This is a genomic window from Aureimonas ureilytica DSM 18598 = NBRC 106430 (assembly GCF_000382705.1).
Taxonomy (GTDB): Bacteria; Pseudomonadota; Alphaproteobacteria; order Rhizobiales; family Rhizobiaceae; genus Aureimonas; species Aureimonas ureilytica.
Genome location: NZ_ARQE01000006.1, coordinates 56,016 through 168,827, shown reverse-complemented (window position 1 = coordinate 168,827; position 112,812 = coordinate 56,016). Strand labels below are relative to the sequence as shown.

Sequence of the window (112,812 nt, the reverse complement as noted above, 5' to 3'; positions counted from 1 at the left end):
CGGCCGGCCCGACAGGCCGCCGATCTCGTTGGCGAGGGGGCTGCCTTCCACGCCATGGCGCGACAGCGTCGTGTTGGAGACGATCAGCCCGTCCACCTTGCGGCGCTTGGCCGTCTCGGCAATGGCCTCCACCTCGTCCAGCGTCAGGTCGGGCGCGACCTTGAGGAAGAGGGGCTTGCGATCGGTCGCCGTCAGTGCCGCCGCGCCGTCGCGCGCCGCCACCGCGTTGGACAGGAGATCGTCGAGATCCGAGCCCTTCTGGAGATTGCGCAGGCCCGGCGTGTTGGGCGAGGAAATGTTGATCGTCAGATAGCGGGCGAGTTCCGCGAAGCGGTGGATGCCCGTGACGTAATCGGCGATGCGATCGGCCGAATCCTTGTTGGCGCCGATATTGACACCGACGAGACCGGGCTTGCGCGCGCGCTTTTCCAGCCGTTCGGCGACTTCGGCATGGCCCTCGTTGTTGAAGCCGAGCCGGTTGATGACGGCGGCCTTCTCGGGAATGCGGAAGATGCGCGGCTTGGCGTTGCCCTCCTGCGGCAGCGGCGTCACCGTGCCGATCTCCACGAAGCCGAAGCCGAGCCGAAGCATGGCGTCCGGCACCTCGGCGTTCTTGTCGAAGCCGGCGGCCAGACCCAGCGGATTGCCGAAGGAGAGGCCCGCGACCTCGACACGCAGGCGCGCGTCGAGCGGAATGTCCTGCCGGCGCACGAGCCCGCGCTTCAGCGCTTCGATCGCCAGCTTGTGCGCGCGCTCGGCGTCGAGCTGGAAGACGAGAGGGCGGGCCAGATCGTAGAGACTCATCGAACGCTTTCCGGGAAGAGATGTACGCCGTCTTCGCCGAGCGGCAGATCGCGCACATAGAGCACCGCGTCGAGCGAGAGCGGCGCGTAGAGATGCGGGAAGAGCGCGCCGCCGCGCGAGGGCTCCCAGCGCAGCGCGTCGCCGAGCGCGCCCGGGTCCACCGCCACGAGGAGCAGCGTCGTCTCGCCCGTGAAATGCTTGGCCGCCGTTTCGCGCACCTGCTCGGCGGTGGAGAAGTGAATATAGCCGTCGGCGAGGTCCACCGGCGCGCCATCGAACCGGCCGGTCGCCTCGGCTTCCAGCCAGTCGCTCCGGGGCGTCAACTTATAGATGGGGGCTTGCGTGCTCATGATCGTTCCGCTGCCAGACCTTGCCAGCAAAAGCAATTTCCTGGTGTCCACGCAATCACCAAAGCTCGTGGGCGCCGTCCCGGGAGCGAGCCGGCTCGCGCCTGCGACCGCGCGTCTTTCCGCCTGACGGCGCTGACCTATCGTAGCCCGGCGAGGACCCAAGGGAAGGAAGCGCATCATGCAACGGGCGGACCGGCAGTTCATCGAGACCCTTGCCATCGACACGCGCGGGCGCGGCTTCACGGACATTTCGCGCCGCGTGAACGAAGTGCTGGCGGCGGAAGGGGCCGGCGATGGGCTCGCGACGCTCTTCATCCGCCACACCTCGGCCTCCCTCACCATTCAGGAAAACGCCGATCCGGACGTGCGCACCGATCTTCTCGCCGCCTTCGATCGGCTGGCGCCGGAAAACGCGCCCTATGTCCACACGATGGAGGGGCCTGATGACATGCCCGCCCATATCAAGACGGCGCTGACCGACACGAGCCTGTCGATCCCGGTTTCACGCGGGTGTCTGATGCTCGGCACGTGGCAGGGGATCTACCTGTTCGAACACCGCGCCCGCCCGCACCGGCGCGAGGTCGTCGTGCATTTTCTGGGGTCCGAGCGCGCGTAGAGCGGGTGGCGGCATCTTGCCGCGCGGNGNGCGAGCCACACCTCCTCATTCAACGCGGGCCGATGGGGGATGGCAATGCTCAAGGAGTTTCGGGAATTCGCCCTGAAGGGCAACATGGTCGATCTGGCGATCGGCATCATCATCGGCGCGGCCTTCTCCGGCCTCGTCAATTCGGTGGTGGCCGACCTCTTCATGCCGCTGATCGGCCTCGTGACGGGCGGCGTGGATTTCACCAACAAGTTCGTCGCGCTCAGCGGCAATGTCACCGCCTCGAGCCTCGCGCAGGCGAGAGAGCAGGGGCCGGTTCTCGCCTATGGCAACTTCCTGACGCTCCTGATCAATTTCGTGATCGTCGCCTTCGTGCTCTTTCTCGTGGTGAAGGGCATGAACCGCCTCAAGCGCAAGGAAGAGGCCAAGCCGCCGGAACAGAAGAAGGTCCCCCGCGAGGAGGAGCTTCTGGAGGAGATCCGCGATCTTCTGGCGGCCGGGCGCGGCGCGCGGCCGGGACAGGTGCCCGGCACCGGGCTTTGACGGTTCCTTCCGGGCGTTACACGGCTCGAAGGGCTTGACGGGCGCGCTGGAAAGACCGACTCCCCGGCTGTCGCTCGCCGGGTGGTCGGCGGAGCGAAGCATTGGGGCGAGTTTCGCGACGTGAGCCATCTTCATCGACTTCGAGCCGGCGCCTTGGCCGCTCCCGAAAGCGGCATCGTGGCCGTCATCAATCATGCGCGCGGGCGCGACGGGCTGATCCCGCTCTGGGCAGGCGAGGGCGATCTGGCAACGCCCTCCTTCATCGCCGATGCCGCGGCCGAAAGCCTGAAGGCGGGCGAGACCTTCTACACCTGGCAGCGCGGTCTTCCCGAACTGCGCGCCGCCCTGGCGTCCTATACCGAACGCCTCTACGGGCGTGCGACCTCGCCCGAGCGCATCTTCGTGACCGGCTCGGGCATGCACGCGATCCAGACGGTGGTCTCCGCCCTGGTCGGCGCCGGGGACGAGATCGTCTTCATCGCGCCGCTCTGGCCGAATTTCGAGGCGGCGGCGGCGCTGTCCGGTGCCAAGCCCGTGCCGGTGGAACTGCGGTTCGACGGCACCGACTGGCGCTTCGACGCCGAGCGCCTGCGCGCCGCGATCACGCCGCGCACCCGCGCCATCTTCGTCAACACGCCCAACAATCCGACCGGCTGGACGGCCGATCGCGAGACGATCCGCGCGATCCTGTCGGTCGCCCGCGAGGCCGGCATCTTCGTGATCGCCGACGAAATCTACGCCCGCTTCTTCTACGAGGGCGGCCGCGCGCCGTCCTTCCATGACGAGATGCGGGACGACGACGCGGTGATCTTCGTCAACTCCTTCTCCAAGAATTGGGCGATGACGGGCTGGCGCGTCGGCTGGATCGAGGGGCCGAAGGAACTCGGCAATCTGATCGAGAACCTCATTCAATATTCCAACTCCGGGGTCGCGGCCTTCATGCAGCGCGGCGCGGTGGCCGCGATCGAGCAGGGCGACGCCTTCGTGGAGGAGCAGATCGCGCGCGCCCATAAGGCGCGGGACATCTTCTCGCAGGCGCTTCTCTCCACCAACCGCGTCCGCCTCGCGCCGCCGTCCGGCGCCTTCTACGCCTTCTTCGCGATCGACGGTATCGACGACGGCTACAAGGCCGCCTTCCGCATCGCCGACGAGGCGGGCGTCGGCCTCGCGCCCGGCACCGCCTTCGGAACGGGAACGCGGGCCTATCTGCGCGCCTGCTTCCACCGCCGCCTCGACGAGGTGGAGGAGGCCGCGCGGCGTCTGGCGCACTGGATCGGAACCGAGGCTTGAGCCCCGCTCAGGCGGGGGTGAGATTCGCCACGACCCTTGCCCTCGGAACGCTCGGCGGCGCGCTCGCCGATCTGTCCGGCCTGCCGGTGGCCTGGCTGCTCGGCGCGACGATCACGATCGCCGTCGCCAGCCTGTCGGGCGTTCCGGTCTTCATCCCGACCCGGCTGCGCGACGTGACCTTCTTCATTCTGGGCATCCAGGCCGGCTCGGGCGTGACGCCCGACGTCGTGAACCAGCTGGCGCTCTGGCCGCTGTCCTTCCTGATCCAGATGGTCGGCGTCGCCTGCGTCGTCGTCGTCACCAACGTCTTCCTGCAGCGCGCCTTCGGCTGGGACCGCGAGACGGCGCTTTTCGCCTCCTTGCCCGGCGCGCTGTCCTTCGTGCTCGCCGCCGCGTCGGAAACCAAGGCCGACATGACGCGCATCATCGTGGTGCAGTCGACGCGCCTCCTGCTTCTGATCGGCGCCTTGACGCCGCTTCTCGGCTGGCTGGAAGGCGGGGAGGTCGTCAATGACGGTCTTCGTGGCGGCATCGTCGGCTCGCCGCTGCAATATGGGCTCCTGATCGGTTCCGCGCTGCTTCTTGCCTGGCTCGGGGTGCGCTCGCGCGTGCCGGGCGGGCTGATCCTCGGCGCGCTGCTCGCCAGTGCCTTCATGCACGGCACGGAGATCGCCCCGGTGGCGATCCCAACCTGGATCGCGACGCCGGCCCTGATCGTCCTCGGCTGCACCATTGGAGCGCGGCTGCGGCGGGAGGATCGCAACGCGATGTTCCAGCTTCTGCCGGCCTCGCTCGGAGCCTTTGCGATCGGTATCGTCCTGTCGGGTCTGGCGGGGCTCACGGCCCTTGCGCTTCTCGGCATTTCCTTGGGCAAGATCGCGCTCGCCTATGCGCCCGGCGCGCTGGAAGCGCTGACGGTTCTGGCCTTCCAGTTCGATCTCGACCCGGCCTATGTCGCCGCGCACCATGTCGTGCGCTTCATGTGCCTCGCCCTGGTCGTGCCCTTGCTCGCCAAGCGCCTGCCGCGCCAGCGCACCGAGCGCAACATCGTCCAGCGCGAGGCGGCGCCCGATGCCGACGCGCGCGACACGAGCGGCCCCGACACGCCGGCCTGAAGCAAAAGCTCCCTCAGACACGAAAACGCCGGGCGCGAAGCCCGGCGTTTTCATTTGGATAGCTTGACCGAGAGCGGCTCAGCCGCCGGCCTGCGCGACCACGAGCGAGGTCACGTCCTCGCGGCGCTCCTCGCCCTCGGGCCGGTCGGACGCGAAGGGAATGCCGAGCGCCGTCCAGGTTTCCACCAGCGCGTCGCGGAGCGTCGCGATCAGCGCGTCGCTGTGCAGCGGCGTCGGCGTGATGCGCAGGCGCTCGGTGCCGCGCGGCACGGTCGGGTAGTTGATCGGCTGGATGTAGATGTCGTGGACCTTCAGGAGGCGGTCGCTCGCCTGCTTGCAGAGGTCGGCGTCGCCGACGAGCACGGGCACGATATGCGTGTCCGAAGGCATGACGGGGAGGTCGGCCGCCGCGAACTCGGCTTTCGCCTGCGCGGCCTGACGCTGCTGTCCGTCGCGCTCGGCCTGCGAGCCCTTGAGGTGACGGATCGAGGCAACGGCGGCGGCGGCGAGCGCCGGGGGCAGGGCGGTGGTGAAGATGAAACCGGGGGCGTAGGAGCGCACCGCGTCGATCAGCGCGCGGCTGCCCGTGATATAGCCGCCGAGAACGCCGAAGGCCTTGGCCAGCGTTCCCTCGATCACGTCGAGCCGATGTGCGACGCCGTCACGCTCCGAGATGCCGCCGCCGCGATGGCCGTACATGCCGACCGCATGAACCTCGTCGATATAGGTCATGGCGTTGTAGCGCTCGGCGAGATCGCAGATTTCGGCGATCGGCGCGATGTCGCCGTCCATGGAATAGACGCTCTCGAAGACGACGAGCTTGGGGCGCTCGGGATCGGCCGCCTTCAGAAGCTCTTCGAGATGCTGGAGGTCGTTGTGCCGGAAGACATGCTTGCGGCAGCCCGACTTGCGCACGCCCTCGATCATCGAGGCGTGGTTCAGCTCGTCGGAGAAGATCAGGCAATCGGGAAGGAGCTTGGCGATCGTGGAGATCGACGCCTCGTTCGACACGAAGCCCGAGGTGAAGACGAGCGCGGCTTCCTTGCCATGCAGGTCGGCGAGCTCGCGCTCCAGCTCGACCAGGGGATGGTTGGTGCCCGAAATGTTGCGCGTGCCGCCGGCGCCCGAGCCCATGCTGGTCGCCGTGCGGGTCATCGCGTCGAGAACGCCCGGATGCTGGCCCATGCCGAGATAGTCGTTGGAACACCAGACGGTGATTTCCCGCGCCTCGCCCTCGTTGCGCCAGAGGGCGGTGGGGAAGCGACCGACGATGCGTTCCAGATCCGCGAAGACCCGGTAGCGCTTTTCGGCATGAAGAGCTTCGATCGCGGACTCGAAATGGGACTGATAGTCGATCATCCGGAACTCCTTCGTGAGAAGGGTTCTAAGGTTCTCGACCCTCAAAGTCCACCTGTCGCAGACCTGTCGAGCAAGGTCGAAGCGGGATTGTCCCATGCAGGAATGCATGGCCCACTTATCAGGCCCCTAGGCCTCGTTTTCGGCGTCCTCGTCGCTCGGCATCAGGCCCGGCCGCTCGGCCGTTTCGCTGCGCGAGCGCGCCTGTGCCTTGCGGCGCCGGAGGTTCTCCTTCAGCGTTTCCTCGAGTCGCTTCTGGCGCTGGATCTTGGCGGGGTCGGTGGGCGTATGAGCTGACATGTCGCACAATCTACAGAAGGGCGTGGGGCTTCATCAAGACCGCTGCGGGGCCGAGTCGGACAAGGCGTCGCGCAGTCCTTCATCCAGCGTCTGCGGCGGCGTCCAACCGGCGCGGCGGAGCTTCGTCGTCTCGGCTTCCAGCCCGGCGAAGAGCCGGTCATGGACCTCGCTCTTTCCGAGTGCGCGCGCCGCCGCGCGCAGGAGACCGCCCGGCAAGGTCACGAGACTCGGCGAGCGCCCCCGAAGCGTTCGCACGCGGGCGACGAACTCGCCGAGCCGCAGCGCCTCGCTGTCCGCCACAAGAAAGGTCTCACCCGCCGCCCGCTCGTCCGTCAGCGCGAAGGCGATCGCATCCGCCGCATTCCGCCGCGACAGGAAGCTGCGCCGCGCCCCGCCGCCGAAGGGCAGGGGCAGGGGCCCCTGCGCCAGCCGAAGCAGCGCATGAACGCCGCCGCGCCCGCCCTCGCCATAGACAGGCGCGAGACGCAGCACCGTGCCACTCGTCGCGCTGCCTTCCACGGCGCGCCGGAGCGCGGTTTCGGCGGCGAGCTTCGAGGCGGCATAGCTGTTCTGCGGCGCGGTCGGGCTATCCTCCCGGATCGGCGCGGGACTGAACGGGTGAACGAGAAGCGTCGAGGCGAGAACGAACCGGCGGGCGCCGCTCCGCACCGCGCGATCGGCGAGCGCCATCGTCGCCGCGACATTGGCGCGCATGAGGGCTGCGTCATCGCGCGAGGCCGCGTCGCCGCGTTCGGGGTTGAGGGCGGCCAGATGCGCCACGGCGTCGAGCCGGTCCGGCCAGTCGGCCCAGCCGTCGATGGCGGCGAGATCGCCGGGAAAGCCGCTTTCGCCCCGGCGCGGGGCCAGAACCTCGTGCCCCTGTGCGCGCAGAAGGGGAACGAGCGCGCGGCCGATGAAGCCGTGGCCGCCGGTGACGAGAATGCGCATGGGCTCGACTTTCCCTGACCTCTGGCCGCGTGCCGCTTGCCCTTGGGGGCCGGTTGCGGCAATCGCTGCGTCATGAAGCGTGTGTTCGACATTCTGGCAAGCCTTGCCGGCCTTCTGGCTCTCGGCTGGTTGATCGGTCTCCTCGTGATCCTGGTGCGCCGGGACAGCGAGGGGCCGGGTCTTTTCGCGCAAACACGGGTCGGCCGGCAGGGGCGACCCTTCACCTGCTACAAGCTGCGCACGATGCGGCAGGGCACGGCATCCGTCGCCACCCACGAAATGTCGAGCTCGGCCGTCACGCCGCTCGGCAAGAAGCTTCGGCGCTGGAAGCTGGACGAACTGCCCCAGCTCTGGAACGTCCTGCGCGGCGACATGAGCTTCGTCGGCCCGAGACCTTGCCTGCCCGTCCAGCGCGAGGTGATCGAGGAGCGCGAGACGCGCGGCGTGCTGGCGCTGCGGCCGGGCATCACGGGTCTGGCGCAGGTGCGGGGCATCGACATGTCGACGCCGGTTCTCCTCGCCGAAACCGACGCAGCCTACCTCACAGGTCGCAGCTTCACGGGCGATCTCGTCCTGATCCTGAAGACCGTCACCGGCAGCGGGCAGGGAGACCATGTCCGCTAGCGGCGCGCTGCGCGTCGCGACCTGGAACATCCACGGCTTCTTCGGCGAGGGGCGACGGCCCGATTTCGAACGCACGATCCGCCTGATCCGCGCGATCGACGCCGACATCATCGCCCTGCAGGAAGTGGACGGGCGCGCCCATCTCGGGCGCGAGCCCTTCGCCTTCGAACGCCTGCGCGAGGCGCTCGCAGATCATGTCGCGGAGGCGCGGCTCTTCGGAGCGCGCGGACGAGACTACGGCCATCTCCTCTGGTCCCGCCATCCGCTGCGCGACGTCAAGGTCCACGCGCTGCCGGGACCCGGCTTCGAGCCGCGCGCGGTGATCGAGGCGGAGGCGGAGACACCGCTCGGCCGGGTCCGCTGCCTTGCCGCGCATTTCGGCCTGCGCCCGGCCGCGCGGCAGCGGCAGGCGGCGTTCCTGTCGGGTCTCGTGCGGCCCGGCGAGGCAGCGATCGCGCTCGGAGACTTCAACGAATGGCGCGCGTCGGGGGCAGTGGACGCCGAACTCCGCGCCGTGCTGCCGCAGGTCGTCCAGCGGCCGAGCTGGCCGGCCAAGCGGCCTTTCATGCCGATGGACCGGATCTATGCGAGCGCGGACTTGCAGCTCGAAAGCGCCGAAGCCTTCCACGACGCCGCGCCCGGCTCCGACCACCTTCCGGTGGTCGCGAGCTTTTCCCTCCGTCGCTAGAGCCGCGTCAGCGGACCCAGCGCACATCCGTCAGATCATTGGAAGGGATCGGCTCGTTGTGCCAGAGCCCCTGCAGATCGGTGTTCCAGAGGCCGAGCTTCGGCATGACAAAGAGGTAGAGCGCCGGCACGTCGCGCGCCAGGATCTCCTGCGCCTTGCCATAGAGCGCGAGCCGGTCCTTGTCGTTCACCGTGCGCTGCGCCTCGCCGATCACCTTGTCGAACTCCGGGTTGGCGAAGCCGAAATAATAGTCGGGCCGCGCGTAGATGCCGATGTCGAGCGGCTCGGCATGGGCGACGATCGTCATCTCGAAATCGTGGCCCTTCAAGACCTGATCCACCCAGACGGCCGGAAACTCGGTCGGCACGATGCGAAGCGTGACGCCGATCTCCGCGAGCATCGCCTGGAGGATTTCCGAGCTGCGCGTCGCATAGCTCATCTGCGGCGAGCGGATGCTCAGCTCGAACCCGTTGGGATAGCCGGCTTCCGCCAGGAGCGCCCTAGCCTTGGCCGGGTCGTAGGGCAGAACACCCGTGAGGTCACGATAGCCGGGGTCGTTCGGCGTGTAATGGCTGCCGATCGGCGTCCCGAAGCCGCCCCAGGCGCCGTCGATAAGCGTCTGGCGGTCCACCGCCATCATCAGGGCCTGGCGCACGCGCACGTCGCTCAGCGGCTTCACGCGGCTGTTGAGGCCGGCCACGACCTTCAGTTCCGTGTTGCCGACGACCTGCGCGAATTTCGGATCGGCCTTGAACGTGTCGTAGAGTTCCGGCGCGCCGAATTCAGGGAAGGCGTCGACGTCGCCCGCCTTCAGGGCGGCGCTCTGGGCGGTCGGATCGCTGATGAAGCGGAAGGTCGCGCGGGCGAGCGCCGGCTTGTCCTCCGCGTTCCAATATCCGTCGAACCGCTGCAACGTCAGCCGATCGCCCGCGCGCCATTCGGCGAAGCGGAACGGGCCGGTGCCGACCGGATCGGTGCGGTTGCTGGCCGCGCTCTTGGGCTCGACCATGACCGAGGAGGGCCAGCCCAGCCAGTAGAGGAGGTTGCCCGAGGGCTCGCGCAGCTTCAAAACCAGCGTCGCCGCGTCGGGCGTCTCCACCGCATCGATGACCGAGAAGAAGGCCTTCTGCGGATTGGTGGAATCGGCCGACCGCGCCCGGTCCAGCGTGAACTTCGCAGTCGCGGAATCGAAGGCGGCGCCATTGTGGAAGCGGACATTGGCGCGCAGCTTGAAGGTGAGGGTCTTGCCGTCCTCGCTCATGGTCCAGCTCTGCGCGAGCTGGGGCAGAACCTTGCCGGTCTCGTCGATCCGGGTCAGGCCTTCGAAGACGTTCTGCCAGACGACCTGCCCGATCGCCACGGGCGCGGCGATCGTCGGATCGAGGCCGGACGGCTCGATCGCCATGCCGATCGTCACATCGTCGCGCGGTGCGGCCTCGGCGAATCCGCTGGGGCCGAAGGCGAGGGAAAGCGCCACGAGGGCCGGGCCGAGAAGAAAGCGGCGAAGACGCATAGGCAGATAGGCTCCTCGTCTGGACAGGAGGCGTGGTGCGGCCGACTGCCGCGCCGCCTCGAACGGAGCGAAGGGCAACACAAGCCCGCGCCAAAGTCGAGCGCCGTCCCGTCTCCGAAATATGACTGTGTCTGTCATCTTTATTGACGAGCCGGTGAGCACCGCGTTAGACGGGCAGCGTCCCCCCGCCTCGCGGTGGCGGCCACCGCAGTCCACCGGACGAAGATCGCATGACCTCTGCATTCCTGGCGCATCTCGGCGTGCCGCTGGACGATCCGAACTGGTTCCTCCGGGAACTCGCCCGCCATCTGCCCGACGACATGCCGACCGAGGTCGATCCCGCGCGCGAGACCGTTCTGCCGGTTCACGGCGGGGCGCTCGCCCGCATTCGATTCACAGAGGGCCGCGCGACCATCGCGCTGGAAGCCGATGACGCCGCCCGCCATGGCGTCGCCAAGGGCATCGTCGCCTATTACGTGCAGAGCGTGTTCGGGTCGGCCTGCCCACCGCTCGTCTGGACCGGCGACGGCGCGGGCACGACCGAACTGCCGCATTTCCGGGAAATGCGGGTCGTCGGCGCCGAGACGATCAGCCCCAACATGCGTCGCGTGCATCTGTCCGGCGAGCGCCTCGAGCGCTTCGTCAGCGGCGGGTTGCATGTGCGCCTTCTGTTTCCGCCCGAAGGCCGCGAGCCGGTCTGGCCCACCGCCGGCCCGGCGGCGCTACCGATCTGGCCGGAAGGCGAGGACACGTTGAAGACACGCGTCTACACGGTGCGCAGCGTCGATCCGGCGGGCGGGCGCATGGCCGTGGACGTGGTGCTGCACACGCCGCCGGGGGCGGGATGCCGCTGGGCGCGCACGGCGCAGCCGGGAGACCGCGTCGGCCTGCTCGGCCCGGGCGGCGGCGAAATTCCCTCGGTCGGCTGGGTGCTGGCGCTCGGCGACGAATCGGCGCTGCCCGCCATCGCCCGCTCTCTGGAGGAGATGGGGCCGGAGGCGCGGGGCGAGGTCTTCGTCGAGGTGGACGGGCCTGCCGACGAACTGCCGCTCACGAAGCCCGATGGCGTGCGCCTTCGCTGGCTGCACCGGGCGGGCCAACCGGCCGGCACGACCTCGCTGCTCGTGGACGCCGCCCGGTCCGTGATCTGGCCGGGCGGACCGGATGTCTTCGTCTGGGCCGCCGCGGAGTTCAACGCCTTCAAGGACATCCGCCAGTTCTGCCGCAAGGAGCGCGGCCTGAAGAAGAACCAGCACCTCGTGGTCGCCTATTGGCGGCGCGGCCTATCGCAGGATGCGGAGGGCGCGTCCGAAGACTGACCCCGCCTTAAACGCTGGTCGTCGGCCTCGGGCGCGAGCCGTCGGAGAAGCGCGACAGGCGGAAGGCGGCGGGGTCCACCAGGGGCGTGGAACCCGTGACGAGATCGGCACACAGGCGGCCCGCCGCCGGGGCGATGCCGAACCCATGGCCCGAAAAGCCGGTCGCGATGAAGAAGCCGGGGAGGGACTTCACGCCGGAGATGACGGGCAAGGCGTCGGGCGTCACGTCGATCATGCCGGCCCATTGCTGCTCGATCCGCGCCTTGGCGAAGGCGGGAAAGGCGCGCGCGGCCGCCGCCATCGCGGCGCGGTTCATGTCCTCGATCGGCGCCGGGTCGAGCACGCGCACCCGCTCGAAATGCGAGATTTCATCGGGCGCTTTGGGCGTCCATTCCTGCAGTTCCTCGCGGAAGCGGCCGTCAAGCCGCACCCGCAGCGAGCGCCATTCGAGCTGGAGCGCGGGCAGGAAGTCACGCAGGAAGCGGAAACTGTCCGGCACGACCGACACGAGATTGCTGGCCCCGTTGGCGATCGTGTAGCCGCCGTCGAGCCGCTTGCGAAAGGCGAAGTCGCTCATCCAGGCCGCGCCCTCCGGCCCGTCCAGCGCGCCCGTTCGCAGCGCGGTCGCATGGACCTTGAGCTGCGGCAGGCGCAGATCGAGCGGCATGGTGAAGAGGCGCGACCACGCGCCGCCCGCCAGAACCACGGCGTCGGCGGCCACGCGCCCACGCTCGGTGACGATGCCGACCACGCGGCCGCCCGCCGTGTCGAGCGCGCGAACCGCGCAGCGCGCGACGACCGTCGCGCCCATGCGCCGCAACGCGCCGGCAATGGCGGGGCCGGCCTTCTGCGGCTCGGCACGGCCGTCGCCGGGCGTGTAGAGCGCGCCTTTCACCGGGCGTTGCAGGCCATCGAGAAGCCGGGCCGCCTCGGCGCCGCCGACCATGCGCGAGGTGAGCTGATAGGGGCGCGCGGCGTCGAGCCAGGTTTCGCAGCGCTCGAGCTCGTCCTCGCTGTCGCTGGTGAAAAGGATGCCGCTCTGGCGAAAGCCGGTCTCGGCCCCGACCACGGCGTTCATGCGCGACCACATCTGAACCGCTTCGGCGGCCAGAGCGATCTCGCGCGGGTCGCGCCGGCTGGCGCGGCACCAGCCCCAATTCCGGCTGGACTGTTCGCCGGCGATTTCGCCCTTCTCGCAGACGAGGACGCTGAGCCCACGCTCCGTGAGCGAAAGGGCGGTGCAGAGCCCGATAATGCCGCCGCCGATAATGGCGACATCGACGCGGGCGGGAAGCGTCTCGTCCGTTTCGACCGGATCGATCGGGGGGCTCGGCATGGGTGGTGTCTCTTATCGAATGGGGCGACGCGATCAGGGTCCGGATGTCGCTCAGTCAGACCAACGAAGCAAGCGGGGGCATCGCAGAGCGATAAGTTGACATTATCAGTCCGGATTTCTACTGCCCTACGGGGTGCTTTCCCGCGTCGTGCCATTTTCGCCGATCTGGCCTATGCACGCCCGATCATGCCGAAAGGACGAAGGCCGATGTTGTCGCGCTTCTTCAGCTATTACGCGCCCTGGCGCGGGCTGTTCATTCTGGATTTCTCCTGCGCGGTTCTGGCCGGCCTTCTCGAACTCGCCTTTCCGGTCGCGGTGAAGCTCTTCGTCGACAATCTCCTGCCGAGCGGGGAATGGGCGCTGATCGTCTTCGCCTCGCTGGGGCTCCTTCTCATCTACGTCCTCAACACGGGGCTGAACGCGGTGGTCACCTATTGGGGCCACATGCTCGGCATCAATATCGAGACGGAGATGCGCGCCCGCGCCTTCGACCACCTCCAGAAGCTCTCCTTCGGCTTTTTCGACAATCAGAAGACGGGCCATCTCGTCGGCCGCCTGACCAAGGATCTCGAGGAGATCGGCGAGGTCGCCCATCATGGGCCGGAAGACCTCTTCATCGCCGTGATGACCTTCGTCGGCGCGTTCCTGCTCATGCTTTCGGTGCATGTGGAACTCGCGCTCATCACCGCCGTGATCGTCCCCGTCGGCACCTGGGCGACCGTCCATTACGGCGCGCGCATGACGACGACCTGGCAGTCGATCTACCGAAGCGTCGGCGACTTCAACGCCAGGATCGAGGAGAATGTCGGCGGCATTCGGGTGGTGAAGAGCTTCGCCAACGAGGCGCACGAGCGCGAACTTTTCGCCGTCAACAACCAAGGCTACCGCGCCCGTAAGCTCGACGCTTATCGCATCATGGCCTTCAGCCAGTCGCTGAACTACCTGTCGATGCGCCTGACGCAGATCATCGTCATGGTGGCCGGCACGTGGTTCGTGATCTCGGGCGACCTGTCCTATGGCGGCTTCGTCGGCTTCCTGCTTCTCGTGAACGTCTTCTTCCGCCCGGTCGAGAAGATCGCGGCCGTGCTCGAATCCTACCCCAAGGGCATTGCCGGCTTTCGCCGCTATCTCGACTTCATCGACACGCGCCCGGACATCGCGGACGCGCCCGATGCGGTGGAGCTTGCGCCCGGCGTCGGCGCGGTGGAATTCGACCGCGTCGAGTTCGGCTATCCGACGCGCGGCGCGGTGCTGAAGGGCATCGACTTGTCCATCCGGCCGGGGGAGACCGTCGCCTTCGTCGGCCCGTCCGGCGCCGGCAAGACGACGATCTGCTCGCTCGTGCCGCGCTTCTACGACGTGTCGGCCGGGGCGATCCGCATCGACGGGCTCGACGTGCGCAAGGTCACGCTCGCCTCGCTGCGCCGGCGCGTCGGCGTCGTCAGCCAGGACGTGTTCCTGTTCGGCGGCACGGTGCGCGAGAACATCGCCTATGGAAGGCTCGACGCGTCGGAAGCCGACATTCTCGCCGCCGTCGAACGCGCGCATCTGACGGGCACGATCGCGGCGCTTCCGCAGGGTCTCGACACTGTGGTGGGCGAGCGCGGCGTGAAGCTCTCGGGCGGCCAGAAGCAGCGGCTGTCGATCGCCCGCATGTTCCTGAAGAACCCGGACATCCTCATCCTCGACGAGGCGACTTCGGCGCTCGACACCGAGACGGAGCGGATGATCCAGGCCTCGCTCGCGGAACTCGCGCAGGGACGCACGACCCTCATCATCGCCCACCGGCTGTCCACCGTGCGCCATGCCGACCGCATCGTGGTCGTCTCCGACGGCCGGATCCTGGAGGAAGGGAGCCATGCGGAACTGATGGACCGCAAGGGTGCCTATCATCGGCTGGTGGAAGCGCAGAACGGAATTTTCGACGATGAGCGCGAGGCGGCCGAGTAGGCCTTGCGACCTTCTCGATAGGCCGCCGCTCCGGTCGATGCGTCAGGCGGCGCGGGCCTGGGGCGGCGTGTCGTTCGCGACAGTGCCGGCCTGCGCGACGCGGTTTCGGCCGTGTTGCTTGGCCCGGTAAAGGGCCTCGTCCGCCATTGCGAAGAGCGTCTCCCGGCTGATGCCGTCCGCCGTCTCGCAATGCGCGAGACCGACGCTGGTCGAGACGAAGATCGTCTCGCCCTTCCAGTTCACGCCCGTTTCCATCAGCGAAACGCGAATGTCCTCCACGCGGGCCAGCGCGTGCCGCGCGGCTTCGGGTGGAACGTAGAGAACGAACTCCTCTCCCCCGATCCGCGCCACGATCTCGCCGGGCCTCACGCATCGCTCGATCACACGCGCGAAAGCGATCAGCACCCGGTCCCCGCCGGGATGGCCGTATCGGTCGTTGATCGCCTTGAACAGGTCGAGGTCGAACACCGCGAGCGCGCTGCCGTTCGGCAGATGGGCCGGAACCTGGGCGTGGAAACCCTGGCGGTTCAGGGTTCCGGTGAGGGCGTCGGTGAGCGAGACACGCCGATAACGTTCCTCGCGACGCTCCCGCACGAAGGAAACCACGAGGGCGGAAATGGCGAAATGCAGCATCATCGTCAGGGCGAAGCCCTGCGCGAGCGTCGTGGGGGTCGCGAGCCCGAGAGCCAGAAGCGGGATTTGCGCGCCATAGATGGCGGCGCAGGCGAACAGAGCCACGGCGAGGGGACAGCGCGAGGGCAACGGCTCGGCACGGCGATGGGCGCAAAGGCTCAGGCCGCCGAGCAGCGAACCGAGGCCGGCCGTCACGTGGAAGGCAAGCGCGCGGGTCTCGTTATGGGAGAAGAGTTCCGTCCATATGCCGATGGCGAGCGCGAACGGCGTGAGAAGGCCGAACCAGCGCAACGCGCCGACCCGCCGGTCGAGCCTGCGCATCCCGAGCCAGAGAAGCGTATAGGCGCCGACTGCGATCGCCATGCTCGTGTCGCGCCACACGGCCGTCGGAATGAGCCTGGTTTCTCCGAGCCCCGCCAGAATGGCGCCGACCGCGAGCCAGCCGAGCGCCGCCGCGATCATCGCCACCGCCGGCGGGCGCTCCGTGCGAAACCACACGAGAAGCAGCGTCGCGCTGCCCGCCAGAAGCGACGTCTTGTGCAGAAGGATCACGGTTCCGAGATCGAGTGGTGTCAAGGCAGGCCTCGGCGCGAGGGGCGTGTCGGGCCACGCACGCGGTCTGCGAAATCCCGATCCCACTGACGTATGGGCATCTGCCCCTAAAAAACCTTTTAGCGGACGAGTGAATCGCGTCCGCTCGCCTGGAAATTCAGCGTGCCGACCCCGTGCGAGGTGGATGACGAGGGGCGACATGCGCCCCTCGTCCTCGGCAAAGGCCGCGGTGTCAGAAGTTGAAATGCGCCTTGAGGAGACCCGAGCGGCCCTCGGCATAGCCGCAGGTGACGGCGGTCTGGCAACCCGCGACATATTTCTTGTCGAAGACGTTGTTCACGTTCAGCGAAACGCCCCAGGTCTCGCGGTCGTAGCGCACGGCCGCGTCGAGCACGGTCGCATCCGGCACCTTCAGCGTGTTGGCGTTGTCGGCATAGCTGTCGCCCTGGTAGCGGATACCGCCGCCGAGCGAGAGCCCGTCGAGCTGGCCACCCTTCACCGTGTAGTCGAGCCAGAGCGAGGCGAGGACTTCCGGCACGAGGAAGGGGCGCTTGCCGATCAGCGTGGGGTCGGCATCGTCCTCGATCGTCAGGTCGAAGGCGGTGAAGGCGCCCGTGACGCGCCAGTTCTCGTCGATATTGACCTTGGCCTCCAGCTCGACGCCGCGCGAATTGATCTCGCCGACCGTGCGCGGAATGAAGAGCGGCGCGACCGACTGCAGCGTGTTGCGGCGGGTGAGGTCGAAGAGCGAGGCCGTGAACACGCCGTCGACGAAGGTCGGGGCGTATTTCAGGCCGATCTCGTACTGCTCGCCTTCCTCCGGCACGACGCCGTTGCCGCTCGCATCCGTGCCGATCTGCGGGTTGAAGAAGCGCGAGGCGCTGACATAGGGCACAAGCCCGTTCGCGAATTCGTAGGCCAGCCCCGCGCGTCCGCTGAAGGCGCCCTGGCGGCTGTCGTAGTCGGCATCGGCGCTCGACCGGTCGTCGCGATCGATCCAGACGCCGTCATAGCGCCCGTTCAGGGTCAGGATGAAGCCATCACCGAACTTCGCCTGCTCCTGCGCGTAGACGCCGAGCTGGTTGAGGTCGATCACCTCGTTCAGATAGGGCGCGTAGAGCGGCGCCAGACGGTTGGTGTAGACAGGGTTGGTCGGGCTCAGCGGGTCGGCCGCGCCCACCGCCTGCACCTGATCGATGCGGAAGAACTTGTAGTCGACGCCCGCCATCAGCGTGTGGTCCACCGCGCCCGTCGTGAAGTCGAAGCTGGCGCGATTGTCGGTGGTGAACGTGTCCACCTCGGTGTCGTGGTCGAAATTCAGACGGTTCAGGAGGAAGGGCGGGCCGACCGGCTTTTCGAAACCGCCATAGCCCAGTGCGCTGTCGTACCAGCCGTAGAAATAGGGTCCGTATTCGTTGCGCTGCGAATGGCCGTAGCGGGCGTTCGAGGTGAGCGTGACGCCGTCGTCGGTCTTGTGCTCGAACTCGTAGCCGACCAGCACCTGCCGGTTGAGGAACGTGTCGAGATCGGGCTCGGAATAGAACAGATGCTCGCTGATCCGGCCGAAGGGGGCCGGAACGACGCTGCCGTAATAGGGCAGGAAGCCGTTTACGTGGTTCTGGTCGTCATACTGGTAGTTCGCATAGAGGTTCAGCCGCGTGGCCGCGTCCGGCGCATAGGTGAGGTTGGGCGCGATCAGCCCGCGGAAGTTCTGCGCGTAGTCGGTGTCCGTGTCGCCGCCCTTCACCTTGCCGAGCAGGCGGTAGCTCCACACGCCGTCTTCGGTCAGCTTGTCGGCGAGATCGAAGGCGACATAGCCGTTCGGGTCGTCGTCGATCCCGGTTTCGACGTAGCGGATGCGGTCGCCCGTCGCGCGCTTCGACACGGAATTGACGAGGCCGCCCGGGTTGCTGCCGCCGTAGAGAACCGAGGCCGGCCCGCGCAGAACCTCGATCCGCTCTAGAAGGAAGGGGTCGATGATGAAGCCGCCGAACGCGTAGGAATAGAGGTTCATGCCGTCGAGATAGACGCCGGTCTGCGTCGCGTTGAACCCGCGAATATAGACCCAGTCCGTGTCCGTATCCTCGCCGAAGGGCTGGGCGAAGACGCCGGGCGTGTAGCGCAGCGCTTCGTCCACCTTCTGAACGCCGCGATCGGACAGTTCCTCCTGGCCGAGCACCGACACCGACTGCGGCACTTCGATGAGCGGGGTGTCGCTCTTGGAGCCCGTCGTCGTTTCCTTCGCGACATAGCCGTTCACCGGGCCGGTCGCGGCGCTCGTGCCGTTTCCGGTTCCGCCGCCGCTGCCTTCCACGGTCACGGTGTCGAGAACCACCGTGTCCTGCGCGAGAGCCGAGGCCGGCAGATGAAACAGGGCGCAGCCGATCAACAGCGCGCGTCGGAAGGGGAGCGGGGCGGGCATGGAGGACTCCGATAAAAACCAGAGCCTTGCTTAGCGTTCACAACATGAGCGCGGGAGTCATGTTTTTCGCGCGATTGAATTCGGGGCGGGGAATGTGACGAAAGCAACACGCGATTTCGAGCCGTTCCAAACTGCAAGGCGGGGGAGATGGTTGATTCGGCGGGGATCGCGAGGGCCGTGCCCGGATGAACCGGCTCTTTGCGGCGGCCACATGCCCGCTTCGGCTCGGCTGAGGTCGCATTGAATCGGTTTATAGGGATTGCGATCCGTTTTTCGCGGTTTTCCTCATGGATCGGCAAGACCAATCGCGCTAAGGCCCGCCGCAGACCAAGCGGGTCCCCACCAGGAGCGAAAGGTATTCCCATGACGCAGCCCAAACGCATCGCCGTCACCGGCGCGGCCGGCCAGATCTGCTACTCCCTGTTGTTCCGCATCGCCAATGGCGACGTCTATGGCAAGGACACGCCGGTCGCGCTTCAGCTCCTCGACCTGCCCCAGGCCCAGAAGGCCGTGAAGGGCGTGGTGATGGAACTGGAAGACTGCGCCTTCCCGCTCCTGCAGGACGTCGTCATCACCGACGACCCGAAGGCCGCCTTCCGCGACATCGACGCCGGCTTCTTCGTGGGCTCGCGCCCGCGCACGCAGGGCATGGAACGCCGCGATCTCCTCAACGCCAATGCCGAGATCTTCCGCGTGCAGGGCGAGGCCCTGAACGAGGGCGCCAAGCGCGACGCCAAGGTGATCGTGGTCGGCAACCCCGCCAACACCAACGCGATGATCCTGGCCGCCAACGCCAAGGACTTCCCGACCGAGAACATCACCGCGATGCTCCGGCTCGACCACAACCGCGCCCTCACGCAGTTCGCCCAGAAGGCGGGCGTGTCGGTGGACGCGATCAAGAAGTTCGTCGTCTGGGGCAACCACTCGCCGACCATGTTCGCCGACTGGGCCAATGCCACGGCGGAAGGTCGCAAGCTCTCCGAAGTGATCGGCGACGAAGCCTGGTACAAGGACACGCTGATCCCGACCGTCGCCAAGCGCGGCACGGCGATCATCGAAGCGCGCGGCGCTTCCTCGGCGGCTTCGGCCGCGAACGCCGCGATCGACCACATGCGCGACTGGATCCAGGGCTCGAACGGCGACTGGGTCTCGATGGGCATTTCCTCGGACGGCTCCTACGGCATTCCGGAAGGCCTGATGGCTGGCGTGCCGGTGATCTGCGAGAACGGCACCTACAAGCGCGTGACCGGCCTCGAGATCGGCGCGTTCCAGCAGCAGATGCTCGACCGCACCGTGGCCGAGCTGTCGGAAGAGCGCGAAGCCGTTTCGGCGCTCCTCTAAGTTTCGCCTCTTTCGAAGGGTTCACGAAGGGCGCCCCGCTGCACGAGCGGGGCGCCCTTTGCCGTTTTCGCCAATGGAAACGGCCCGTTAAGCATCCGCTGCGAGACTTGGGGCTTCGAGGACACACCGCCCTTTGGAAATGCCATGCGCCGCAGCCGCTCCGTTTCGATCTCCCTGGCGCTGGCGGGTCTGGCGCTTCTCGGCGGCTGCGCGACGCGCCCCACGCCGATGAGTTCGCAAGAGTGCCTCGCGCGCGCCATGTATTTCGAGAGCAACCGCTCCAGCGAAGACGGAATGCTGGCGGTCGGAACGGTGGTGATGAACCGGCTGGAATCCGGCCGCTATCCCAAATCCGTCTGCGGCGTGGTGGGCCAGAAAGGGCAGTTCGCGGACGGCGTTCTGACGAAGCCCCTCGGGCGCGGCAGCGAACTCGCCACGCGCACCGCGCGCCGGGTCCTCAGCGGCGAGCGCCATGCCCGCGTCGAGAAGGCCATGTTCTTCCACACGGCCGGCTATTCCTACCCGTACAAGAACATGCAGTACCTGACGATCCAGGGCGGCAATGCCTTCTACGAGAAGCGCCGCGACGCCACGGTGACGCAACGCATGGTGGCCGAGCGCGAGAAAGCCGAGCGGGAAGGGCGGCTGCCCTTCAATCCGCCCGCGCGCGGCAGCAGCCTGGCCCCGGCGGGCGTGCAGACGCTCGCGCCCGCCGTCATGCGCACGCCCGTTCAGCAAAGCCGCATCGCGCGCCGGATGGCCGGCGGCAAGGCATCGACCCTGCCGCCGCCCGCCGAGCGCGGGATCGTCCCGGAAGCGGCCTCGATCGAGGACCTGATCCGGGCGAATGGCGGCTGATCAGGCGGGGAAGTCGGCCGAAAGGCTTTCGTCCTTCAGGCGTTCGATCTCGGCCAGCCGCTCCCGCAGCTTGGCGGTGACGCCCTCATAGGCGATCTTACCGAGCACGAGATGGCGCGGCGGATTCTCCATCTGCGTCACGCGGATCATCGCTTCGCCGGCGCGCACCGGATCGCCCGCCTGCTTGCCGCTGATGTCCGACGTGCCCTTCAGTCGCGCGCCGGCGGTCGGCGCATAGGCCTCGATCCGGTTCGGCGTCTGGCGCAGCGAGCGGCCCGCCCAGTCCGTGCGGAAGGGGCCGGGAGCGACGCAGGTGACATGGAGCCCGAGCGGCTTCACCTCCGCCAGAAGCGCGTCCGAGAAGCCCTCCACCGCGTGCTTCGTCGCCGCGTAATATCCCGAGCCCGGATAGCCGATGAAGCCGGCCTGCGAGGTGAGGTTGAGGATATGGCCGCGCCCCTGCCGCCGCATGATCGGCAGCACGGCGCGGGTCATGGCGAAGAGGCCGAAGACATTGGCGTCGAACTGGTCGCGGATTTCGCGCTCGTCTCCCTCCTCGATCGAGGACTGGTAGCCATAGCCCGCATTGTTGACGAGAACGTCGATCCGCCCGAAGCGCGCTTCGGCGGCCTTGACGGAGGCGTCCACCGCGCTCCGGTCGGTCACGTCGAGATCGATCGCGAGCGCCCGGTCGCCATGCTCCTCCACGAAATCGGAGAGGCGCGATTTGTCGCGCGCCGTGACGACCGCCCGCCAGCCGCGACGCAGAACCAGTTGCGCGAGGTCCCGGCCGAAGCCGGTGGAGCAGCCCGTGATGAACCAGACGGGCGTTTCTTGAGATGACATGAGGAGGGTCCTTTTCGCGAGCGAGCGATCGGGGCGGCGACGTCCTATGGCGGGAATGGCGCTCGGCCCGGTCGCCTGCTTAACTGGAACGAAACCAAGATGGGACCACCTTCTGGCCTGAGCGTATCGACCGGGCAATCGGGTCGCGCGCCCGTTTCGAAGCGCTGCCCCCGCGCGGCTCACATATCGGACCCTTCCTCGTGCCGCTGACCTTCTTCGCCTCGCGCCCGCGCGCGCCGTCCCGCCTTCTCGCGGCCCTTCTGGCGCTGGGTCTGGCGGGCTGCCAGTCCGTCGATCTGTCGCGCAACGATCTGGCGGCCGGACTCGCGGCGGGCTCGAAGGCGCCGGCCTTCTCGGTGGCGAGCGGCGAGGTGGTCCCGGTACGCGCCGCCTCCGCGATCGTCGTGGATGCCGACACGGGCCGCGTTCTCTACAGCGAGGACCCGGACGGGCTGCGCCATCCGGCCTCCCTGTCGAAGCTGATGACGCTCTATCTCCTGTTCGAGGCGATCGAAGCCAAGCGCGTGACGCTCGACACCGAACTCGTGGTCTCCACGAACGCGGCCGCCAAACCCCCGTCCAAGCTCGGCCTGCGCGCTGGCTCCACGATCCGCGTGCGCGACGCGATGTATGCTCTTGCGGTGAAGTCCGCCAACGATGTCGCGAGCGTCGTGGCCGAGAATCTCGGCGACGGATCGGAACAGGCCTTCGCCCGGCAGATGACGGTGAAGGCGCGCCAACTCGGCATGAACCGCTCGAACTTCGTCACGCCGTCCGGCCTGCCGGACGATCTGCAGATTTCGACGGCGCGCGACATGGCCGTGCTGGCGCTCCAGATCCGCAAGCGCTTCCCGGGCTTCGTGCCGCTCTTCTCCACCGAGAGCTTCGACTATGCCGGCCGGCACTATGTCTCGACCAACAAGCTTCTCGGCCGCGTGCCGGGCGTCGATGGCATGAAGACGGGTTTCGTCAACGCGTCGGGCTTCAACCTCGTCGCCTCCGCGCGCCGCAACGGACGCGGGGTGATCGTGGTGGTGATCGGCGGGCAGACCGGCCGTTCCAGAGACGCGCGGGTCGAGCAGCTGATCGACACCTATCTCGGCCCGGCCGTCTGACCCTCGCGCTTGGCTGATCAGTCCGAATAGCGCTCTTCGGCCCAGGGGTCGCCGCGGTTGTGATAGCCGCGCACCTCCCAGAAGCCCGGCTGGTCGCGCGTGCGGAACTCGATGCCGCGCAGCCATTTTGCGCTTTTCCAGAAGTAGAGATGCGGCACCATGAGACGCACCGGGCCGCCATGCTCGGGCGTCAGCTTCTCGCCCTCCCACGTGTGGACGAGCATGGCGCCGGGCGCGGCGAAATCCTCCAGCGCCAGATTGGTCGTGTAGCCGTCGTAGGAGGAGAGGACGACGAAGGCCGCCTCCGGTTTCGGCTGGACGATGTCGAGAAGATCGCGCGTGCGAACGCCCCGCCAATGGTTGTCGTAGCGCGACCATGTGGTGACGCAGTGGATGTCAGTCACGTCCTCGCTCTGGGGCTTCGCCTGAAAGGCGGCCCAGTCCCAGACCTGAACATGCTCCACCGCGCCGTTGATGGTGAGCTTCCACTGGCTCTCGGTCACCTGCGGAAGGAGGCCGAGATCGAGAACGGGCCAGTTCTTCACGAGATGCTGGCCGGGCGGCAGGCGCTCGGTCTCCGGCCGCGCCTGACGGCCCGTGAGGAAGCGCCCCTCGCGCGCCCAGCTTTCCTTGGTGCGCGTCAGCTTGGTGTCCGGATGGTCGGGCTCGCTCGGGTCCGTCATGGAATTGTCTCCTGTCTGCGGGGAGACGTGGCGATCCGGCCGCGCAAGACAAGGGGATGGCATCCGGGCGCTCCTCGCCGAAACCCTTCGGGCGACCCATCATTACCGATGATGCGATGCCGGCCTCCGCGCGGCGGGGCGGGTCGCCGGGAAGGACGAGGATCGAACCCATGAACGCGATGAATCACGACATGAGCGCCTGCATCAAGGCCTGTCTCGACTGCTACAGCACCTGCCTTTCGACCGCGACGCATCATTGCCTGGAAGCAGGCGGCAAGCACACCGAGCCCGCGCATTTCCGCCTGATGCTCGCCTGCGCCGAGATGTGCCGCGCCAGCGCGCAGATCATGCTCACCGGCTCGCCCGCCCACAAACATTCCTGCGCGGCCTATTGCGAACGGGTGGGGGACATGGAGCGCTGCGTCGCGGCCTGTCATGCCTGCGCCGAGGAATGCCGCAAGATGGCGGCCTGACCGATGCGGCGCGCAGCCCTTTCCCTCGCGGTCGCCGCGTTCGCTCTCTCGCCCGCGCTGGCGCAGGATCATTCCGGCCACGGCGGTCACGCGGCCACAACCGGCGATGCCGGGACGAGCGAAAGCAAGACGTCCCAAGCCTATATGCAGGCCATGAAGCGCATGGACGACGAGATGGCGTCGATGCCCATGTCCGGCCAGCCGGGCGTCGATTTTGCCCGCATGATGATCCCGCATCACCAGAGCGCGATCGACATGGCCAAGGCCTATCTCGAAAGCGGCGAGACCGATCCGACCATCTCGCGGATCGCCCGCGATGTGGTGGCTTCGCAGGAGCGTGAGATCGCCGAACTGCGCGAATGGCTGATGGCGCACGAGGCCAGATAAACAATTCGACAGCCGGCCCGACGACCGGCTCCCACCTCTCGCCGGATGTGTGCCCAGCTATATGTTGGGCTCATGATCGACCCACCGTCCGAGGGCGCCGCCGCGCCGCTTTCCCGTTTTCGCCGCCTTCCGATCCTGGGACGGATCGAGGCCAAGCTCCTTATCTGGTTTCTCGGCCTGTCCGGGGCGTTGCTCGGCTTCGTGTCGATCGCGGGCGAGGTGCGCGAGGGCGACACGCACGCGTTCGACGACGCGATCCTGCGCGCGCTGCGCCAGCCCGGCGACATGCACGATCCGATCGGGCCGTTCTGGGTGGAGGCCTCGTTTCGCGACATCACGGCGCTCGGCGGATACACCGTTCTCTCGATGATCCTCGCCGCCGCGGTGGCCTATCTCATGCTCAACGGAAAGCGGGCCTCGGCGCTTCTCGTCTTCGGCGCCGTCGTCGGCGGAACCGCTTTGTCCAACGTCTTGAAGTTGTTCTTCGACCGGCAGCGGCCCGATGTCGTCGGCCACCTCGTGGACGTTCACAGCCTGTCCTTTCCGAGCGGACATGCCATGCTTTCGGCCGTCACCTATCTGACGCTCGGCGCGCTTCTGGCGCGGACCGAAAAGCGGCTCGTCATGCGGCTCTACTTCATCTGCGTCGCCGTCGCCCTCACGCTCCTGATCGGCGCCAGCCGCGTCTATCTCGGCGTGCATTATCCGACCGACGTTCTGGCCGGCTGGTGCGCCGGCGCGGCCTGGGCCTTCATCTGCCTTCTCGTCGCGCGCTGGCTCCAGCATCGCGGCACGGTCGAACCGTCGAACTGAAAGAGGGGCGGCGCGGCCCCTTGGGAGCCGCGCCGGTCTTCGTCAGAAGTCGAAATTGTTGATGTCGGCCTTGGTGAAGACCTTCGGCGCGCCGAGCAGGATCTGGCTCTGGTTGATGACCTGCAGATCGCCGAGGCGCCCGGCCTTGAAGCTCGTGTCGCCCGGCTTCAACGTGCCGTCCGCCACCGCGCGCATGGCGAGACCGGCGGCATAGCCGAGATCGACCGTCGACCAGAGCACCGTCGACTTGATGCAGTCGCCGTTGATATAGGGCTTCATCGCGTTCGGCAGGGCGAGGCCGACCACCGAGACCTTGCCGCAGAGCTTGTTCTGCTGAACGGCTTCGGCGGCGGCGGGCGTCGCGACCGAGGTCATGCCGAGAATGCCCTTCAGCTCGTCGCCATACTTGTTGATCAGCGTCTGCGCCTGGTTGAAGGACAGGATGTTGTCCTCCTGCGCTTCCACCGTCTCCAGGAATTTCAGCTTCGGATGGCACTTCTCGGCATAGCCCTGCATCTCGCTGATCCAGCGGGACTGGTTGGGCGTCGTGAAGGTCGAGGTGACGATGGCGAACGAGCCTTCCTCGCCGATCTCGGAGGCGAGCTGGTCGAGCAGCGCCTTGGCGACGCCGTTCGGCTGCGCCTGGTTGACGAACCACTGGCGGGCGTCGGGCTCGGCGTCCGCGTCGTAGCCGACCACGTTGATGCCGGCTTCCAGCGCGCGCTTCAGAACCGGGGCGATCGCCACCGGATCGTTGGCGGCGAAGAGAATGCCGTCGACGCCGGACGTGATGTAATTGTCGATGAAGGTGATCTGCTCGTCGATATTGGCCTTGGTCGGACCGTCCGTCGTGACGGTCATGGAGCCGAGTTCCTTGGCCGCGTCCTGAATGCCCTGCGCGGTCGAGTTGAAGTAGCCGACGCCGACGAGCTTCGGAATGTCCACGACCTTGAGCGGCTTGCCCTTGCGGTCCGGCGCGCCGGTCGGGCTGCCGCCATTGTAGTCGCCCGGCGGAACCGGCGTCACCGAGGCGTCGCAGGCGAGCGGATTGGCCGGCTGGCCGTCGCCGCCGGTCCAGGCGCTCTGCGCCATGGCGGGGGCGGAAAGAAGGCTGGTGCCCAGAAGAAGGGCGAGAAGCGTGCGCATGATGGTCCTCCCAGAGTGGTCTGCGATGGGCCCGGCGCCTCTCCCAAGACGCCGGACAAGGTCCCTCAATCGGTCGAATAGCGCTTGAGGAGATTGGAGATCAGGACGGCGGCGATCAGCACGAAGCCGATGATGACGATCGTGCCGTCGCCTTTGACGCCGGACAGGGCGAGGCCGTTTTTCAGAACCTGCACGAGGCAGAGGCCGATCAGCGTGCCGACCACGAGGCCGCGCCCGCCGAAGATCGAGGTGCCGCCGAGAACGACGGCCGTGATCACGTCGAGCTCGATGCCCGTGCCCATGTCCGAGCGCGTGGTGGACACGCGCGACACGAAGACGAGGGCGGCGAGCGCCGAGACGAAGCCCGAGGCGGAATAGATCAGGAGCTTGGTCCGCACGACGTCGATGCCGGAGAACTCGGCGCCCATCTCGTTGTTGCCGATCGCGTAGGTCGCGCGGCCGAAGGCGGTGAAGCGCAGGATGAAGAAGCCCACCAACGCGACCAGCGCCAGAAGCCAGAGCTGCGTCGGAATGCCCAGGAAATTGCCCTGGCCGAGCACGAAGAACCACGAAGGGTAGCCGCGGATCGACTGGGCCTGGCTGATGCCCTCCGCCAGACCGCGATAGAGCGCCAGCGTCGCGAGCGTCGCGATCAGCGGCGGCACGCGAAAGCGCGTGATGATGAGCCCGTTGACGAAACCGGCGAGCGTGCCGACCACGAGGCAGAGCGCCATGGCGACGGGCAGGGGCAGGCCGAGCGTCTTCCAGAAGACGCCGACCAGAATGGCGCAGAGGCCGAGGATGGAGCCGACCGAAAGATCGATGCCGCCGGTGATGATGACGAAGGTCATGACCACGGCGATCAGGCCAACCTCCGTCATCAGGCGCCCCTGGTTGAGGAGATTGGCGGCGGTGAAGAAGCGCTCGTTGTCGACGGCGAGAACGGCGAGCGCGACGGCGAGGATGAGGGCGAGAAGCGCCTCGTGGCGCAGAAGGGAGCGAAGGGCCATGGTGATGTTCCCCTTCAGCCGGTTCGCCCGCGCCGCGCCATGTCGATCAGCACGGTGGCGAGGATGAGAATGCCCTGCACGGCGCGCAGCCAGTAGGCCGAGACGTTCAGGAAGATGAGCGAGGAGCCGATGGCCGCGAAGAGAATAGCGGCGAGCGTCGAGCCCGTCACCGTGCCGATGCCGCCCAAGATCGAAACGCCGCCGACCACGGAAGCCGTGATGATGATCAGCTCCAGCCCGTTCGGCACGGTGGACTGGATGACCTGAAGCTGCGTCGCGAAGAGAATGGCGGACACGCCGGCGATCATGCCGTGAAGAGCGAAGACCTTCACGATCGTCCGGTTGTAGGGAATGCCCTCGGCCTCCGCCGCCTCGCCATTGCCGCCGACCGCGTAGATCGAGCGGCCGAAGGCGGTGTTGCGCAGGAGAAAGGCCGCGACGATCGTCATCACGATCATGAACCAGACCGGCGAGGGGATGTCGAACAGGCGGAACTGGGCGAGCTGGTAGCCGGGCGGCAGGCCGGAGATCCAGGCGCCGCCCGTCGCCGTGATGAGCCCGCCGCGCAGGATCGAGAGCATGGCGAGCGTCGCGATGATCGAGGGCACCTTGAGATAGGCGATCACGGCGCCGACCAGCGCATTCACCGCCCCGCCGATCAGGACGGGCAGGAGCCAGGCGACCCAGATCGGATAGCCATTGGTGACGAGTAGACCGCTGACGGTGGCGAGCACGCCGATCAGCGCGCCGACGGACACGTCGATATGGCCGGAGATGATGACCATGGACATGCCAATCGCGGCGACCGCGATATAGGCGTTGCCGACGAAGATCGAGGTCAGGTTGTTCTGCGAGACGAAGCGCGGATTGACCCAGCCGACGACGAGGAACAGGGCGACGATGGCGAGAAGCAGGAGGATTTCCTGCCCCGAGCCGGACAGACGGCGGGACAGCGAGGGGCCGGTCATGCCGCGTGTCCCGTCATCATGGCCGAGCCGACCGCCTCGGGCGTCGCCTGTGCGCGCGGCAGGATCGCGGACATGCGCCCGCCATTCATCACCAGCACCCGGTCGCTCATGCCCAGCACTTCGGGCAGCTCGCTGGAGATCATGATGATGGCGAGCCCCTGCGCGGCGAGTTGGTTCATCAGCTTGTGGATTTCGGTCTTGGCGCCGACATCGACGCCGCGCGTCGGCTCATCGAGAATGAGAATGCGCGGATCGGTGGCGAGCCATTTGGCGATCACCACCTTCTGCTGATTGCCGCCCGAGAGCTGAGCGACGACCTGACCCGGGCCGCGCGCGCGGATGGCGAAGCGCTGGATGGCGTCGGCCGCGATCTGCGTTTCGCGCGCGGTGTCCACCACGCCGCGCCGCGTCAGCCGGTTGAGGATCGCCATGGAGACGTTCTCCCGGATCGTCTGCGGGCGCACGAGCCCGTGCTGCGCGCGATCCTCCGGCACATAGGCGATGCGATGGGCGATCGCCTCGCGCACGCTGCCGACCGTGACCGGCCGCCCGTCGATCAGGATTTCGCCCGAGGTCGCCGGCGTCACGCCGAAGATCGTCTGCGCGAGTTCCGTCCGGCCCGAGCCGACGAGCCCGGCAATGCCGAGGATTTCGCCCGCGCGCACGGAAAAGGACACCTCGCGCACCTTGCCGGCATGGGCGAGGTTCCGGACCTCCAGCACTGTCTCGCCGAGCGGGATCGTGTCCTTCGGGAAGAGCTGGTCGATGTCGCGACCGACCATCATGGACACGAGCGCGGCTTCGGTCACGTCGTCGGCGTCGCGCGTGTCGATCGTCTTGCCGTCGCGCAGCACGGTGATGCGGTCGGCGATCTCGAAAATCTCGTTCATGCGATGGCTGACATAGACGATGCCGACGCCCTCGCTGCGAAGCGAGCGCACGACGTCGAGCAACCGCCGCACGTCGGCTTCCGCGAGCGCGGCGGTCGGCTCGTCCATGATGAGAACGCGCGCGTCGCGGGACAGGGCGCGGGCGATCTCGACGCGCTGCCGGTTGGCGACGGAGAGATGCGAGACCTTGTCGTCCACATCGAGTTCGGGGCAGTCGAGCCGGTCCAGAATGGCGCGCGCCTTGCGGCGCATCTCGTTCCAGTCGAGAAGGCCGCGACCGTTTCGCGGCGCATGGCCGAGAAAGATGTTCTCGGCGACCGTCATGGCCGGGAAGAGAAGCAATTCCTGATGGACGACGGCGATCCCGGCCGCCTTGGCCTCGCCGGGGCCGGCAAAGCGCACGGGCGAGCCGTCCACTTCCACCGTGCCGGTGTTGGGTTGGTGCGCGCCCGACATGAGCCGGATCATGGTGGACTTGCCCGCGCCGTTCTCGCCCATGAGGGCATGGACCTCGCCCGGCCGCAGGTCGAAATCGACGCCGCGCAGCACCTGAACCGGGCCGAAGGACTTCTCGATGCCGCGCAGCGCGACGATGGGCGCTCCGTCAATTGGCAAGGAAGCCTCCGTCGATCGGAAGCGTCACGCCGGTCAGCATGGCGGCGGCATCGCTGAGGAGGAAGAGAATGACCTCCGCCACGTCCTCCGTCTCGGCGAAACGGCCGATCGGCGTGCGGGCGAGCATCGGGCCGCCCTTTTCCGGCGCTTCCCAGGCGACGCGGGCGAGATCGGTCAGCGTGATGCCGGGCGCGACGGAATTGACGCGAATGCCGTGCGGCCCGAGCTCGTTGGCCATGACGCGCGTCAGCCCGTCCATCGCGCCCTTGGAGGCGCAATAGGCGGCGTGCTCGCGAAAGCCGAGAAAGGAGGAGATGGAGGAGACGTTGACGATGGCGCCCTTGGCCTTTCGCGCCACGAGATCCCGCGCGAAGACCTGCGAGACGACGGCGACCGAGCGCACGTTCACCGCCTGAATCCGGTCGAAGGATTCGTCCTTCATGTCGAGGAAGGGCTCGAGAATGTTGATGCCGGCGCAGTTGACGAGGAGGTCGGCGGGCAGCGCGTCGGCCAGAACGGCGCGGGTCTGCGCGACGTCCTCCAACTCGACCTGAAGCGTGCGCGCGCCGGTCTCGGCCCCCAGCGCGTCCAGATCGGCCTGCGAGCGGGACAGCGCGACGACCTGTGCGCCCCGCTGCCGCAACAATTCCACGGTGCGCCGCCCGATGCCCTTGCCGGCCCCGGTCACGATCACCGTCTTTCCTTCGAACCTCATCCTCGCTCCTCCCAAAGCTCGATGACTGTGCGGACCCGCCGCTATTTCCCGGGAAGACCCATGGTGATCTGCATCTTCACCTGACCCTTCGGCGCGCTCGCCGCGTCCTCGAAGGCCTCGACGCTGCGCTCGAACGGATAGGTCCGGGTGATCAGCGGCGAAACGTCGATCGCCCCGGAGGCGAGCATGGCGACGCAGCGCGGGAAGACATGGGCGTAGCGGAACACATGCTCGACGCGCGCTTCCTTCAGCATCGCCGCAGCGACATCGTAGGCGGCGGGTTTCATGGGAATGCCGACGAAAACCACGGTGCCGCCCGGGCAGAGCGGCTCGAAAATGCCGGCGATGGCGCGCTCGGAGCCGGCGCATTCGTAGATTACGTCCGCGCCCCAGCCCTCGGTGCGCGCTTTCACGACCTCCGCCAGATCCTCGCGCGTGACGTTCACCGTCGACACCGAGCCGAGCCCTTTGGCAATCTCGAGCTTGGTGTCGTCCACGTCCGAGACGATCACATGCGCGCAGCCGCCGGCGAGCGCGGCGAGCACCGTGACGAGGCCGATCGGTCCCGCGCCGATGACCACCGCGACATGGCCCGGCGCGGCCTTCGCCTTGGTGACCGCGTGGACGCCGACGGCCAGCGGCTCCACCATGGCGGCGGCGGCGAAGGAGACGTTATCAGGCAGCTTGAAGGTGAAGGCTTCCGGGTGAACGACGCTCGGGCGCAACACGCCATGGATCGGCGGCGTCGCCCAGAAACGCACGGCGGGGTCGAGATTGTAGAGGCCGAGACGGGTGGCGCGTCCGTTCGGGTCCGGCAGGCCCGGCTCCATGCAGACCCGATCGCCCGGCTTCAGCGTCGTCACCGCCGAGCCGGTCTCGGTGACGATGCCCGACGCCTCGTGGCCGAGGATCATCGGCTCGCGCACCACGAAGGGGCCAATGGAGCCGTGCGTGAAATAATGAACGTCCGAGCCGCAGATGCCGACCGTGTGGATCGCGATCCGCACGTCATGAGGCCCGAGCGGCTCGTCGAGAGGGAAGTCGCGCAGCGACAGCCGGTCCTTTTCTTCCAGAACCAGGGCGCGGGCATCGGTGGGGTCGATGCGGGGAAGGTCGGCGGCGGAGGACATGGGTCGGTCTTTCGCGGATGGGTTCTCTCTTGAGGGGATGCTAGGCAGTCGGTCTCCTGCCGGCGACGTGGATTCCGGCAGGTTTGCAAACTTTCTTGGCTCTTTGTGCCATCATGCGGCGGAGGCTTCGGTCGGCTCGACATGCTGCACCGCACGCGCACCCGCGCGATAGGCGCTCGGCGTGACACCGCAGACCACGAAGAAGCGTCGGTTGAAATTGGCGGTGTTGTTGAAGCCGGTCTCGAAGCAGATATCGGTCACCGACTTGTCGGTGGAGGCCAGAAGCTGGCAGGCCGCCTGCACGCGCAGATGGTTCACATAGGCGGAAAAATTGTGCCCTGTCTGATGCTTGAAGAAGCGCGAGAAGGCCGTCGCCTCCATGGTGCAGATGTCGGCGGCTTCCTGAAGCGTGATGTCGCGGCGGAACTGCGCCCCGACGAAGGCGATGACCCGCTCCAGCTTTCGCGTGGCGGGCGTGTGCTGCCCGAGCGCGGGCGCGCAGCGCGACAGTGTGCGGCGGTCGGCGCGGCGGGCGGCCAGCGTCGCCATCAGGTCGAGAAAGGCGAGCAGCCGGTGCGCGCCTTCCAGAGTGCCGATCTCGCAAAGTTTCTTGCGTCCAACCTCCGCCGTCTCGCCGGTGAACTCGACGCCGAAAGCGGCTTCCTCGAGAAGCTGCGCGATGTCGGAGAATTCGGGGAAAGCGTGCGACAGCGTGTCGGCGACCTCGCCGGTGAACTGCACCAGAACGTCCCGGCCCCGGATCGTCGCGCCAGGCTCCAAGGCGCTCACCCAATTGTGCGGAAGGTTGGGGCCGGTCAGGATCAGGCTGCCCGGCTCGAAGGCGCCGACATGATCCCCGATCATCATCCGGCCGGCGCCTTCGCGCACCAGATGCAGCTCGTATTCCGGATGGTGATGCCACTTGGCGAGGTGATGCGGATAATCGTGCGTCGCCCAGCGAAAGGATTCGCGCGGTCCGCACAGGATGAGTTCCAGCGCGGGGCCGGTGGACGGCGATCCGTCGGCGGAGCGAAGGCGCGGGGACGGGCCAGGGCGGTTCATCATCGGCCCGACCTCCGCTCGCGCACGTGCTCGCGCCAGCGCGCCGCATAGGCGGCAAGGCCGGGGATGGGCGCGGCCGGCACCGCCGCTTCGCTCGGGCCGCCCGTCTGCGGGTCACCAGGCCCGAGAGCCAGAAGCGCCGCGCCGGCGCTCGTGCCCGTGCCATGGGTCGGCGCGAAAATCGGCCGCCCGACGAGGAGGCCGAGCGCGCGAAGAAAGAGGGCGTTGCGCGCGAAGGGGCCTTCCACCACGACCGGCCCATCGGCTCCGATCAGCTGAAGGCTCTCGCTCGTCATCAGCGCCACGTAGAGGCTTGCGGCGGCGGTGCGCTCTTCGGAAGAAAGGTCAGTTTCGCTCACCGACCAGCCGCCTTCGGCATTCGGGAAGGGACCCGTGCCGCGTGCGATCGCCGGCAAAACCATCACGCCGCCATCCACGGTCCGGCCGATCGCCGCTTCCGAGGGTTCGGCCGGGACGCGCCCGGTCAAAAGATCGAACTCCCGCCCGCCCATGAAGAGCGTCGAGGGCACCGGGCGACCGAACGCATCCACATAGGCCAGCATGTTGCGCGAGGCGTCGAGCGAAGCGGCATGACCGCCGATCGAGAAGCTGACGACCCAGGTGCCGGTCGAGACGACGGCGAACGGGGCGCGCTGCGATTGAAGATGCGGCAGAAGCGAGGCGTTGGAATCGTGAAGGCCGCAGAAGACGGGAATGCTCCGCTCGCCCACGCCGATGCGCTCCGCCCATTCCGGCTTGAGGCGCCCGATGACGTCGAAGGGCCGGCGGAGGGGCGCGAAGCGGTCGCGCCAGCCCATGCGGTCGACCAGCGAGGAGAAGTCGCGCCGCTCCGGCGCCCAGAGGTCGGTGTGACAGCCGAGCGACGTGGCCTCGCAGGCAGCCTCTCCCGTCAGCCGATAGGCCCAATATTGGGGATAGGTGAGGATGTACCGGACTTCGGCGAACTCCCCGGGGAAATGGTGCTGCAGCCAGTAGAGCTGCCACCCGACATTCAGCCCGTTGGCCATGGGCGGCGAGAAGGTCTCGTTGAACGGGGGGCGAACGTCTTCGTAGTCTTCCGCGTTCGTCAGCTCCGCCTCGTAGTCAAGAACCGGCAGCGCCAGATCCGTCTCGCCCACCAGCGTGATCGCGGCGCCGTGGGTCGTGATCGAAATCGCGTCGATCGGATGCGCGGAAGCGAAGGCGGCAAGCCCGTCGAGGATGAAGTCGAACAGGGCGTCCGTGTCGAAATGCGGGTAGGGGCCGTCCTGCCTCACGACATTGGGCATGGAGCGGACATCGACGTCGTGACGCTCGCCGAGATCGTGCAACACGACCTTGGCGTTGGTCTTGCCGATATCGATCACGGCGACGAAGCGGGGTCCCTCGCGCATCGGATCAGGCCATGTGGAACATGGGAACGAGCGGCACGCAGACCGGCTCGTTGCTCGGATGGGTGTCCATGATGTCGGCCATCGCGGCCCACCAGCGCTGCATCGCCGGATGCTCCGGCAGCGCAGCCATGCCGTGCTCGCGCGGCCGCTTCAGAATGGCGAAGAGCGCATGGGTCTCGGGGTCGAGATAGATCGAGTAATCGCTGATGCCGGCTTCCCGCAGCAAGACGACGAGTTCGCCGGGAATCGCGTCGTGCCGCTGCCGATAGGCCTCGGCCTGACCGGGATGGAGCTGCATTCGGAAAGCGTAGGTCTCAAGCCTCGGGTCGCTCATGCCTCGCTCCTCGTTTCCAGCTTGGCGACGACGAGGCGAAGGCCGGCGCCTTCCACCATCGCCGCCGCGCGGTCGTCGATCCGCTCGTCCGTGATCAGAATGTCGGCCCGCTCCAGCGGCGCGATGATGAAGCTGGAGCGATCGGCGAATTTGCTGGCGTCGGCCATGACGACGAGTTCGTCCGCCTGTCGCATCAACCGCTGCTCCGACTGGATGATGAGCGGATCGGACTCGGCAAAGCCCAGCGGCGAGATGCCCTGCGCGCCCATGAACATGCGCCGCGCGCGAAAATGCGCGATCCCGTCCGTCTCGAAGGGCGAAAGGATCAGTCCCTGTTCGCGATAGACGGCGCCCGCCGGCAGAAGAACGCTCGACTGCGAATGCTGGAGGAGATGCTCGGCGATCGGGAAGGAGTTGGTCAGGATCTGGAGCCGAAGGCGCGTCAGATAATGCACCAGCCCGAAGGTCGTGGTGCCGCCATTGATGATGACGGAATCCTCGTCCGCGCAAAGCGCCGCCGCCTCGCGGGCGATGGCGAGCTTCTGCGGCGCGTTGCGGCCCTGAAGCGTGCCGAAGCTCTCGCCGGCCACCGCGCGCGGCAGGGGCGACTTCAAGGCCTCCGCGCCGCCCCGGACGCGCCGCAGCTTCTTCTGGGAATCGAGAAGCGCGATGTCGCGCCGGATCGTCGCCTCCGACGCGCCCGTCAGCGCCGCGAAGTCCTGCACGGTCGCGACCGGGCGTCCTTCGATCGCGCTCAAGATCATGCGATGGCGCTCGCGCTCGTGCATGACGGCTCCTCCCGGCGCCAAGGTTCGACTCTTCCATGGGTCTTGTCAATCATCTTCGATCAAGATCGATCGTATTGCATTGCAACATGATCGAATATGATCGTTTCTGTTGACAGGTCGGTCCTGTCGGCGGATGGTTCGCGCCGTCGCGAGGGCTGTTCGCGATCCGGCCGGAGGAGGCTTCGCGCATGACCATCACGCTTCTCGAAAATCTCTGGGACGAGGCCAAGGCGGCCGGCATGAGCGAGCCGGAACGGCTGCTCTACCGCTCCAACCTGCTCGGCTCCGACAAGCGCATCACCAATTACGGCGGCGGCAACACCTCGGCCAAGGTCAGGGAGCGCGACCCGCTGACGGGCGAGAGCGTGACGGTGCTCTGGGTCAAGGGCTCGGGCGGCGATGTCGGCACGATGAAGCTCGACGGGTTCGCGACCCTCTATCAGGACAAGCTCGAGCAGCTTCGCGGCCTCTATCGCGGGCAAGCGCACGAAGACGAGATGGTCGGGCTGCTCAGCCACTGCACCTTCAATCTCAATCCGCGCGCGTCCTCGATCGACACGCCGCTTCACGCCTATCTGCCTTACGCCCATGTCGATCACATGCACCCGGACGCAGTGATTGCCATTGCCGCGACCGGCCGCTCGCGCGAGCTGACCCGCGAAATCTACGGCGATGAGATCGGCTGGCTTCCCTGGCGTCGGCCGGGCTTCCAGCTCGGGCTCGACCTCTCGCGCTTTGCCGCCGAGAACCCGAACGCGAAGGGCGTCGTGCTGGAAAGCCACGGGCTCTTCACCTGGGGAGATACGGCGCAGGGCAGCTACGAGACGACGCTGCGCATCATCAACCGCGCCATCGAATGGTTCGACCAGCAGCTGGCCGGCAAGCCTGCCTTCGGCGGCGAGAAGCAGCCGGCGCGCGATGCGGCGGAGCGCCGCGCGGTCGCCGCGCGTCTGATGCCGGAAATCCGCGCACGCATCGGCGGCGCGGAGCGCAAGATCGGCCATTTCGACGATTCGCCGGCGGTGCTCGAGTTCGTCGGGTCGCAGCGCATGGAAGAGTTGGCGGCGCTCGGCACGTCCTGCCCCGATCATTTCCTGCGCACCAAGATCCGCCCGCTGGTCCTGCCCTATGATGGCGATGTGGACGCCGTGGTGGCTGGTCTCGACGGCGCGATCGAAACCTATCGCGAGGGCTATCGCGCCTATTACGAGCGCTGCCGGCACGACAACAGCCCGGCGATCCGCGACCCCAACGCCGTGATCTATCTCGTGCCGGGCGTCGGCATGCTGTCCTTCGCCAAGGACAAGGCGACGGCGCGCATCGCCTCGGAATTCTACGTCAACGCCATCAACGTGATGCGCGGGGCGTCGGGCGTCGACACCTATCAGGGCCTGCCCGAACAGGAGGCCTTCGACATCGAATACTGGCTTCTGGAAGAGGCCAAGCTTCAGCGCATGCCCAAGCCGAAATCGCTCGCCGGGCGCGTCGCCTTCGTGACGGGCGGCGCGGGCGGCATCGGCCGCGCGACGGCCGAGCGTCTGGCGGGCGAGGGCGCCTGCGTGGTGCTCGCCGATATCGATGCCGGTGCGCTGGACGCGGCAAAGGCCGATTTCACCAAGCGCTTCGGCGCCGATCAGGTGCGCGGCGTGATCGCCAATGTCACCGACGAGGGCGCCGTCGCCAAGGCCTTCGAAGCCGCCGTGACGGAGTTCGGCGGGCTCGACATTCTCGTCTCCAATGCCGGAATCGCCTCGGCCGCACCGATCGAGGATACGACGCTGGAGGTCTGGAACCGCAATATCGACATTCTGGCGACCGGCTATTTCCTCGTCTCGCGCGAGGCCTTCCGCCTGTTCCGGCGGCAGAAGCTCGGCGGCTCGATCGTCTTCATCGCCTCGAAGAACGGGCTCGCGGCCTCGGCGGGCGCCTCCGCCTATTGCACCGCGAAGGCGGCCGAAATCCATCTCGCCCGCTGCTTGGCGCTGGAAGGCGCGGAGGCAGGCATCCGCGTCAACACGGTGAACCCGGACGCGGTGCTGCGCGGCTCCAAGATCTGGAGCGGCGAATGGCGCGAGCAGCGCGCCGCCTCCAGCAAGATCGGCGAGGAGCAGTTGGAGGAACATTACCGCCAACGCTCGCTCCTCAAGCGCTCGGTCTTTCCGGAGGACATCGCCGAAGCCGTCTATTTCCTGGCGAGCGATCTCTCGGCGAAGTCCACCGGCAACATCGTCAATGTGGATGCGGGCAACCAGATCTCGTTCACACGCTGATCGGGCACGCGCTGCTCGGGCACGCGCTGATCGAATTGGGCATGTCCGGCGGCGGGAGGATGCCGCCGGGCGCTTTCGAAACGGGGAGGACGGCGCATGACCACGCGCATCGATCGCAGCATCATCGATAAGAGCAACGACGAGCGCCGCGCGGCGCTGGACGAAGACTATGCCGCGCTCGGCGCGCGGCTCGACCGGCAAGGCGTGTCGATCGACGACGTGACCCGCAAGGTCGCCGGCTTCACCGTGGCCGTGCCCTCCTGGGGCGTCGGCACCGGCGGCACGCGCTTTGCGCGTTTCCCAGGCGGCGGCGAGCCGCGCGGCATTTTCGAGAAGCTGGACGATTGCGCCGTCATCAACGATCTCGGTCGCGCGACGCCCGCCGTCTCGCTCCACATTCCCTGGGACAAGGCCGACCCGGCCGATCTGCGCGCCAAGGCCGAAGAGTTGGGGCTCGGCTTCGACGCCATGAACTCCAACACATTCCAGGATCACCCGGACGATCCCAGACAGCCACTGTCCTACAGGTATGGCTCACTGTCCCATACGGATGCGTCAGTACGGCGGCAGGCTGTAGAGCACAATTTGGAAACCGTATCGATCGGCAATGCGATCGGTTCGAAGGCGCTGACGGTCTGGATCGGTGACGGTTCGAACTTTCCGGGGCAGAGCGATCTCGGCCGCGCCTTCGAGCGCTATCTCGGCGCCATGAAGGAAATCGTCGCCGGATTGCCGGCGGATTGGCGCATCTTTTCCGAGCACAAGATGTACGAGCCGGCCTTCTATTCCACGGTCGTGCAGGACTGGGGCACGAGCTATCTGACGGCGGTCGAGCTTGGCGAGAAGGCCTTCTGCCTCGTGGATCTCGGCCACCACGCCCCGAACGTGAACATCGAGCAGATCGTCTCGCGGCTCATCCACACCGGCAAGCTCGGCGGTTTCCACTTCAACGATTCCAAATATGGCGACGACGATCTCGACGCCGGCTCGATCGATCCGTTCCGCCTCTTCCTCGTCTTCAACGAACTGGTCGGGGCCGGGGCGCGTCTCGACGCCTTGCAGCCGAGCTACATGATCGACCAATCGCACAATGTCACCGATCCGATCGAAAGCCTGATCCGCACCGCCGGCGAAATCCGCCGCGCCTATGCGCAGGCGCTTCTGGTGGACCGCGCGGCGCTCGCCGGGTTCCAGGACGAGAACGACGCGCTCATGGCCTCCGAAACGCTGAAGGCCGGGTTCCGTCTCGATGTCGAGCCGATCCTGGCCAAGGCGCGGCTGGAGGCGGGCGGAGCGATCGATCCGATCGCGGCCTATCGGGCCAGTGGCTACCGCCGCCGCGTTTCGGACGAGCGACCGGCCTCGCGTGGGTCGGGCGGCGGAATCGTGTGAGGGCGAGGCTATGAGCGATCTTTACCGTGCCGCCATCGACGAACTTCACACCGCCGTCTCTGGCATCGACGATGCGGCGGTCGATGTAGCCTGCCGCGAAATCGCGGGGGCGCGCCATGTCTGCGTCTATGCGGGCGGCCGTGAGGGGCTTCAACTCAGAGGCTTCGCCATGCGCCTGTTCCATATGGGGCGCTCGGTTTCGGTCGTCGGTGACATGACGACGCCTCCGCTTGGGCCGGGCGATCTGTTCCTCGTGGTCTGCGGCCCCGGCGAAATCTCGACTTCGGTGGCGCTCGTCGGCGTCGCGAAAGCGGCCGGCGCGCGCGTTCTCGTCGTCACCGCCCAGCCTTCCGGCCGGGTGCCGCAGATGGCGGATGTCGTGCTGACCATCCCGGCACAGACCATGGCGGACGATCAGGGCGCGAGCGCACGCTCCGTCCTGCCGATGGGCTCGCTGTTCGAGGGCGCACTCTTCGTTCTCTTCGAGGTCATGGTCCTGAAGCTCAAGACCTCGCTGGGTCTCACGGCCGAAGCGATGCGAGCCAACCACACGAACATGGAATAGCGCCGCGCCGGGCATGCGGAACCTGCGTCGGCAGGGCCGGTTTCCCCTGATTGGAAGCGCAGGAGGAAACGCCATGCCGCGTGGAGACAAGTCGAAATACACCGACAAGCAGGAGCGAAAGGCCGATCATATCGCGGAAGGGTATGAGGCGCGCGGCGTGTCGGAGAAGGAAGCCGAGCGCCGCGCCTGGGCGACGGTGAACAAGGAAAGCGGGGGCGGCAACAAGAGCGGGTCCGGTCGGGGCCATCCCGAGAACCACGCGTCTTCGAAGAAGGGCGGCGAGAAGGGCGGAAAGGCTTCGGCCTCGCGCACGGCGGCCGAGCGCTCCGCCTCCGCCAAGAAGGCAGCCGAAACCCGCAAGCGCAACGCGGAGAAAGCCGCGCACGCGCACCATTAGGAGGCGAGGACCTCGTCTCCGATCGCGTCTGGGAGATCGCTCCGTTGCAGGCGAAAACGCAAAAAAAAAGGGCGGCTCAGGAGCCGCCCTTTCTCGTTGGGGAGAAAGCCTACTTGGCCGTCGGGAGCGCGTCTTCACCGGCGCTCGTGCCCGGAACCGGGTTGGCCGTATCGGTCGGCACGGCTGTCGCGTCGCCGGTCGTCGTCTTCGGGCGGAGCGGCTGGGTGCTGTCGATGCCGGAGGTGTTGCCGGGGACCGGTACGCTGCTGGTCGATTCCTTGGTGTCGACCGGCGCGGCATCGCGGTTGGTGGTCACGGTGCTGGCTGCGGCAGCGGGCATTTCCGACTTTTCGCCGGCGCTGGTGCCGGGGACGGGATTGCTCGTCATGTTCGACTGGGCCATGGCCGATCCGGCCATGAGGAGAGTCAGCGAAGCGGCTGCGAGAAAGGTCTTTTTCATCCTGTCGGGCTCCAGTTCGTTTCCTCGAAGCGCGTGGTTTCGCTCCGTTGTGTCGAATGAACCGGCCAGGGAAGGAATGGTTCCATAAGGTATGGTGGCGTTACGCGCTTCGGCCGGCGGACTCGGTCTGATCCGACATGGCGCTTTCCAGCGTCTTCAGGAGAACGCGCCCCTCGCAGGGCTTGTTGCAGACGGCGACGCCTGGATAGCGCTTGGCGAGAAGCGTCTGTTCGCCCTGTCCGGTGTGGAAGACGAAGGGAACGTCATGCTCGCTGAGATAGTCCGCGAGCGGATAGGACGTCTCGCCATGCAGGTTGAGATCGAGAACCACGGCGTCGAACCCGCCGGACTTCACCACCCCGGTCGCCTGATGCAGGGTGCTCGCGCATGTCACCTGCGCGCCGGATTCTTCGAGTTCGCATTCGAGATCCAGTGCGACGAGAAACTCGTCCTCGACCACGAGAACGCGTTTGCCCTGAAGACCACCGGCATGATGCATGAGTTAGGCCCTTCTTGAAGCCGGCAGGCCAGTGCAGCCGGGTTCCGCTCCGTCTCGGTCGAGAACGACAGGTCCGAAAGCCAGGGGTTCACGCCACCCTCGCATCTTCTCGCGGTCGCTATCGAACCACGCTTCATACAGCGCGGCCATCGGTAATGTAGAAAGATTCCGGGGAGGGGAAGTTGTGAAATTGTCACGGCGGTGCTGCGTCGTGGCGAAGCTTGCGCGAGGCCGCGTGTTCAAGGGGTTTACTGAGCGGCCAAGCCTTGCCGCCACCGGCCTTCGAGAGCCACGAACCGCGCGCTCATGAGGATCGCCGCGACGAGAAGACCGGCCGCCAGACCCCACCAGACGCCGAGACCGCCCCAGCCGAGGCCGAAGGCGAGCCCATAGGCGACCGGCATCCCGATCAGCCAGTAGCTGGCGACCGCGATGAACATGGGGAGCCGCGTGTCCTTCATGCCGCGCAGGATGCCGCTGGCCGTGACCTGAAGCGAGTCGACGATCTGGAAGGCGGCGGCGACCGCCAGAAGCGGCACTGCGGCGACGAGAACCTCGGCGGCATTGGGTTGGCGCATGTCGAGATAAAGCCCGATCAGCGCCGCCGGCGCGATCCAGAAGGCCGCTGCGGCCGTGCAGGAAATGACGCCGGCCACCAGAAGGGAGGTGCGGGCCGCGCGCGCGAGATTCGGCGCGTCGTGACGCCCGAAGGCCGTGCCGACGCGCACGGTCGCGGCGCTGGCGAGGCCGAGCGGCACCATGAAGGAGATCGACGCGAGCTGAAGCGCGATGCCGTGGGCGGCGAGTTCCAGCGTGCCGATCCAGCCCATCATGATCGACGCCGCCGTGAACAGGCCGACCTCGGCGAGGATCGTCGCACCGATCGGCCAGCCCAGGCGCAGCACTTCGAAGAAGGCCGGCCAGTCCGGGGCGTGAAAGCGGCGCCAGAGATCGAAGATCTCGAGGCCGCGCGCGCGCCGCGTATAGGCGATGAGCAGCAGAAGGGTCGCGATCGAGGTGCCGACCGAGGCGATGCCCGAGCCGGGCAGGCCGAGCGCCGGCGCGCCGAAATGACCGAAGATCAGGATGTAGTTGAACAGCGCGTTGAGACCTGCGCCGAGAAGCGTGATGAAGAGGACCACATTGGGCCGCTCCAAGGCGCTGAGATAGGAACGCAGAACGAAGGTCGAGAGATAGGGCAGCATCGACCATTGCAGGAAACGCACATAGCCGCCCGCCTCGGCGGCGATGCTCGGCTCCTGCCCGAGCGCCACTAGGATCGCCTCGGTGAACCAGAGCGGGATCATGACGAGAAGGCTGTAGAGCGCGACGACCCAGAGCCCCATGCGCACCGACCGGCGCACGGCCCGCGTGTCCCGATTGCCGTGCGCGGCCGCCGCAAGCGGCATCACCGCATAGGCGAAGCCCGAGCCGAACATCCAGAAGACGTAGAAGGTCTGCGTGGCGAGCACCGCCGCCGCCAGTTCGGCGGCGCCGAGCTGGCCGATCATGACCGTGTTCGTCACGTTGATGGACATCTGCGCGAGTTGCGCGCCGACCAGCGGTAAACCGAGCGCGAAGGTCGCCTTGATATGGCTCGCCCAGGAAAGAGGTGCGCGCCCCATCGTCTCGTCAATATGCGAGGTCATGTCGGCCTGCCTGGGAAGCTATCGATCACCGGTTCGTTAATCGGGGACGATAACCTTGTCGAGTCGCGTGGCGCTGCGGCTTTCGCGGTGCAGCGACGATTTCCCGGTTGCGTTCCCGCCAACGGCGCGCACTCTCATTGACAAGGTTGGAGCCGTTCGAAATAACGCAGACAATTGGATCGCGCATTCTCCCGCTGCGGCGGCGCGATCCGGCCCTTCCACTGAGCGAACGGATCGACCGGCAATGGCACTTCGGCTTCTTCAGGTGAAACTCGGCGGCGCGCTGACCGTGGTGGCGAGCGACGACCAGGGCGTGGCCTACGCGGTGCCCGGCTTCCAGTCGGTCTACGATCTGGCGCAGGCCGCGATCGCGGAAGGGGTCGATCTGGCAACGAAGGTCGCGTCCGCCGGGCGTGGAGAATCGGTCGATCTGGGCGCGGCGCTGGCGGAGGGCCGCATCGGCCTGCCGATCCACCATGCCGATCCCGCCCATTTCGTGGTCGCGGGCACGGGTCTGACCCATCTCGGTTCGGCCGACGGCCGCGACAAGATGCACAAGTCGGCGGCGGGCGAGCACATCACCGATTCGATGAAGATGTTCCGGATGGGCCTCGAAGGCGGCAAGCCGGCGGCGGGTGAGACCGGCGTCCAGCCCGAATGGTTCTACAAGGGCGACGGCTCCTGCCTCGTGGGCCCCGGCGAAGCGCTGACATCGCCGAGCTTTGCGCTCGACGGCGGCGAAGAGCCGGAACTTGCCGGCATCTACCTGATCGGCCCCGACGGCACGCCCTTCCGCCTTGGTTTCTGCCTCGCCAACGAGTTCTCCGACCACGTGACCGAGCGCGGCAACTATCTTTGGCTTGCCCATTCCAAGCTGCGTCAGGCTTCGCTCGGGCCGGAGCTTCTGGTCGGCGAACTGCCCGAGAGCGTCGAAGGCTCCTCGCGCATCCGTCGGGGCGAAGAGGTGATCTTCGACAAGCCTTTCCTGTCGGGCGAGGCGAACATGTCGCATTCGATCCGCAATCTCGAACACCACCATTTCAAGTACGACCTGTTCCGTCGGCCGGGCGACCTGCACGTCCATTTCTTCGGCACGGCGACGCTCTCGGTGACGCATGGCGTGAAGACCGAGGACGGCGACCGCTTCGAGATCGAGGCGCATCCGTTCCGCCTGCCGCTCGTGAACACGCTGGCGACGGCGTCGCCCGCGCCGGTTTCGGTCAAGGCACTCTGAGGTCGACCCAATGAGCTTGCGCACCGCCATCGTGGGTCTCGGCAAGATCGCCCGCGACCAGCATGTTCCCTCCATCGCGAAGGTGGAGGGCGTCGAACTCGCCGCCATCGCCAGCCGCAACGCCTCGATCGACGGCCTGCCGTCCTTTCCCGACGTGCAGGCGCTTCTCGCCGCTGTCGGCGGCGAGATCGACGCGGTGTCGCTCTGCACCCCGCCGCAGGGGCGCAACGCGCAGGCCGAAGCCGCGCTGCGCGCCGGCAAGCATGTGATGCTGGAAAAGCCGCCGGGCGCGACGGTGAGCGAGCTCGCGCCGCTCGTCTCGCTGGCGAAGGAAAAGGGCGTCACGCTCTTCGCCACCTGGCATTCGCGCTACGCTTCGGCGGTCGAGCCGGCGCGCGCCTTCCTCGCCGATGCCGACATCCGCTCGGTTCATGTCGAGTGGAAGGAAAACGTGCGCAAGTGGCACCCGAACCAGGACTGGATCTGGCAGCCGGGCGGCCTCGGCGTGTTCGATCCGGGCATCAACGCGCTGTCGATCGTCACCGCGATCCTGCCGCGTCCGATGTTCCTCCTGCGCTCCGATCTCTCGTTCCCCGAGAACCGTGCCGCGCCGATCGCCGCCGATCTCGAGTTCACGGACGCGGTGGGCACGCCGATTCGCGCCGAGTTCGACTGGCGCGAGACCGGCGGCGAGACCTGGAACGTCCATGTCGAGACCAATATGGGGCGCCTCAGCCTTCGCGAGGGCGGCAAGAAGCTGTTCATCGACGACGTGCTTCAGGTCGACCAGGCGGACGAGGAATATGTCGGCCTCTACAAGCGCTTCGTCGAGCTGACGCGGACCGGCGCACTCGACGTCGATCTGTCGCCGCTGCAGCATGTCGCGGACGCTTTCCTGCTCGGCCGTCGCCATGCGGTCGAAGCCTTCATCGAGGATTGATCCATGACGGCTGGAGTTTCCCGCGCCCCGTTCGGCACGCTGCCGTCAGGCGAAGCCGTTGAGATCGTCACGCTGCGCACCGAGGGGGTCGAAGCGCGGGTTCTGACCTTCGGCGCGACGCTCCAGGCGCTCATCGTGCCGGATCGCGCGGGCGCGCTCGCCGACATTCTTCTCGGCCATGACGATCTGGCCGGCTATATCGAGCATCGCGGCTTCTTCGGCGCCACGATCGGCCGCTATGCCAACCGGATCGCCAAGGGCCGGTTCGAGCTGGACGGCACGAGCCACCATGTCGAGCCGAACGATGGCGCCAACGCCCTGCATGGCGGGGCGGAGGGCTTCGATCAGAAAGTCTGGCACATTGCTGCGACGGGCGATGCGGCCGATCCGTTCGTGACGCTGACCCGCACCAGCCCGGACGGCGAGGGCGGTTTTCCGGGCACGCTCAACGTCTCCGTGACCTATCGGCTGCGGGCGGGCGAGCTGGAGATCGCGTTCGAGGCTGAAAGCGATCGCGCCACGATCGTGAACCTCACCAACCACGCCTTCTTCAATCTCGGCGGCGCGGCCGAGCCGACGGATATCCTGTTGCATCGCATTCGGATCGCGGCCGAGACCTATCTGCCGATCGACGCCGGATCGATCCCCGAGGGCGAGCCGACGCCGGTGGCGGGGACGCCTTTCGACTTGCGCGAGCCGCAGCTGATCGGCGCGCGCCTGCGCGAAACGCATCCGCAGATCCTGCGCGGTCGCGGCTACGACCACAATTACTGCCTCGACGGCGGTGTCGCCGACGCGCCGCGTTTGGCGGCTCGGGTGGAAGACGCGCAGAGCGGCCGCGTGATGGAACTGTGGACGGACCAGCCGGGCCTCCAGTTCTATTCCGGCAATTTCCTGAACGGCACGGTGGCCGGCAAGAACGGCCGCGCCTATCGCATGGGCGACGCCTTCTGCCTGGAGCCGCAACTCTATCCCGACACGCCGAACCGCCCGGACTTTCCCTCGGCGCGTCTCGATGCGGGGGCGACCTATCGCCACCGCTCGCTCTACAAGTTTTCCACGATCTGACCGATCGGCCTCGCCCGGCAGCGGGAGGGAGGCCAGGCTAGAAAACCCCGAAGGGGAGAAGAGCCCATGAGCACCGAACTCACCACGCCGAACGGCAACGCCCCGCATGGCCGCGCGCAGACCAAGCTGCGCTCGCGCGCCTGGTTCGACAATCCGGCCAATGCCGACATGACCGCGCTCTATCTGGAGCGCTACATGAATTTCGGCCTCAGCCAGGAAGAGCTGCAGTCGGGCCGCCCGATCATCGGCATCGCGCAGACGGGCTCCGACCTTTCGCCCTGCAACCGCCACCATCTCGAACTCGCCAACCGTCTGCGCGAGGGCATTCGCGAGGCGGGCGGCATCGCGATCGAGTTCCCGGTTCACCCGATCCAGGAAACCGGCAAGCGCCCGACCGCCGGTCTCGACCGCAATCTGGCCTATCTCGGCCTCGTCGAAGTGCTCTACGGCTACCCGCTCGACGGCGTCGTTCTGACGATCGGCTGCGACAAGACCACGCCCGCCTGCCTCATGGCGGCCGCGACCGTGAACATTCCCGCGATCGCCCTGTCGGTCGGCCCCATGCTGAACGGCTGGTTCCGTGGCCAGCGCACCGGCTCGGGCACGATCGTCTGGAAGGCGCGCGAGCTGATGGCCAAGGGCGAGATCGACTATGCGGGCTTCGTGAAGCTCGTCGCCTCGTCGGCGCCCTCCACCGGCTATTGCAACACGATGGGCACGGCCACCACGATGAACTCGCTGGCCGAGGCGCTGGGAATGCAGTTGCCGGGCTCGGCGGCGATCCCCGCGCCCTATCGCGACCGCCAGGAGGTCGCCTATCGCACCGGCCTTCGCATCGTGGACATGGTGCGCGAGGACCTGAAGCCCTCCGACATCATGACGCGCGAAGCCTTCATCAACGCGATCCGCGTCAACTCGGCGATCGGCGGCTCCACCAACGCGCCGATCCACCTGAACGCGCTCGCCCGCCACATCGGCGTCGAACTGTCGATCGACGACTGGCAGGAATTCGGCGAGGAAATTCCGCTCCTCGTCAATCTCCAGCCCGCCGGCGAATATCTCGGCGAGGACTATTACCACGCGGGCGGCGTGCCGGCGGTCGTGAACCAGCTCATGACCAAGGGTCTGATCCACGAGAACGCGATGACCGCCAATGGTCGCACGATCGGCGACAATTGCCGGGGCGCGATCATCGAGGACGAGAACGTCATCAAGACCTACGACAAGCCGCTGAAGGAAAAGGCGGGCTTCCTGGTCCTGAAGGGCAATCTCTTCTCCTCCGCGATCATGAAGACCTCGGTGATCTCGCCGGAGTTCCGCGAGCGATACCTCAACAACCCGAACGATCCGAACGCCTTCGAGGGCAAGGCCGTCGTGTTCGACGGCCCGGAGGACTACCACCACCGGATCGACGATCCCGCGCTCGGCATCGACGAGAACACGGTTCTCTTCATGCGCGGCGCCGGCCCGATCGGCTATCCCGGCGCGGCCGAGGTCGTGAACATGCGCGCGCCCGACTACCTCATCAAGAAGGGCGTCACCTCGCTCGCCTGTATCGGTGACGGTCGCCAGTCCGGCACGTCGGGCTCGCCCTCGATCCTGAACGCGTCGCCGGAAGCGGCGGCGGGCGGCAATCTCGCGGTGCTGAAGACGGGCGACCGGGTCCGCATCGATCTCGGACGCGGTTCGGCCAACATCCTCATTTCCGACGAGGAGCTCGCCGAGCGCCGCGCCGCGCTGAAGGCCGAGGGCGGCTACAAGTATCCCGAGCACCAGACCCCCTGGCAGGAGATCCAGCGCACGCTGGTGGGCCAGATGGAGACTGGCGCGGTTCTCGAAAACGCGGTCCAATACCAGCGACTCGCGCAGACGCGCGGCGTGCCTCGCGACAACCACTGAGCAGAGACGGCGCGAGCGAAAAGGGGAACGCGGCTTGAGTGACGTTGCGATCGAAATTCTATCGGATCATCGCTGCCATCTGGGGGAGGGCCCGTCCTATGACGGGCGCACCAACACCGCATGGTGGTTCGATATCGTCGAGTGCAAACTCTTCGAAGCGCGCTTGGGCGACGGTTCGGTGCAGGCTCACGATCTTCCCTTCATGGGAAGCGTGCTCGCGCCGATCGACGACAAGCGCCAGCTGATCGCAAGCTCCGATGGTCTGTTCGTTCGCGACCGGGCCAGCGGGCGGCTCGATCTGCTCACGCATCTCGAGTCCGACAATTCGGTGACGCGCTCCAATGACGGGCGCGTCCATCCGGCGGGTGCGCTGTGGATCGGAACGATGGGCCGCTCCGCCGAACAGGGCGCCGGCTCGATCTACTGGTTCCGGGATGGCGAACTCCGCCGTCTCTTTTCCGACATTTCCATTCCGAACGGCATCTGCTTCTCGCCGGACGGCCGCACCGGCTATTTCACCGACAGCCGGGTGAACCTGTTCCATCGCGTGCCGCTCGATCCCGATACGGGCCTGCCCATCGGCCAGCCCTCGGTTCTCTACGACCATCGCGGCGGCGAGGGCGGGTTGGACGGCGCTGTCGTGGATTCAGAGGGCCTGATCTGGAACGCCCGGTGGGGCGCTTCGGCTGTTGACGTCTATACGCCGGAGGGCGACCGGGTGCGGACCATCCGCGTGCCCGCGACGCGGCCGAGCTGCCCGAGCTTCATCGGACCGGATCTCGATCGCCTCCTGGTGACGACGGCTTGGGAAGGCATGAGCGAAGACGAGAAGAAGGCCGATCCGAACGCCGGAATGACCCTGGTGCTCGATGTCCATGCGCGCGGTATTCCCGAGCCGAGCGTGCGGATCAGCGCATGACGACGCCGACCTACGCAGCCGTCGATTGGGGGACCACCTCCTTTCGGGCCTGGGCCATCGGCGGGGATGGCACGGTGCTCGGAGAAACGCGTGCCAAGGACGGTCTGACGACCGCGGCGGAGCGCGGCTTCGAAACCGTGCTGGAAGGGCATCTCGCGGCGCTCGGTCTCGGGCCGGACGCGCCCGCGATCCTCTGCGGCATGGTGGGTTCGCGCGCCGGATGGATCGAGGCGGCCTATCTCGACACGCCGCTTGAACTCGGTGATCTCGGGGCCCGTGCCACGAAAGTGCCGGGCATCGCCCGTCCGGTCTACATTCTGCCCGGCCTCGCGCAGCGCGCGGCCTGGGAGCCGGACGTCATGCGCGGCGAGGAAACGCAGCTCCTCGGCGTCGTGGCGGAGGGCTATCGCTCGGGTCTCGTCTGCATGCCCGGTACCCATTCCAAATGGGTGTCGCTGACCGATGGCGTGATCGACGCCTTCTCGACCTTCATGACGGGCGAGCTGTTCCAGCTTCTGCGCTCGCATTCCATCCTGCGTCAGGCCGTCGAAGGGGAAGCCGCGGTCTCGGCCTCGCCCGACTTCCTCGACGGCGTGCGGCGGGCCTTCGAGGCGCCGGCGCTGGCCACCAATTTCCTGTTCTCGATCCGGGCCGGCTGGCTCCTGCACGGCGCCGAGCCTCAGGCGCAGGCCGCGCGGCTGTCGGGCCTTCTTCTGGGTCTCGAACTTGCCGGCGCGGCCGAGCGCCATGGCAGCCTGAAGGGCGCGGCGCTTCTGGCGTCCGGTCCGATCGCCGAGCTTTACGCCGCCGCCTTCGAGGCGATCGGCATGGGTGCCTTCCGCCGTCTCGACGCCGACAGCTGCGTCAGGCACGGTCTCGCCCAGGCCGCGCGGTCCCTTTTCTCAGCGGAGAGCTGATTCCGATGTCATCCAATCGAGTCCCGTGGCCGCAGCTTCGCCGCTCCCTGGTCGCCATCCTGCGCGGCATTCAGCCGGAGGAGGCCGAGGCCGTCGTATCCGAGCTGATGGAAGCCGGCTTCGAGGCGATCGAGATCCCCTTGAACTCGCCCGACGCCTTCCGCTCGATCGAGACGGCGGTTCGAATCGCGTCCGGCCATCATTGGATCGGGGCCGGCACCGTTCTGTCGGTCGAGAATGTCGATCGTCTGGCCGATGCGGGCGGTCGCCTGCTCGTCTCGCCCAATGTCGATCCGGCTGTGCTCGGCCGGGCAGGGGCGCATGGCATGGTGACGATGCCCGGCGTCTTCACGCCCACCGAGGCCTTCCAGGCGCTCGCCGCCGGCGCTTCGGCGTTGAAGTTCTTTCCCGCCAACGTGCTCGGCCCGACCGGCGTTGCGGCCATTCGCGCCGTCCTTCCCAAGGATTGCGAAGTCGGCGTCGTCGGCGGCGTTTCGGAGAAGGATTTCGAAGCCTTCTCGAAGGTCGGCGTGCGCTCCTTCGGCCTCGGCTCCTCGCTCTACAAGCCAGGGATGACGGCACAAGAAATACGTGCGCGAGCCGACGCAGCCGTCTTGCTCTACGACCGCATATTCGGTTTAGGATAAATCAGTCGGGTGGAAGAACTCCATTGTTCGCGTGCGAGCGATGGGTTAATCATCAGACAAATCAGGCCTGGGTTGAGGAGAGTTGTCCGGGCCAGATCGAAATCGGGGGCGTCGGTCGAGCCGCGAGCCGGCAGGCCGGTTGGGTCCTTTCGGGAGGAATGACATGAAGATGATGAAGACCTTGCTGGCCGCTGCGGCGATCGGCGCCATGGCCTTCGCGGGTTCGGCTTCGGCACAGGACAAGGGCACGGTCGGCGTCTCGATGCCCGACAAGTCCGTCGCGCGCTGGATCGCGGACGGCGCCAACATGGTGAAGACCCTGAAGGAGAAGGGCTACGACGCCGATCTCCAATATGCCGAGGACGACGTCTCCACGCAGCTGTCGCAGATCGAGAACATGGTCACCAAGGGCGCCAAGGTGCTCGTGATCGCGCCGGTCGACGGCACGACCATGACCGACATTCTCCAGCAGGCGGCCGACAGCGGCATCAAGGTCATCGCCTATGACCGCCTGATCCGCAATTCGCCCAATGTCAGCTATTACGCGACCTTCGACAATTATCAGGTCGGCGTGCTCCAGGCGACGTCGATCGTCGATGCGCTCGGCCTGAAGGACGGCAAGGGCCCCTTCAATATCGAGCTCTTCGGCGGCTCGCCGGACGACAACAACGCCTTCTTCTTCTACAACGGCGCGATGAGCGTGCTGCAGCCCTATATCGACCAGGGCAAGCTCGTGATCCCGTCGGGCCAGACCGGCATGAACGTCGTCGGCACGCTGCGCTGGGACGCCGCGACCGCGCAGGCCCGCATGGACAACCTCCTGTCGGCCAATTACACCGACAAGAAGGTGGACGCGGTTCTGGCGCCGAACGACGTGCTCGCCATCGGCATCATCTCTTCGCTGAAGGGCGTCGGCTACGGCACGGGCGACAAGAAGATGCCGGTGATCACCGGTCAGGACGCCGAGTTGCCGTCGGTCAAGGCGATCCTCGCCGGCAACCAGACCTCGACGATATTCAAGGACACGCGCGATCTCGCCAAGGCTGCCGTCGACATGGTCGACGCGACGCTGGGCGGCAAGGAAGTCGCCGTGAACGACACCAAGACCTACGACAACGGCGTCAAGGTCGTGCCGGCCGAGCTTCTGAAGCCGATCCTCATCACCAAGGACAATGCGGTCAAGGTGCTGGTGGACAGCGGCTACTACACGGCCGATCAGCTGAAGTAAGCTCGGCGGGGCGCCGGCCCAGCGCCGGCGCTCCACGGTCCGCCGCGATGCCCCGCGCTCCGGCGATGCGCGTTTCGAAACGATAGGCGATGCGTCTGACACGATGCGCATCCGCCGAGGCTACGATCGTCTTCCTACGGCCGTTCGGGATGGCCGCGACCTTAGATAGGCGCGGGCTGGAGGGGCGGAAGGAGGAGGGTCGCGAACTCGCGCGACGGCCGGGCCGTGGCGCGTCTTTCAAAGGGGAGAAGCATGAAGTCTCTGAAGATCCTGGCGGCGGGCGTCGCCCTCGGTCTCACGCTGATGTCGGGCGCTTTCGCGCAGGACAAGGGCGTCGTCGGCATCGCCATGCCGACCAAGTCGTCCACCCGCTGGATCGCCGACGGCGACAACATGGTGAAGGTGCTCCAGGAGCGCGGCTACAAGACCGACCTCCAGTACGCCGAAGACGACATTCCGACCCAGCTCTCGCAGATCGAGAACATGGTCACCAAGGGCGCCAAGGTGCTCGTGATCGCCTCGATCGACGGCACGACGCTGACGGACGTCCTTCAGCAGGCCGCCGACAGCGGCATCAAGGTCATCGCCTATGACCGTCTGATCCGCAATTCGGGCAATGTCGACTACTACGCGACCTTCGACAATTTCCAGGTCGGCGTGCTCCAGGCGACGTCGATCGTCGACTCGCTCGGCCTGAAGGACGGCAAGGGTCCCTTCAACATCGAGCTCTTCGGCGGCTCGCCGGACGACAACAACGCCTTCTTCTTCTACAACGGCGCGATGAGCGTGCTGCAGCCCTACATCGACTCGGGCAAGCTCGTGATCCCGTCGGGCCAGAAGGGCATGGACACGGTCGGCACGCTGCGTTGGGACCCCTCGGTCGCCCAGGCGCGCATGGACAACCTCCTGTCGGCCTACTACACCGACAAGAACGTCGATGCGGTTCTCTCGCCCTATGACGGCCTGTCGATCGGCATCATCTCCTCGCTGCGCGGCGTCGGCTACGGTTCGGGCGACAAGAAGATGCCCGTCATCACCGGTCAGGACGCCGAGCTGCCGTCGGTGAAGGCGATCCTCGCCGGCAACCAGACCTCGACGATCTTCAAGGACACGCGCGAGCTGGCCAAGGTCACGGTCGACATGGTCGACGCGATGGCCGCCGGCAAGGACGTTCCGGTCAACGACACCAAGACCTACGAGAACGGCGTCAAGACCGTGCCGTCCTACCTCCTGAAGCCGGTCCTCGTCACCAAGGACAACGTGACCCAGGCGCTGGTCGACAGCGGCTACTACAAGGCCGACGAAATCAAGTAACGTCAGCATCCGGCGGGGCGGGGGGCTTTCCCTCGCCCCGTCTTCGATACGTGCCGACGCCCCGAAGCGAGGGGTGTGGCCAACAGGATTCGAGGTCGCCGATGGCTCCCATTCTAGAAATGCGCGGCATCACCAAGACGTTTCCAGGCGTGAAGGCGCTGGACAACGTCAATCTTTCGGTCGAAGCCGGCGAAATCCATGCCATCTGCGGCGAAAACGGCGCCGGCAAGTCGACGCTGATGAAGGTGCTGTCGGGCGTGTACCCGCACGGCACCTACGAGGGCGACATCCACTTCGAGAACGAAGTGCGGTCCTTCAAGGACATTTCCGATTCCGAGAAGCTCGGCATCATCATCATCCACCAGGAGCTGGCGCTCGTGCCGCTCCTGTCGATCGCCGAGAATATGTTCCTCGGCAACGAGGTCGCGAAGTGGGGGGTGATCGACTGGGACGCAGCGCACGCGCGCACGCGCGAACTGCTGGCCCAGGTCGGGCTCAAGGAATCCCCGATGACCCTGATCAAGGATCTGGGCATCGGCAAGCAGCAGCTGGTCGAGATCGCCAAGGCGCTCGCCAAGAAGGTGCGCCTCCTCATTCTGGACGAGCCGACCGCGAGCTTGAACGAAAGCGACAGCCAGGCGCTGCTCGATCTCCTCTTGGAGTTCAAGAAGCAGGGCATGTCCTCGATCATCATTTCGCACAAGCTGAATGAGATCGCGCGCGTCGCCGATTCCATCACCGTCATCCGCGACGGAACGACGGTATCCACGATCGATTGCCGCGCAGAACCCATCTCGGAAGACCGCATCATCAGAGACATGGTCGGCCGCTCGCTGGAGGACCGCTATCCCAAGCGCGAGCCCAAGATCGGCGAGATGCTGTTCGAGGTGAAGGACTGGAATGCCTATCACCATCTGAATTCCAGCCGGCAGGTTCTGAAGAACGTGTCGCTGAACGTGCGGCGCGGCGAGATCGTCGGCATTGCCGGCCTGATGGGCGCGGGCCGCACGGAACTCGCCATGAGCGTGTTCGGCCGCTCCTACGGGCGCAACGTGTCGGGCGAAGTCCGCATGGGTGGCAAGCCCGTGGACGTCTCGACCATCAACCGCGCGATCGACGCGGGCATCGCCTATGTCACCGAGGACCGCAAGCATCTCGGCCTGATCCTCAGCGACGACATCAAGCAGAACATCTCGCTCGCCAATCTGGAGGGCGTCAGCTCGGGCGGCATCATCGATCCGCACAAGGAGCAGGACGTGGCGGAGGATTACCGCCGCCAGCTCAAGATCCGCTCCTCGGGCATTCTGCAGAAGACCCTCAACCTTTCGGGCGGCAACCAGCAAAAGGTCGTTCTGTCGAAATGGCTCTTCTCGAACCCCGATCTTCTGATCCTCGACGAGCCGACGCGCGGCATCGACGTCGGCGCCAAGTTCGAGATTTATTCGATCATCAACAAGCTGGCTGATGAAGGGAAGGCCGTTCTCATGATCTCGTCGGAAATGCCGGAGCTGCTCGGCATGTGCGACCGGATCTACGTGATGAACGAAGGCCGGATCGTCGCGGAGATGACGGCCGCCGAAGCCTCCCAGGAAAACATCATGCGAGCCATCATTCGCTCCGGAGCACAGACCCATGAGCATTAAGACCGTCGACGAGACAGAACGGGGCGGAGGCAAGGGTGCCGCCTGGGGCGTGCTGAGCGGCCATATCCGCGAATACGGAATGCTGATGGCGCTGGTCGTCATCATGGCCTTCTTCCAGTTCATGACGGGCGGCGTTCTCATGCGCCCGCTGAACCTGACGAACCTCATCCTGCAGAACAGCTACATCGTCATCATGGCGATCGGCATGCTGCTCATCATCATCACCGGCCATATCGACCTGTCGGTCGGCTCGGTCGCCGGCTTCATCGGCGGTCTCGGCGCCGTGTTGATGGTGAACCACGGCTTCAGCGGCCTGACGGCGGCCGGCATCGGCCTTCTCGCGGGCGCGCTGATCGGCGCGGCGCAGGGCTATCTCGTCGCCTATTTCAAGGTTCCGTCCTTCATCGTGACGCTGGCGGGCATGTTGGTGTTCCGCGGCCTCACCCTGAAGGTGCTGGGTTCGGCCTCGATCGGCCCGTTCCCGGAAGGCTTCCAGAAGCTGTCCAAGGGCTTCATCCCGGACTTCCTCGGCGGCACCGGCGGTCTCCACATGACGACGCTTCTGATCGGTGCCATTGCCGCCGGAACGATCGTCGTCCTGTCGATGCGCAAGCGCGCCAAGCAGGCGAAGGCCGGTCACGTGGACGAGCCGATGGGCCTGTTCGCGGGCCGCAATATCTTCATCGCCGCCGCGATCATGCTCATCACCTATCTGATGGCGTCCTATAACGGCTTCCCGAACGTCCTCATCGTCATGGCGCTGCTCATTGCGGTCTATGGCTTCATGACGACGCGCACCACGGCGGGCCGCCGCATCTACGCCGTCGGCGGCAACGAGAAGGCCGCCAAGCTTTCGGGCATCCGCACCGAGCGCCTGACCTTCTTCACCTTCGTCAACATGGGCGTTCTGGCCGCGCTCGCCGGCCTGATCTTCGCGGCGCGCCTCAACTCCGCCACGCCGAAGGCCGGCGTCGGCTTCGAGCTCGACGTCATCGCGGCCTGCTTCATCGGCGGCGCCTCGGCCTATGGCGGCGTCGGCAAGGTCATGGGCGCGGTGGTCGGCGCCTTCATCATGGGCGTCATGAACAACGGCATGTCGATCCTCGGCATCGGCATCGACGACCAGCAGGTCATCAAGGGCCTCGTGCTTCTCGCCGCTGTCTGCTTCGACGTCTACAACCGCAACAAGGCCTGATATTTCCGAGCCTTGCGGGCGAATGCGAAGGTGCCGGGAGCGATCCCGGCACCTTTTTTGTTGGCGCTCACATCAAGGCCCTGGCAAACGCGGAGGACAGCGCCTCGATCCTCCTGTAGGACGAGCGGCATAAGTTGACGACAGAGGTCATGAATATGCCGACCAGCCGAGCCGAGGTTTCGACCGAACACGCGAGCCGCTATCTCCAGCAGCTCTGCAAGCATTGGGCACACAAGTTTCCAGTGGAGTTCACGCCCGAGCATGGCGAAATCACGCTGCCGAGCGGGGTCACCGTGATGGACGCCGCCTCGGATCGGCTGACGGTCGCGCTGCGCGCCGAGGATGCGGCCGCGCTCGATCAGTTGGAGCGCGTCGTCGCGGATCACATCACCCGCTTCGCCTTCCGCGAGGAGCTGACCTTCGACTGGACGCGCGACGCCTGAGCCGCGCTCAGGCGCGCGGCTCCGAGCGCTGGAGAAGGCCGCGATAGATTTCCTCGTCGTCGCACAGGCCGGCGAGGCGGCCGAGATCGTCCACGAGGAGGATCGGGTGGTTGGTCTGGCGCTTCAGCGCGATCGCCGCGCGCAGCTTCAGATCGACCGGCGCGACGATGACGTCGCAGGGGTGATCGACCTGTCCCTCGTCGCCATCGGCATGGCCGAGCGTTCCGCCATGGCCTTCGATGTGAACGCTGACGGGACGATCCGACGCGTCGACCTCAAGCCGCACGCCGCCGGCCTCGTCGAGAAGCAGCGCGCCGGCTTCGCGCTTGATGGCGCGCACCGGCCGCATGACGGCGGAGCCTCGAAGGACGTTCAGCGGGTTCATGTGCCGCACGAACTCGGCGACGTAAGGCGTCGCGGGCGAGAGGAGAATGTCCTCCGGCTGGCCCGCCTGAACGATCCGTCCGTCCTGCATGATCGCGATCCGGTTGCCGAGCTTCATCGCCTCGTCCAGATCGTGGCTGACGAAAAGGATGGTCTTGCGGATCGACTGCTGCAGTTCGAGAAGCTCGTCCTGAAGCTTGGCACGGATCAGCGGATCGAGCGCCGAGAAGGGCTCGTCCATGAGAAGGATGTCGGCGTCGGTGGCGAAGGCGCGCGCGAGACCGACGCGCTGCTGCATGCCGCCTGAGAGTTCGTGGGCGTATTTGTCCGCCCATTTGGTGAGGCCGACCATCGCGAGCTTCTCGTCCACGATGCGGTTGCGCTCGCTGACTGACAGGCCTTGAAGCTCCAGCCCGAGCCCTGCGTTCTGACGGACGGTGCGCCAGGGCAGGAGGGCGAATTGCTGGAACACCATGGAGACGGTGTGGGTGCGGATGTCCCTCAGCACACGCTCGTCGCAGCGCGCGACATCCACCGGCCGGTCACGGTGAAGGACGTGGACTTCGCCTCTCGCCACCTCGTTCAGCCGGTTCACGGCGCGCAGAATGGTGGACTTGCCCGAGCCCGACAGACCCATGAGCACGCAGATCTCGCCGCGACGCACCGACAGGTTGACGCCCGCCGCGCCGAGAACCGAGTCCGTCGCCTTCAGGATTTCGTCGCGCGTCTTTCCGGCATCGATCAGCCGAAGGGCCTCGGCCTGCTTGTCGCCGAAGACGATATCGACATTGCGGAATTCGATCGCGGGACGCTCATCGGCGGTCATGGTCAGCGTCCTTTCGCGCGGCGCGGCTCGGGCGCCTTGCAGATGCGGTCGAGCAGGATGGCGAGAATGACGATGGCGAGGCCCGCTTCGAAGCCCATGCCGATATTGACCGTGTTCAACGCGCGCACCACGGGCTTGCCGAGGCCGTCCGCGCCCACGAGCGCGGCGATCACGACCATGGAGAGGCTCAGCATGATGCATTGCGTGACGCCGGCCATGATCGTCGGCAGCGCGTGCGGCAGTTCGACCTTGAACAGGAGCTGGCGCTTGGTCGCGCCGAAGGCGCTGGCCGCCTCGCGAAGGCTCAAGGGCACGGCCGAGATGCCGAGATAGGTGAGCCGGATCGGCGCGGGAACGGCGAAGATCACGGTGGAGATGAGCCCCGGCACGGCACCGAGGCCGAAGAGAACGAGGGTCGGGATCAGATAGACGAAGGTCGGGATCGTCTGCATCAGGTCGAGAAAGGGCCGCAGCGCCGTGTAGACCCAGGGGCGATGGGCGGCGGCGATGCCGAGCGGCACGCCGATGACCACGCAGACGAGCGTCGCGCAGAACACGAGCGACAGTGTCTGGATCGTTTCCGTCCAATAGCCGAGATTGACGATCAGAAGCAGCGACAGGATGGCGAAGCCGGCCAGTGCCAGCGACCGGTGGAGAAGCCAGGCGCCGCCCGCGACGAGCAGGATGAAGACGAGCGGCGGCACGGCCGACAGGAGGCTGGTCAGCCCGTCGATCAGCGAGCCGAGGACCAGCGAGATCGTGTCGAAGACATTCTGCCCGTGCGTGGTCAACTGGTTCACGAAATCGCGGAGCCAGAGCCCCAGCGGAATCTTGTGATCGGCGATCCAGTCGAGCATTCCGGACGATCCTTGCGAGTGGGGTTCGGGCGCCAGACCGCGCCCGCGAATGCGGGTCGAGATGGCCGGCGCTCCCGGCGGGAGCGCCGCATGCGAATGCGGATGGTTCAGTCCGCGAGAGCGGCGCTCACGGCTTCGAGCCCGGGCTTGCCGTCGAAGCTCATGACGTTCTGCAGCCACGGCTTCCAGCTATCGGGATGCTTGGAGAGCCAATCCTTGGCGGCGGCGTCCGGCGTCTTCCCGTCGTTGAGGATGGCGCCCATGATCTCGTTTTCCATCGGCAGCGAGAAGACGACATTCTTCAGGAACTGACCGAGATTGGGGCATTCCTCGCTCAAGCCCTTGCGCGCCAGCGTGTAGATCGTCGCGCCGCCATAGTTCGGCCCGAACACGTCGTCGCCGCCCGACAGGTAGGAGAGCTTGAAATTGGCGTTCATCGGATGGGGCTCCCAGCCGAGGAAGACGATCGGCTTGTCGCCGCGCGTCTGGCGCGCCACCTGTGCCAGCATGCCCTGCTCGGAGGATTCCACGAGCTCGAACTTGCCGAGGCCGAACTTGTTCTCCTCGATCATCTTGAGGATCAGCCGGTTTCCGTCATTGCCCGGCTCGATCCCGTAGATCTTGCCGTCGAGCTGATCCTGGAACTTGGCGATATCGGCAAAGCTCTTGAGGCCCTGGTCGTAGAGATAGGTCGGAACCGCGAGCGTGTATTTGGCGCCTTCGAGATTGACGCGGATCGTCTCGATCGAGCCCTCTTTCTTGTAGGGGGCGAGATCGGCTTCCATCGTCGGCATCCAGTTGCCGAGGAAGACATCAATATCGCCGTTCTTCAGCGAGGCGAAGGTGACGGGCAGGGCGAGAATGTCGGTTTTCGGCTGATAGCCGAGCGCCGAGAGAATTGTGGAAACGGACGCGGTGGTCGCCGTGATGTCCGTCCATCCGACATCCGCGAAGCGCACCGCCCGGCACGAGGCCGGATCGGCCGCGTTTGCCGGCAGCGCGCAGGCGACGAAGGCGAGGGCGAGGCAAGCCTTTGTCATAGGGCGGGACATCATCATTCGATATGCTCCTATCGAGGGGACGGTTGGTCTCGTGGGCGCAAACTACACGATGTCGATCGTTGATCGGTCGAACAATCGACCCATAGATGCGCATTCGGCAATCGATCCTCCGCGCTGTCAAGGTGCAAATTGAACATCCGTTCAATTGTTGAGCGCACCGTCTCGAATGGGTGAAAACCCTGCAAGCGACTGCGTGATATTTGTGCGGTGCATGATGAATAGTTGCGCATCCGCAGGGCACCTGTCGATCCCTCAGGGCCGCCGAACGGCTCGATCCGCTGATTGAATGAACGATCAATTTTTGCTATCGGCGGGATGAGGTGGAGACGAAACCATGGCTCGCACAGAGACAGTGACCCGATTCGGGACCGAAGACCAGCGCCGTCGCCAATTGGTGGAGGCGACGATCGACGCCCTCGCGGATGTCGGCTTCGCGGCTTCCAGCCTGTCGGAGATCGCGGGCCGGGCCGGCGTCGCGCCGTCGCTGGTGGCGCATTATTTCGGGGACAAGGAAGGCCTGCTGGAAGCCACGCTTCGCCATCTGGCGAGCCGTGTGTCCGACAGCGCCCGGCTGCGCCTGGCGCGCGCCGAAGGGTCTCGCGAGCGCATTCAGGCCGTCATCGACGCCAATCTCGCCCCCGAGGAGTTCGACGCCCGGACCTGCTCCGTCTGGCTCGCCTTCTGGGGGCAGGTCCTCCATTCGCCGCGCCTGAAGCGCGTTCAGCGCGTTTATCAGCGGCGCATGTTGTCCAACCTGCGCTTCGATCTGAAGGCGCTGTGCAGCGACGAGGACGCCAAGCGCATCGCCGTCGCGATCGCCGCCGTGATCGACGGGCTCTGGCTGCGCTCGACGCTGTCGGATGTCGGCGAGACCGACAGTCTGTCCGCGCGTTCGATCGCGACCGCCTTTGCCGACTCGCAGATCGCCTCGGCCCGCCCGCGCGACGCCGCCAAGCCCAAGCCGCGCCGGTTGGACGGTACGCGGGTCCTGACCAGCCATGTCGGCGGAGATTATTCCGCCCTCGATCCCGCCGCCGAAACCTTCACCACCATCAATCCCGCGACGTCGGAAATCCTCGCGGAGATCGCCATCGCCGGCGAGGCGGAGGTCGATCGCGCGGTGGCCCTGGCCCGCGAGGCGCAGCGCGAATGGGGTGCGAAGACGGGCGCCGAGCGCGGCCGCATCCTCAACCGCGTCGCCGCGCGTCTGCGCGAGCGCAATGGCGAGCTGGCGCTTCTGGAAACGCGCGACACCGGCAAGCCCATCCAGGAAACCGAAGCCGTGGACGTTCTGTCCGGCGCCGATTGCATCGAATATTTCGCGGGGCTCGCCGCCGGCCTCGCCGGAGAGCATGTCGATCTCGGGCCGAACGCCTTCGGCTATGTCCGGCGCGAGCCGCTCGGCGTCGTCGCCGGCATCGGCGCCTGGAACTATCCGCTTCAGATCGCCTGCTGGAAGGCCGCGCCCGCCTTGGCCGCCGGCAACAGCGTCATCTTCAAGCCGGCCGAACTCACCCCGCTGACCGCCCTGAAACTCGCCGAGATCATGACCGAATGCGGCGTGCCGGCGGGCGTCTTCAACGTCGTGCAGGGGGATGGGCGAACCGGGCGGCTTCTGTCGCGCCATCCGGGCATCGCCAAGATTTCGCTGACCGGCGAGGTCGGCACCGGCAAGAAGGTGATGGCGGATGCGAGCGCGACGCTGAAGCAGGTGACGCTGGAACTCGGCGGCAAGTCGCCGCTGATCGTCTTCGCCGATGCCGATCTCGACGACGCGGTCGGCGGGGCGATGCTCGCCAATTTCTACTCGGCGGGCGAGGTCTGCTCCAACGGAACGCGCGTCTTCGTCCACGACGATGTCCGCGCCGCCTTTCTGGACAAGCTCGCCGCGCGCACCCGCGCCATGGTCGTCGGGGACCCCTGCGATCCCGCCACGCAGGTCGGCGCGTTGATCTCCGAAGCGCATATGCTGAAGGTCCTGTCCTATATCGAGGAGGGCCAGCGCGAAGGCGCGCTTCTTCTGGCCGGCGGCGAGCGGGTGACGTCGAACGGTCTCGGCAAGGGCTTCTTCGTGCGGCCCGCGATCTTCGACGGCTGCGCGGATTCCATGCGCATCGTGCGCGAGGAAATCTTCGGTCCGGTCATGACCGTCTTGTCGTTCCGCGACGAGGACGAGGTGATCGCGCGCGCCAACGACACGCGCTTCGGCCTCGCGGCCGGCGTCTTCACCCGCGATCTGGCGCGCGCGCACCGGGTCGTGGCGCGGCTCGAAGCCGGCACGACCTGGATCAACACCTACAACATCACGCCGATCGAACTGCCCTTCGGCGGCGCCAAGGAGTCGGGCCTCGGGCGCGAGAACGGCCGCTCGGCGCTCATCGCGCATACGCAAGCCAAGAGCGTCTATGTCAATCTCGGGCGCGTCGACGCACCCTACTGATCGGAGAAGGCGATGAGGGTCGAAAGCTTCGATTACGTGATCGTCGGAGCCGGCTCGGCGGGCTGCGTGCTCGCCAACCGGCTGACCGAGGATGGCCGGACCACGGTTCTGCTCCTGGAATTCGGCGGCTCGGACCGCTCGCTCCTGATCCAGATGCCGAGCGCGCTTTCGATTCCCATGAACATGAAGAAGTACAATTGGGGCTATTGGTCCGAGCCCGAGCCCCATCTCGGCGGCCGCCGGCTGAATTGCCCGCGCGGTAAGGTTCTGGGCGGATCGTCCTCGATCAACGGCATGGTCTATGTACGCGGCGCGCCGGCCGATTTCGACCGCTGGGAGCGGGAAGGAGCGGCGGGCTGGAGCTACCCGGACGTCCTGCCCTATTTCCGCAAGGCCGAACATCGCCGGACGGGCGGCGACCCCTATCGCGGCGACGAGGGCGCGCTTCACACGACCTACGGCACACTCGAAAACCCGCTCTACGAGGCCTTCGTGGAAGCGGCGGGGCAAGCCGGTCACGCCATGAACCAGGACATCAACGGAGCGACGCAGGAAGGCTTCGGCCGCATGGACATGACCGTCCATGAAGGGCGCCGCTGGTCCACCGCCAATGCCTATCTGAAGCCGGCGCTCGGGCGGCCCAATCTCAAGGTCGAGATTCACGCGCTGGTGGAGCGGGTTCTGTTCGACGGCAAGAGCGCGTCCGGGGTTCTCTATCGCGTCGGCGGCGAGGAGCGACAGGCCTTCGCGCGGCGCGAGGTCATCCTGTCGGCGGGCTCGATCAATTCGCCCAAGCTCCTGAAACTGTCGGGCATCGGTCCGGCGGCCGAACTTAGGGACCATGGGATCGAAATCGTCGCGGAAAGGCCGGGCGTCGGCGAGAACCTGCAGGATCATCTGGAATTCTACTTCCAGGTCGCCTGCCAACTGCCGATCACGCTGTTTTCCGCCATGACGCCCTTCGCCAAGGGCGCGATCGGCGCGCGCTGGCTCTTCACCAAGAAGGGGCTCGGCGCCACCAACCATTTCGAGAGCTGCGGCTTCATCCGCTCGCGGCCCGATGTCCAGCATGCCGACATCCAATACCACTTCCTGCCGCTGGCCGTGACCTATGACGGGCGCGGGCTCGCCTCCGAGCACGGGTTCCAAGCCCATGTCGGGCCGATGCGCTCGAAATCGCGCGGCCATGTGCGGCTGGCCTCGGGCGACCCGACTGAGCCGCCGCGCATTCTGTTCAACTATATGAGCCACCCGGACGATTGGGCGGAAATGCGCGCCTGCGTGCGGCTGACGCGGCAGATCTTCTCGCAGCCCGCCTTCGATCGCTATCGCGGACGCGAGATCCAGCCGGGCGAGGCGGTGCAGACCGACGAGGAAATCGACGCCTTCATCACCGAGCATGTGGAAAGCGCCTATCATCCGTCCTGCTCCTGCCGGATGGGGGATGCGGCCGATCCGTTCGCGGTGGTCGATCCGCAGACGCGCGTTATCGGCGTCGACCGGCTGCGCGTCGTGGATTCCTCGATCATGCCCTCGATCACGACCGGCAATCTCAACGCCCCGACGATCATGATCGCGGAGAAGGCCGCCGACATCATTCGCGGGCGCGAGGCGCTGCCGCGCGCCGACGTGCCCTATGAGCGCGTCGCCTTCCTGCCGGCGCCCGCGCAAGGGGTGATGTAGCCGCTTCGGCTTAAAGGGCGGACCGGCCGCCCGGCACCGCGCCGATGGCCCGCAGATGAGCGAGAATCGCACGGGCCGCCGTTTCCGGGTCGGGATCGACGAGAAGCTGACCGCCCTTGGCGCTCGCGCTTTCCGTCGCGGCGCGAAGCCGATCCGCCGCGCTGCCGCCGGCCGCGCCCGGCTTGACCTTGGCGCGCTGGCGCATCGCGCGCTCCTGCGGGCGCTCGGACGCCGCTTCGCTCGCCACGCCGTCCCGCACGTCGATCGCGCCGCGTCGCTCCTGCGCGAAGGCATAGGGCCGGGGCGGCGGGGCGGCGGGGTGGATCGTCGCGACCAGAGGACTGGTTTCGCGCAGGCGAAGTCGCTCGCCCTTGGGAAGCGCGCAGGCGAGGTCGAACCCGTCCGCATCGGCGCGAAGGTTCAGGACGTCGGCAAGGATCGGCCAGCCCAAGGCTTCGGCGAGGCGATAGGGGACGAGGCCCGTTTCGTCGCCGCCGACCGAGCGAGGGCCGGCGAAAACGAGATCGGGGCGAAACTCGGCAAGCGCTTCCGCGAGCGCCGGAACGGGATCGCTGCCTTCGGGGACGCGAAGATGAACAAGACGCGGCAGACCGTGCCCCAGCGCGGCACGCGGCGCCTCGAGGCTCGGGCCGGCGTGGAAGCCGACGACCTCGCCGCCGAGCGACAAGGCGAGCGCCACGGCTTGCGCTTCGGTGCGTGCCAGAGCCGGCTGCCCGGACGTGGGATGCAGGCTGGCGGAGAGGAGAACGGCGATCCTCATGCGTCCTCCTTCAAGAGCCGAAGCAAGGCTTCCATCACCGGATGGGCGTCCGCGACGATGGCGAGTTCGGCGCGTTCCACCATCGCGGCGTGAAGATCGGTGTTGACGGCGAGAACATGCTCGCAACCGGCGATGCCCTGGAGATGCTGCGGCGCGCCGGCGATGCCGAGCGCCAGATAGCAGTCGGCGGCGAGCACCGTTCCCGATGCGCCGACCTGCGCCGCGCGGGGCATGTCGCCGCTGTCGCAGACGACGCGGCTCGCGCCCGGCGTGCCGCCGAGCGCAGCGGCCACGGCGCGGAACAGGTCGAAGTCGCGGATGCCGTTGCCGGCAGAGACGACGAAATCCGTGTCCATGAGGGAGAGCGAGCCGCGCTCGGGCTTCACGCGCTCCACCTGCCGCGACGGCGGGGCGAGGTCGAGAGCGATCGCCTTGGCTCCGCGCGGTGCGTCGGCGCGCTGCGGCACCATGTCGGGGATGAGCGTGATCACGCTCGCAAGGTCGGCGCGCTCCTGGTCCACCTTGCGGCCGCGAACGGCGCGGACCATGCCGCGCGCGCCGATCTGCTCGACGCCGGGAAAGAAGGACAGGCCGAACCGCGCTGCGAGACGCCGCGCGAGATCGCCACCAGCGGCTGTTTCCGGCAGGACGAGATGCGGCAATGCGAGGGCGCGGTGAAGGGTGGTGACGGCGTCGAAGCGATCCGCCGGATGCAGTGTGTCGGGTAGGAGCACGACGCGGTCCGCCCCCGCTTCGCCCGCGTCCTCCACCGCGCGGTCGATGGCGAGAACGACGCCGCCTTCCTTGCCGACGGCCAGTCGCGCGGCGGCGAGGAGTTGGCGATCGAGGGCGGTGAGCCCGCCCTTGCCGGGATCGGCGATCACGAGAGCGCGGAGCGCCGTATCCGGGACCGCGACGATCGCCGCAACCGGCTTTGCGGTGGGTGACGATGCGGCGGGCGCGATCGAGCTCGCCGCGCCGTGCTGGAGCCGGTCGAGGCGCAGGCGCGGCTGATGCCGAACCACCTGCGCCGCCATCTCGCCGCGTGGGTCGCGCCGGGGTCGGCCGCTGCGCACGGCGAGATCGAAGCGGGGGCGCCCGTCGCCATGCGTGACGAGATGGGAGGCGCGCTCCGTGCGTGGGTCGCGGCGCGGGCGCATCAGGCGGGCTCCCCGATCCGGGCCGGCTTCACGGCGTCGGCGGGCGCGGTGTCGAGCGCGCGCAGAACGAGTTCCGCGACGTCGAACACATCCGGCCTGTCGCCCACGACGCCTTCCAGCATGGCCGTGCATTGCGGGCAGGCGACCGCGACGAGTTCGGCTTTCGTGTCCTTGGCCTGCGCCATGCGAAGGTCGGGGATGCGCTGTTCGCCCGCGATGTCGGTCACCGGCGCGCCGCCCCCGCCGCCACAGCACATGGAGCGTTTGCGCGAGCGCTCCATTTCGCGCCGTTCCAGGCCGAGCCGGTCGAGGAGCCGACGCGGCGCGTCGAACTCGCCATTGTAACGTCCGAGATAGCAGGGGTCGTGATAGGTCACGGGCGTCGGCCCGAGCGCGCGGAGGGCCAAGCGCCTGGCTTCCACCAGCTCGTCCAGATAGGCCGTGTGGTGGACGACGTCGAATTGGCCGCCAAAGGCCGGATATTCATTGCGCAGCACATGAAGGGAATGGGGGTCGGCGGTGACGATGCGCTGGAAGCGATAGCGTTTCAGCGTTTCGACGTTCAGCCGCGCCAGCCGCTGGAAGCTCGCTTCGTCGCCGAGCCGGCGGGCGAGATCGCCGCAATCGCGCTCTTCCTCGCCGAGAACCGCGAAATCGACCTTCGCCGCCTGGAGAAGCTGCACCAGCGCCCGGAGTGTTCGGCCGGTGCGCATGTCGAAGGCGTTGGTCCCGAGCCAGAGCAGCACGTCCGCTTCGCCCTTGCGCGCCATGAGCGGCACGTCGAGGCCGCCCGCGAAGTCGGCGCGTGCGCCGAGCGGGGCACCGCCGGGCTCGTCCGCGCCGCGAATGTCGGCGAGAACCAGTTCGGCCTTTTCGGGAACCGCGCCAAGCTCCAAGGTCTGGAACCGCCGGAGATCGACGATCGCATCGACATGCTCGATCATCATCGGGCATTCCTCGACGCAGGCGCGGCAGGTCGTGCAGCTCCACAGCGTGTCGGGATGAACCATCGCGTCCGCGCCGATGATGGCCTGACCGAACCCGCTGACGCCGGCCACCGGCCGGGCCTGCGGATAGTCGCTGCCGGCATAGGACGGGTTGCCGCCCGGTGTCATGGACGCGGCGAGATCCTGGATCAGGCGCTTCGGGTTGAGCGGCTGGCCCGCTGCGAAAGCCGGGCAGGCGGCTTCGCAGCGCCCGCACTGGATGCAGGCGTCGAAACCCAGAAGCCGGTTCCAGGAGAAATCCGCAGGCGCCTCCACGCCGAGCTTCGGGGCATCGAGATCGAGCGGGCGAAGCGCCGTTTCGCGCTGGCCCTCGAACCGGCCGGACCGCGGATGGGCGGCGAGATGCAAGGCGCCCGTCAGCGCATGGCGCATCGGCCCCTTCCCGGTCTGCCAGGCGAGGCCGAGCCCGCCGAAGGCGGCGATGATCAGACCGAGCGCGAAAACGGCCGAGGGCAGCGCGAGCGCGAGCGAACCCGCCGCGAGTGCTCCGCCGAACGCATAGGCGAGCAGAAGCACGGGAAGCACCTGAAACGCGCCGCCCGACAGGCGTTTCGGCCGTTGCGGCACGCGCCGCGCGCCGACCGCCAGCGCGCCGCCGAGCATCGACAGAAACAGGATCGCGACGAGACCCCAGAAGAGGCGGGACGCACCGAGCGGCGGCACGAAACCGATCAGCGCCAGCGCGGTGGCCCCGATCAGACCGCCCGCCACCGCCGCATGCATCCGCGCGGCATAGGGATCGCGCGCGACGACATGGTGCACGTCTACCAGATAGCGACGCGGCACGGCGGCGAGGCCTCGCGCCCAATCCACCGGCGCGGCGCGGCCCGCCCGCCAGAGCGCCACGCGGGGCGCGAAACGGGTGGCCGCCAGCGCGATCATCGCGAGAACGAGAAGCGGAAGAGCGAAGCTCATGCGAGGCTCCTCCGGCTGCGGGGGCGAAGCGCGCCGCCCATCGTTACAGATCCTTGCAGAGACGAAGGGCGTCGTAGAGCGCGGCGTGGATGTTGCGCCCGGCGACGGCGTCGCCGAGCCGGAAAAGCTGGAACCCGTCGCCACTCTTGGGCTGCGGCCGACCTTCGACGAGGGCGTCCTGATCGATCTGCCCGCGATTGGCGGATTGCGCCTTCAGGTCGAAATAGAGCCCGTCCACCGGCAGCGTGCCGTAATCCACCACGACCCGGTCCACCACGCGCTCTTCCTCGGCGTCGGTATGCGTGTTGCGCAGCGCGGCGACCAGCCGGTTGCCTTCGGGATAGACCTCGATCAGCTCCATGTTCGGCGTCATCATGACGCCCAGCTTGTAGAGTTCGCGAATGTGGATCGGCTGGTTGGTGGTGCCGATCTCCTCGCCGATCATCCGGTCATGCGTCGCGATCTCCACGAGACAGCCGCGCTTGGCCATGAACTCGGCGGTGGAGGCGGCGTTGTGCTGCCCTTGCTCGTCGTAGAGGAGGATGGAGCCTGTCGGCTCGACCTTGCCGTTCAAGACGTCCCAGGTCGAGATCACGTGTTCCGCCGCGCCCTTGGCATGGCCGAGATTGGGAAGGCCGCCCGTCGCGACGATCACCACATCGGGTTTTTCCGCGAGGATTGCGGCCTCTGTCGCCTCGGCGCCGAGCCGGACATCGACGCCGAGCTTCGTCACCTGCGAGCGCAGCCAGCGCGGAATGCCCGACAGCGCCTCGCGCCACGTGCCCTTGGCGGCGACGTTGATCTGGCCGCCGAGCTGCGCCTGCTTCTCGAAGAGAACGACGCGATGGCCGCGCTCGGCCGAAACGCGCGCCGCTTCCAGCCCGGCCGGACCGCCGCCGACGACGACGACGGTCTTGCCCGGCGCGTCCGATTTCGGAATGACATGGGGCATCCTCGCTTCGCGGCCCGTCGCCGCGTTCTGCAGGCAGAGCGCGTCGCCGCCGACATAGATGCGGTCGATGCAGTAGCCCGCGCCCACGCATTGGCGGATGTCGTCGGCGCGGCCTTCCTGCAGCTTCTTCACGAGATGCGGATCGGCGATATGGGCGCGCGTCATGGCGACCATGTCGACATGGCCTTCGTGAACGGCGCGCGCGGCGGTGGCGAGGTCGGTCACGCGCTGGGCGTGGAACACCGGCACGTCCACTTCGCGCTTCACCGCGCTCGGCAGGAACAGGAAGGGCGCGACCGGAAAGCTCATGTTCGGCAGCGACACGGCATGGGCGATGTGGTCGCGCGCCTGACCGCCCATGACGTTGAGAAAGTCCACGAGCCCGCGCCGGGAATATTCCGTTGCGATGGTCATGAGATCTTCCTGGCTGAGCCCGTCCGCGACCATCTCGTCGCCGGACATGCGCATGCCGATCAGGAAGTCCTCCCCGGCCGCCTCGCGCATGGCTTCCAACACTTCGATGCCGAAGCGCATCCGGTTTTCGAGGGAGCCGCCATATTCGTCGGTCCGCTGGTTGACCGAGGGAGACCAGAACTGGTCCACGAGATGGCCATGCGCGGCTGATATCTCGCAGCCGTCGAGCCGGCCTTCGCGGGCGCGGCGCGCGGCTTCGGCGAAGCTGCGCACGACGCGCTGGATGTCTTCCTTCTCCATTTCCTTGGGAACGGAGCGGGAGGCCGGCTCCCGCCGCACCGAGGGCGCGATGGTCGGCATCCAGTTGTCGGTGTTGTCCTTCGTTCGCCGACCCATGTGCGTGACCTGGATCATCAGCTTCGCGCCGTGGCGATGGATGCGGTCGGCAAAGCTCTGGAAATACGGGACGACGCTGTCGTCGGTCAGCGAAATCTGCGCCCAAGGGGTGGCCGGACTGTCGATCGCGACGGAGGACGAGCCGCCGAACATGGTAAGGCCGATGCCGCCCTTGGCCTTTTCCTCGTGATAAAGCTGGTACCGCTCCTGCGGCTTGCCGTCCTGCCCGTAGCCCGGCGCATGGCTCGTGGACATGACGCGGTTTCGGAAGGTCACGCCCCGGATCGTCAGGGGTTTCAGCAGGGCTTCGGCATGAGCGATCATGGCACGGACTCCGCGAGCGGAACGGACGGGGAAGGAGACAGGCGGCCGACGCCGCGCTCGGTGCGCGGGGCATGACCGAAACGCCGCCGATAGGCGGCCGAGAAATGCGCCGAGGACACGAAGCCCGAGGCGACGCCGACCGCCGTCACGGCAAGATCGGACTGGCGCAGGAGCTCGCGTGCATGGTCGAGCCGCAGCGCCATCGAAAATTCTGCCGGGCCGAGGCCCGTGTGGTGCCGGAACAGGCGTTCCAGCTGGCGCGGCGACAGGCCGACCCGCGCGGCGACGGCCGCGACCGTCAGCGGCGCGCCGATCGTCTTGGCCATCAAGGCGCCGGCCTGTTCCAGGGCGGGATGGCGCAGGCCCTTGGAGCGGATCGGCGCGTGCTGCGGCTCGGCCCCGCCGCGCAGGCGATCCAGCACGAACTGTTCGGACATGCGCTCGGCGACGGGCCGCCCGAGCTTGGCCTCGATAAAGGCGCCCATCATGTCGAAGGGCGCGGAGCCGCCCGAACAGGTGAAGCGGTCGCGGTCGATCACGAAGAGATCGTCGACGAAATCGACGTTCTCGAACTCCTCCCGGATCGCGCCGAGATTTTCCCAATGGATGGCGCAGCGATAGCCATCGAGCAGTCCGGCGTCGGCCAGCGCGAAACTGCCGGTGCAGAGCGCGCCGAGCGGCACCCCGCGCCGGGCGAGGCGACGCAGCTCCTCCAGCGTGCGCCGGTCCACGGCATGGCGAACGTCGATGCCGCCGCACACGAAGACGGCGTCGAGGGGGCCGGCCTCGGCAAGCGGGACGGTCGGCCCGAGGGCGAGCCCGCCCGAGGCCTTGGCCGGCGTGCCGTCGAGCGTCAGCACCTGCCAGGAATAGACGTCGCGCCGGGCGACATAATTCGCCATGCGGCAGGCTTCGATGGCGGCCGAAACGGCGATCAGCGAATAGTTGGAAAGGGTGAGGAAGCCGAAGCGGGTGAGGCTGGCAAGCGGGGGTGCGCCGGCGCCCATGGCGTCACCGCTCGATCACGACGTCGGAGCGGGGCTGGGCGCAGCAGATGAGGATCTGGCCGGCGTCGATCTCGCGCTGCCGGATGCCGCCCTGGTGGTTCATCTCGACGTCACCAGACACTTTCTTGGACTTGCAGGTGCCACACAGTCCCTTGGTGCAGGAGGAGGGTAGGCGCAGGCCCGCGCGCCGCGCGGCCTCGAGGATCGGCATGTCCTCCGGGCATTCCACCACGCGCTTGGTCTTGGCGAATTCGATGCGGAAGGTGCGCGCGGCGGGCGCCATCTCGTCGGTCGCGGTCTGCACCTCGGCCTGCGCGCCGGCCGACAGGTCCTCGAAGTTGAAGCTTTCCTCGTGATACCGGCTCATGTCGAGCCCGGCCTCCTTGAGGATCGCGCGCACCGCCGACATGAAGGGCACGGGGCCGCAGACGAAGACCTCGCGCTCGCGGAAATCCGGCGCGGCGGCTTCCAGCATGCCGAGCGTAAGGCGGCCGCGAAAGCCGGTCCAGCCATGGCCGGGCGCGTCCGCCTCGCAGATATGGGCGACGCGGATCGAGCGGTTGCGTCGGCTCATCACGGCCAGTTCGTCCTCGAACACGATGTCGGCCGGCGTACGCGCGGCGTGGAGGAACACGACGTTGCGGATTTCCGCCAGATCGTAGGCCGAGCGGGTCATGGACATCATCGGCGTGACGCCGCTGCCGCCCGAAACCAGGAGATACTTGCCCGTCGCCGAGCCATGGCGCGCCCAGGAGAACTCGCCCATCGGGCCGGTGGCCTTGAGGCTCATGCCCGGCTTGAAATGATCGTGCAGCCAGTTCGACACCGGGCCGTTCGGCACGCGCTTCACGGTGATGGCGCAGGTGTCGGGGCGGGTCGGCGAGGCGGAGATCGTGTAGCAGCGATAGATGGTCTCGCCGTCGATCTCGAATTCGAAGGTCAGGAACTGGCCGGGATCGAAGACGAATTGCCGACGGGTGCGCGGCGCGAAGACGAAGGTCTTCACGTCGGCGGTTTCCTCGCGCACGGCGCGGCAGACGAGAACGTCGTCCTCTTCCGGGTCCCAATGGTGGAAGCCGGTCGGCTGGGGAGCGTTGGGCGTGTCCATGGCGCGGCCCTCAGCCTTCCGGGGCGGACGGGTCGAAATGCGCGCGCATTCGCCCGACATACCAGTTGCAGAACTTCTCCACGAGCATCTCGGTGTGCGGCGAATAGGGGCCGGGCTCGTAGGCGGCGGTGCGCGCGCCCTTCTGGCAGAAGCCGACGAGCTCGGAATCCTGCGCGTTCGTGGCCATCCAGACGCTGATGAGATTTTCGAGGTCGTAATCCACGCCCTCCACCGCGTCCTTATGGACCAGCCATTTCGTGCGCAGGAGCGAGTGCTCGGCGTCGATCGGGATCACCGAGAAGGTGACGGCGTGATCGCCCATGAAATGGTGCCAGGAATTGGGCTGGGTCCAGAAATGCAGGCCGCCCATCCGGGCGCTCGGAAACTGGCCCATGGGAATGCGGCAGGCCGCCTTGGTGTCCATCGTGTGGGACTCGCCGTCACCGTCGAGCGGCAGGCGCTCAGTGCGATAGCCCGTCACCATGTCGTCCAGATGCTCCAGCATCCGGCTCGGAATGCCCGCCTTTTCCCAGTCGGCATGGCTGTTGTCGACGAGGCAGCCGTAGCGCTCGGCCTGGGCGCGCTCGGCTTCGTCCAGCTCTTCCGGCGCGAAGCCGAAGCCGTAGGCGAAGAGCGGCACGGTCAGTTCGGGATGGTTCGCCCCGCAATGGTAGCACTCGCGGTTGTTCTCCATCGTCAGCTTCCAGTTGCCCGGCTCGATCAGATCGTGCTGGTAGGCGACCTTGCTGTTTCGGATGTCGTGCGGCGCGAGATAGGGACCCATCGCGGCGGCCATCTCGTCGAAATCGGCCGGCGGCTCGTCCGCGAGGCAGATGAAGATCAGGCCTTCGAGCGAACGGATATGGACGGGCTTCAAGCCATGGCACTTGCGGTCGAAACCTTCGCCCATGTGCTCGGCATGAATCAGCGCGCCGGAGAGATCGTAGGTCCAGGAATGGTAGCGGCAGACGAGATTGCCGACGGTCGTCTTCTCGTCGTGAACGAGGCGCGCGCCGCGGTGGCGGCAGACATTGTGGAAGGCGCGGACCTGCATGTCGTCGTCGCGCACGATCAGGATCGCGTTCGCGCCGATATCCACCGTCATCGCGTCGCCCGGCTCGGGTACATCCGGCTCGACGCCGACGAAGAGCCAGGTCTGCTCGAAGATCGCCTCCAGATCGGCGGCGAAGATCTCGGGGCTGGTGTAGAACGGGGCTTCCAGCGTGTAGCCGGGCCGGCGTCGGCGAATCAGCGAAAGCAGCGGCGGAGCGGTGCGGTCCAGCATTGACGGTTCCCCAGGAACGGGTGGCGACGTCGATCAGTCTGGAACCATTCCGAAGCAGCGACTTCCATATTCGCGACAGAAACTGTCAAAAACGCGACATGACCGAACTTAGTCGCGGCGCCGATTTTTTGTGCAATGCGAAGGGGTTAGGGGTTGGTATGGCGCAAATGCGAAGCGGCGCCGGCCGCTGGGCCGACGCCGCTTTGGAACGTGTCCGAGCGGTCACCCGTGCTGGCGGGCGGCCTCGATCAGATAGCCCAGCGTGTACCCCACAAACGAGCGCCAGACGTCGATCTGAAAGCTCTCATGGCCGGTTCGTTGCAGGATGATCTCGGTCTTGCCGAGAACCGTGCGCGTCGCCATGCCGACCGGAAAGGCGCGCCGATCGAGATCGAGCGGGCAGCCGCTCGCCAGGACGCTTTCGGCCGCACGACCCGACAGCGTGAAGCCGAGCGAGCGATGGCTGACCTCGACCAGCGAATGGGCGACGCCGCTCAATCCGGCTTCCAGCTCTTCACCGAGCCTCGTCGCCTCGTCATAGGGCGCAACGAGCAACCATTCGTCGGGCCCGAGCCACAGCGCGCGCCGCTCGCCCTGCTCGTTGAAACGGCAGGCCTCGCGCGGCAGGGCGACGCCGAAGCGCTCGCCGAGGCTCGCAATGCCCGCCTCGTCGCGCAGGCGCAGCGCGAAGCGGGCGCGAGAGCCGATCGCTTCGATGCGGACGGGGGAGTTCGCCGAGCCGAAGGGCAGGGTGATGGGCCGAGGACCGGGGGAGATCGCGACAGCGTCAAGCATCGAGGCGCTCATTGGCTTTGTCGTGGAACACGGGATCGACGATCACGGCGGGAATGCGCCCGCCGGGCATGGGAATGTCCACCGTCTCGCCGATCCGGGCGCGCCCGTTGCGAACGAGGGCGAGCGCGATCGAGCGGCCGAGCGTTTCGGAGCGATAGGACGAGGTGACATGGCCGAGCGCGGGGATGGTCGCGGCCGCACCGGCATTGGGCACGTGGTCGACGACCTGCGCGCCTTCTTCCAGGATGGTCCCCGGCTCGCTTGTCAGAAGGCCGACCATCTGCTTGCGATCTTTCGCCGAGAGTGCGGGCCGGGCGAGCGAGCGCATGCCGACGAAGTCGTGCTTCTTCTTGGCGACGGCCCAGCCGAGGCCGACATCGTCCGGCACCGCCGTTCCGTCGGTTTCCTGGCCGACGATGATATAGCCCTTCTCGGCGCGCTGGACGTGCATCGTTTCCGTGCCGTAGGGCGTGATGCCGAAAGGCTGGCCGGCCGCGAAGACGGCCTCCCAGACGCGCCGGCCTTCGCTTGCCGGCACGTTGATCTCGAAGCCGAGTTCGCCGGTGAAGGAGACGCGCCACAGGCGCATCGGCGCCCCCGCGATCCGCCCCGCGCGCCAGGTCATGTGCGGCATGGCGTCCTTGGAGAGATCGACCCCTTCCACCAGGGGTTCGATGACGCGGCGGGCATCCGGCCCCTGCACGGCGATCGTCGCCCATTCCTCGGTGGTCGAAGTCAGCCAGACGTCGAGATCGGGGAATTCGGTCTGGAGATAGTCCTCCATGTGGTTGAGGACGCGCGGCGCGCCGCCGGTCGTGGTGGTCAGGTGGAAGCGGTCTTCGGCGATGCGCGCGACGACGCCGTCATCCATGACGAACCCGTCCTCGCGCAGCATGACGCCATAGCGCAGGCTGCCGACCGCCAGCTTCTTGAACGGGTTGGTGTAGAGCCGGTCCACGAATTCCGCCGCGTCCGGCCCCACGACTTCGATCTTGCCGAGCGTCGACGCGTCGAAAATGCCGACGCCGGAGCGCACCGCGCGGCATTCGCGCGCGACCGCCGCGTGCAGATCCTCGCCGGGCTTCGGGAAGAAATGCGCGCGCTTCCAGATGCCGACATCCTCGAAATGCGCGCCGTTCTCGACGGCCCATTCGTGAATCGGCGTGGTGCGCACCGGGTCGAACAAAGGCCCGCGCGCGATGCCGGCGAAATTGCCGAAGGTCGTCGGCGAGTAGGGCGGACGGAAAGTGGTGAGGCCGATCGCGGTTTCCGGCCGCTTCAGCTCCTGCGAGACGATGGCGAGCGCGTTGATGTTGGACAGGCGGCCCTGGTCGGTCGCCATGCCGGTCGTGGTGTAGCGCTTCACATGCTCGATGGAGCGGAAGCCCTCCTGCGTCGCAAGCCGCACGTCCTTGGCGGTCACGTCGTTCTGGAAGTCCACGAAGGCCTTCACCTTGCGCGGATCGCGATTGTGGAACGTCGCGCCCCGGAACGCGGCATGACCGACCGGCTCTTCCTCGACCTGATAGGGGGTCGCATCGCCACTGCCACCCGCCGCGTGCCCGTCCGCCAGCGCGCCGGCAAGGTCGAACACGCCCCGGCAGGCGCCCACCGAGCACTCGTTCTCGACGGATTCGGCCGGCACATAGGCTTCCACCGCCTCGTCCCAGCGCATCTTGCCGCGCGACTGGGAGAAGAGCGAGATGGTCGGCGTGAAGCCGCCGGACATGAGAAGGCAGTCGCACTCCACCGTCTCGCCCTGCGTCCAGCCCCTGCGGGCGAGCGTCGCGGAGCGGATGCGCAGGCGGCCCGACGTCGCGGACACCGAGGTGCCCGGATAGATGGGAATGCCCGCCGCGCGCGCCTTCTCGACATAGGGCCCGTTCGGCGCGTCGCGCAGATCCGCGATCGCGGCGATCTCGACACCGAGGGCCTTCAGGTCGAGCGCGGCGCGATAGGCGCTGTCGCCCGCCGTGAACACCACGGCGCGGAGGCCCGGAAGCGCGCCGTAGCGCAGCGCGTAGAGGCGCGCGGCTTCCGCCATGAGAATGCCCGGGCGGTCGTTGTCGGGGAAGACGAGGGGGCGCTCGATCGAGCCGGTGGCAAACACGATCCGCCCGGCGCGCACCTGCCACATCCGCTCGCGCGGGAGATGGGCGGCCGGCACGGAGAGATGCTCGGTGACGCGCTCGGTGAGGCCGACGAGATTGTGCGGGTAGAAGCCGAAAGCCGTCGTGCGCGGCAGGAGCGTCACGTTCGGCCGGGCACGCAGCTTGTGCAGCATGTGCATGGCAAAGAGCGGCGGCGTGTGGCCGTCGATCGCGGCGCCCGTCTCGTGCAGGAGCCAGCCGCCCATCTCGCTCTGCTCGTCGCAGAGGATCACGCGCTGCGAGGCATCTTCCGAGGCGGCGAGGGCGGCGGCGAGGCCGGCCGGGCCGGCACCGACCACCAGCACCTCGCAATGGGCGAAACGCTGGGCGTAATGGTCTGGGTCGGGCAGGGTCGGCGCATTGCCGAGGCCCGCCGCGCGACGGATGAAGGGCTCGTAGAGCTTCTCCCAGGCCGAGCGCGGCCACATGAAGGTCTTGTAGTAGAAGCCGGCCGATAGGAACTTGCCCATCACGTCGTTCACGGCGCCGACGTCGTAGTTGAGCGAGGGCCAGCGGTTCTGGCTTTCCGCCGAGAGGCCGGAATAAAGCTCGACCTGCGTGGCGCGAAGGTTCGGGGCGACGCGGGCCGCGTCCCGTTTCACGGTGACGAGCGCGTTCGGCTCTTCCGAGCCGGCGGTCACGATGCCGCGCGGGCGGTGATATTTGAACGAGCGGCCGAGAAGATGAACGCCGTTGGCGATCAGGGCGGAGGCCAGCGTGTCGCCCTCGTAGCCGCGATAGGTCTCGCCGTCGAAAGTAAAGGGAACGGCGACCGAGCGGTCGATCCGCCCGCCGGAGGAGGTGCGGAAGCGGTTCATCGGGCGACCTCCCCGGACCAGGTGCCGACATTGTCGCCGCTGAGCGCGGGCTGATGCGCTTCCGCGCCGTCCGGCCTCGGCTCGCCGACCTTGTAGGTCGCGGTGAAGAAGTCGGTCCGCGTGTCGCGCAGCGCGTTGAAGAAGCGCGCGCAGCCATGAATGTGGCGCCAGCGCTCGGCATGGAGGCCGCGCGGATTGGCGCGGGTGTAGAGGAACTCGCCCCATGCCTCGGCGCCGACGTCGGACGGCGTCTCGGCGCGCACGACATGGGCTTCGCCGGCATAGCGGAATTCAAGTTCGGGGCGGGGGCCGCAATAGGGGCAGGTAATCAGAAGCATCGGGTCGGCCTCGCGGGGAGGAGGGGTCGGGTCAGTGCGCGACGGCGGCGGCCGCCGCCTCGTCGATCAGCACGCCATCGCGGAAACGCTCGATCGTGAAGGGTGCGTTGATCCTGTGCGGTTCGTCGCGCGCGATCGTGTGGGCGAAGAGATTGCCGGAGCCCGGCGTCGCCTTGAACCCGCCCGTGCCCCAGCCGCAATTGACGTAGAGGCCCGGAACGGTGGTCTTGGCGAGAATAGGGGAGCGGTCGGGCGTGACGTCCACGATGCCGCCCCAGGAGCGCAGCATGCGCACCCGGCGGAACTCGGGGAAGAGGTCGCAGATCGCGTCCAGCGTATGGTTGGCGATATGGAGGCCGCCGCGCTGGGTGTAGGACGTGTAGGCGTCGGTTCCCGCGCCGATCACGAGCTCGCCCTTGTCGGACTGCGAGATATAGGCGTGGATCGTGTTGGACATGACGACGCACGGCACGACCGGCTTCAAGGGCTCGGACACCAGCGCCTGGAGCGGGTAGCTTTCGAGCGGCATGCGAAGGCCGGCCATCGCCATCACGACCGACGTGTTGCCCGCCGCCACGACGCCGACCTTGCCGGCCTCGATCGAGCCGCGCGTCGTCTCGACGCCCGTCACCGCGCCGTTCGCGCCGCGCCGGATGCCGGTGACCTCGCAGTTCTGGATGATGTCGACGCCGAGCGCCGAAGCCGCGCGGGCATAGCCCCAGGCCACCGCGTCGTGGCGCGCCGTGCCGCCACGCCGCTGCAGCGCGCCGCCGAGCACGGGATAGCGCATGGTGGAGGCGTCGATATTCAGCGGCGGGCAGTAGTCCTTGCATTCCTGCGCGGTCAGCCACTCGTTGTCGACGCCCGCCAGCCGGTTGGCGTGGACATGGCGCTTGAACACCTGAATGTCGTGAATGTTATGGGCGAGCATCAGCACGCCGCGCGGGCTGAACATCACGTTGTAGTTCAGGTCCTGCGAGAGGCCTTCCCACAGTTTCACGGCATGGTCGTAGAGCGCCGCCGATTCCTCGAACAGGTAGTTCGAGCGGATGATCGTGGTGTTGCGGCCCGTGTTGCCACCGCCGATCCAGCCCTTCTCCAGGATCGCGACATTGCGGATGCCATGCTCCTTGGCAAGGTAATAGGCCGTCGCGAGGCCGTGCCCGCCGCCGCCGACGATCACCACGTCGTAGCGGCTCTTGGGGCTCGCGTCGCGCCACTGCGCCTGCCAGCCCTTATTGGAGCCGAAGGCTTTGGCGATCACGGAAAGGCCAGAGAATCTTTGCATGGATCGGTCCGATCTGCGTGTGCGGACCCGACATTGGCACCCGGAAAAGTCGGGGCGCGATGACGGAAGCGGCGTCGGTTTTGTACAAATCCGACATGTTTGGTCGATGCGACATCGCAGCCCGGTCCGCGCCTTCACCCATGCCTTGCCGCGCATGCGAAAAAGCCGACCGTCCTCCCTCTTTTCTGCTGCATCGCGCGCCGCCATCGCCTAACACCGAAGGACCACCTCGACACTGGAGTCGTTTCAAACGCCGGGAGACGCCGTCGATGCTGCACGAGATGCCGCTGATCGAAACCATCGTCGCGGGTCTGGGCCTCGCCTTCGTGCTCGGCATGATCGCGCAGCGGCTCGGCGCCTCGCCGATCGTCGGCTATCTTCTGGCGGGCGTCGCCGCCGGGCCCTTCACGCCGGGCTTCGTGGCCGATCAGGGGCTGGCGGGCGAACTCTCCGAACTCGGCGTGATTCTCCTGATGTTCGGCGTCGGCCTTCATTTTTCGTTGGGCGATCTCCTGTCCGTGCGCGCCATCGCGCTGCCGGGCGCCATCGTGCAGATCGCGGCCGCGACGCTGTTCGGCATGGGGCTCGCCTGGCTTCTCGGCTGGACGATGGGGGCGGGGCTCGTCTTCGGTCTGGCGCTGTCCGTCGCCTCCACCGTGGTGCTTCTGCGCGCCATGCAGGAGAGGCGGCTGATCGAGACGGGGCGGGGCCGCATCGCCGTCGGCTGGCTGATCGTCGAAGACCTCGCCATGGTGCTGGCGCTGGTTCTTCTTCCGGCCTTTGCCGGTCCGCTCGGGGGCGAGCCGGCCGCCAGCCACGGGGTCGGCACCGATCTCGGGCTCGGCGTGCCCGGCATTCTCCTCGTCACGATCTTCAAGCTCTGCATCTTCGTGGTGCTGATGCTCGTGGTCGGCCGGCGCCTCATCCCCTGGCTTCTGCAACTGACGGCGGCGTCCGGCTCGCGCGAATTGTTCCGCCTTGCCGTGCTCGCCATCGCGCTCGGCGTCGCCTTCGGCGCGGCGAGCCTTTTCGGCGTGTCGCTGGCGCTCGGCGCCTTCTTCGCCGGCATGATCATGAGCGAGTCCGATCTCAGCCATCGCGCGGCGGAGGATTCGCTGCCGCTGCGCGACGCGTTCGCCGTCCTGTTCTTCGTGTCGGTCGGCATGTTGTTCGACCCGCTCTCGCTGATCGAGGACCCGCTGCCGATCCTCGCGACGCTCCTCATCATCGTGATCGGCAAGTCGGTCGTCGCCTTCGGTCTCGTGCGCCTGTTCGGGCATCCGACGTCGACGGCGCTCACCATCTCCGTGTCGCTGGCGCAGATCGGCGAGTTCTCCTTCATTCTCGCGACGCTCGGCCTCAACCTGAAGATCCTGCCGCCGGAAGCCAAGAACCTGATCCTCGCCGGCGCGATCCTCTCGATCGTCCTCAACCCGTTCCTGTTCGCCTGGGTGGATCGCTGGCGGCAATCGCAAGAGCGCAGCGCGCCGGCCCTGCCAGCGGAGGAGGCGGGCGAGGCTGCACCCGGCCCGACGCCGGACGCCCCGACGCATATTCCGAGCGGCAGCGTCGCGATCGAGGACGACGTGCTCCGGCGCACCGATCTCGCCGATCATCTCGTGCTCGTCGGCTACGGCCGGGTCGGCTCGAAGATCGCGCGCCGCCTCGCCGATGCCGGCCGGTCCTTCGTGGTGATCGAGGATGCCGACAAGCGGGTCGCGCGGGTGCGCGCGGCCGGCTTCGAGACCGTGGTCGGAAACGCCGTGAAGTCGGAAGTGCTGGAAGCCGCCAATGTCGCCGGCGCGCGCGATCTCGTTCTCGCCTTTCCCAACAGTTTCGAGGCGGTTGCTATGATCGCCGCCGCCAAGGCGGCCAATCCCGAAATTCGCGTGACGGCCCGCGTTCACTCGGGCGAACAGCGCGAACGGCTGATCCAGGCTGGGGCGGAGATGGTCGTCAATGGCGACGAGGTGACGGCGCAGGCGATCGCGGATCATCTGCTGCGGCCGGAGTCCGACGCGCCGGGCGCGCGCGGGCCGCTTCTCGCCGACGACGCGCCGATCCTCCCCGAACCGGACGCGCCGGATTCGCCCGAGTTGACACGCCCGGCCGAACCCTTACCTTGAGCGCATCCAGGGGGAGTTCCGCCAGATCGGGAACTGAGAGGCCGACGATATGCTCGGCGACCCCACGAACCTGATCCAGTTCGCACTGGCGTAGGGATGGAGCGATGGCGACTCCGGCAGGCAAGGCGATTCGGACGACCGGTCCGACGAACAGGCCTGCGGGGAACGGTTGGTCCGCCCCTGTGCGTGGCGAGCGCTGGTCCCGCGAACGGAGACGGCCCTTGGGCGCGACGCTGCCATTTCTCGACCCCGACCGCTCGGCCGCGCGATGACCGTCCATGTTCTGGGCGCGGGCGTCGCCGGGCTCACCACCGCCGCGCGGCTGGTGGAAGCGGGGCGCGAGGTCGTCGTTCACGAGGCCTCGGCCGAGATCGGCGCGAAGGCCGCCTCCTGGCTCGCGGGGGGCATGCTCGCGCCCTATTGCGAGGCTGCGACGGCCGAGCCCAGCATCATCGAGCCGGGCCTCGATGGCATCGACTTCTGGAGCGAGCGCACGCCCGTCGCGCGCAAGGGAACGCTCGTGCTCGCCGCGCCGCGCGATGCGGCCGACCTTCGCCAATTCGCGGCGCGAACGCGCGGTCATCGCCTGCTCGACGCGGACGCGGTCGCCGAACTCGAACCCGACCTTGCCGGCCGGTTCCGCCAGGCCCTCTTCTATGCCGAAGAGGCGCATCTCGACCCGCGCACGGCGCTCGCCCGGCTTCGCGCGCGGATCGAAGAGCGCGGCGGCACGGTTCTGTTCGGGTCGCAAGCCGAGCCCTGCGCCTTCGCCGGCGAGGCCGTGGTGGACTGCCGGGGGATCGGCGCGAAGGCCGAGGGGCTTCGGGGCGTGCGCGGCGAAATGGTGCTGATCCGCAGCCGCGATATCAGGCTCGACCGGCCGGTCCGCCTCCTTCATCCGCGCTGGCCGATCTACATCGTGCCGCGCGAGGAGGGCGTCTTCATGGTCGGCGCCACGATGATCGAGAGCGAGCGCGCGGGGCCGATCACGCTTCGCTCGGCGGTGGAGCTGCTTTCGGCCGCGTTCGCTCTTCATCCGGCCTTTGCCGAGGCGGAAATCCTGGAAACCGGCGCGGCCTGCCGGCCCGCCTTCGCCGACAATCTGCCGCGCGTGACCCGGCAGGGGCCGGTCGTCACGTTCGCGGGTCTTTATCGCCACGGCTTCCTTCTGGCGCCGGCGCTGTCCGCCCGCGCCGTCGAGGAAGTTCAATCGCTTCTGGAGGCAGCATGATCCTTTTGATCAACGGGGAGCGGCGCGAGGTGGACGCCGTCCAGCTCGAGGCGCTTCTCACCGAACTCGGCCTCGAGCCAACGACCGTCGCCACCGCCGTGAACCGCGAATTCGTGCCGCGCACCGAGCGCGCCGACATCGCCCTGTCGGAGGGCGACGCGGTGGAACTCCTCAGCCCCATGCAGGGAGGCTAACCATGCAGATCTATGACCGCACCTACGCGTCCCGCATGATGCTGGGGACGGCGCTCTATCCATCCCCCGCCGTGATGCGCGAGGCGATCCGCGCGGCGGAGCCGGCGCTCGTGACCGTGTCGCTCCGCCGCGAGCAGAATATGGGCGCCGCGCGCGGCCCCGGCTTCTGGGACGAGCTTCGCGATCTCGGCGTCGACTTTCTGCCGAACACCGCCGGCTGCCACACGGTCAAGGAAGCGGTGACGACGGCGCGGATGGGGCGGGAACTGCTTGGCACCGCTCTCGTCAAGCTGGAGGTGATCGGCCATGCCGACACGCTCCAGCCCGATGTCTACGGCCTTGTCGAGGCGGCCCGTATCCTCACCGAGGATGGATTCGAGGTGTTGCCCTACACGACCGAGGATCTCGTCGTCGCCGACCGACTTCTGGAAGCGGGATGCCGGGTGCTCATGCCCTGGGCTTCGCCCATCGGCTCGGGCCTCGGCCTGAACAACCGCTACGGCCTGCGATCCCTGCGAGCGCAGTTTCCCGATGTGACGCTGATCGTGGATGCCGGGCTCGGGCGGCCAAGCCATGCGGCTGAAGCTCTGGAACTCGGCTATGACGGCGTGCTCCTGAACACCGCCGTCGCCTCCTCGGGCGATCCGGTCGCCATGGCGCGCGCCTTCCGCCTGGCCGTGGAAGCCGGTCGCTTGAGCTTCGAAGCCGGCGCGATGGAGCCGCGCGACATGGCCGCGCCGTCGACGCCCGTTTTCGGGAGGGCCGTTCTGTGAGTCGTCGCCCGCTTCAGCTCGACCCGTTCTACCCGGTCATGCCGGATGCCGCCTGGATCGAGCGCATCGTTCCGCTCGGCGTTCGCCTCGTCCAACTGCGCGCCAAGGATATGCCGGAAAGCCGCCTGCGCGAGGAAATCCGCCGCTCGCTGGCCGTCTGCCGCGCTCATGACGCCCAGTTGATCGTCAACGACCATTGGCAGATCGCGGCCGACGAGGGGGCGGATTTCGTGCATCTCGGCCAGGAGGATCTGGCCGCGACCGATCTCGCGGCGCTCCGGGCCTCCGGACTGCGGCTCGGCCTCTCGACGCATGACGAGGCCGAACTGGAAACCGCGCTGGCCGCAGAGCCCGATTATGTGGCGCTCGGCCCGGTCTGGCCGACGATCCTGAAGCAGATGCCCTGGGCGCCGCAGACGCCGGAACGCCTCGCCCATTGGCGTCGGAGGATCGGCGATCTGCCGCTCGTCGCCATCGGCGGCCTGCGACCGGACCGGGCGGCCGAGGTTTTCCGATACGGCGCAAGCAGCGCCGCCGTCGTGACCGACATCACCCTCCATGCCGACCCGGACGCGCGGGTGCGCGAATGGATCGCCACGCTGCGCGGGATCGATGCAACCCGATACAACTTTTAATGGGGGGAATTCAGCACTTTTAGGTTGCAATGTTCTGCAACCTCCATAACGTTCCCTGTGCAGGATATCAATCAGGGAATGTAGATGTCGCTTACGAAACCGTTCAACACGCGACCGCTTTATCAGCAGGTCGCCGACGAGTTCGTGTCCCGGATCGTGTCCCGCACCTGGGCGCCCGGGCAGCTGATCGAGAACGAGGCGGAGATCGCGCGCTCCCTCGGCATCAGCCTCGGCACCGTGCGCAAGGCCTTCGATATCCTGACCGAAAACAAGCTTCTGGAGCGGCATCAGGGCCGGGGAACGGTGGTCGTCGATTTCGAAAGCGAGAAGATGCGAAGCCGCTTCTCCAACATTTCGGACAAGGACGGCCAGCGTGTGTCCGGCGAGATCACCCATGGCGCGGTCGAGATCGTCCTGCCGAGCGCGGATGTCGCGGCCCGGTTGCAAGTGAGCGAGCAAACGCCGGTGCTCGCCTTCGAGCGCCGTCGCGCCCATGCGGGACGGCTTTTCATGGTGGAGGACGTGTTCCTGCGCGTCGCTCCCACGGCCGGACCGCTCAGCGCCGCCGAGTGCGAGCGTCTGGCGCGGGCGCGCTGGAGCCGGCAGGACATTGCAACCTACAAGATCGAGAAGGTCGGTTGTGCCCTTTCGACGGAAGCCGACCGTGACGCTTTCGGCCTCCAAGCCGACACTGCGCTCCTGACGCTGGAGCGCGTCGTCTATTCCTACCAGAGCCGCGCCCTCGAACTGCGCTTTGCCCGCTGCCATCTCGGGAACGATCTCAGCTACAGCGCGGACTGAGGCAGGGCCGGAATCGATCTCAGCTAGAGCGTTGCGGGCGTTACCCCGTCTTGCGCGCGGCGCAGGACTCGATGAAGCGGCGCAGCTCGCTTACGGCTTCGCTGCGCATCGGCTCGGCCTCGTTCAGCGTCTCATGCCGGGCGCCGGCCACGATATGGCAATGGACGTCGAGGCTTCCCGCTTCCTCGAGCCGCCCCGCGAAGCGCCGCACCGCCGCGCCGCCGGCGGTGGCCGGGTCTTCCGTCCCGCCGAGACAATGGATCGGCAGCCGTCGCGGCAGGTCGGAAAGAAGCACAGGGTCCGCGCCGGTTCCCTGCCAGTCCAGAATGTCCTCCACCATGGAGATGGTCGGCGTCCAGCCGCAGAGCGGATCGGCCCGGTAGCGATCGACCACCGCTTCGTCATGGCTCAGCCAGTCGCTTTCGGTGCGGCGCGGGTTCACCGAACGTCCCCAGGCCTCGAAGGTGGAGCGCGCGAAAAGGGCGCTCGCGACGTCCGATCCCTTCAGCGCCTTTTCCGCCTTCAGCGCGACGAGGCCGACGCGCTCGGCCATCCCACGCTCGAAGCTCGCGTTCCAGAGCGCCAGTCCCGCCAATCCTTCGCCGAACGTTCTTGCGTGGTTCAGCGCGATATGCGCGCCCATGGAATGGCCGAGCACGACGATCGGAACGCCCGGCCAATCGGCTTCCGCCTTGTGCCGGACGGCCTGGACGTCCCGCAGCACCTTGGCCCGTCCGCCGCGCCCGCCGAAGCGCCGGAGCGGCGCATCGACCGCCGTGGTCGACCCATGGCCGCGATGGTCATGCGCATAGACGGCGATTCCCTCGGCGGCGAGTTCGGTGCCGAGGCGCTCGTAGCGCCCCGCATGCTCCGCGAGGCCGTGGAGCACCATCAGCACGGCACGGGGCGTGCCGGCTGGCGCGAAACGGTAGAGGCGCAGCGCGGCGCCGGTCGGACTGTCGAGGACGGTGGAGCTAGCGGACACGTCGGGAAAGCCGGTATGGATGCGGGACATCGGTGAGGTTTGGCCTATCTCGGCTGGAAGGCAACCGATACGCGAAAATTCATGGGGATGGCGGGATGCGTGGATACGAATGGGCCCTCGGCTGCGCCGCGTCTTTCGTCATGATGGCCGGGCCGGCTTCGGGCCAGGTGCCGATGATCGGCCAGTTCGTGGCCGAGGCGAGTTGCTTCGCGACGCCCTCGATCCGCTCCGACAACAATCCGGGGCGGATCGTCACCGAGCCCGGCCGCAGCTACGACCTCATCGGCCGCAACGCCGTTCCCGGCAGTCATTATCTGATCCAGGTCCCCGGGGCCGACCCCGAGCGTCGCTGGGTGCCCTATGGCTGCGGCCGGGTGAATGACGGCACCTCGTCGGCCGGGCTCGGCAAACCGAACGCGAAGGGGCGGGAGGAGCGGGACGCCTACGTTCTTGCCGCAAGCTGGCACCCGGCCTTCTGCGAAACGCGCCCGCGCCGCGCGGATTGCCGCTCGGGCGGCGAGGCGGCACACGGCTTTTCTCTGCATGGGCTGTGGCCGCAGCCGCGCGGTCGCGAATATTGCGGCGTTCCGGCTGCGATTCGCGCCGCCGACGAGGCCGGCCGTTGGCGCGACCTGCCGCCCGTCGAGATCAGCGAGACCACTCGCAAGGCCCTGGCGCGCGTCATGCCGGGCACCGTCTCGCAGCTTGATCGGCACGAATACTGGACGCACGGAACCTGCTTCTCGGGCGATGCGGACGCCTATTTCGTTCAGTCGATCCGCCTCATCGACGAACTCAACGCCTCGCCGATCCGCGCGCTGTTCGAGGGATCGATCGGTCGCGAGCTGTCCGCGTCGGATATTCGCGCGGCTTTCGACGCGGCCTTCGGCAGGGGGGCGGGGAGCCGCGTTCTTCTCGACTGCGAGAGCGACGGGGCCGGGCGCCGGTTGGCGGGCGAGCTGCGCATTTCCCTTCGCGGCGTTCTCGGCGAAGGCGCGAGCCTCGGCACCCTGATCCTGGCCGGTGACCCGCTCCAGCCGGGCTGCCGCGCCGGGCGGGTCGACGCACCCGGCTTCGGCTGAAACGTCCGATCAGGCCCGGTCGGGCACTTCGTAGTCGGCCGAATAGCGGATCTCGCGCAAGGGGCGGACGGTGCGCGTCGAAGCCTCGTAGATCGGATCGGCCTTGTAGGCGGCGAGCGCGGCGCGGTCCCTGAACTCGGCATAGACGACGAGATCGACATCGTTGCCCATCGGATCGACACGCGCATTCTCGACGACCTCGAAATGCTCGTGATGCGCGATGGCACCGAGCGTCGAGAGGCCCGCCTTGATGCGGGGCAGGTCGGCCTTGTCCTTGGCGCTGAAGAAGACGATGTGCCGGATCATGTCGGCTCCGCTGCTGAAGGGTTGCTGACCGCTGCATCCGCTCTCGCGGCCGGCGCGTCAAGCCGTGAGGCCGCATGGCGTGGCGGCGGAGCGCTCATTGGCGCGGCTCATTTTCCTCGCCGCCTTTGTTGCTCATCGCAGCGCCATGCCTTACCTGTGCGCCAACTCATGCCAATTCCTACCTTGCGGAGACGCGCGCTCGATGGCTCGCCAATTCATCTACCATATGGCCGACCTCACCAAGGCCTACGGCACTAAGAAGGTTTTGGAGAACATCCATCTCTCCTTCTACCCCAACGCCAAGATCGGCATTCTCGGACCGAACGGCGCGGGTAAGTCGACCCTCCTCAAGATCATGGCCGGCGTCGACAAGGACTATTCGGGCGAGGCCTGGGCGGCCGAAGGCGCGACCGTCGGCTATCTTGCCCAGGAGCCCAAACTCGACGAATCGAAGACCGTCTTCGAGAACGTCATGGAAGGCGTCGCCGACAAGAAGGCGATCCTCGACCGCTACAACGAACTGATGATGAACTACTCCGACGAGACCGCGGAGGAGGGCGCCAAGCTTCAGGACGTCATCGACGCGCAGAATCTCTGGGATCTCGAAAGCCAGGTCGAAATGGCCATGGACGCCCTGCGCTGCCCGCCGGGCGACGCGGCGGTCGGCCCGCTCTCGGGCGGCGAAAAGCGCCGCGTGGCGCTGTGCAAGCTGCTCCTGTCGAAGCCCGACATCCTGCTTCTCGACGAACCGACCAACCATCTGGACGCCGAGACCATCTCCTGGCTCGAAAAGCACCTTCGCGAGTACGAAGGCGCCGTCCTGATGATCACGCACGATCGCTACTTCCTCGACAACGTGACGGGCTGGATTCTGGAGCTCGATCGCGGTCGCGGCATTCCCTACGAGGGCAACTACTCGGCCTATCTGGAGAAGAAGGCCAAGCGCATGGTCCAGGAAGGCCGCGAGGAAGATGCGCGCGGCCGCGCCATCGCTCGCGAGCGCGAGTGGATTCAGCAGGGCGCCAAGGCCCGCCAGACCAAGTCCAAGGCCCGCATCAAGGCCTATAACGAGCTGGTCGAACTCGCCGAGAACCGCAAGCCGGCCGATGGCCGGATCGTCATCCCGACCTCGGAGCGCCTCGGCAACCGCGTCATCGAGGTCGAGAACCTGTCGAAGGGCTATGGCGACCGCCTCCTGATCGAGAACCTCTCGTTCAAGCTGCCGGCGGGCGGCATCGTCGGCATCATCGGTCCGAACGGCGCGGGCAAGTCCACGCTGTTCAAGATGATCACGGGTCAGGAGAAGCCCGATTCCGGCGAGATCAAGATCGGCGAGACCGTCGATCTCGGTTATGTCGACCAGAGCCGCGACCATCTCGAAGGCTCCAAGACCGTCTGGGAGGAAATCTCCGGCGGCGTCGACATCATGAAGCTCGGCAAATACGACATGAACAGCCGCGCCTATGTCGGCAACTTCAACTTCAAGGGCCAGGACCAGCAGCAGAAGGTCGGCACGCTCTCGGGCGGCCAGCGCAACCGCGTGCATCTGGCCAAGATGCTGAAGTCCGGCGGCAACGTCATCCTGCTCGACGAGCCGACCAACGATCTCGACACGGAAACGCTCGCGGCGCTGGAGGATGCGCTGGAGGAATACGCCGGCTGCGCCGTGGTGATCAGCCACGACCGCATGTTCCTCGACCGTCTGGCGACGCATATCCTCGCCTACGAGGGCGATAGCCACTGGGAGTGGTTCGAAGGAAACTTCGAGGATTACGAGCAGGACAAGATCCGTCGCCTCGGTCCCGAATCGGTCAACCCGAAGCGTCCGACCTACAAGCGCCTGACGCGCTGAACGATCGAACGGGGGAAGCCACTTTTCAAAGCCGGCTTCCCCTCTACACTTCGCCCAGGGGCAATGTCGCCTCGGACCTTTTGCGGGAAAGGGGAGACCAGTTGGATCGCATCAGCTTTCAACAGTTGTTCAATGCGCTCCCCAGCCCGCATATGCTCCTCGACACGCAGCTGAACTTCGTCGCCGTCAATCCCGCCTACGAAGTCGCCACGGACCAGCCCGGCCGCAATCTCATCGGACGGAACCTGTTCGAGGCCTTCCCGAGCGAAGGCGAGGCGCGGCGGCGTCTGGAGCAGTCCCTGCAGCGCGCGATCGAGACCGGCGAGCCCGATACGCTCGCCTATATCGAATACGATATTCCCGTTCCGCCCGAAAAGGGCGGTGGAATGGCCAAGCGCTATTGGACCGCCGTCCATACGCCGCTATGCGACGCGGCCGGCACGGTCGTCTTCATCCTGCAGAACACGGTCGACATCACCGAAATCGTGCTTTTGCGCGAGGCGGCGTCCATGCCGAGCTCGCTGTTTTCGGGCGGTGTCGCGCTGGTGCAGCGCGCGCGCGAGGCGGAGCAGGCGATCCGGGGCGGAACCGGACCGACGCAGCAATTCCGTGCCCTGTTCGAGGACGCGCCCGGCATGGTGGCGCTTCTCCATGGCGCAGAACATCATTTCACCTACGCGAACCGCGCCTATCGCAAATTCGTCGGCGCGCGCGACGTGATCGGCTTTCCCGTGCGCGACGTCTTTCCCGAGATCGAAGGCGAGGGTTTCTTCGAGCGGCTGGACGACGCCTACCGGACGGGCGAAGCGGCCCTCGGCTTCGAAAGCCGCCTCATGTTGCGCGATCCGCAGACGGGCGAGGCGCGCGAGTATTTCATCGACTTCTCCTACCATCCGATCACGGCGGCGGACGGGTCGATCTCCGGTATCCTGGTGCAGGGCTACGATCGAACCGACAGCGTGCGAGCGCAGCGGCGGCAACGGCTTCTCCTGGACGAGCTCAACCACCGTGTGAAGAACACGCTCTCCACCGTCCAGTCGCTGGCGCGCCGCAGCTTCCGCGCGACGACCGACCGGGAGGAGGCGCGCCGGGTCTTCGAAGGGCGTATCCTGGCTTTGTCCAACGCTCACAATCTCCTCAGCGAGCAGCATTGGGAATCGGCCGATCTCGCCTCGATCGCGAGACTCGAACTTTCGGCCCTCGGGTCGGATCGTTTCGAGCTGCGGGGGGCGCCGATCCGGCTCAACTCCAAGGCGGCGATCGCGCTTGCCATGATCTTTCACGAGCTTGCCTCCAACGCGATCAAATACGGGGTTCTCTCCGGTCGCGAGGGGAGCCTCGCCTTGTGTTGGTCCGTCAGGGACGAAGCCCTGCGCCTCGTCTGGAGGGAGAGCGGGACGAAGGCGCCCGTTGCGCTGCAGGATCTGAAGCCCGGCTTTGGAATGCGAATGCTGGAGCGCATCGTCACCGGCGAGCTGGAAGGCATTCTGGAGTTCAAGGTGGACGATCGCGACCTCCAGTGGATCATGCTCATTCCCATGGCGGAACTCGCCGCCGCCAGGACGCTGCCGCATGTCTGACCTGACCTCGCTCGCGGGCCTTCGCGTCTTCGCCGTCGAGGACGAATCCCTCGTCGCCATGCAGCTCGAGGACATTCTCGACGATCTGGCCTGCACCAATGCGGGCTTTGCGATGCGGGTGGACCGGGCCCTGTCGATGATCGACGCCGCGCCGGGCATCGACGCGGCCATTCTCGACATGAACGTCGCCGGTGTGAAGGTCTATCCGGTGGCCGAGCGGCTTCGCAGTCTCGACATCCCGATCGTCTTCGCGACCGGCTACGGGCTCGACGGCATCGACACCGAGTGGCGCGTCTATCCCGTTCTTCAGAAGCCCTACACGGCCGAGCAGATCGGCCGCGCCCTGCAGGACGCGCTTCGGCTGACAAACAAGTGATCGCCTGAAGCGGGCGGGTCGGCCTTCTGCCCGGCCTCGCGTCCCGCTTGCCCCTGCGCAGCGAGTGGCAGCGTCCTATCTCGCCGAGCGGGTCTTCTCGCATTCCCCCAGCGCAAGGTACGCCGTCCATGGATCAGTTCGTTCAGGGTCTCATGCAGGATTTCGGCGTGTTCGGAATCGCCTTCCTGATGTTCCTCGAGAACATCTTCCCGCCGATCCCGTCCGAGATCATCATGCCCCTGGCGGGCTATCAGGCCGCGACCGGCCAGCATTCGATCTGGGCCGTCATTCTGGCCGGGACGATCGGATCGATCCTCGGCATTCTTCCCTGGTACTATCTCGGCCTCGTGGTCGGCGAGCAGCGCATCGTCAAACTGGCCGACCGCTTCGGCCGGTGGATCACCATGACCGCCGACGATGTGGAAGCGGCCGACCGCTGGTTCCGCCGCTACGGCATCTGGGCCGTCCTGTTCGGCCGCCTCGTTCCGACCGTGCGCACGCTGATCTCCATTCCGGCGGGTCTGGCGCGGATGCCGCTGCCGACCTTCCTTCTCTTCTCCGCCATTGGAACGCTGGCCTGGACGGCGGGCCTCGCCTTCGCGGGCTATCTCCTCGCACAGCAATACGAGGTGGTGGACCAGTATGTCGGGCCGGTCTCGAATTTCGTCATCGTCGCGGTCGTGGTGATCTATCTCTACCGCGTCATCACCTTTAAACCCGCCAAGCGGAGCCGGCCGATCGACCTGAAGTCGGACGAGCATCCGCACCGGCACGGTTGAGGGTCCTCATGCGCAAATCCGCCATCAAGCTTCGTGGAACGATCGGCGGACTGTACAAGGCTGCGGGCGACGGGTTCGTCACCGCGCCGGTGGAGGGGCTGGCTCTCGGCTTCGACGGCATCGAGGGAGATTTCCACAGTGGCGCCACGCGGCGCACCGGAGGCCGCGAGCCCTGGTATCCGCGCGGCACGCAAATCCGCAACGAGCGCCAGCTTTCGATCCTGAGCTTTGCGGAACTTGCCGAAGTGGCGGAAAGCCTCGGTGTTCCGAGCGTTCTGCCCGAATGGATCGGTGGCAATCTCGTGCTGGACGGCATTCCGCGCCTCAGCCAGCTGCCGCCGCGAACCCTCCTGTTCTTCGAGAACGGCGTGACGCTGAAGATCGATGGCGACAACGGCCCCTGCCGCCTGTCCGGCCGCTCCATCGCCGGCCATTATCCGGATCACGACGGTCTCGACCTCGCCTTCGTGCGCGCGGCCAAGCACAAGCGCGGGCTGGTGGCCTGGGTCGAGAAGCCGGGAACCTTGACGATCGGCGAGGGCTTCGAGGCGCGTCTGCCCGAGCAATGGATCTACGACCCGAGCGAGGGCTGAGCCTCAGTCCGCGTCGGGGCGCGGCCTCCGCGCGGGCGGCAGGGCCGACGCTTCGCCGTCCTCCATGTCGGTTTCGCTCTCGTCCGTCTCACCCTCGTCCGGCCAATCCTCGTCGCCGTCCGGTTCCGACACGAGATGCCGCGTTGCGCCCCACTGGTCGAGCACGGCGTTGATCGCGTCCACCACGAAGAAGCGCGCCTCGTCCTTCTCGTATCCCTCGTCGCGCAGCTCGTCATAATCGGTGTGCTGGTGGCGCACATGGGCGAGCGTCGCCAGCCAGATGGCGCTGGCGGGCGAAAGGCTGCGCATATGCTTCGAGCCAGCGGCGCTGCGGATCGCTTCGGCGTCGAGGAACGGCACGCGCGGGATCAGCGCCGTCAGGTTCTTCGCGATCGACTTCTGACGCTCCGTCGCCATCAGACGTCCTCCGGCCGGTCGACCGACGCAAAATAGGGTTTGATGTCGAGAAGCGGCGTTCCGTCGATCGCGTCGATCGCGTCGATCACCAGGCGTCCGGCTTCGAGGTCGATGGACACGAGTCGAACGAGATGCAGCCCGATCGGATTGGGGCGCACTGGCGAGCGAAGGGCGAAGGTGCCCGACGCGTCCTCCGCGTGGCGCGGCTTCTGCAGGGCGAGGTCGCGCCGCGAGCGATCGAGCCATGTCAGGAGGTGGAGGTGAGCGCCGGCCTCCAGCCGCGACAGGGCCGGGCGGTAGGGCGGCGCGATCAGGATCTCCGCGTTTTCGCCCCGTTCGCGCGCCGCGCGCATGTTCTTCGGACACGCCGCCGGCTCGCGCCAGGGCGATCGAATCGTGCCGATAAAGGCGAGGCGCGCGTCGTCGGCCTCGGCGGCGTCGAACGTCAGAAGGCTTTCGCCGGGACGGACTGGGAAGTCATCGCTCATCTTTTGACCCTATAGAGCGGGACGAACCTGCGCAAAGGTCGAGCCATCGCCCTTGCGTCGTAGGCTGGAAACACATAAACATATCTTTATATGATTTGCGCGAAAGGAGGCGCAGCCATGAGCGCTTCGTTCGACGCGACGGTGGAAATCCTCAAGGCCCTGGGCGAGCCGACCCGGCTGCGTCTCGTCATGCTCCTGTCGGGTCACGACCTGACGGTTTCGGACCTGACCTCCATTCTCGGCCAGTCGCAGCCTCGCATCTCGCGCCATCTCAAGCTTCTCGTCGAATCCGGCGTCGTGCATCGCTACCAGGAAGGGGCCTGGGCCTATTTCCGGCGCAGCGACGATCCGCTGGTCGCCCGTCTCGCTGACGCGCTCCTCGAGGGCGTGGTGGACGAGGACGGACGTCTGGCGGGCGATCGCGAGAAGCTGGAGGACGTGCGGCGCGAGCGCGCCGAGCGCGCCGCCCATTATTTCAGCCGCAACGCCGAGCAGTGGGACCGGATTCGCTCGCTTCATGTGCCGGACGCCGAGGTGGAAGCGGCGCTTCTGGACCTCTTGGGCACGGACAGCATCGAAGCCCTGCTCGATGTCGGCACCGGCACGGGTCGCCTCCTGGAACTCCTCGCGCCTCGCTCGGAGCGGGCGCTCGGCATCGACGCCTCGCGCGAGATGCTCTCCATCGCGCGGGCGAAGCTCGACGCGGCCGGCCTCAGCCGCGCCACCGTGCGCCAGGGCGACGCCTATCGTCTGCCCGTGCCGCGCGGCAGCTTCGATCTCGTGACCCTGCATCAGGTGCTGCACTATCTCGACGATCCGGCAGCGGCCGTCCGCGAGGCGGCGGCGGCTCTAGGGCCGGGCGGTCGCCTCGCGATCATCGATTTCGCGCCGCATGGGCATGAGATCCTGCGCGCCGAGCACGCCCATCTTCGTCTCGGCTTCAGCGAGGAGGCGCTCGGCGCCTATGCGCAGGCCGCCGGCCTTCAGGTCGAAACGATCCGCGCCCTGCCGCCGCAGGGCAGCCGCGCCGATTCCCTGACCGTTCTCATTCTCGTCGCCCGTCGCCCCCGCGCGGCGTCCATCCTCGATCCGGCGTCGCGGCCGGTCGAGGCAGCTTGAAGGAAAGAAGCATGATCCAGCGTCGCTCGCGCAGCGCGCCCTTCCGGGTGTCGTTCGAATTCTTTCCGCCCAAGACCGCGACCATGGAGGAGGGGCTCTGGGCGTCGATCCAGCGCCTCGCGCCGCTCTCGCCCGATTTCGTGTCCGTGACCTATGGCGCGGGCGGCTCGACCCGCGAGCGCACCCATCACACGGTGAAGCGCCTTCTGGCCGAGACGGACCTGAAGCCGGCCGCCCATCTGACCTGCGTGGATGCGACGCGCGAGGAGGTGGACGACGTGGTCCGCCAGTATCGCGAAACCGGCGTGCGCCATTTCGTGGCGCTGCGCGGCGACGGGCAGGGGGGCGCGGGCGGCGCCTACGAGGCCCATCCGGGCGGCTATCGCAACGCGGTGGACCTCACGGCCGGGATCAAGGCGATCGATCCCGAGATCGAGGTCTCGGTGTCAGCCTATCCCGAAAAGCACCCGGAAAGCCCGGATTTCGCGACCGATATCGACCTTTTGAAGCGCAAGGTCGACAATGGCGCGACGCGCGCCATCACCCAGTTCTTCTTCGATAACGATCTGTTCGAGCGCTATGTCGAGCGCGTTCGCCGGGCCGGCATCTATATCCCGATCGTTCCCGGCATCGTGCCGATCCACGACTTCACCAAGATCGCGCGGTTCTCGGCGGCGACCGGCGCGTCCATCCCGCTCTGGCTGGCCGAGCGGTTCGAAGGTCTGGAGAAGGACCCGCAGACCCACAGCCATGTCGCGGCGGCGGTCTGTGCGGAGCAGGTCCTGGATCTTGCCGAGCGCGGGATCGGCGACTTCCATTTCTACACGATGAACCGCGCCGACCTCGTCTACTCGATCTGCCACATTCTGGGCCTTCGTCCGGGCGGGACCGGCGGGGAGAACAAGGTCACAGAGGTCGAACAGGCCGCATAAAAAAAGGGCCAGCGAAACTGGCCCTTCTTCCTTTATCGGCCCGGCTCGCGCCCGGCGGCATCAGGATATGACGCCCATCACCATTGCGCCGAGAAAGGCGAAGGCGGCGGTGGCCATCAGCAGATTCAGAGGTCGCACCCGTTCCAAAACGATCTCCTCCTCACAGGATGTTACCAGTCTTCATGATCCTGTTAACATCGTAAAGGGGGTTTCGGTTCGCAAGGCGCCCGAGGAAATCGTCTCTCGGCGAAAGCAAGGTCGAAACAGGCACTTGCGATGGTTAAAAATTGTCGGGAAATCCGAATGCGACAGGCCGGTAATACAGGCTCGACGCGTCATCGGAGGGCGAGTCGGCCCTCCAGGAGGGCTGCGGCCGCCAATGCTCTCGCGTCCTGACCGAACCGTGCGATCACGCTGACGCCCAGGGGCAGACCGTCCTCCGTTCGGCCGACGGGTACGTTGACGCAAGGCACGCCGGCCAGCGTCCAGAGACGGTTGAAGGCCGGGTCGCCCATTCCCTCGTCGCGATGCGGGGCGGGGCCGGGGGCGGACGGGGCGAGGAGAATGTCGCAGAGATCGAACAGGCGCGTCGTCTCGCGCCGCCCCGCGCGGGCGGCCCGCCGGGCCTGATCGTAGTCCCCCGGCGGGATCGCCGCGCCTTCGGCCAGAATGGCCCGCAGGCCGGCATTCATTCGCTCGCCATGATGGCGGTGCTCGTGCAGCAGGGATACGGCGCCCTCGAAAAGCTGAATGCGCCCCTGCGCGGTGCGGGCGGCTGCGAGCGTTTCGCTTTCCTCGATGTCGAGAAGCGTGCAGCCGCAAGCCTCCAGCGCGTGCGCCGCCCGTTCCCAGGCGTCCAGCATGGCGGGATGAAGCTGCCCATCGATCGTCGAGCGATACAGCCCGACGCGAAGGCGCGGCCCATCGTCGTCCCGGATGCGCAGCGGACGCCCCGAGAGGTGGTCGGCGAGAAGAGCGACATCCCGCACGCCGGCTGCGAACAGCCCCGCCGTGTCGAGCGACCAGGCGAAACTCTTCAGCCCGACCGTCGGCAGCAGGCGGAAGCTCGGCTTGAAGCCCGCGACGCCGCAGAAGGAGGCGGGCCGGATCACCGAACCGGCCGTCTGCGAACCGAGAGCGGCGGGGACGAGACCGGCCGCCACCGCCGCCGCGGAACCCGCCGACGAAGCGCCCGGCGTGTGGTCCGGGTGATGCGGGTTACGGGTCGGGACCTCGCTCGCGAAGGCGAATTCCGTCGTCACCGTCTTGCCGGCAATCGTCGCGCCGAGCGCCCGAGCCTGCGCGACGAGCGCGGCGTCGGCGGGCGGTTGGTGCCCCGCATGGATCGGGGAGCCATAATCCGTCACCATGTCGAACGTGTCGAACATGTCCTTGACGCCGAGCGCGACGCCCGCGAGAGGGCCGGCTGTGGCGGGCGCGGCGAAACGTTCCGTCGGTGCCAGTCGGCTGAAGCTTGAAACCTCCGCGTCGGCCGCCAGAATTCGCTCATACGCCTCGCCGATTTCGCGCGCGGGCGTCGAGCGGCCCGTGCCGATGCGCTCCAGAAGCGCCTCCAGCGAGACCGGGGGAAAACCGAGCGTTCGGCGGGTCGTGTCCTGCATCCGCCCCTTGTGGCAGATGCTTCACAACCCTGCCATCGGTTTGCGCTCTTATCGCGCGGATGGCTTCCATCGTGCGAATGGCTTTCGCGCGGTCGGCGGGAGGTCTATGTCGGGACAGGCCGCGACAGGGAAGGATACGAGTGTTGCAGAAGTTCGAGACGGCCCGAGACGCGGCCCTGACGCTTCGCCCGGACGTTCCGGTCTACTGCTTCCGCCCCGAGGTCCTGCGCGCCGACGCCCGCGCCTTCATGGACGCGTTTCCGGGCGAAACGGCCTATGCGGTGAAGACCAATGGCGAACCGATGGTGTTGGAGACGCTGGCGGCCGCCGGCGTGAAGGTCTTCGACGTCGCCTCGCCCGGCGAGTTCGCGGCGGTGCGTGCCGTCGCGCCGGACGCCGAGATGCTCTACATGCATCCGATCAAGGCGCAGTCCGACATTCGCCTCGCGCTCGAAACCTACGGCATCCGCACCCTTTCGCTCGACCATGAGGACGAGGTCGCGAAAATCCTGCGCATCGTGCGCGCGCTCGATCTCGACCCCGCGACGATCACCGTCTTCGTTCGGCTCCAGACCAAGGGCCACGCGATGTACGAATTGTCGAAGAAGTTCGGTGCCGCGCCCGCCCATGCGGTCGAGCTTCTGCAGCGCTGCCACCGCATCGGCTTCAAGGTCGGGATCTGCTTCCATGTCGGCTCGCAGATCGAGGATGCCGATACCTACGAGCGCGCGCTCGCCTCGGCGGACTGGGTGCGCAACCGCGCCGACGTGCCCCTGGCCGGGCTCGATGTCGGCGGCGGCTTTCCGGCCGAGTACGGCTACGACCCGCGCCGCAAGAAGCCCAACATTCCCGGCACGCCGGAAATCCTCACGCAGCTGAAATCGGACCTCGCCGAATGGGGCTTTTCCGATCTGCCGCTCGTGGCCGAGCCGGGCCGCGTCGTCGTTGCCCGCGCCTTCTCGCTGATCGTGCGGGTGCTGCTGCGCAAGGGGCGGCGGCTCTATATCAACGACGGCATCTGGGCGTCGCTCTCGGATTCCTGGACGGGCAAGATCACCCTGCCGGCCCGCTTCATTCCCGACCCCGCCCGCGTCGCGCGCAAGGGCGATCCGAAGACGGTCAGCGCCTTCCGCGTCTGCGGCGCGACGTGCGATTCGGTCGATATCCTTTCACGCCCGTTCTGGCTGCCCGAGACGGTGGACACCGGCGACTGGATCGAGATCGGCCATATCGGCGCCTATTCGCTGTCGCTGCGCACGCGCTTCAACGGCTTCTATCCCGACACGTTCGTGGAGGTCGCGCAGCCCTTCGACGAGGGCGGCGCGGCCGATGGCTTCGCCAGTCTGGAGACGATGGCCGATTGAGCGCTACCGGCGCGGCGGCGTGACGTCCTTGATGTCGCGCCGTTCCAAGTCGAAATGATCCAGGATGATCTGGATGTTGCGCTTGTGGGCCTTGAAGTAGACGTCGAACAGGTCGCCCGCCAAAGGCACGGCGCCGAGCGTCGCGTCCACGCCGAGATTGGCCACCATGCGCGCGAGCTTGCGCTTGGGCAGGCCGAGGCGTCGCGCCTCGTTGACGATGTAGAGGCCGATCAGGGCACCGCCAGCATCGCCGATGCCGGGCACGAGGCCGATCAGCGCATCCGCGCCGAAGCGGATGTTGGTGCCGGGCACCTGAATGGCCGTATCCATCAGCCGCGCCAGCCCGTTCAGGCGCGCGAGGCGACGGGTCAGGTCCGGCGTCATCGTGTCGGTGCCGAAACCGGAGGCATAGGCGGTGGCGATCATCGTCCGTTGAACTCCCGAAAGGCTCGCGTTCGGAGCCTGCGAGAAGACAGATGGTGAACGATCAAGCGCTCTGCGAGGGGTCGTACGTCAGGCTGCCATTTCCGATGCGCCTTGCGCGCCTATCTCACCCTTCACGAAGTCGTGGTCGGTAGGGGAGAAGCGCGATGGAATGGCGCGGTCGTCGCGAGAGCAACAATATCGAGGATCGTCGCGGCAGCGGCGGGGGCTTCGGTGGGGGCGGGGGCGGAATGCGCATTCCGATCCGTGCCGGCGGAGGCGGCATCGGCCTCCTCATCATCCTCGGCATTCTGTGGATCGGCTTCGGCATCAATCCGCTGTCGGTGATCGGCATGGACGACGGCACCCAGCAGACGCAGACCCAGACCGCGAACCGAGGCCCCGGCGTCGGCGGCACGGCCGACGAAACCGACAATTTCGTCGCCGTCGTTCTGGGCGACACGGAAGATGTCTGGAACCGCCGCTTCGCCGATATGGGCCGCCAGTATCGCGAGCCGACGCTCGTCCTCTTCAACGACCGCGTGGCTTCCGCCTGCGGCAATGCGAGTTCGGCGTCCGGTCCCTTCTACTGCCCGAATGACCAGAAGCTCTATCTGGACCTCGGCTTCTTCCGGCAGCTCGACAGCGATCTCGGCGCGTCCGGCGACTTCGCGCAGGCCTATGTGATCGCGCACGAGGTCGGCCATCACGTCCAGAACATGACCGGCATTCTCCAGCGCACGACCGAGATGCGCCAGCGCATGTCGGAGACCGAGGCCAATGCCGTGTCGGTGCGCGTCGAGCTGCAGGCCGATTGCTATGCCGGCATCTGGGCGCACGACACGCAGCAGGCCGGCTTTCTAGAGCAGGGCGATCTGGAAGAGGCGCTGAACGCGGCCAGCAAGATCGGCGACGACACGCTCCAGCGCCGTTCGCAGGGCACGGTCGTTCCCGACAGCTTCACCCATGGCACCTCGGCGCAGCGCGTCGAATGGTTCAAGCGGGGTGCCACCTCGGGCGACATGAACCAGTGCGATACGTTCAACGGACGCATCTGAACGCAATCGGCTTGCATTCGGAGGGTCGGCATGGTGAGACGCGGCGAAAAGCGATCCAGCCGCGAAGCGAACCATGCCCGATCTTCTTCTTGAACTCCGCTCCGAAGAAATCCCCGCCCGCATGCAGCGCAAGGCCGCGGGCGACCTGCGCAAGGCGGTGACGGACGCGCTGGTCGAAGCGGGTCTGACCTATGAGGGCGCGCGCGAATATTGGACGCCGCGCCGTCTCACCCTCGACATTCGCGGCCTCGACGCGCGCTCCAAGGATGTGCGCGAAGACCGCAAGGGACCGCGCACCGACGCCAACGAGAAGGCGATCGAGGGCTTTCTGCGATCAGTGGGCCTCACCTCCATCGATCAGGCGCACAAGCATTCCGACGGCAAGAAGGGCGAATTCTACGTCGCCCATATCGTGAAGCCCGGCCGGGCGGCGGAAGAGATCATCGCCGACATCCTGCCCGGGATCATCCGCGAATTCCCCTGGCCGAAGTCGATGCGCTGGGGCGCGGCGTCGCGCGAGCCCGGCTCGCTGCGCTGGGTGCGTCCGCTCCAGTCGATCCTCTGCCTGTTCGGCCCGGAAGTCGGCGAGACGGTCGTCGTCGATTTCGAAGTGTCCGGCATCCGCTCGGGCGATCGCACGGTCGGCCATCGCTTCCATGCGCCGGGCGAAATCCGCGTGCGGCGCTTCGACGACTATGTGCAGAGCCTGGAGCGCGCGCGCGTCGTGCTCGACGCCGATCGCCGCAAGGACATCATCCGCGCCGATGCCCAGAACCTCGCCTTCGCGCAGGGGCTGGAGCTGGTCGAGGACGAGGGGCTTCTGGAAGAAGTGTCCGGCCTCGTGGAATGGCCGGTCGTTCTCATGGGCGAGTTCGAGGAAGCCTTCCTCGCCATTCCGCCCGAGATGATCCAGCTGACCATCCGCACCAACCAGAAGTGTTTCGTGACGCGGCATCGCGGGCAGGGCGCGCTGGCGAACCGCTTCCTCCTCGTCTCCAATATCGAGGCGAGCGACGGCGGCGCGGAAATCGCACGCGGCAACGGCAAGGTCGTGCGCGCGCGCCTGTCGGACGCGCTCTATTTCTGGCGCACCGATCAGAACCCGCTGCCCGATCTCGGCGCGCTGGAGGCTTCGGCCGCGCGCTTCGGCCTCGACCTCGGCAAGCCGCTCGACCAGCGCATGGCCAAGCTCGACGCGCTCGGCGTGACCTTCCACGCCAAGCTCGGCACGCAGGGCGCGCGCGTGGCGCGCATCGCCGATCTCGCCGAAGTGCTGGCGCCGATGGTGGGGGCCGACGCCGCGCTGTCGCGCCGCGCTGCGCTTCTCGCCAAGGCCGATCTCACGACCGAAGCCGTCGGCGAGTTCCCTGAGCTTCAGGGCCTCATGGGCCGCAAATATGCGCGCCTGCAGAACGAGCACACCTCGGTTCAGGCGGCGATCGAGGACCATTACAAGCCGCAGGGACCGGGCGACCGCGTACCGACGGACAAGACCGCGCTCGCCGTGGCGCTTGCCGACAAGCTGGACACGCTGGTCGGCTTCTGGGCGATCGACGAGAAGCCGACCGGCTCGAAGGACCCCTATGCGCTGCGCCGCGCCGCGCTCGGCGTCATCCGCATCATCCTTGAGAACGAGCTGCGCCTGCGGCTCGGCACGCTCATCACCTCGGGCGATCTCCTGTCCTTCTTCCACGATCGCCTGAAGGTTCAGCTTCGCGATTCCGGCGCGCGCCACGATCTCGTGGACGCCGTGCTCGCGGGCGGCTCGGACGGCGCGGCGAAGGACGACCTTCTGGACATCGCGCGGCGCGTCGCCGAACTCGGCCGCCTTCTCGAAACCGAGGACGGTCGCAATCTCCTCGCCGCCTATCGCCGCGCGGCCAACATCCTCGCCGCCGAGGAGAAGAAGGGCACGCGCGTCGCCGGGGCCGTCGATCCCGCCTTGCTCGTCGAAGAGGAAGAGCGCGTTCTCTCAAGCGCGGTGGAGCAGGCCGAGCGGGAACTCGACGAAGCGCTCGCGAGCGAGAACTATGCCAGTGCCGCCGCCGCGCTCGCCCGGTTGCGCAGCCCGGCAGACGCCTTCTTCGACAAGGTGCTGGTGAACGCCGAGGACGAAGCGATCAGGGCCAACCGCCTGGCGCTGCTCGCGCGCATCCGCGCCGCCACGCAGCGCGTCGCCGACTTCTCGAAGATCGCGGGCTGATCTTGCCGGCCTGGAGCGATAGCCGCCGGATCGGCGAGATCCAGTGGCTGCGAGCCGTTGCCGCCCTCATGGTGGTTGCGGCCCATATCAAGATCGCTCTCGACCTTCGCTATTACGGACTGACCTTCGAGCAATCGCCGGTCAGCCCGTTTCCCTTCGTCGCCGGCGTCGACGTCTTCTTCGTCATCTCCGGCTTCGTGATGGCGCATTCCTCGCGCTCGCTGCATGGGCGAGGGGGCGCCTGGCGGACCTTTCTCTTGCGTCGTCTCGCCCGCGTCGCACCGCTTTACTGGCTGATGACGGCGCTCTTGATCGTGCTGCTCGAGGTGATGCGCGTTCCCATCTGGGCCGAGACGACCCCGAAGCAGATCGTCGCCTCGTTCCTGTTCCTTCCCGTCGCCAACCCTGACGGCGTGCCCCTGCCGCTTCTCGATATCGGCTGGAGCCTCAATTACGAGATGCTCTTCTACGCCGTCTTCGCACTCTTCGTCGGGTGGCGGCAGCGCGTGGCGCTGGGAGGCGTCGCACTCGTGCTCGTGGTCGGCGTCCTCGCGGGGCGCTGGTTCCCGCCTTCCAGCCTCGCGCTGCGCTTCTGGAGCGACCCGATCGTCCTGGAATTCCTTCTGGGGATCGCGATCTATGGCCTCGTCTACCGAGGCTTCCGCCTGTCCGACGCGGCACGCTGGGTCGTCGGTCTCGGCGGCCTTGCCCTGTTCTTCGCCTTTCCGCAGATCGACTTCACCTGGCGCTTCCTGCAATGGGGCGTGCCGGCCGGGCTGATGGTGCTCGCCGCCGTGTCCGGCCATCGCGACACCCGCTCCTCCCTTGCCGAATGGGCGGGGAACACGTCCTATGCCATCTACCTCTCCCATTTCTTCGTGATCCGCGCGCTTCTGTTCGGGCTCGAACATCTCGGCATCCGCGAGCCGATCATCTGGCTCGTCGGCTTTCCGCTCGCGGTTCTTCTCGGCACGCTCGCGGTCTCCACGGTGCTGCATTACGGATTCGAGCGTCCGGTTTTGCGCTGGGTGCGCCGCCGCTTCGACCGAAACGTCACCGAAGGCGTCGGCGCGCCCGCCGCGCCCTGACCGTCCGCGGGACGTCGGCGTCAGGCTGAGACAAGCCGCCCGTCGTTCAATGAATTGGCCTGCCGGCGTTCCTGTCCCATGGGATTCGCCGGTTCGCGACGATGGATGTCGCGCGGTGTCAATGGACCTTCGGCTGAGATGCCGATCCCGGAGACGAAACGCCGAGAAGGCCTGACGCCTCTGTGTTCCCGGTTGATCGAAATCGCCGGGTTAAGTCATGAGAAAGCCTCGTTTTCTCAATTTATGACGGCCAGTCATCAAGAGTGATGATCGCTGCCACCGGCTCGCCGGATTGGTTGTGGAAAACGGTTCCGGTTGGCGAAGGGGATGGCCCCTTCAGGACTCGAGGGACAGCGGCGCTGACGCGGCGCCGTTCGACGGACATTGCATCGCCACCGCCGGCCTTCGGCCTTGCGCGGCGACGACGAGGGGACGAACCCGAATGCCTGACCTGAGCGCCGCTCGCGCGGCCGCCCTGCGCTGGATGTGCGCGATTGCCGCCAGCGCGCTTCTCCTTGGCGTGGTGCCTGCGAGCGCCGATTGGAACAAGCCCTGGACCGACAAAGATCGCGCCCTCGTGATCGACGCCTACGAGTTCAATCCGATCAACTGGAAGTCGCTGACTTCGGACAAGCGCATCGCCGGCTTCATCAGCAAGGCGTCCGACGGACTGCCGCCGGAATGGTCCTGCGGCAAGCTTTCGGGCGATCTGCTCAATCTCTGCAAGAACCGCTGGTGGAAATACTCGGTCACGCAGGAGCTCTACCTGACGCGCCGCGAGATGGCGAAGACGCTCGGCCTCAAATGGGGCGCCTACCATCTCGGCCGTCCCGGCAATCCGCGCGAACAGGCGGACCATTTCGTCGATTTCGCGCAGCCTGACGAAGACGACCTGATCGCCCTCGACATCGAGGACAACACGGACGAGTGGATGTCGCTCGCCGACGCCGAGATCTTCGCGCAGCAGATCAAGATCCGCCTCGGCCGCTATCCGGTCCTCTACACCAACGGAAACACCGCCGATTTCATCGCCCGCAATCAGGCTGAATATCCGCTCCTGTCGCGGCTGCCGCTCTGGTACGCTCGCTATCGCGACGACATCACGGGCGTCTTTCCTGCCGGCAATTGGGACAATTACGCCCTCTGGCAGTTCTCCTCCATGCACAATTGCAACAGCCGTTCCTGCCCCTATCGCGTGGCCGGGGCGAAGGCCGATATCGACGTCAACGTCTCGCCGCTCACCGTTGCTGAACTCAAGGACGCCTGGCCGTTCAACGATCTGGTCGGCAAGGACCCGACCGACACGCCGAACGCCGGTGCTCTGATCGCCTCCGTCTCCGACGCCGCCAAGAAGGCCGTCTCCGACGTGGCGGAGACCGAAATCGCCGAGGCCGCTCCGTCTCCCGCCGTGCCCGGCACGCTCGCCGCCGCTTACGGATCGAGCGGACGCCAGCCGATCGATCCGCTGAAGCTTCTGACCGAGGCGGCGCGCCAGGAACACAAGGGCAAGCCGAATGCGCCGGTTCTCTCCGCGCTGACCGACGCGCAGAAGGTGAACCCGCCGCCGCCGGGCGACGCACCCGCGCTGAAGCCGACGCAGGCGACCAAGCTGATCGACGCCGTAACGCAGTTGAAGCAGGAAATGCAGGCGGTTCGCGAGATCCTCCACGACGCGCAAGCCACCGGCGCACCGCTCGAACAGCGCTCCGAGGTGCGGGACCATCTGAAGTCCCGCATCGCCGAACTGATGAAGAAGGCGCAGGCGACCGTCCTCAGCGTCCCCGCCAACCATTTCATCGGCCCGCAGCGGCCGGACGAACGCGCGGAAGTCGAGACGGGGCGCGACAGCTGGACCTCGCTCGCCAGCCTGGCCAAGCCCGACCGCCGTGTCGTCAAGGCCTTCGACACGACGCGCTGAGCGTCGCTGCCACGCCTCGACGTCCAAGACGGAGGGTGTGATGCCAGCGAAACTCCAGAATGATTCTCTAAAAGCTCACGCCGCGCTGGGGAACACCCGGCGCTTTTGCGTGTTCTTGGCCCGTCAGACGCCGTGTGAGGCGTCATCGTGAAGGGTTGAGTATCATGGGTAGAGCTCTGGGTTGGATCATCGGTCTCGTCGTGATCGTGGGTGTGGCGTGGTTCGCCTACAACATGGTCAGCGTGCGCCAGACGCAGGAGGCCGAACTGCCGAACGTGACCGTGACGGGCGGTCAGCTCCCCAAGGCGGATGTGGATGTCGGCAGCGTTTCGGTCGGCTCCGAAACCCGCACCGTCGAAGTGCCGACGATCAACGTGACGCCGCCGGCGCAGAACGGCGCCACCGCCAACTAAACGCGGCGGAACCATGGATCGAAGGCGGCGGCGTCCGAGAGGGCGCCGTCGCTTTTTTCTTTGCGGGCCGCGCGCGGCGTCGTAGGGGAGGATCATGCGGACGACACGGCGGATCGACCTGAAGGATGACGGCGCCATCGCAGCGCTTCTGATGTGCCTGCGCGAGGGCGGCCTCGCGGCGGTGCCGACGGAAACCGTCTATGGCCTTGCCGCCGACGCGGCCAATGGGCAGGCCGTCGCCGGCATTTTCGAGGCCAAGGGCCGGCCCCGCTTCAATCCGTTGATCTGCCATGTCAGCGATCTCGCCATGGCGGAGCGCTATGCCCGTTTCGACGATGTGTCGCGCCGGCTGGCCGAACGCTTCTGGCCGGGGCCCCTGACCCTCGTTCTGCCGGCCATCCCCAATGCGGGACTTCATCCCCTCGTGATGGGCGGTCTCGACACGGTCGCGCTGCGCGCGCCGCAGGGACCCTTCCGCTCGGTGATCTCGGCGCTCGGGCGACCGATCGCGGCACCCAGCGCCAATCGCTCCGGCCGCGTCAGCCCGACCACGGCGGAGCACGTTCTGCGCACGCTGGAAGGGCGGATCGACCTCGTGGCCGATGGCGGGGCGACGGAGGAGGGGCTGGAATCCACCATCGTCCGCGCTTTCGACGACCATATCCGTCTCCTGCGACCCGGTACGCTGACGGCCGAGCGGATCGAAGCCGAAGTGGGCTTCCCCGTCCTGCGACGGGACGAGAGCGACGCGATCTCAGCGCCCGGCCAGCTTCTCTCGCATTACGCCCCCGCCGGCCGCGTGCGCCTGGGCGCGCGCGCGCCCGAGCCGGGCGAATACTGGATCGGCTTCGGACCAGAGCCCGATGCGGGGCTGGAATCCGCCGGCGGGTCCTTCAATCTCAGCCCGAGCGGCGATCTGCGCGAGGCGGCCAGCCGCCTGTTCGCGGCGCTGTCGGCGTTCGACGCGCCGGAGATCGAGCGTATCGCCGTCGCCTCGATCCCGTCCGACGGCCTGGGCGAGGCGATCAACGACCGTCTGCGGCGCGCGGCAGCCGACCGCTGATCTCGACGTTAACCCTGATCCGGTCTAGCGTTCGCGCATGGACACGATCGATTCCGCCGCCCTTTCCGACGACCTTCGCGCTCGTTTCGCCTCGCTTCTGCCATCCGGCCGGGCGCTGATCGAACCCGGCGATATCGCGCCTTTCGTTCACGAGGAGCGCGACAAGTTCATGGGCCGCACGCGGCTCGTGCTGCGTCCCTCTACGGTGGAGGAGGTGTCGGCCATTTTGCGGCTCGCGTCGGAGACGCGCACGCCCGTCGTGCCGCAGGGCGGCAATACGGGGCTCGTCGGCGGGCAGGTGCCGCGCTCCGACGCCGAGATCGTTCTGTCCTTGCAGAAGCTCGATCGCATCCGCGAGGTCGATCCGGTCGGCCGCACGATGACGCTCGATGCCGGCGTCATTCTGAAGCGCGCGCAGGAGGCCGCCGACGATGCGGGGCTCTTCTTCCCTCTGTCCCTCGGCTCGGAAGGCTCCTGCCAGATCGGCGGCAATCTCGCCGCCAATGCCGGCGGCACGGCGGTTCTCGCCTATGGCAACACGCGCGATCTGTGCTTGGGGGTCGAGGCCGTGCTGCCGTCCGGCGAGATCTTCCACGGTCTGCGCCGGCTGAAGAAGGACAATCGCGGCTATGACCTGCGCAATCTCCTGATCGGCTCGGAGGGCACGCTCGCCGTCATCACCGGCGCGGTTCTCAAGCTCTTCCCCAAGCCCGCCGGCCGCGAGGTCGCCTATGTCGGGCTGAGCAGCCCTCGCGAGGCGCTGAAGCTGCTCACACGCGCCGAGGCGCTGGCGGGCGGGCGGTTGACGGCCTTCGAGCTCATGCCGCGCATCGGCCTCGAATTCACCATCCGTCATACGCAGGGCGCGCGCGATCCGCTGTCGCAGCCCTATCCCTGGTATGTCCTCGTGGAAATCTCCTCGCCCGTTTCGGGCGAGGATGCGCGCACGGTTCTGGAAGGCATTCTGGAAGGCGCGTTCGAGGCGGGCGAGGTCGAGGACGCCGCCGTCGCGCAGTCCATGGCGGATGCGGCGACCTTCTGGCGGATGCGCGAGGAGATGAGCTGGGCGCAGAAGCCCGAGGGCGGCTCCATCAAGCACGACGTCTCGGTTCCCGTCGCGCTCGTGCCGGAGTTTCTGGAACGGGCGAACGCGCTGGTGGAGGACGCGATTCCCGGCTCGCGCATCGTTTCCTTCGGACATCTCGGCGACGGCAACATCCATTACAACATTTCGCAGCCCGTCGGCGCGGACAAGGACGCCTTTCTGGCCCGCTGGGGCGAAATCAACGTCCTCGTTCACGGCGTCGTCGCGGAACTCGGCGGCAGCTTTTCGGCCGAACACGGCATCGGACAGCTGAAGCGCGAGGAGCTGGCGCGCACCAAGGACCCGGCCGAGCTGGCATTGATGCGTGGAATCAAAGGCTTGTTCGATCCTTATGGGATTATGAACCCGGGGAAGCTCCTTTAAAGTTTTATTCGAAGTTACATTTTGAAAACCCTGAATATGGTCAGGAACACTTAACTGCGTTTATTAGGTGAGGCGAAATAAGCCTCCGCTAGTCTCCAAGCATCGAAAGCCGGGATACATCGGCTGAAAGGGAGGGCTCCTGAAACGGGAGCCTCCGACAGAGAGACGAGAGGCGCGACCATGAGCCTGGTGACCAATCCGACGTCGGTGAAGCCCGAGTGGGCGAACATGCCTATCCGCCTGGACCCGACCCAGGTGGATCGCAAGCAGACCTTCCAGACCTTCGAGGGTGACGAGACCATCACCTACCGCGTCGATCATCGCGGCGCGGTGATCCGGCGCAAGCTGGACCTCAGCGGCATCCCCGTGGCGATCGCCCTGGCGCCCCGTTCCTTCAAGGGCGTCGCCGCCCGCGCGATGGAGGACGGCGAGGGCGAGGTGACGGTGACGCTCGAGCTTCACCACGAAAACCCGAAGCTCTCGGTGCCCCTCCTGGTGGCCTGCGATCTCTTCGACGTGGCGGCCGACTGGCGCAGCTGGTCGGAACTCTTCGACCTGCCGATGCTGATGGTGGAATCGGATGGCCGCGTGACGGCGCTGGAGGAGACCTTCGGCAAGCTGCGCACGGCGGAGCCTTCCACGCGCCGCCGCTCCAGCCATCGCGGTCGTCGCCCGCGCTTCCTCGCTCGCCGCAAGCCGGGTGGTCTGGGCATGCGCATGGTTCTGGCCGGCGAAGAGATCATCGCCCGCTCCTGACGGCGGATCGCTCTCTCGTCAGACGGGCTTGGGGAAGGACAGGACCCAGAGGCTGGAAAAGACCAGCCCGAGGAAGATGATCCATCCGAACAGCGCGTTCGACTTGAACAGCTTCAAGCATTGCTCGCCATCGTCGATGTCGAGCCGGCCGATCTGCCACTGCATCTGCACCGCGCCGATCGCGATTCCCGCATAGGCGGGCCAGGCCGGGCCGGACGGGCCGACCCCGGTGGCGACGAAGGCGAGCGTGAAGAGCACGAGCGTCCCGCCATAGAGCAGGATCAGCGCGCGCTTGGTGTGGCGGCCGAACAGGCGGGCCGTCGAGCGCACGCCGACGAGCGCGTCGTCTTCCCGGTCCTGATGGGCGTAGATCGTGTCGTAGCCGATCGTCCACAGGACGGAGCCGACATAGAGAAGAACGGGCGCGAGGCCGAGCGTGCCCCAGAAGGCCGCCCAGCCCATCAGCGCGCCCCATGAGAAGCACAGGCCGAGGCCGAGCTGCGGCCAGTCCGTGACGCGCTTCAGGAACGGATAGGTCGCGACGATCGCGAGCGAGGCGATGCCGAGCCCGATCGCGAATCCGTTGAACTGCAAGAGCACCAGAAGCCCGACCAGCGCCTGCGCCAGCAGGAAGAGCTTGGCGTTGCGGCTCGAAACGCGGCCCGAGGGCAGGGGGCGCGAGCGCGTGCGCGCGACCTTCGCGTCGATGTCCTGATCCACGAGATCGTTATAGGTGCAGCCCGCCCCGCGCATGGCGATGGCGCCGATCACAAACAGAACGAGATGCCGCAGGTCCGGCAGGCCGGTGTGAACCGCCGAGGGCGCGGCCCATTGCGGTGCCAGCGCCGCCGACCAGAAGCACGGCCACAGCAGCAATTGCCAGCCGATCGGCCGGTCCCACCGCGCCAGCTGCGCATAGGGCCAGAGCGCACGCGGCAGCACGCGATAAACGAAATTGTCGGACGGGGCGTCCGCAACGCGATCTCTTGAGCCGTCGGATGGTGCGTCGGGTGTTTGCATGGAACGGGAAAAGCCCGCCCGAGGCCGATCCGTCAAGGGCTAAGAGTGGCTAACAAGACCTCCGGGCGGAGAGCCGGCGAGGATCTTTTCGTTGCCGTGAGGAGCCGGGCGCAGACCATGCAGCGCATGGGTGAGCACCGGCACCAAAGCGGCGACGGAAAGGGACCGGCGGATCGACCCCTCGAGGTTTTGTTAGGCACTCCAAGAGCCGACGCGCGCGGGTCGAGGCTTGACCCTTCCCGCCGCCGCCTCGTAATCCCGGCCAGGATGCGGCCGTGTGGGCCGCCGCGCGGCTGCGACCCCCGGAGGCAGAAATGACCATGGACGTTCTCTTGATCGGCTCGGGCGGCCGCGAACATGCATTGGCCTGGAAGCTCGCCCAGTCGCCGGAGCTCGGACGTCTCTATGCCGCGCCCGGCAATCCCGGCATTGCCGGCTCGGCAGAATGCGTCGCGCTCGACATCGCCGACCATGCGGCGGTCGTTGCCTTCTGTGAGGAGAAGCGGATCGGCCTCGTGGTGGTCGGCCCTGAAGTGCCGCTCGTCGCCGGTCTCGCCGACAGTCTGCGCGAAGCCTCGATTCCGGTCTTCGGGCCGAGCGCGGCGGCGGCGCGGCTGGAGGGCTCCAAAGGCTTCACCAAGGACCTTTGCACGCTGAAATCCATTCCGACCGCGCGTTACGAGCGGTTCTCGCAGGCCGATGCCGCCAAGGACTATGTTCGCCGCGAAGGCGCGCCGATCGTCGTGAAGGCAGACGGCCTGGCCGCCGGCAAGGGCGTCACGGTGGCATCGAGCGTCGAGGAAGCGTTGGCCGCGATCGACGATTGCTTCGGCGGCTCGCTCGCGTCCGCCGGCGTCGAAGTGGTGATCGAGGAGTGCATGACCGGCCCCGAGGCCTCGCTCTTCTGCCTGTGCGACGGCGATCGGGCCGTCCTCTTCGGCACGGCCGAGGATCACAAGCGCGCCTTCGACGGCGACAAGGGGCCGAACACCGGCGGCATGGGCGCCTATTCGCCCTCCTATCTCATGACGCCCGACCTCATCGAGCGCACGATGGCCGAGATCATCCGTCCGACGCTGGAGGGCATGCGCGAGAAGGGCGCGCCCTTCCGGGGCGTCCTCTATGCCGGTCTGATGCTGACCGAGGAGGGGCCTAAGCTCATCGAATACAATGTGCGCTTCGGCGACCCTGAATGTCAGGTGCTGATGATGCGCCTGACGAGCGATCTTCTGCCGGTTCTCTTCGCGGCCGCGACCGGCTCGCTCGAGGCGGTCCAACTCGGATGGTCGCCGGAGCCCGCCGTCACGGTGGTTCTCGCTTCCAAAGGGTATCCCGGCGACTACGCGAGGAACACGCCGATCCGCTCGCTGCCCGAAACCGGCGATGGCGAAATGATCTTTCACGCCGGCACGGCGCTCCGGGAGGGCCAGCTCGTCGCCACGGGCGGGCGCGTCCTCAACGTGACGGCGCGGGCGGACGAGGTGGCCGAGGCGGTCGATAAGGTCTACGCTCTCGTGGATCGCGTCGAATGGAGCGAAGGCTTCTGCCGCCGAGACATCGCCCACCGCGCCCGGCGTTGACGAAGGCTTGAGCGCCGGTTCGCTAGGGTGGGGTGGGAATCGGCGTTCTTCCCATTACGTAAGATGTTATCGAGGCGAAGAACGCATAGTCTATCAGGGAGAAAGCGCATGTCGTTCCGCAAGGACCGTTTGACCCGACCGATCTTTCGCTGGGCGAAGACGGCCATGCCCGCCATTTCCGAAACCGAGGAAAAGGCGATCGACGCGGGAACGGTGTGGTGGGACGGCGAGCTTTTCGGCGGCGCCCCCGACTGGGGCAAGCTGATCGCCATGCCGCCCGCGCGCCTGACGGACGAGGAGCGCGCCTTTCTCGACGGTCCCGTCGAGGAACTCTGCGCGATGCTGGACGACTGGCAGATCACCTGGAAGGATCGCGACCTCTCGCCCGAGGTCTGGGACTTCATGAAGAGCCGCAAGTTCTTCGGGATGGTGATCCCGAAGCAATATGGCGGGCTCGGCTTCTCCAACACCGCCCATTCGGAGGTCGTGCGCAAGGTCTCCTCCGCCAGCGTCGCGGCGGGCGTGACGGTCATGGTGCCGAACTCGCTCGGACCGGGCGAGCTGATGCTGCATTTCGGCACGCAGGCGCAGCGGGACCATTGGCTGCCGCGTCTGGCGGATGGGCGTGAGGTTCCCTGCTTCGGCCTGACTTCGGCCGATGCCGGCTCCGACGCCGCCGCGATGCGCGATGTCGGCATCGTCGAATATGGCGAGCACGAGGGCGAGCGGGTGCTCGGCATCCGCCTAAACTTCGACAAGCGCTACATCACGCTGGCGCCGGTCGCGACGGTCATGGGCCTCGCCTTCAAGCTGCAGGACCCGGACAATCATCTCGGTCGCGGCAAGCATTTGGGCATCACCGTCGCGCTTCTGCCGACCTCGACGCCGGGCGTCCGGCATGGCGACCGGCATATCCCGCAATTCACCTTCTTCCAGAACGGACCGATCTCCGGGCGCGACGTCTTCATCCCGCTCGACTGGGTTCTGGGCGGACCGGAGCGGGTCGGCGAGGGCTGGACCATGCTGATGACGGCGCTCGCCGCCGGGCGCGGCATCTCGCTTCCCTCGCAGTCGGCCGCCGCCGCCGCGATGGCCGCGCGGCTGACCGGCGCCTATGCGCGGGTTCGCACGCAGTTCAACCTGCCGATCGGTCTCTTCGAGGGCATTCAGGAGCCGCTCGCGGAACTCGCCGCCAACGCCTACCAGATCGACGCCGCGCGCCGGCTGACGGTGGCGGCGCTGGATGAAGGCCACCGCCCGTCGGTCGTCTCCGCGATCATGAAATACAACGCCACCGAACTGATGCGCCGCTCGGTCGAGAAGGCGATGGACGTGCATGGCGGCAAGGGCATCATCGACGGCCCGATGAACATGCTCGGCGCACAGCACAAATCCGTGCCGATCGGCATCACGGTGGAAGGCGCGAACATCCTGACGCGCAACCTGATGATCTTCGGGCAGGGCGCGATCCGCGCCCATCCCTTCATGCTGGCCGAGATGCGCGCCTTGTCCGACCCCGACCCGGAAAAGGGTCTCGACCGGTTCGACGAGGCCTTCTGGGGCCATGTCGGCCATTCGCTCGCCAATGCGGCGCGCACCGCCCTGTTCGGCTGGACCGGCGGCCTTGCCGCGCCGGCCCCGCGCGGCGCGGCCTTCCTCAGCCATTGGCGGCAATTGTCGCGCTACAGCGCAGCCTTCGCCATGCTCGCCGACTTCGCGCTTCTGACGCTCGGCGGCGCGCTGAAGCGGCGCGAGATGATCTCGGCGCGGCTCGGCGACATCCTGTCCGAACTCTATCTTCTCGGCGCGACCCTGAAGCGTTTCGAGACGGACGGGCGGCCCGAGGCGGATCGCCCGATCGTCGAATATGTCATGCAGCGCGGCTACAATCGGATGGGCCTCGCCTTCAGCGGCGTCTTCGTGAACCTGCCGAGCCGCTGGGCCTCGGTCGCCGCGCGGCTCCTGTCGTTCCCGCTCGGCGTTCCCCTGCGCCCGCCCGCCGACGAACTGGTGCGCGAAGTCGCCGATATCCTGATGCGTCCGTCCTCGCAGCGCGACCGGCTCTGTGCCGATCTCTATCTCGGCGAGGGTCGGGCGGACTATCCGGTCGCCGTCCTGGAAAACGCCTTCCGTCTGGTGGTGGAGGCCGCGCCGATCGACAAGCGTCTGCGCGAGGCCAAGACCCGCGACGCCGCCAAGGCCCATGCGGACGGTCTCATCGACGAAACGGAACTGGCTCTCCTGCGCGAGCGCGACGAGGCGGTCGCTCGCGTCGTCGCGGTGGACGCCTTCCCAATGGAAGAAGTGTCGCCGATCGCCGCGCAGCACCGCCGCCCGCCTGAACAGCGGACGGATAACCCGAGAGCGGAGGCGGCCGAATGAGCCGAGCGGTCTATCTCGTCGACGGCGCGCGCACGCCTTTCATCAAGGCGCGCGGCAAGCCGGGGCCGTTCACGCCGGTGGACCTCGCCGTTCAATGCGGGCGTCCGCTTCTGATGCGCCAGCGCTTCGACCCGGCACTGATCGACTTCGTCGTGCTCGGCTGCGTCAATGTCGTGGCCGAGGAGATGAACCCGGCCCGCGTCGCGGCGCTGCGTCTCGGTCTTCCCGAACAGGTGCCGGCCTATACGGTGCAGATCAATTGCGGCTCGGGCATGCTGTCGATCGACGAGGCGTTCCGCGCGGTCGAATCGGGACGCTCCCAGATCGCGCTCGCCGGCGGGGCGGAAGCACTCAGCCATTCGCCGCTGGTGCTTCAGCGCGGCGCGGTGGACTGGTTCGCCCGGTTGAACGGCGCGCGGACGCCCGCCGCCAAACTCAAGGCCGTCTCGACGCTGAGGCCGGATTTCCTGAAGCCGGTGATCGGCCTGGAGCGCGGGCTCACCGATCCGATCACCTCCTTGAACATGGGGCAGACCGCCGAGAAGATCGGTCATCTCTTCGGCGTCACCCGGCGGGAAGCCGACGAATACGCGTCCGAGAGC

At 67.1% G+C, this 112,812-nt stretch carries 102 protein-coding genes, 1 pseudogene and 1 riboswitch (2 of these 104 running past the window's edge); of the genes and pseudogenes, 58 read left to right on the top strand and 45 right to left on the bottom strand.

Features of this window, described 5'->3' with window-relative positions:
* Positions 1 to 804, bottom strand: the 5' portion of a protein-coding gene (locus B146_RS0114420) for a quinone-dependent dihydroorotate dehydrogenase (protein WP_019997160.1). Its footprint begins 312 nt before the window's first position; 804 of the gene's 1,116 nt are visible here — the first part of the coding sequence; its start codon is at positions 802 to 804; the stop codon falls past the left edge of the window.
* The gene (locus B146_RS0114415; RefSeq protein ID WP_019997159.1) at positions 801 to 1,154 is read right to left on the bottom strand and encodes a DUF952 domain-containing protein; all 354 of its coding nucleotides are present in this window, start codon (positions 1,152 to 1,154) and stop codon (positions 801 to 803) included. The genes B146_RS0114420 and B146_RS0114415 overlap by 4 nt, the downstream gene beginning before the upstream one ends.
* Before the next feature lie 178 nt (positions 1,155 to 1,332).
* Between B146_RS0114415 and B146_RS0114410 the strand changes: the two genes are divergently transcribed.
* From B146_RS0114410 to B146_RS0114395, 4 genes are all read left to right on the top strand, one after another.
* Complete coding sequence (locus tag B146_RS0114410; protein ID WP_019997158.1) at positions 1,333 to 1,770, top strand: secondary thiamine-phosphate synthase enzyme YjbQ; 438 nt, start codon at positions 1,333 to 1,335, stop codon at positions 1,768 to 1,770.
* A gap of 75 nt (positions 1,771 to 1,845) precedes the next feature.
* The gene (mscL, locus tag B146_RS0114405; RefSeq protein WP_019997157.1) at positions 1,846 to 2,301 is read left to right on the top strand and encodes a large conductance mechanosensitive channel protein MscL; all 456 of its coding nucleotides are present in this window, start codon (positions 1,846 to 1,848) and stop codon (positions 2,299 to 2,301) included.
* Between the two features lie 120 nt (positions 2,302 to 2,421).
* Positions 2,422 to 3,591, top strand: a complete 1,170-nt coding sequence (locus tag B146_RS0114400) for a pyridoxal phosphate-dependent aminotransferase (RefSeq protein ID WP_026358617.1) — start codon at positions 2,422 to 2,424, stop codon at positions 3,589 to 3,591.
* Entirely contained in the window at positions 3,588 to 4,706 is a 1,119-nt protein-coding gene (locus B146_RS0114395; protein WP_155897509.1) for an AbrB family transcriptional regulator, read from the top strand. Before B146_RS0114400 ends, B146_RS0114395 begins: the two co-directional genes overlap by 4 nt.
* A 78-nt stretch (positions 4,707 to 4,784) precedes the next feature.
* Here B146_RS0114395 and hemA read toward each other — a convergent pair whose 3' ends face one another.
* From hemA to B146_RS26175, 3 genes are all read right to left on the bottom strand, one after another.
* Positions 4,785 to 6,062 (bottom strand): 5-aminolevulinate synthase, encoded by a 1,278-nt coding sequence (gene hemA / locus B146_RS0114390; protein WP_026358616.1) that lies wholly within the window; start codon positions 6,060 to 6,062, stop codon positions 4,785 to 4,787.
* Between the two features lie 129 nt (positions 6,063 to 6,191).
* Positions 6,192 to 6,362, bottom strand: coding sequence for a hypothetical protein (locus B146_RS29515; RefSeq protein WP_019997153.1), 171 nt, complete (start codon positions 6,360 to 6,362; stop codon positions 6,192 to 6,194).
* Positions 6,363 to 6,395: 33 nt separating this feature from the next.
* The gene (locus tag B146_RS26175; RefSeq protein WP_019997152.1) at positions 6,396 to 7,310 is read right to left on the bottom strand and encodes an NAD-dependent epimerase/dehydratase family protein; all 915 of its coding nucleotides are present in this window, start codon (positions 7,308 to 7,310) and stop codon (positions 6,396 to 6,398) included.
* Positions 7,311 to 7,382: 72 nt separating this feature from the next.
* On the opposite strand from B146_RS26175, the gene B146_RS0114375 reads away from it, so the two are divergent.
* Positions 7,383 to 7,934 (top strand): sugar transferase, encoded by a 552-nt coding sequence (locus tag B146_RS0114375; protein ID WP_019997151.1) that lies wholly within the window; start codon positions 7,383 to 7,385, stop codon positions 7,932 to 7,934.
* Positions 7,924 to 8,622, top strand: a complete 699-nt coding sequence (locus tag B146_RS26170) for an endonuclease/exonuclease/phosphatase family protein (protein WP_019997150.1) — start codon at positions 7,924 to 7,926, stop codon at positions 8,620 to 8,622. Before B146_RS0114375 ends, B146_RS26170 begins: the two co-directional genes overlap by 11 nt.
* Positions 8,623 to 8,629: 7 nt before the next feature.
* Here the strand turns inward: B146_RS26170 and B146_RS0114365 are convergent, their stop codons facing one another.
* Positions 8,630 to 10,135: an ABC transporter substrate-binding protein gene (locus tag B146_RS0114365; RefSeq protein ID WP_019997149.1), complete on the bottom strand. Its 1,506-nt coding sequence runs from the start codon at positions 10,133 to 10,135 to the stop codon at positions 8,630 to 8,632.
* A 230-nt stretch (positions 10,136 to 10,365) separates the two neighbouring features.
* On the opposite strand from B146_RS0114365, the gene B146_RS0114360 reads away from it, so the two are divergent.
* A complete protein-coding gene (locus B146_RS0114360) occupies positions 10,366 to 11,454 on the top strand; it encodes a siderophore-interacting protein (RefSeq protein ID WP_019997148.1) in 1,089 nt (362 codons plus the stop codon).
* A 7-nt stretch (positions 11,455 to 11,461) separates the two neighbouring features.
* Here the strand turns inward: B146_RS0114360 and B146_RS0114355 are convergent, their stop codons facing one another.
* On the bottom strand, positions 11,462 to 12,790 hold the full coding sequence (locus B146_RS0114355; RefSeq protein WP_019997147.1) for an NAD(P)/FAD-dependent oxidoreductase: 1,329 nt from the start codon (positions 12,788 to 12,790) through the stop codon (positions 11,462 to 11,464).
* A gap of 207 nt (positions 12,791 to 12,997) precedes the next feature.
* Here B146_RS0114355 and B146_RS0114350 point away from each other — a divergent pair, with 207 nt between their 5' ends.
* Positions 12,998 to 14,740: an ABC transporter ATP-binding protein gene (locus B146_RS0114350; RefSeq protein ID WP_019997146.1), complete on the top strand. Its 1,743-nt coding sequence runs from the start codon at positions 12,998 to 13,000 to the stop codon at positions 14,738 to 14,740.
* Between the two features lie 42 nt (positions 14,741 to 14,782).
* Here B146_RS0114350 and B146_RS26165 read toward each other — a convergent pair whose 3' ends face one another.
* Positions 14,783 to 15,949, bottom strand: coding sequence for a GGDEF domain-containing protein (locus tag B146_RS26165; RefSeq protein WP_019997145.1), 1,167 nt, complete (start codon positions 15,947 to 15,949; stop codon positions 14,783 to 14,785).
* Between the two features lie 208 nt (positions 15,950 to 16,157).
* The gene (locus B146_RS0114340; protein WP_019997144.1) at positions 16,158 to 18,347 is read right to left on the bottom strand and encodes a TonB-dependent siderophore receptor; all 2,190 of its coding nucleotides are present in this window, start codon (positions 18,345 to 18,347) and stop codon (positions 16,158 to 16,160) included.
* A 363-nt stretch (positions 18,348 to 18,710) separates the two neighbouring features.
* Here B146_RS0114340 and B146_RS0114335 point away from each other — a divergent pair, with 363 nt between their 5' ends.
* Entirely contained in the window at positions 18,711 to 19,688 is a 978-nt protein-coding gene (locus tag B146_RS0114335; RefSeq protein ID WP_019997143.1) for a malate dehydrogenase, read from the top strand.
* A 144-nt stretch (positions 19,689 to 19,832) separates the two neighbouring features.
* Positions 19,833 to 20,546 carry a cell wall hydrolase gene (locus B146_RS30275; RefSeq protein WP_019997142.1) on the top strand — a complete coding sequence of 238 codons (714 nt, stop codon included), beginning with the start codon at positions 19,833 to 19,835 and terminating at the stop codon, positions 20,544 to 20,546.
* On the opposite strand, the gene B146_RS0114325 is transcribed toward B146_RS30275, so the two are convergent.
* Complete coding sequence (locus B146_RS0114325) at positions 20,547 to 21,392, bottom strand: oxidoreductase (protein WP_019997141.1); 846 nt, start codon at positions 21,390 to 21,392, stop codon at positions 20,547 to 20,549.
* 200 nt (positions 21,393 to 21,592) lie between these two features.
* Here B146_RS0114325 and B146_RS0114320 point away from each other — a divergent pair, with 200 nt between their 5' ends.
* Complete coding sequence (locus B146_RS0114320) at positions 21,593 to 22,507, top strand: D-alanyl-D-alanine carboxypeptidase family protein (protein WP_019997140.1); 915 nt, start codon at positions 21,593 to 21,595, stop codon at positions 22,505 to 22,507.
* Between the two features lie 17 nt (positions 22,508 to 22,524).
* Here B146_RS0114320 and B146_RS0114315 read toward each other — a convergent pair whose 3' ends face one another.
* On the bottom strand, positions 22,525 to 23,190 hold the full coding sequence (locus B146_RS0114315; RefSeq protein ID WP_019997139.1) for a sulfite oxidase-like oxidoreductase: 666 nt from the start codon (positions 23,188 to 23,190) through the stop codon (positions 22,525 to 22,527).
* A gap of 170 nt (positions 23,191 to 23,360) precedes the next feature.
* On the opposite strand from B146_RS0114315, the gene B146_RS0114310 reads away from it, so the two are divergent.
* The 3 genes from B146_RS0114310 to B146_RS0114300 all read left to right on the top strand — a co-directional run bounded on the left by B146_RS0114310 (position 23,361) and on the right by B146_RS0114300 (position 24,863).
* A complete protein-coding gene (locus tag B146_RS0114310; protein WP_019997138.1) occupies positions 23,361 to 23,663 on the top strand; it encodes a hypothetical protein in 303 nt (100 codons plus the stop codon).
* A 3-nt stretch (positions 23,664 to 23,666) separates the two neighbouring features.
* Positions 23,667 to 24,050 carry a DUF305 domain-containing protein gene (locus tag B146_RS0114305; RefSeq protein WP_019997137.1) on the top strand — a complete coding sequence of 128 codons (384 nt, stop codon included), beginning with the start codon at positions 23,667 to 23,669 and terminating at the stop codon, positions 24,048 to 24,050.
* A 72-nt stretch (positions 24,051 to 24,122) separates the two neighbouring features.
* Entirely contained in the window at positions 24,123 to 24,863 is a 741-nt protein-coding gene (locus B146_RS0114300; RefSeq protein ID WP_019997136.1) for a phosphatase PAP2 family protein, read from the top strand.
* A gap of 42 nt (positions 24,864 to 24,905) precedes the next feature.
* Here the strand turns inward: B146_RS0114300 and B146_RS0114295 are convergent, their stop codons facing one another.
* The 10 genes from B146_RS0114295 to B146_RS0114250 form a co-directional block, all read right to left on the bottom strand.
* On the bottom strand, positions 24,906 to 26,009 hold the full coding sequence (locus tag B146_RS0114295) for an autoinducer 2 ABC transporter substrate-binding protein (RefSeq protein WP_019997135.1): 1,104 nt from the start codon (positions 26,007 to 26,009) through the stop codon (positions 24,906 to 24,908).
* 65 nt (positions 26,010 to 26,074) lie between these two features.
* Positions 26,075 to 27,019, bottom strand: a complete 945-nt coding sequence (locus B146_RS0114290) for an ABC transporter permease (protein WP_019997134.1) — start codon at positions 27,017 to 27,019, stop codon at positions 26,075 to 26,077.
* A gap of 14 nt (positions 27,020 to 27,033) precedes the next feature.
* Entirely contained in the window at positions 27,034 to 27,987 is a 954-nt protein-coding gene (locus tag B146_RS0114285) for an ABC transporter permease (protein ID WP_019997133.1), read from the bottom strand.
* Positions 27,984 to 29,492 carry a sugar ABC transporter ATP-binding protein gene (locus tag B146_RS0114280; protein WP_019997132.1) on the bottom strand — a complete coding sequence of 503 codons (1,509 nt, stop codon included), beginning with the start codon at positions 29,490 to 29,492 and terminating at the stop codon, positions 27,984 to 27,986. The genes B146_RS0114285 and B146_RS0114280 overlap by 4 nt, the downstream gene beginning before the upstream one ends.
* Positions 29,482 to 30,207, bottom strand: a complete 726-nt coding sequence (locus B146_RS0114275) for an SDR family oxidoreductase (RefSeq protein WP_019997131.1) — start codon at positions 30,205 to 30,207, stop codon at positions 29,482 to 29,484. Before B146_RS0114275 ends, B146_RS0114280 begins: the two co-directional genes overlap by 11 nt.
* Before the next feature lie 41 nt (positions 30,208 to 30,248).
* On the bottom strand, positions 30,249 to 31,337 hold the full coding sequence (locus B146_RS0114270) for an NAD(P)-dependent alcohol dehydrogenase (protein ID WP_019997130.1): 1,089 nt from the start codon (positions 31,335 to 31,337) through the stop codon (positions 30,249 to 30,251).
* Positions 31,338 to 31,448: 111 nt separating this feature from the next.
* On the bottom strand, positions 31,449 to 32,402 hold the full coding sequence (locus B146_RS0114265) for an AraC family transcriptional regulator (protein WP_019997129.1): 954 nt from the start codon (positions 32,400 to 32,402) through the stop codon (positions 31,449 to 31,451).
* On the bottom strand, positions 32,399 to 33,793 hold the full coding sequence (locus tag B146_RS0114260; protein ID WP_019997128.1) for an FGGY-family carbohydrate kinase: 1,395 nt from the start codon (positions 33,791 to 33,793) through the stop codon (positions 32,399 to 32,401). Before B146_RS0114260 ends, B146_RS0114265 begins: the two co-directional genes overlap by 4 nt.
* 4 nt (positions 33,794 to 33,797) lie before the next feature.
* Positions 33,798 to 34,127 (bottom strand): L-rhamnose mutarotase, encoded by a 330-nt coding sequence (locus B146_RS0114255; protein ID WP_019997127.1) that lies wholly within the window; start codon positions 34,125 to 34,127, stop codon positions 33,798 to 33,800.
* Complete coding sequence (locus B146_RS0114250; protein ID WP_019997126.1) at positions 34,124 to 34,915, bottom strand: DeoR/GlpR family DNA-binding transcription regulator; 792 nt, start codon at positions 34,913 to 34,915, stop codon at positions 34,124 to 34,126. Before B146_RS0114250 ends, B146_RS0114255 begins: the two co-directional genes overlap by 4 nt.
* Before the next feature lie 188 nt (positions 34,916 to 35,103).
* On the opposite strand from B146_RS0114250, the gene B146_RS0114245 reads away from it, so the two are divergent.
* From B146_RS0114245 to B146_RS0114230, 4 genes are all read left to right on the top strand, one after another.
* Complete coding sequence (locus B146_RS0114245) at positions 35,104 to 37,185, top strand: bifunctional rhamnulose-1-phosphate aldolase/short-chain dehydrogenase (protein WP_019997125.1); 2,082 nt, start codon at positions 35,104 to 35,106, stop codon at positions 37,183 to 37,185.
* Positions 37,186 to 37,281: 96 nt separating this feature from the next.
* The gene (gene rhaI / locus B146_RS0114240; RefSeq protein WP_019997124.1) at positions 37,282 to 38,577 is read left to right on the top strand and encodes an L-rhamnose catabolism isomerase; all 1,296 of its coding nucleotides are present in this window, start codon (positions 37,282 to 37,284) and stop codon (positions 38,575 to 38,577) included.
* 10 nt (positions 38,578 to 38,587) lie between these two features.
* On the top strand, positions 38,588 to 39,142 hold the full coding sequence (locus tag B146_RS0114235) for an SIS domain-containing protein (protein WP_019997123.1): 555 nt from the start codon (positions 38,588 to 38,590) through the stop codon (positions 39,140 to 39,142).
* A 73-nt stretch (positions 39,143 to 39,215) separates the two neighbouring features.
* A complete protein-coding gene (locus B146_RS0114230) occupies positions 39,216 to 39,539 on the top strand; it encodes a hypothetical protein (protein WP_019997122.1) in 324 nt (107 codons plus the stop codon).
* A 109-nt stretch (positions 39,540 to 39,648) separates the two neighbouring features.
* Here the strand turns inward: B146_RS0114230 and B146_RS0114225 are convergent, their stop codons facing one another.
* The 3 genes from B146_RS0114225 to B146_RS0114215 form a co-directional block, all read right to left on the bottom strand.
* Positions 39,649 to 39,999 carry a hypothetical protein gene (locus tag B146_RS0114225; RefSeq protein WP_019997121.1) on the bottom strand — a complete coding sequence of 117 codons (351 nt, stop codon included), beginning with the start codon at positions 39,997 to 39,999 and terminating at the stop codon, positions 39,649 to 39,651.
* Between the two features lie 100 nt (positions 40,000 to 40,099).
* Positions 40,100 to 40,498: a response regulator gene (locus B146_RS26155; RefSeq protein WP_019997120.1), complete on the bottom strand. Its 399-nt coding sequence runs from the start codon at positions 40,496 to 40,498 to the stop codon at positions 40,100 to 40,102.
* 248 nt (positions 40,499 to 40,746) lie between these two features.
* Positions 40,747 to 42,147 carry an MATE family efflux transporter gene (locus B146_RS0114215; protein WP_019997119.1) on the bottom strand — a complete coding sequence of 467 codons (1,401 nt, stop codon included), beginning with the start codon at positions 42,145 to 42,147 and terminating at the stop codon, positions 40,747 to 40,749.
* Positions 42,148 to 42,391: 244 nt separating this feature from the next.
* Here B146_RS0114215 and araD1 point away from each other — a divergent pair, with 244 nt between their 5' ends.
* From araD1 to B146_RS0114150, 12 genes are all read left to right on the top strand, one after another.
* Positions 42,392 to 43,381, top strand: coding sequence for an AraD1 family protein (gene araD1, locus B146_RS0114210; protein ID WP_019997118.1), 990 nt, complete (start codon positions 42,392 to 42,394; stop codon positions 43,379 to 43,381).
* 10 nt (positions 43,382 to 43,391) lie between these two features.
* Positions 43,392 to 44,321, top strand: a complete 930-nt coding sequence (locus tag B146_RS0114205) for a Gfo/Idh/MocA family protein (RefSeq protein ID WP_019997117.1) — start codon at positions 43,392 to 43,394, stop codon at positions 44,319 to 44,321.
* Between the two features lie 3 nt (positions 44,322 to 44,324).
* On the top strand, positions 44,325 to 45,389 hold the full coding sequence (locus B146_RS0114200; protein WP_019997116.1) for an aldose epimerase family protein: 1,065 nt from the start codon (positions 44,325 to 44,327) through the stop codon (positions 45,387 to 45,389).
* A 66-nt stretch (positions 45,390 to 45,455) separates the two neighbouring features.
* Complete coding sequence (locus tag B146_RS0114195) at positions 45,456 to 47,288, top strand: IlvD/Edd family dehydratase (RefSeq protein ID WP_019997115.1); 1,833 nt, start codon at positions 45,456 to 45,458, stop codon at positions 47,286 to 47,288.
* A gap of 34 nt (positions 47,289 to 47,322) precedes the next feature.
* A complete protein-coding gene (locus tag B146_RS0114190) occupies positions 47,323 to 48,207 on the top strand; it encodes an SMP-30/gluconolactonase/LRE family protein (protein ID WP_019997114.1) in 885 nt (294 codons plus the stop codon).
* Positions 48,204 to 49,124, top strand: coding sequence for a 2-dehydro-3-deoxygalactonokinase (locus B146_RS0114185; protein ID WP_019997113.1), 921 nt, complete (start codon positions 48,204 to 48,206; stop codon positions 49,122 to 49,124). The genes B146_RS0114190 and B146_RS0114185 overlap by 4 nt, the downstream gene beginning before the upstream one ends.
* A 5-nt stretch (positions 49,125 to 49,129) precedes the next feature.
* Positions 49,130 to 49,771, top strand: a complete 642-nt coding sequence (locus tag B146_RS0114180; RefSeq protein WP_019997112.1) for a 2-dehydro-3-deoxy-6-phosphogalactonate aldolase — start codon at positions 49,130 to 49,132, stop codon at positions 49,769 to 49,771.
* Positions 49,772 to 49,934: 163 nt separating this feature from the next.
* A complete protein-coding gene (chvE, locus tag B146_RS0114175; RefSeq protein WP_019997111.1) occupies positions 49,935 to 50,999 on the top strand; it encodes a multiple monosaccharide ABC transporter substrate-binding protein in 1,065 nt (354 codons plus the stop codon).
* A gap of 252 nt (positions 51,000 to 51,251) precedes the next feature.
* On the top strand, positions 51,252 to 52,313 hold the full coding sequence (gene chvE / locus B146_RS0114170) for a multiple monosaccharide ABC transporter substrate-binding protein (RefSeq protein WP_019997110.1): 1,062 nt from the start codon (positions 51,252 to 51,254) through the stop codon (positions 52,311 to 52,313).
* Positions 52,314 to 52,414: 101 nt separating this feature from the next.
* Entirely contained in the window at positions 52,415 to 53,956 is a 1,542-nt protein-coding gene (gene mmsA / locus B146_RS0114165; protein WP_026358609.1) for a multiple monosaccharide ABC transporter ATP-binding protein, read from the top strand.
* The gene (gene mmsB, locus B146_RS0114160; RefSeq protein ID WP_019997108.1) at positions 53,946 to 55,151 is read left to right on the top strand and encodes a multiple monosaccharide ABC transporter permease; all 1,206 of its coding nucleotides are present in this window, start codon (positions 53,946 to 53,948) and stop codon (positions 55,149 to 55,151) included. The genes mmsA and mmsB overlap by 11 nt, the downstream gene beginning before the upstream one ends.
* Before the next feature lie 155 nt (positions 55,152 to 55,306).
* Positions 55,307 to 55,594: a DUF2218 domain-containing protein gene (locus B146_RS0114150; protein WP_026358608.1), complete on the top strand. Its 288-nt coding sequence runs from the start codon at positions 55,307 to 55,309 to the stop codon at positions 55,592 to 55,594.
* A gap of 7 nt (positions 55,595 to 55,601) precedes the next feature.
* Here the strand turns inward: B146_RS0114150 and choV are convergent, their stop codons facing one another.
* The 3 genes from choV to B146_RS0114135 form a co-directional block, all read right to left on the bottom strand.
* Complete coding sequence (gene choV / locus B146_RS0114145; protein WP_019997106.1) at positions 55,602 to 56,804, bottom strand: choline ABC transporter ATP-binding protein; 1,203 nt, start codon at positions 56,802 to 56,804, stop codon at positions 55,602 to 55,604.
* Positions 56,805 to 56,806: 2 nt separating this feature from the next.
* Entirely contained in the window at positions 56,807 to 57,661 is an 855-nt protein-coding gene (choW, locus tag B146_RS0114140; protein WP_019997105.1) for a choline ABC transporter permease subunit, read from the bottom strand.
* Positions 57,662 to 57,768: 107 nt separating this feature from the next.
* Positions 57,769 to 58,701, bottom strand: coding sequence for a choline ABC transporter substrate-binding protein (locus tag B146_RS0114135; protein WP_019997104.1), 933 nt, complete (start codon positions 58,699 to 58,701; stop codon positions 57,769 to 57,771).
* A gap of 355 nt (positions 58,702 to 59,056) precedes the next feature.
* Between B146_RS0114135 and betB the strand changes: the two genes are divergently transcribed.
* Together betB and betA are read left to right on the top strand one after the other, a co-directional pair.
* Positions 59,057 to 61,162: a betaine-aldehyde dehydrogenase gene (gene betB, locus B146_RS0114130; RefSeq protein ID WP_051091576.1), complete on the top strand. Its 2,106-nt coding sequence runs from the start codon at positions 59,057 to 59,059 to the stop codon at positions 61,160 to 61,162.
* A gap of 12 nt (positions 61,163 to 61,174) precedes the next feature.
* The gene (gene betA / locus B146_RS0114125) at positions 61,175 to 62,845 is read left to right on the top strand and encodes a choline dehydrogenase (protein WP_019997102.1); all 1,671 of its coding nucleotides are present in this window, start codon (positions 61,175 to 61,177) and stop codon (positions 62,843 to 62,845) included.
* Between the two features lie 10 nt (positions 62,846 to 62,855).
* Here the strand turns inward: betA and B146_RS0114120 are convergent, their stop codons facing one another.
* The 11 genes from B146_RS0114120 to B146_RS0114070 form a co-directional block, all read right to left on the bottom strand.
* A complete protein-coding gene (locus B146_RS0114120) occupies positions 62,856 to 63,626 on the bottom strand; it encodes an adenine nucleotide alpha hydrolase family protein (RefSeq protein ID WP_019997101.1) in 771 nt (256 codons plus the stop codon).
* Positions 63,623 to 64,786 carry an electron transfer flavoprotein subunit alpha/FixB family protein gene (locus B146_RS0114115; protein ID WP_019997100.1) on the bottom strand — a complete coding sequence of 388 codons (1,164 nt, stop codon included), beginning with the start codon at positions 64,784 to 64,786 and terminating at the stop codon, positions 63,623 to 63,625. The genes B146_RS0114120 and B146_RS0114115 overlap by 4 nt, the downstream gene beginning before the upstream one ends.
* Positions 64,786 to 66,708: a (Fe-S)-binding protein gene (locus B146_RS0114110; RefSeq protein ID WP_019997099.1), complete on the bottom strand. Its 1,923-nt coding sequence runs from the start codon at positions 66,706 to 66,708 to the stop codon at positions 64,786 to 64,788. The genes B146_RS0114115 and B146_RS0114110 overlap by 1 nt, the downstream gene beginning before the upstream one ends.
* A 43-nt stretch (positions 66,709 to 66,751) precedes the next feature.
* Positions 66,752 to 68,794, bottom strand: coding sequence for an NADH:flavin oxidoreductase (locus B146_RS0114105; protein WP_019997098.1), 2,043 nt, complete (start codon positions 68,792 to 68,794; stop codon positions 66,752 to 66,754).
* Complete coding sequence (locus B146_RS0114100; protein ID WP_019997097.1) at positions 68,791 to 69,801, bottom strand: GlxA family transcriptional regulator; 1,011 nt, start codon at positions 69,799 to 69,801, stop codon at positions 68,791 to 68,793. Before B146_RS0114100 ends, B146_RS0114105 begins: the two co-directional genes overlap by 4 nt.
* A 4-nt stretch (positions 69,802 to 69,805) precedes the next feature.
* Complete coding sequence (locus B146_RS0114095; protein ID WP_040408626.1) at positions 69,806 to 70,909, bottom strand: FAD-binding oxidoreductase; 1,104 nt, start codon at positions 70,907 to 70,909, stop codon at positions 69,806 to 69,808.
* A gap of 10 nt (positions 70,910 to 70,919) precedes the next feature.
* A complete protein-coding gene (locus B146_RS0114090; protein ID WP_019997095.1) occupies positions 70,920 to 72,194 on the bottom strand; it encodes an aromatic ring-hydroxylating oxygenase subunit alpha in 1,275 nt (424 codons plus the stop codon).
* A 222-nt stretch (positions 72,195 to 72,416) separates the two neighbouring features.
* Positions 72,417 to 72,989, bottom strand: coding sequence for a sarcosine oxidase subunit gamma (locus B146_RS0114085; protein ID WP_026358605.1), 573 nt, complete (start codon positions 72,987 to 72,989; stop codon positions 72,417 to 72,419).
* Positions 72,982 to 75,957: a sarcosine oxidase subunit alpha family protein gene (locus B146_RS0114080; protein ID WP_019997093.1), complete on the bottom strand. Its 2,976-nt coding sequence runs from the start codon at positions 75,955 to 75,957 to the stop codon at positions 72,982 to 72,984. The genes B146_RS0114085 and B146_RS0114080 overlap by 8 nt, the downstream gene beginning before the upstream one ends.
* The gene (locus B146_RS26150; protein WP_019997092.1) at positions 75,954 to 76,295 is read right to left on the bottom strand and encodes a sarcosine oxidase subunit delta; all 342 of its coding nucleotides are present in this window, start codon (positions 76,293 to 76,295) and stop codon (positions 75,954 to 75,956) included. Before B146_RS26150 ends, B146_RS0114080 begins: the two co-directional genes overlap by 4 nt.
* 31 nt (positions 76,296 to 76,326) lie before the next feature.
* Positions 76,327 to 77,583, bottom strand: a complete 1,257-nt coding sequence (locus tag B146_RS0114070) for a sarcosine oxidase subunit beta family protein (RefSeq protein ID WP_026358604.1) — start codon at positions 77,581 to 77,583, stop codon at positions 76,327 to 76,329.
* Between the two features lie 269 nt (positions 77,584 to 77,852).
* Between B146_RS0114070 and B146_RS0114065 the strand changes: the two genes are divergently transcribed.
* The 6 genes from B146_RS0114065 (at position 77,853) to B146_RS27840 (ending at position 83,343) form a co-directional block, all read left to right on the top strand.
* A complete protein-coding gene (locus B146_RS0114065; protein ID WP_019997090.1) occupies positions 77,853 to 79,709 on the top strand; it encodes a cation:proton antiporter domain-containing protein in 1,857 nt (618 codons plus the stop codon).
* Positions 79,709 to 79,823, top strand: a riboswitch (TPP riboswitch). Its footprint overlaps the gene before it by 1 nt.
* A 154-nt stretch (positions 79,824 to 79,977) precedes the next feature.
* Entirely contained in the window at positions 79,978 to 80,940 is a 963-nt protein-coding gene (locus tag B146_RS0114060) for an FAD-dependent oxidoreductase (protein WP_019997089.1), read from the top strand.
* On the top strand, positions 80,937 to 81,134 hold the full coding sequence (thiS, locus tag B146_RS0114055) for a sulfur carrier protein ThiS (protein WP_019997088.1): 198 nt from the start codon (positions 80,937 to 80,939) through the stop codon (positions 81,132 to 81,134). Before B146_RS0114060 ends, thiS begins: the two co-directional genes overlap by 4 nt.
* 2 nt (positions 81,135 to 81,136) lie before the next feature.
* On the top strand, positions 81,137 to 81,907 hold the full coding sequence (locus B146_RS0114050) for a thiazole synthase (RefSeq protein WP_019997087.1): 771 nt from the start codon (positions 81,137 to 81,139) through the stop codon (positions 81,905 to 81,907).
* A complete protein-coding gene (locus B146_RS0114045) occupies positions 81,904 to 82,542 on the top strand; it encodes a thiamine phosphate synthase (RefSeq protein WP_019997086.1) in 639 nt (212 codons plus the stop codon). Before B146_RS0114050 ends, B146_RS0114045 begins: the two co-directional genes overlap by 4 nt.
* Positions 82,543 to 82,626: 84 nt before the next feature.
* Complete coding sequence (locus B146_RS27840; RefSeq protein WP_019997085.1) at positions 82,627 to 83,343, top strand: GntR family transcriptional regulator; 717 nt, start codon at positions 82,627 to 82,629, stop codon at positions 83,341 to 83,343.
* A 40-nt stretch (positions 83,344 to 83,383) separates the two neighbouring features.
* On the opposite strand, the gene B146_RS0114035 is transcribed toward B146_RS27840, so the two are convergent.
* Positions 83,384 to 84,358, bottom strand: a complete 975-nt coding sequence (locus B146_RS0114035; RefSeq protein ID WP_019997084.1) for an alpha/beta fold hydrolase — start codon at positions 84,356 to 84,358, stop codon at positions 83,384 to 83,386.
* A gap of 65 nt (positions 84,359 to 84,423) precedes the next feature.
* Between B146_RS0114035 and B146_RS0114030 the strand changes: the two genes are divergently transcribed.
* On the top strand, positions 84,424 to 85,410 hold the full coding sequence (locus B146_RS0114030; protein WP_019997083.1) for a ribonuclease T2 family protein: 987 nt from the start codon (positions 84,424 to 84,426) through the stop codon (positions 85,408 to 85,410).
* A gap of 9 nt (positions 85,411 to 85,419) precedes the next feature.
* Here the strand turns inward: B146_RS0114030 and B146_RS0114025 are convergent, their stop codons facing one another.
* Positions 85,420 to 85,716 (bottom strand): Dabb family protein, encoded by a 297-nt coding sequence (locus B146_RS0114025; RefSeq protein WP_019997082.1) that lies wholly within the window; start codon positions 85,714 to 85,716, stop codon positions 85,420 to 85,422.
* 202 nt (positions 85,717 to 85,918) lie between these two features.
* Between B146_RS0114025 and ettA the strand changes: the two genes are divergently transcribed.
* The 5 genes from ettA (at position 85,919) to B146_RS0114000 (ending at position 90,896) form a co-directional block, all read left to right on the top strand.
* On the top strand, positions 85,919 to 87,568 hold the full coding sequence (gene ettA / locus B146_RS0114020) for an energy-dependent translational throttle protein EttA (RefSeq protein WP_019997081.1): 1,650 nt from the start codon (positions 85,919 to 85,921) through the stop codon (positions 87,566 to 87,568).
* Positions 87,569 to 87,669: 101 nt separating this feature from the next.
* Positions 87,670 to 89,148, top strand: coding sequence for a sensor histidine kinase (locus B146_RS0114015; RefSeq protein WP_019997080.1), 1,479 nt, complete (start codon positions 87,670 to 87,672; stop codon positions 89,146 to 89,148).
* Complete coding sequence (locus tag B146_RS0114010; protein ID WP_019997079.1) at positions 89,141 to 89,524, top strand: response regulator; 384 nt, start codon at positions 89,141 to 89,143, stop codon at positions 89,522 to 89,524. The genes B146_RS0114015 and B146_RS0114010 overlap by 8 nt, the downstream gene beginning before the upstream one ends.
* Before the next feature lie 128 nt (positions 89,525 to 89,652).
* The gene (locus tag B146_RS0114005; protein WP_019997078.1) at positions 89,653 to 90,303 is read left to right on the top strand and encodes a DedA family protein; all 651 of its coding nucleotides are present in this window, start codon (positions 89,653 to 89,655) and stop codon (positions 90,301 to 90,303) included.
* An 8-nt stretch (positions 90,304 to 90,311) separates the two neighbouring features.
* Complete coding sequence (locus tag B146_RS0114000; protein ID WP_019997077.1) at positions 90,312 to 90,896, top strand: MOSC domain-containing protein; 585 nt, start codon at positions 90,312 to 90,314, stop codon at positions 90,894 to 90,896.
* A gap of 117 nt (positions 90,897 to 91,013) precedes the next feature.
* On the opposite strand, the pseudogene B146_RS26140 reads toward B146_RS0114000, so the two are convergent.
* Together B146_RS26140 and tsaA are read right to left on the bottom strand one after the other, a co-directional pair.
* Positions 91,014 to 91,313, bottom strand: a pseudogene (locus B146_RS26140) (DUF2293 domain-containing protein); the annotation flags it as partial.
* Positions 91,313 to 91,801, bottom strand: coding sequence for a tRNA (N6-threonylcarbamoyladenosine(37)-N6)-methyltransferase TrmO (tsaA, locus tag B146_RS0113990; RefSeq protein ID WP_019997075.1), 489 nt, complete (start codon positions 91,799 to 91,801; stop codon positions 91,313 to 91,315). The gene tsaA and the pseudogene B146_RS26140, both read right to left, overlap by 1 nt.
* A 117-nt stretch (positions 91,802 to 91,918) precedes the next feature.
* On the opposite strand from tsaA, the gene B146_RS0113985 reads away from it, so the two are divergent.
* Entirely contained in the window at positions 91,919 to 92,920 is a 1,002-nt protein-coding gene (locus B146_RS0113985; RefSeq protein WP_019997074.1) for an ArsR/SmtB family transcription factor, read from the top strand.
* 11 nt (positions 92,921 to 92,931) lie between these two features.
* The gene (gene metF / locus B146_RS0113980; protein ID WP_019997073.1) at positions 92,932 to 93,852 is read left to right on the top strand and encodes a methylenetetrahydrofolate reductase [NAD(P)H]; all 921 of its coding nucleotides are present in this window, start codon (positions 92,932 to 92,934) and stop codon (positions 93,850 to 93,852) included.
* 335 nt (positions 93,853 to 94,187) lie between these two features.
* Here the strand turns inward: metF and B146_RS0113970 are convergent, their stop codons facing one another.
* Positions 94,188 to 95,474, bottom strand: coding sequence for an amidase (locus B146_RS0113970; protein WP_019997072.1), 1,287 nt, complete (start codon positions 95,472 to 95,474; stop codon positions 94,188 to 94,190).
* A 143-nt stretch (positions 95,475 to 95,617) separates the two neighbouring features.
* On the opposite strand from B146_RS0113970, the gene B146_RS0113965 reads away from it, so the two are divergent.
* A complete protein-coding gene (locus tag B146_RS0113965) occupies positions 95,618 to 96,838 on the top strand; it encodes an alanine racemase (protein WP_019997071.1) in 1,221 nt (406 codons plus the stop codon).
* Between the two features lie 3 nt (positions 96,839 to 96,841).
* Here B146_RS0113965 and B146_RS0113960 read toward each other — a convergent pair whose 3' ends face one another.
* On the bottom strand, positions 96,842 to 97,264 hold the full coding sequence (locus B146_RS0113960) for a DUF4112 domain-containing protein (protein ID WP_019997070.1): 423 nt from the start codon (positions 97,262 to 97,264) through the stop codon (positions 96,842 to 96,844).
* 164 nt (positions 97,265 to 97,428) lie between these two features.
* Here B146_RS0113960 and ypfJ point away from each other — a divergent pair, with 164 nt between their 5' ends.
* The 8 genes from ypfJ to B146_RS0113920 all read left to right on the top strand — a co-directional run bounded on the left by ypfJ (position 97,429) and on the right by B146_RS0113920 (position 107,228).
* Positions 97,429 to 98,319 (top strand): KPN_02809 family neutral zinc metallopeptidase, encoded by an 891-nt coding sequence (gene ypfJ, locus B146_RS0113955; protein ID WP_019997069.1) that lies wholly within the window; start codon positions 97,429 to 97,431, stop codon positions 98,317 to 98,319.
* Positions 98,320 to 98,392: 73 nt separating this feature from the next.
* On the top strand, positions 98,393 to 100,522 hold the full coding sequence (gene glyS, locus B146_RS0113950; protein WP_019997068.1) for a glycine--tRNA ligase subunit beta: 2,130 nt from the start codon (positions 98,393 to 98,395) through the stop codon (positions 100,520 to 100,522).
* A 2-nt stretch (positions 100,523 to 100,524) separates the two neighbouring features.
* Entirely contained in the window at positions 100,525 to 101,610 is a 1,086-nt protein-coding gene (locus B146_RS26135; RefSeq protein WP_019997067.1) for an acyltransferase family protein, read from the top strand.
* A gap of 442 nt (positions 101,611 to 102,052) precedes the next feature.
* The gene (locus B146_RS27835; protein ID WP_051091575.1) at positions 102,053 to 103,528 is read left to right on the top strand and encodes a glycoside hydrolase family 25 protein; all 1,476 of its coding nucleotides are present in this window, start codon (positions 102,053 to 102,055) and stop codon (positions 103,526 to 103,528) included.
* 164 nt (positions 103,529 to 103,692) lie between these two features.
* The gene (locus B146_RS0113935; protein WP_019997066.1) at positions 103,693 to 103,941 is read left to right on the top strand and encodes a hypothetical protein; all 249 of its coding nucleotides are present in this window, start codon (positions 103,693 to 103,695) and stop codon (positions 103,939 to 103,941) included.
* Positions 103,942 to 104,035: 94 nt separating this feature from the next.
* Positions 104,036 to 105,004: an L-threonylcarbamoyladenylate synthase gene (locus tag B146_RS0113930; RefSeq protein WP_019997065.1), complete on the top strand. Its 969-nt coding sequence runs from the start codon at positions 104,036 to 104,038 to the stop codon at positions 105,002 to 105,004.
* A 37-nt stretch (positions 105,005 to 105,041) separates the two neighbouring features.
* Positions 105,042 to 106,472: an FAD-binding oxidoreductase gene (locus tag B146_RS0113925; RefSeq protein ID WP_019997064.1), complete on the top strand. Its 1,431-nt coding sequence runs from the start codon at positions 105,042 to 105,044 to the stop codon at positions 106,470 to 106,472.
* Between the two features lie 180 nt (positions 106,473 to 106,652).
* A complete protein-coding gene (locus B146_RS0113920) occupies positions 106,653 to 107,228 on the top strand; it encodes a DUF6101 family protein (RefSeq protein WP_019997063.1) in 576 nt (191 codons plus the stop codon).
* 18 nt (positions 107,229 to 107,246) lie between these two features.
* On the opposite strand, the gene ubiA is transcribed toward B146_RS0113920, so the two are convergent.
* Positions 107,247 to 108,248: a 4-hydroxybenzoate octaprenyltransferase gene (ubiA, locus tag B146_RS0113915; protein WP_026358602.1), complete on the bottom strand. Its 1,002-nt coding sequence runs from the start codon at positions 108,246 to 108,248 to the stop codon at positions 107,247 to 107,249.
* A gap of 320 nt (positions 108,249 to 108,568) precedes the next feature.
* Here ubiA and purD point away from each other — a divergent pair, with 320 nt between their 5' ends.
* The 3 genes from purD to B146_RS0113900 form a co-directional block, all read left to right on the top strand.
* Entirely contained in the window at positions 108,569 to 109,828 is a 1,260-nt protein-coding gene (gene purD / locus B146_RS0113910; protein WP_026358601.1) for a phosphoribosylamine--glycine ligase, read from the top strand.
* A gap of 108 nt (positions 109,829 to 109,936) precedes the next feature.
* Positions 109,937 to 112,210 (top strand): acyl-CoA dehydrogenase, encoded by a 2,274-nt coding sequence (locus tag B146_RS0113905; RefSeq protein WP_019997060.1) that lies wholly within the window; start codon positions 109,937 to 109,939, stop codon positions 112,208 to 112,210.
* Positions 112,207 to 112,812: the 5' end (the start) of an acetyl-CoA C-acetyltransferase gene (locus tag B146_RS0113900; RefSeq protein ID WP_019997059.1), read on the top strand. The gene runs 678 nt beyond the window's last position; the window shows 606 of its 1,284 coding nt (coding positions 1–606); its start codon is at positions 112,207 to 112,209; the stop codon falls past the right edge of the window. Before B146_RS0113905 ends, B146_RS0113900 begins: the two co-directional genes overlap by 4 nt.

Excerpts from the sequence above, each read along its gene's own strand:
- B146_RS0114200 (WP_019997116.1), top strand. The coding sequence starts at position 44,325 with ATGACGGCTGGAGTTTCCCGCGCCCCGTTCGGCACGCTGCCGTCAGGC.
- B146_RS0114315 (WP_019997139.1), bottom strand. The coding sequence starts at position 23,190 with ATGACGGACCCGAGCGAGCCCGACCATCCGGACACCAAGCTGACGCGC.
- B146_RS0114335 (WP_019997143.1), top strand. The coding sequence starts at position 18,711 with ATGACGCAGCCCAAACGCATCGCCGTCACCGGCGCGGCCGGCCAGATC.
- B146_RS0113970 (WP_019997072.1), bottom strand. The coding sequence starts at position 95,474 with ATGCAGGACACGACCCGCCGAACGCTCGGTTTTCCCCCGGTCTCGCTG.
- B146_RS0114105 (WP_019997098.1), bottom strand. The coding sequence starts at position 68,794 with ATGATCGCTCATGCCGAAGCCCTGCTGAAACCCCTGACGATCCGGGGC.
- B146_RS0113925 (WP_019997064.1), top strand. The coding sequence starts at position 105,042 with ATGGACACGATCGATTCCGCCGCCCTTTCCGACGACCTTCGCGCTCGT.
- B146_RS0114205 (WP_019997117.1), top strand. The coding sequence starts at position 43,392 with ATGAGCTTGCGCACCGCCATCGTGGGTCTCGGCAAGATCGCCCGCGAC.
- B146_RS27835 (WP_051091575.1), top strand. The coding sequence starts at position 102,053 with ATGCCTGACCTGAGCGCCGCTCGCGCGGCCGCCCTGCGCTGGATGTGC.
- B146_RS0114010 (WP_019997079.1), top strand. The coding sequence starts at position 89,141 with ATGTCTGACCTGACCTCGCTCGCGGGCCTTCGCGTCTTCGCCGTCGAG.
- B146_RS0113985 (WP_019997074.1), top strand. The coding sequence starts at position 91,919 with ATGAGCGCTTCGTTCGACGCGACGGTGGAAATCCTCAAGGCCCTGGGC.
- B146_RS0114255 (WP_019997127.1), bottom strand. The coding sequence starts at position 34,127 with ATGAGCGACCCGAGGCTTGAGACCTACGCTTTCCGAATGCAGCTCCAT.
- B146_RS0114285 (WP_019997133.1), bottom strand. The coding sequence starts at position 27,987 with ATGACCGGCCCCTCGCTGTCCCGCCGTCTGTCCGGCTCGGGGCAGGAA.
- B146_RS0114295 (WP_019997135.1), bottom strand. The coding sequence starts at position 26,009 with ATGCGCACGCTTCTCGCCCTTCTTCTGGGCACCAGCCTTCTTTCCGCC.
- metF (WP_019997073.1), top strand. The coding sequence starts at position 92,932 with ATGATCCAGCGTCGCTCGCGCAGCGCGCCCTTCCGGGTGTCGTTCGAA.
- B146_RS0114025 (WP_019997082.1), bottom strand. The coding sequence starts at position 85,716 with ATGATCCGGCACATCGTCTTCTTCAGCGCCAAGGACAAGGCCGACCTG.
- chvE (WP_019997111.1), top strand. The coding sequence starts at position 49,935 with ATGAAGATGATGAAGACCTTGCTGGCCGCTGCGGCGATCGGCGCCATG.
- B146_RS0114215 (WP_019997119.1), bottom strand. The coding sequence starts at position 42,147 with ATGACCTCGCATATTGACGAGACGATGGGGCGCGCACCTCTTTCCTGG.
- B146_RS0114305 (WP_019997137.1), top strand. The coding sequence starts at position 23,667 with ATGCGGCGCGCAGCCCTTTCCCTCGCGGTCGCCGCGTTCGCTCTCTCG.
- B146_RS0114360 (WP_019997148.1), top strand. The coding sequence starts at position 10,366 with ATGACCTCTGCATTCCTGGCGCATCTCGGCGTGCCGCTGGACGATCCG.
- B146_RS27840 (WP_019997085.1), top strand. The coding sequence starts at position 82,627 with ATGTCGCTTACGAAACCGTTCAACACGCGACCGCTTTATCAGCAGGTC.
- choW (WP_019997105.1), bottom strand. The coding sequence starts at position 57,661 with ATGCTCGACTGGATCGCCGATCACAAGATTCCGCTGGGGCTCTGGCTC.
- chvE (WP_019997110.1), top strand. The coding sequence starts at position 51,252 with ATGAAGTCTCTGAAGATCCTGGCGGCGGGCGTCGCCCTCGGTCTCACG.
- B146_RS0114185 (WP_019997113.1), top strand. The coding sequence starts at position 48,204 with ATGACGACGCCGACCTACGCAGCCGTCGATTGGGGGACCACCTCCTTT.
- B146_RS0114115 (WP_019997100.1), bottom strand. The coding sequence starts at position 64,786 with ATGCGCCCGCGCCGCGACCCACGCACGGAGCGCGCCTCCCATCTCGTC.
- B146_RS0114120 (WP_019997101.1), bottom strand. The coding sequence starts at position 63,626 with ATGAGGATCGCCGTTCTCCTCTCCGCCAGCCTGCATCCCACGTCCGGG.
- mmsB (WP_019997108.1), top strand. The coding sequence starts at position 53,946 with ATGAGCATTAAGACCGTCGACGAGACAGAACGGGGCGGAGGCAAGGGT.
- B146_RS0114355 (WP_019997147.1), bottom strand. The coding sequence starts at position 12,790 with ATGCCGAGCCCCCCGATCGATCCGGTCGAAACGGACGAGACGCTTCCC.
- B146_RS0114150 (WP_026358608.1), top strand. The coding sequence starts at position 55,307 with ATGCCGACCAGCCGAGCCGAGGTTTCGACCGAACACGCGAGCCGCTAT.
- B146_RS0114235 (WP_019997123.1), top strand. The coding sequence starts at position 38,588 with ATGAGCGATCTTTACCGTGCCGCCATCGACGAACTTCACACCGCCGTC.
- B146_RS30275 (WP_019997142.1), top strand. The coding sequence starts at position 19,833 with ATGCGCCGCAGCCGCTCCGTTTCGATCTCCCTGGCGCTGGCGGGTCTG.
- B146_RS0114250 (WP_019997126.1), bottom strand. The coding sequence starts at position 34,915 with ATGCACGAGCGCGAGCGCCATCGCATGATCTTGAGCGCGATCGAAGGA.
- B146_RS0114375 (WP_019997151.1), top strand. The coding sequence starts at position 7,383 with ATGAAGCGTGTGTTCGACATTCTGGCAAGCCTTGCCGGCCTTCTGGCT.
- choV (WP_019997106.1), bottom strand. The coding sequence starts at position 56,804 with ATGACCGCCGATGAGCGTCCCGCGATCGAATTCCGCAATGTCGATATC.
- B146_RS0114300 (WP_019997136.1), top strand. The coding sequence starts at position 24,123 with ATGATCGACCCACCGTCCGAGGGCGCCGCCGCGCCGCTTTCCCGTTTT.
- B146_RS0114270 (WP_019997130.1), bottom strand. The coding sequence starts at position 31,337 with ATGTCCTCCGCCGCCGACCTTCCCCGCATCGACCCCACCGATGCCCGC.
- betB (WP_051091576.1), top strand. The coding sequence starts at position 59,057 with ATGGCTCGCACAGAGACAGTGACCCGATTCGGGACCGAAGACCAGCGC.
- glyS (WP_019997068.1), top strand. The coding sequence starts at position 98,393 with ATGCCCGATCTTCTTCTTGAACTCCGCTCCGAAGAAATCCCCGCCCGC.
- B146_RS0114310 (WP_019997138.1), top strand. The coding sequence starts at position 23,361 with ATGAACGCGATGAATCACGACATGAGCGCCTGCATCAAGGCCTGTCTC.
- B146_RS0114225 (WP_019997121.1), bottom strand. The coding sequence starts at position 39,999 with ATGAAAAAGACCTTTCTCGCAGCCGCTTCGCTGACTCTCCTCATGGCC.
- B146_RS0114005 (WP_019997078.1), top strand. The coding sequence starts at position 89,653 with ATGGATCAGTTCGTTCAGGGTCTCATGCAGGATTTCGGCGTGTTCGGA.
- betA (WP_019997102.1), top strand. The coding sequence starts at position 61,175 with ATGAGGGTCGAAAGCTTCGATTACGTGATCGTCGGAGCCGGCTCGGCG.
- B146_RS0114095 (WP_040408626.1), bottom strand. The coding sequence starts at position 70,909 with ATGGACACGCCCAACGCTCCCCAGCCGACCGGCTTCCACCATTGGGAC.
- ettA (WP_019997081.1), top strand. The coding sequence starts at position 85,919 with ATGGCTCGCCAATTCATCTACCATATGGCCGACCTCACCAAGGCCTAC.
- B146_RS0114340 (WP_019997144.1), bottom strand. The coding sequence starts at position 18,347 with ATGCCCGCCCCGCTCCCCTTCCGACGCGCGCTGTTGATCGGCTGCGCC.
- rhaI (WP_019997124.1), top strand. The coding sequence starts at position 37,282 with ATGACCACGCGCATCGATCGCAGCATCATCGATAAGAGCAACGACGAG.
- B146_RS0114275 (WP_019997131.1), bottom strand. The coding sequence starts at position 30,207 with ATGAGGTTCGAAGGAAAGACGGTGATCGTGACCGGGGCCGGCAAGGGC.
- B146_RS0114410 (WP_019997158.1), top strand. The coding sequence starts at position 1,333 with ATGCAACGGGCGGACCGGCAGTTCATCGAGACCCTTGCCATCGACACG.
- B146_RS0114090 (WP_019997095.1), bottom strand. The coding sequence starts at position 72,194 with ATGCTGGACCGCACCGCTCCGCCGCTGCTTTCGCTGATTCGCCGACGC.
- B146_RS0114325 (WP_019997141.1), bottom strand. The coding sequence starts at position 21,392 with ATGTCATCTCAAGAAACGCCCGTCTGGTTCATCACGGGCTGCTCCACC.
- B146_RS0114365 (WP_019997149.1), bottom strand. The coding sequence starts at position 10,135 with ATGCGTCTTCGCCGCTTTCTTCTCGGCCCGGCCCTCGTGGCGCTTTCC.
- B146_RS0114080 (WP_019997093.1), bottom strand. The coding sequence starts at position 75,957 with ATGAACCGCTTCCGCACCTCCTCCGGCGGGCGGATCGACCGCTCGGTC.
- B146_RS0114350 (WP_019997146.1), top strand. The coding sequence starts at position 12,998 with ATGTTGTCGCGCTTCTTCAGCTATTACGCGCCCTGGCGCGGGCTGTTC.
- B146_RS26170 (WP_019997150.1), top strand. The coding sequence starts at position 7,924 with ATGTCCGCTAGCGGCGCGCTGCGCGTCGCGACCTGGAACATCCACGGC.
- ypfJ (WP_019997069.1), top strand. The coding sequence starts at position 97,429 with ATGGAATGGCGCGGTCGTCGCGAGAGCAACAATATCGAGGATCGTCGC.
- mscL (WP_019997157.1), top strand. The coding sequence starts at position 1,846 with ATGCTCAAGGAGTTTCGGGAATTCGCCCTGAAGGGCAACATGGTCGAT.
- B146_RS0114030 (WP_019997083.1), top strand. The coding sequence starts at position 84,424 with ATGCGTGGATACGAATGGGCCCTCGGCTGCGCCGCGTCTTTCGTCATG.
- B146_RS0113960 (WP_019997070.1), bottom strand. The coding sequence starts at position 97,264 with ATGATCGCCACCGCCTATGCCTCCGGTTTCGGCACCGACACGATGACG.
- thiS (WP_019997088.1), top strand. The coding sequence starts at position 80,937 with ATGATCCTTTTGATCAACGGGGAGCGGCGCGAGGTGGACGCCGTCCAG.
- B146_RS0114060 (WP_019997089.1), top strand. The coding sequence starts at position 79,978 with ATGACCGTCCATGTTCTGGGCGCGGGCGTCGCCGGGCTCACCACCGCC.
- B146_RS0114230 (WP_019997122.1), top strand. The coding sequence starts at position 39,216 with ATGCCGCGTGGAGACAAGTCGAAATACACCGACAAGCAGGAGCGAAAG.
- B146_RS0114065 (WP_019997090.1), top strand. The coding sequence starts at position 77,853 with ATGCTGCACGAGATGCCGCTGATCGAAACCATCGTCGCGGGTCTGGGC.
- B146_RS0114000 (WP_019997077.1), top strand. The coding sequence starts at position 90,312 with ATGCGCAAATCCGCCATCAAGCTTCGTGGAACGATCGGCGGACTGTAC.
- B146_RS26175 (WP_019997152.1), bottom strand. The coding sequence starts at position 7,310 with ATGCGCATTCTCGTCACCGGCGGCCACGGCTTCATCGGCCGCGCGCTC.
- B146_RS0114070 (WP_026358604.1), bottom strand. The coding sequence starts at position 77,583 with ATGCAAAGATTCTCTGGCCTTTCCGTGATCGCCAAAGCCTTCGGCTCC.
- B146_RS0114180 (WP_019997112.1), top strand. The coding sequence starts at position 49,130 with ATGTCATCCAATCGAGTCCCGTGGCCGCAGCTTCGCCGCTCCCTGGTC.
- B146_RS0114085 (WP_026358605.1), bottom strand. The coding sequence starts at position 72,989 with ATGCTTGACGCTGTCGCGATCTCCCCCGGTCCTCGGCCCATCACCCTG.
- B146_RS0113930 (WP_019997065.1), top strand. The coding sequence starts at position 104,036 with ATGCGGACGACACGGCGGATCGACCTGAAGGATGACGGCGCCATCGCA.
- B146_RS29515 (WP_019997153.1), bottom strand. The coding sequence starts at position 6,362 with ATGTCAGCTCATACGCCCACCGACCCCGCCAAGATCCAGCGCCAGAAG.
- B146_RS0114245 (WP_019997125.1), top strand. The coding sequence starts at position 35,104 with ATGACCATCACGCTTCTCGAAAATCTCTGGGACGAGGCCAAGGCGGCC.
- purD (WP_026358601.1), top strand. The coding sequence starts at position 108,569 with ATGGACGTTCTCTTGATCGGCTCGGGCGGCCGCGAACATGCATTGGCC.
- B146_RS0113905 (WP_019997060.1), top strand. The coding sequence starts at position 109,937 with ATGTCGTTCCGCAAGGACCGTTTGACCCGACCGATCTTTCGCTGGGCG.
- mmsA (WP_026358609.1), top strand. The coding sequence starts at position 52,415 with ATGGCTCCCATTCTAGAAATGCGCGGCATCACCAAGACGTTTCCAGGC.
- B146_RS0114260 (WP_019997128.1), bottom strand. The coding sequence starts at position 33,793 with ATGCGCGAGGGACCCCGCTTCGTCGCCGTGATCGATATCGGCAAGACC.
- B146_RS0113920 (WP_019997063.1), top strand. The coding sequence starts at position 106,653 with ATGAGCCTGGTGACCAATCCGACGTCGGTGAAGCCCGAGTGGGCGAAC.
- B146_RS0114135 (WP_019997104.1), bottom strand. The coding sequence starts at position 58,701 with ATGACAAAGGCTTGCCTCGCCCTCGCCTTCGTCGCCTGCGCGCTGCCG.
- B146_RS0114290 (WP_019997134.1), bottom strand. The coding sequence starts at position 27,019 with ATGGCCCTTCGCTCCCTTCTGCGCCACGAGGCGCTTCTCGCCCTCATC.
- B146_RS0114265 (WP_019997129.1), bottom strand. The coding sequence starts at position 32,402 with ATGATGAACCGCCCTGGCCCGTCCCCGCGCCTTCGCTCCGCCGACGGA.
- B146_RS0114415 (WP_019997159.1), bottom strand. The coding sequence starts at position 1,154 with ATGAGCACGCAAGCCCCCATCTATAAGTTGACGCCCCGGAGCGACTGG.
- B146_RS0114110 (WP_019997099.1), bottom strand. The coding sequence starts at position 66,708 with ATGAGCTTCGCTCTTCCGCTTCTCGTTCTCGCGATGATCGCGCTGGCG.
- B146_RS0114035 (WP_019997084.1), bottom strand. The coding sequence starts at position 84,358 with ATGTCCCGCATCCATACCGGCTTTCCCGACGTGTCCGCTAGCTCCACC.
- B146_RS26150 (WP_019997092.1), bottom strand. The coding sequence starts at position 76,295 with ATGCTTCTGATTACCTGCCCCTATTGCGGCCCCCGCCCCGAACTTGAA.
- B146_RS0114100 (WP_019997097.1), bottom strand. The coding sequence starts at position 69,801 with ATGGGCGCCGGCGCACCCCCGCTTGCCAGCCTCACCCGCTTCGGCTTC.
- araD1 (WP_019997118.1), top strand. The coding sequence starts at position 42,392 with ATGGCACTTCGGCTTCTTCAGGTGAAACTCGGCGGCGCGCTGACCGTG.
- tsaA (WP_019997075.1), bottom strand. The coding sequence starts at position 91,801 with ATGAGCGATGACTTCCCAGTCCGTCCCGGCGAAAGCCTTCTGACGTTC.
- ubiA (WP_026358602.1), bottom strand. The coding sequence starts at position 108,248 with ATGCAAACACCCGACGCACCATCCGACGGCTCAAGAGATCGCGTTGCG.
- B146_RS0114050 (WP_019997087.1), top strand. The coding sequence starts at position 81,137 with ATGCAGATCTATGACCGCACCTACGCGTCCCGCATGATGCTGGGGACG.
- B146_RS26155 (WP_019997120.1), bottom strand. The coding sequence starts at position 40,498 with ATGCATCATGCCGGTGGTCTTCAGGGCAAACGCGTTCTCGTGGTCGAG.
- B146_RS0113935 (WP_019997066.1), top strand. The coding sequence starts at position 103,693 with ATGGGTAGAGCTCTGGGTTGGATCATCGGTCTCGTCGTGATCGTGGGT.
- B146_RS0114195 (WP_019997115.1), top strand. The coding sequence starts at position 45,456 with ATGAGCACCGAACTCACCACGCCGAACGGCAACGCCCCGCATGGCCGC.